Source organism: Gardnerella sp. DNF00753, assembly GCF_049244275.1.
GTDB lineage: Bacteria > Actinomycetota > Actinomycetes > Actinomycetales > Bifidobacteriaceae > Bifidobacterium > Bifidobacterium greenwoodii.
Window position 1 is genome coordinate 749,381 of record NZ_CP058393.1, and the last position, 115,343, is coordinate 864,723.

Annotated in this window: 89 protein-coding genes, 5 tRNA genes and 1 pseudogene (2 of these 95 running past the window's edge); 55 read left to right on the forward strand and 40 right to left on the reverse strand. The window is 40.4% G+C overall.

Annotation, left to right across the window (positions count from 1 at the left end):
* On the forward strand, positions 1-2,129 hold the 3' portion of the coding sequence (secA, locus tag HXT33_RS03205; RefSeq protein ID WP_419388766.1) for a preprotein translocase subunit SecA. Its footprint begins 658 nt before the window's first position; 2,129 of the gene's 2,787 nt are visible here — the last part of the coding sequence; its start codon lies beyond the left edge, outside the window; it ends in the stop codon at positions 2,127-2,129.
* Between the two features lie 182 nt (positions 2,130-2,311).
* Here the strand turns inward: secA and HXT33_RS03210 are convergent, their stop codons facing one another.
* Positions 2,312-2,863 (reverse strand): hypothetical protein, encoded by a 552-nt coding sequence (locus HXT33_RS03210; RefSeq protein WP_004136106.1) that lies wholly within the window; start codon positions 2,861-2,863, stop codon positions 2,312-2,314.
* Positions 2,864-2,942: 79 nt separating this feature from the next.
* Here HXT33_RS03210 and HXT33_RS03215 point away from each other — a divergent pair, with 79 nt between their 5' ends.
* On the forward strand, positions 2,943-3,653 hold the full coding sequence (locus tag HXT33_RS03215; RefSeq protein WP_421787561.1) for a lysophospholipid acyltransferase family protein: 711 nt from the start codon (positions 2,943-2,945) through the stop codon (positions 3,651-3,653).
* 85 nt (positions 3,654-3,738) lie between these two features.
* Here the strand turns inward: HXT33_RS03215 and HXT33_RS03220 are convergent, their stop codons facing one another.
* Both HXT33_RS03220 and HXT33_RS03225 read right to left on the reverse strand, forming a co-directional pair.
* Complete coding sequence (locus HXT33_RS03220) at positions 3,739-5,952, reverse strand: protein kinase domain-containing protein (RefSeq protein ID WP_421787563.1); 2,214 nt, start codon at positions 5,950-5,952, stop codon at positions 3,739-3,741.
* A 107-nt stretch (positions 5,953-6,059) separates the two neighbouring features.
* Positions 6,060-7,166 (reverse strand): polyprenyl synthetase family protein, encoded by a 1,107-nt coding sequence (locus HXT33_RS03225; RefSeq protein WP_410313357.1) that lies wholly within the window; start codon positions 7,164-7,166, stop codon positions 6,060-6,062.
* A gap of 216 nt (positions 7,167-7,382) precedes the next feature.
* Between HXT33_RS03225 and HXT33_RS03230 the strand changes: the two genes are divergently transcribed.
* The 3 genes from HXT33_RS03230 (at position 7,383) to HXT33_RS03240 (ending at position 12,363) form a co-directional block, all read left to right on the forward strand.
* Positions 7,383-8,273, forward strand: a complete 891-nt coding sequence (locus HXT33_RS03230; RefSeq protein ID WP_421787565.1) for a hypothetical protein — start codon at positions 7,383-7,385, stop codon at positions 8,271-8,273.
* A gap of 106 nt (positions 8,274-8,379) precedes the next feature.
* The gene (locus HXT33_RS03235) at positions 8,380-9,885 is read left to right on the forward strand and encodes an RNA polymerase sigma factor (protein WP_421787567.1); all 1,506 of its coding nucleotides are present in this window, start codon (positions 8,380-8,382) and stop codon (positions 9,883-9,885) included.
* Positions 9,886-9,978: 93 nt separating this feature from the next.
* Positions 9,979-12,363, forward strand: a complete 2,385-nt coding sequence (locus HXT33_RS03240; protein WP_421787569.1) for a DNA gyrase subunit B — start codon at positions 9,979-9,981, stop codon at positions 12,361-12,363.
* A gap of 163 nt (positions 12,364-12,526) precedes the next feature.
* On the opposite strand, the gene HXT33_RS03245 is transcribed toward HXT33_RS03240, so the two are convergent.
* Together HXT33_RS03245 and HXT33_RS03250 are read right to left on the reverse strand one after the other, a co-directional pair.
* The gene (locus HXT33_RS03245) at positions 12,527-13,636 is read right to left on the reverse strand and encodes a type II TA system antitoxin MqsA family protein (protein WP_419388772.1); all 1,110 of its coding nucleotides are present in this window, start codon (positions 13,634-13,636) and stop codon (positions 12,527-12,529) included.
* Positions 13,637-13,697: 61 nt separating this feature from the next.
* Positions 13,698-14,105, reverse strand: coding sequence for a hypothetical protein (locus HXT33_RS03250; RefSeq protein WP_308583194.1), 408 nt, complete (start codon positions 14,103-14,105; stop codon positions 13,698-13,700).
* A gap of 149 nt (positions 14,106-14,254) precedes the next feature.
* Here HXT33_RS03250 and HXT33_RS03255 point away from each other — a divergent pair, with 149 nt between their 5' ends.
* The 9 genes from HXT33_RS03255 (at position 14,255) to HXT33_RS03295 (ending at position 24,274) form a co-directional block, all read left to right on the forward strand.
* Entirely contained in the window at positions 14,255-14,488 is a 234-nt protein-coding gene (locus HXT33_RS03255; protein ID WP_116793995.1) for a DUF3791 domain-containing protein, read from the forward strand.
* Between the two features lie 14 nt (positions 14,489-14,502).
* Positions 14,503-14,712, forward strand: a complete 210-nt coding sequence (locus HXT33_RS03260) for a DUF3791 domain-containing protein (protein WP_004136124.1) — start codon at positions 14,503-14,505, stop codon at positions 14,710-14,712.
* Positions 14,713-14,866: 154 nt separating this feature from the next.
* A complete protein-coding gene (locus HXT33_RS03265) occupies positions 14,867-15,037 on the forward strand; it encodes a hypothetical protein (RefSeq protein ID WP_421787571.1) in 171 nt (56 codons plus the stop codon).
* A complete protein-coding gene (locus tag HXT33_RS03270) occupies positions 14,988-17,099 on the forward strand; it encodes an InlB B-repeat-containing protein (protein ID WP_421787573.1) in 2,112 nt (703 codons plus the stop codon). Before HXT33_RS03265 ends, HXT33_RS03270 begins: the two co-directional genes overlap by 50 nt.
* 187 nt (positions 17,100-17,286) lie before the next feature.
* Positions 17,287-18,468 (forward strand): MFS transporter, encoded by a 1,182-nt coding sequence (locus HXT33_RS03275; RefSeq protein ID WP_415682051.1) that lies wholly within the window; start codon positions 17,287-17,289, stop codon positions 18,466-18,468.
* 172 nt (positions 18,469-18,640) lie between these two features.
* Positions 18,641-21,205: an InlB B-repeat-containing protein gene (locus HXT33_RS03280; protein ID WP_421787575.1), complete on the forward strand. Its 2,565-nt coding sequence runs from the start codon at positions 18,641-18,643 to the stop codon at positions 21,203-21,205.
* Positions 21,206-21,350: 145 nt separating this feature from the next.
* Complete coding sequence (locus HXT33_RS03285; protein WP_004136131.1) at positions 21,351-21,608, forward strand: hypothetical protein; 258 nt, start codon at positions 21,351-21,353, stop codon at positions 21,606-21,608.
* A 25-nt stretch (positions 21,609-21,633) separates the two neighbouring features.
* Entirely contained in the window at positions 21,634-21,927 is a 294-nt protein-coding gene (locus HXT33_RS03290; RefSeq protein ID WP_116794594.1) for a type II toxin-antitoxin system YafQ family toxin, read from the forward strand.
* A 166-nt stretch (positions 21,928-22,093) separates the two neighbouring features.
* Positions 22,094-24,274, forward strand: a complete 2,181-nt coding sequence (locus tag HXT33_RS03295; RefSeq protein ID WP_421787577.1) for an InlB B-repeat-containing protein — start codon at positions 22,094-22,096, stop codon at positions 24,272-24,274.
* A gap of 38 nt (positions 24,275-24,312) precedes the next feature.
* Here the strand turns inward: HXT33_RS03295 and HXT33_RS03300 are convergent, their stop codons facing one another.
* Positions 24,313-26,976, reverse strand: coding sequence for a DNA gyrase/topoisomerase IV subunit A (locus HXT33_RS03300; protein ID WP_421787579.1), 2,664 nt, complete (start codon positions 26,974-26,976; stop codon positions 24,313-24,315).
* Positions 26,977-27,205: 229 nt separating this feature from the next.
* On the opposite strand from HXT33_RS03300, the gene HXT33_RS03305 reads away from it, so the two are divergent.
* Positions 27,206-28,462, forward strand: a complete 1,257-nt coding sequence (locus HXT33_RS03305) for an alkaline phosphatase family protein (protein WP_421786487.1) — start codon at positions 27,206-27,208, stop codon at positions 28,460-28,462.
* A gap of 52 nt (positions 28,463-28,514) precedes the next feature.
* On the opposite strand, the gene sepH is transcribed toward HXT33_RS03305, so the two are convergent.
* Complete coding sequence (sepH, locus tag HXT33_RS03310; RefSeq protein WP_421786489.1) at positions 28,515-29,780, reverse strand: septation protein SepH; 1,266 nt, start codon at positions 29,778-29,780, stop codon at positions 28,515-28,517.
* Positions 29,781-29,938: 158 nt separating this feature from the next.
* Here sepH and HXT33_RS03315 point away from each other — a divergent pair, with 158 nt between their 5' ends.
* From HXT33_RS03315 to HXT33_RS03325, 3 genes are all read left to right on the forward strand, one after another.
* Positions 29,939-30,232 carry a DUF4193 domain-containing protein gene (locus tag HXT33_RS03315; RefSeq protein ID WP_004128217.1) on the forward strand — a complete coding sequence of 98 codons (294 nt, stop codon included), beginning with the start codon at positions 29,939-29,941 and terminating at the stop codon, positions 30,230-30,232.
* On the forward strand, positions 30,233-30,712 hold the full coding sequence (gene dut, locus HXT33_RS03320) for a dUTP diphosphatase (protein WP_116794001.1): 480 nt from the start codon (positions 30,233-30,235) through the stop codon (positions 30,710-30,712).
* A gap of 121 nt (positions 30,713-30,833) precedes the next feature.
* Complete coding sequence (locus HXT33_RS03325; RefSeq protein WP_004136141.1) at positions 30,834-33,185, forward strand: RelA/SpoT family protein; 2,352 nt, start codon at positions 30,834-30,836, stop codon at positions 33,183-33,185.
* 95 nt (positions 33,186-33,280) lie between these two features.
* On the opposite strand, the gene HXT33_RS03330 is transcribed toward HXT33_RS03325, so the two are convergent.
* The 11 genes from HXT33_RS03330 to HXT33_RS03380 all read right to left on the reverse strand — a co-directional run bounded on the left by HXT33_RS03330 (position 33,281) and on the right by HXT33_RS03380 (position 45,981).
* Entirely contained in the window at positions 33,281-33,562 is a 282-nt protein-coding gene (locus tag HXT33_RS03330; RefSeq protein ID WP_004119480.1) for an HU family DNA-binding protein, read from the reverse strand.
* Between the two features lie 198 nt (positions 33,563-33,760).
* Positions 33,761-36,196 (reverse strand): lysylphosphatidylglycerol synthase transmembrane domain-containing protein, encoded by a 2,436-nt coding sequence (locus tag HXT33_RS03335; RefSeq protein WP_421786492.1) that lies wholly within the window; start codon positions 36,194-36,196, stop codon positions 33,761-33,763.
* Between the two features lie 16 nt (positions 36,197-36,212).
* Entirely contained in the window at positions 36,213-37,655 is a 1,443-nt protein-coding gene (gene purB / locus HXT33_RS03340) for an adenylosuccinate lyase (protein WP_421786494.1), read from the reverse strand.
* A gap of 52 nt (positions 37,656-37,707) precedes the next feature.
* Positions 37,708-39,360, reverse strand: coding sequence for an alpha/beta hydrolase (locus tag HXT33_RS03345; RefSeq protein ID WP_421786496.1), 1,653 nt, complete (start codon positions 39,358-39,360; stop codon positions 37,708-37,710).
* 350 nt (positions 39,361-39,710) lie between these two features.
* A complete protein-coding gene (locus HXT33_RS03350) occupies positions 39,711-40,301 on the reverse strand; it encodes a DUF6466 family protein (protein ID WP_421786498.1) in 591 nt (196 codons plus the stop codon).
* Positions 40,298-41,452: a vWA domain-containing protein gene (locus HXT33_RS03355; RefSeq protein WP_004136165.1), complete on the reverse strand. Its 1,155-nt coding sequence runs from the start codon at positions 41,450-41,452 to the stop codon at positions 40,298-40,300. Before HXT33_RS03355 ends, HXT33_RS03350 begins: the two co-directional genes overlap by 4 nt.
* On the reverse strand, positions 41,449-42,582 hold the full coding sequence (locus HXT33_RS03360) for a vWA domain-containing protein (RefSeq protein WP_375169514.1): 1,134 nt from the start codon (positions 42,580-42,582) through the stop codon (positions 41,449-41,451). The genes HXT33_RS03355 and HXT33_RS03360 overlap by 4 nt, the downstream gene beginning before the upstream one ends.
* Positions 42,582-43,112, reverse strand: a complete 531-nt coding sequence (locus HXT33_RS03365) for a hypothetical protein (RefSeq protein WP_119521602.1) — start codon at positions 43,110-43,112, stop codon at positions 42,582-42,584. The genes HXT33_RS03360 and HXT33_RS03365 overlap by 1 nt, the downstream gene beginning before the upstream one ends.
* Positions 43,112-44,056: a DUF58 domain-containing protein gene (locus HXT33_RS03370; protein ID WP_421786501.1), complete on the reverse strand. Its 945-nt coding sequence runs from the start codon at positions 44,054-44,056 to the stop codon at positions 43,112-43,114. The genes HXT33_RS03365 and HXT33_RS03370 overlap by 1 nt, the downstream gene beginning before the upstream one ends.
* Positions 44,053-45,174 carry an AAA family ATPase gene (locus tag HXT33_RS03375; protein WP_004136172.1) on the reverse strand — a complete coding sequence of 374 codons (1,122 nt, stop codon included), beginning with the start codon at positions 45,172-45,174 and terminating at the stop codon, positions 44,053-44,055. Before HXT33_RS03375 ends, HXT33_RS03370 begins: the two co-directional genes overlap by 4 nt.
* 90 nt (positions 45,175-45,264) lie before the next feature.
* A complete protein-coding gene (locus HXT33_RS03380) occupies positions 45,265-45,981 on the reverse strand; it encodes a uracil-DNA glycosylase (RefSeq protein ID WP_032841602.1) in 717 nt (238 codons plus the stop codon).
* A gap of 129 nt (positions 45,982-46,110) precedes the next feature.
* Between HXT33_RS03380 and HXT33_RS03385 the strand changes: the two genes are divergently transcribed.
* Positions 46,111-46,782, forward strand: a complete 672-nt coding sequence (locus HXT33_RS03385) for a LytR C-terminal domain-containing protein (RefSeq protein ID WP_004136175.1) — start codon at positions 46,111-46,113, stop codon at positions 46,780-46,782.
* A gap of 247 nt (positions 46,783-47,029) precedes the next feature.
* The gene (gene groL / locus HXT33_RS03390) at positions 47,030-48,655 is read left to right on the forward strand and encodes a chaperonin GroEL (protein ID WP_004127829.1); all 1,626 of its coding nucleotides are present in this window, start codon (positions 47,030-47,032) and stop codon (positions 48,653-48,655) included.
* Positions 48,656-48,779: 124 nt separating this feature from the next.
* On the opposite strand, the gene HXT33_RS03395 is transcribed toward groL, so the two are convergent.
* A complete protein-coding gene (locus HXT33_RS03395) occupies positions 48,780-49,073 on the reverse strand; it encodes a WXG100 family type VII secretion target (RefSeq protein WP_004127832.1) in 294 nt (97 codons plus the stop codon).
* Between the two features lie 127 nt (positions 49,074-49,200).
* Here HXT33_RS03395 and HXT33_RS03400 point away from each other — a divergent pair, with 127 nt between their 5' ends.
* From HXT33_RS03400 to HXT33_RS03445, 10 genes are all read left to right on the forward strand, one after another.
* Complete coding sequence (locus HXT33_RS03400) at positions 49,201-50,025, forward strand: hypothetical protein (protein ID WP_004136176.1); 825 nt, start codon at positions 49,201-49,203, stop codon at positions 50,023-50,025.
* 75 nt (positions 50,026-50,100) lie between these two features.
* The gene (locus tag HXT33_RS03405) at positions 50,101-50,829 is read left to right on the forward strand and encodes a response regulator transcription factor (RefSeq protein WP_004127837.1); all 729 of its coding nucleotides are present in this window, start codon (positions 50,101-50,103) and stop codon (positions 50,827-50,829) included.
* 14 nt (positions 50,830-50,843) lie between these two features.
* Complete coding sequence (locus tag HXT33_RS03410) at positions 50,844-52,790, forward strand: HAMP domain-containing sensor histidine kinase (protein WP_421786504.1); 1,947 nt, start codon at positions 50,844-50,846, stop codon at positions 52,788-52,790.
* 129 nt (positions 52,791-52,919) lie between these two features.
* Positions 52,920-53,309, forward strand: coding sequence for a cold-shock protein (locus tag HXT33_RS03415; protein WP_116794016.1), 390 nt, complete (start codon positions 52,920-52,922; stop codon positions 53,307-53,309).
* A gap of 17 nt (positions 53,310-53,326) precedes the next feature.
* The gene (locus tag HXT33_RS03420; RefSeq protein ID WP_421786506.1) at positions 53,327-54,646 is read left to right on the forward strand and encodes a DUF3027 domain-containing protein; all 1,320 of its coding nucleotides are present in this window, start codon (positions 53,327-53,329) and stop codon (positions 54,644-54,646) included.
* A gap of 137 nt (positions 54,647-54,783) precedes the next feature.
* Positions 54,784-57,432: an ATP-dependent Clp protease ATP-binding subunit gene (locus tag HXT33_RS03425; RefSeq protein ID WP_421786508.1), complete on the forward strand. Its 2,649-nt coding sequence runs from the start codon at positions 54,784-54,786 to the stop codon at positions 57,430-57,432.
* 155 nt (positions 57,433-57,587) lie between these two features.
* A complete protein-coding gene (locus tag HXT33_RS03430; RefSeq protein ID WP_421786510.1) occupies positions 57,588-59,156 on the forward strand; it encodes a type I restriction-modification system subunit M in 1,569 nt (522 codons plus the stop codon).
* Complete coding sequence (locus HXT33_RS03435) at positions 59,156-60,334, forward strand: restriction endonuclease subunit S (protein ID WP_421786512.1); 1,179 nt, start codon at positions 59,156-59,158, stop codon at positions 60,332-60,334. Before HXT33_RS03430 ends, HXT33_RS03435 begins: the two co-directional genes overlap by 1 nt.
* 21 nt (positions 60,335-60,355) lie before the next feature.
* Positions 60,356-63,517: a type I restriction endonuclease subunit R gene (locus HXT33_RS03440; RefSeq protein WP_421786514.1), complete on the forward strand. Its 3,162-nt coding sequence runs from the start codon at positions 60,356-60,358 to the stop codon at positions 63,515-63,517.
* 258 nt (positions 63,518-63,775) lie between these two features.
* A complete protein-coding gene (locus HXT33_RS03445) occupies positions 63,776-63,964 on the forward strand; it encodes a hypothetical protein (protein ID WP_421786516.1) in 189 nt (62 codons plus the stop codon).
* A gap of 675 nt (positions 63,965-64,639) precedes the next feature.
* On the opposite strand, the pseudogene HXT33_RS03450 reads toward HXT33_RS03445, so the two are convergent.
* Positions 64,640-64,753 (reverse strand): annotated as a pseudogene (locus tag HXT33_RS03450) (LysR family transcriptional regulator); the annotation flags it as partial.
* Positions 64,754-64,824: 71 nt separating this feature from the next.
* Between HXT33_RS03450 and HXT33_RS03455 the strand changes: the two are divergent.
* The 4 genes from HXT33_RS03455 (at position 64,825) to HXT33_RS03470 (ending at position 68,641) form a co-directional block, all read left to right on the forward strand.
* Positions 64,825-65,148, forward strand: a complete 324-nt coding sequence (locus HXT33_RS03455; protein ID WP_421786518.1) for a hypothetical protein — start codon at positions 64,825-64,827, stop codon at positions 65,146-65,148.
* Positions 65,149-65,173: 25 nt separating this feature from the next.
* The gene (locus HXT33_RS03460) at positions 65,174-65,527 is read left to right on the forward strand and encodes a hypothetical protein (RefSeq protein ID WP_421786520.1); all 354 of its coding nucleotides are present in this window, start codon (positions 65,174-65,176) and stop codon (positions 65,525-65,527) included.
* Positions 65,528-65,838: 311 nt separating this feature from the next.
* Complete coding sequence (locus HXT33_RS03465) at positions 65,839-67,464, forward strand: ATP-dependent nuclease (protein ID WP_421786522.1); 1,626 nt, start codon at positions 65,839-65,841, stop codon at positions 67,462-67,464.
* Positions 67,454-68,641, forward strand: coding sequence for a UvrD-helicase domain-containing protein (locus tag HXT33_RS03470; RefSeq protein ID WP_421786524.1), 1,188 nt, complete (start codon positions 67,454-67,456; stop codon positions 68,639-68,641). Before HXT33_RS03465 ends, HXT33_RS03470 begins: the two co-directional genes overlap by 11 nt.
* Before the next feature lie 293 nt (positions 68,642-68,934).
* Here HXT33_RS03470 and HXT33_RS03475 read toward each other — a convergent pair whose 3' ends face one another.
* Positions 68,935-70,338, reverse strand: a complete 1,404-nt coding sequence (locus HXT33_RS03475; RefSeq protein ID WP_421786526.1) for a hypothetical protein — start codon at positions 70,336-70,338, stop codon at positions 68,935-68,937.
* A gap of 644 nt (positions 70,339-70,982) precedes the next feature.
* On the opposite strand from HXT33_RS03475, the gene HXT33_RS03480 reads away from it, so the two are divergent.
* From HXT33_RS03480 to HXT33_RS03515, 8 genes are all read left to right on the forward strand, one after another.
* Positions 70,983-71,055 (forward strand) — tRNA-Gly (locus HXT33_RS03480).
* A 28-nt stretch (positions 71,056-71,083) separates the two neighbouring features.
* Positions 71,084-71,154 (forward strand) — tRNA-Cys (locus HXT33_RS03485).
* Between the two features lie 30 nt (positions 71,155-71,184).
* A tRNA-Val gene (locus tag HXT33_RS03490) sits at positions 71,185-71,256 on the forward strand.
* 41 nt (positions 71,257-71,297) lie between these two features.
* Positions 71,298-71,370: transfer RNA gene (locus tag HXT33_RS03495), tRNA-Val, on the forward strand.
* Positions 71,371-71,589: 219 nt separating this feature from the next.
* Positions 71,590-71,665 (forward strand) — tRNA-Gly (locus tag HXT33_RS03500).
* 75 nt (positions 71,666-71,740) lie between these two features.
* Positions 71,741-74,974: a tetratricopeptide repeat protein gene (locus HXT33_RS03505; protein ID WP_421786528.1), complete on the forward strand. Its 3,234-nt coding sequence runs from the start codon at positions 71,741-71,743 to the stop codon at positions 74,972-74,974.
* Positions 74,975-75,027: 53 nt separating this feature from the next.
* The gene (ligA, locus tag HXT33_RS03510) at positions 75,028-77,799 is read left to right on the forward strand and encodes an NAD-dependent DNA ligase LigA (protein ID WP_421786530.1); all 2,772 of its coding nucleotides are present in this window, start codon (positions 75,028-75,030) and stop codon (positions 77,797-77,799) included.
* A 15-nt stretch (positions 77,800-77,814) separates the two neighbouring features.
* The gene (locus HXT33_RS03515; RefSeq protein WP_004137184.1) at positions 77,815-78,948 is read left to right on the forward strand and encodes an Mrp/NBP35 family ATP-binding protein; all 1,134 of its coding nucleotides are present in this window, start codon (positions 77,815-77,817) and stop codon (positions 78,946-78,948) included.
* Positions 78,949-79,007: 59 nt separating this feature from the next.
* Here the strand turns inward: HXT33_RS03515 and HXT33_RS03520 are convergent, their stop codons facing one another.
* Positions 79,008-80,378, reverse strand: coding sequence for a DUF349 domain-containing protein (locus tag HXT33_RS03520; RefSeq protein WP_421786532.1), 1,371 nt, complete (start codon positions 80,376-80,378; stop codon positions 79,008-79,010).
* Positions 80,379-80,473: 95 nt separating this feature from the next.
* Between HXT33_RS03520 and hisS the strand changes: the two genes are divergently transcribed.
* From hisS to HXT33_RS03580, 12 genes are all read left to right on the forward strand, one after another.
* Positions 80,474-81,874, forward strand: coding sequence for a histidine--tRNA ligase (gene hisS / locus HXT33_RS03525; protein WP_032841790.1), 1,401 nt, complete (start codon positions 80,474-80,476; stop codon positions 81,872-81,874).
* Positions 81,875-81,962: 88 nt separating this feature from the next.
* Positions 81,963-83,759, forward strand: a complete 1,797-nt coding sequence (aspS, locus tag HXT33_RS03530) for an aspartate--tRNA ligase (protein ID WP_004137190.1) — start codon at positions 81,963-81,965, stop codon at positions 83,757-83,759.
* Positions 83,760-83,947: 188 nt separating this feature from the next.
* Positions 83,948-84,718, forward strand: coding sequence for an amino acid ABC transporter ATP-binding protein (locus tag HXT33_RS03535; RefSeq protein ID WP_050543666.1), 771 nt, complete (start codon positions 83,948-83,950; stop codon positions 84,716-84,718).
* A 72-nt stretch (positions 84,719-84,790) separates the two neighbouring features.
* The gene (locus tag HXT33_RS03540) at positions 84,791-85,624 is read left to right on the forward strand and encodes a glutamate ABC transporter substrate-binding protein (RefSeq protein WP_421787588.1); all 834 of its coding nucleotides are present in this window, start codon (positions 84,791-84,793) and stop codon (positions 85,622-85,624) included.
* Between the two features lies 1 nt (position 85,625).
* Positions 85,626-86,303 carry an ABC transporter permease subunit gene (locus HXT33_RS03545; RefSeq protein ID WP_004137196.1) on the forward strand — a complete coding sequence of 226 codons (678 nt, stop codon included), beginning with the start codon at positions 85,626-85,628 and terminating at the stop codon, positions 86,301-86,303.
* Between the two features lie 5 nt (positions 86,304-86,308).
* Complete coding sequence (locus HXT33_RS03550; protein WP_004137197.1) at positions 86,309-87,460, forward strand: amino acid ABC transporter permease; 1,152 nt, start codon at positions 86,309-86,311, stop codon at positions 87,458-87,460.
* 131 nt (positions 87,461-87,591) lie between these two features.
* Positions 87,592-89,031, forward strand: coding sequence for a UTP--glucose-1-phosphate uridylyltransferase (locus HXT33_RS03555; protein ID WP_004137199.1), 1,440 nt, complete (start codon positions 87,592-87,594; stop codon positions 89,029-89,031).
* A 229-nt stretch (positions 89,032-89,260) separates the two neighbouring features.
* The gene (locus HXT33_RS03560) at positions 89,261-91,183 is read left to right on the forward strand and encodes a helix-turn-helix transcriptional regulator (protein ID WP_004137202.1); all 1,923 of its coding nucleotides are present in this window, start codon (positions 89,261-89,263) and stop codon (positions 91,181-91,183) included.
* A gap of 1 nt (position 91,184) precedes the next feature.
* Positions 91,185-91,523 (forward strand): hypothetical protein, encoded by a 339-nt coding sequence (locus tag HXT33_RS03565; RefSeq protein ID WP_004137203.1) that lies wholly within the window; start codon positions 91,185-91,187, stop codon positions 91,521-91,523.
* 15 nt (positions 91,524-91,538) lie between these two features.
* Positions 91,539-94,172, forward strand: a complete 2,634-nt coding sequence (locus tag HXT33_RS03570) for a DEAD/DEAH box helicase (RefSeq protein ID WP_421786536.1) — start codon at positions 91,539-91,541, stop codon at positions 94,170-94,172.
* Between the two features lie 64 nt (positions 94,173-94,236).
* Entirely contained in the window at positions 94,237-94,584 is a 348-nt protein-coding gene (locus tag HXT33_RS03575; protein ID WP_004126876.1) for an RNA polymerase-binding protein RbpA, read from the forward strand.
* A gap of 7 nt (positions 94,585-94,591) precedes the next feature.
* On the forward strand, positions 94,592-95,311 hold the full coding sequence (locus HXT33_RS03580; RefSeq protein WP_375169490.1) for an HAD hydrolase-like protein: 720 nt from the start codon (positions 94,592-94,594) through the stop codon (positions 95,309-95,311).
* Positions 95,312-95,831: 520 nt separating this feature from the next.
* Here the strand turns inward: HXT33_RS03580 and HXT33_RS03585 are convergent.
* The 16 genes from HXT33_RS03585 to HXT33_RS03660 form a co-directional block, all read right to left on the reverse strand.
* Positions 95,832-96,455: a MerR family transcriptional regulator gene (locus tag HXT33_RS03585; RefSeq protein ID WP_421786539.1), complete on the reverse strand. Its 624-nt coding sequence runs from the start codon at positions 96,453-96,455 to the stop codon at positions 95,832-95,834.
* Positions 96,433-96,873 (reverse strand): FHA domain-containing protein, encoded by a 441-nt coding sequence (locus HXT33_RS03590; RefSeq protein ID WP_004137215.1) that lies wholly within the window; start codon positions 96,871-96,873, stop codon positions 96,433-96,435. The genes HXT33_RS03585 and HXT33_RS03590 overlap by 23 nt, the downstream gene beginning before the upstream one ends.
* Before the next feature lie 18 nt (positions 96,874-96,891).
* Positions 96,892-97,728, reverse strand: coding sequence for a DUF881 domain-containing protein (locus HXT33_RS03595; RefSeq protein WP_004137217.1), 837 nt, complete (start codon positions 97,726-97,728; stop codon positions 96,892-96,894).
* A gap of 1 nt (position 97,729) precedes the next feature.
* The gene (locus tag HXT33_RS03600) at positions 97,730-98,062 is read right to left on the reverse strand and encodes a small basic family protein (protein ID WP_004135038.1); all 333 of its coding nucleotides are present in this window, start codon (positions 98,060-98,062) and stop codon (positions 97,730-97,732) included.
* A 2-nt stretch (positions 98,063-98,064) separates the two neighbouring features.
* The gene (locus HXT33_RS03605) at positions 98,065-99,147 is read right to left on the reverse strand and encodes a DUF881 domain-containing protein (RefSeq protein ID WP_375169486.1); all 1,083 of its coding nucleotides are present in this window, start codon (positions 99,145-99,147) and stop codon (positions 98,065-98,067) included.
* A 15-nt stretch (positions 99,148-99,162) separates the two neighbouring features.
* On the reverse strand, positions 99,163-99,768 hold the full coding sequence (locus HXT33_RS03610) for a CDP-alcohol phosphatidyltransferase family protein (protein WP_004137237.1): 606 nt from the start codon (positions 99,766-99,768) through the stop codon (positions 99,163-99,165).
* 114 nt (positions 99,769-99,882) lie between these two features.
* Positions 99,883-100,548, reverse strand: a complete 666-nt coding sequence (gene rpe / locus HXT33_RS03615) for a ribulose-phosphate 3-epimerase (protein WP_004137242.1) — start codon at positions 100,546-100,548, stop codon at positions 99,883-99,885.
* A gap of 55 nt (positions 100,549-100,603) precedes the next feature.
* The gene (gene lgt, locus HXT33_RS03620; RefSeq protein WP_421786542.1) at positions 100,604-101,545 is read right to left on the reverse strand and encodes a prolipoprotein diacylglyceryl transferase; all 942 of its coding nucleotides are present in this window, start codon (positions 101,543-101,545) and stop codon (positions 100,604-100,606) included.
* A 66-nt stretch (positions 101,546-101,611) separates the two neighbouring features.
* Positions 101,612-102,637, reverse strand: coding sequence for a phosphatidate cytidylyltransferase (locus tag HXT33_RS03625; protein WP_116794035.1), 1,026 nt, complete (start codon positions 102,635-102,637; stop codon positions 101,612-101,614).
* Between the two features lie 50 nt (positions 102,638-102,687).
* Positions 102,688-103,242 carry a ribosome recycling factor gene (gene frr / locus HXT33_RS03630; protein WP_004126816.1) on the reverse strand — a complete coding sequence of 185 codons (555 nt, stop codon included), beginning with the start codon at positions 103,240-103,242 and terminating at the stop codon, positions 102,688-102,690.
* Positions 103,243-103,261: 19 nt separating this feature from the next.
* Positions 103,262-104,011, reverse strand: coding sequence for a UMP kinase (pyrH, locus tag HXT33_RS03635; RefSeq protein WP_004126813.1), 750 nt, complete (start codon positions 104,009-104,011; stop codon positions 103,262-103,264).
* A 169-nt stretch (positions 104,012-104,180) separates the two neighbouring features.
* Positions 104,181-105,032 (reverse strand): translation elongation factor Ts, encoded by an 852-nt coding sequence (gene tsf, locus HXT33_RS03640; RefSeq protein WP_004135048.1) that lies wholly within the window; start codon positions 105,030-105,032, stop codon positions 104,181-104,183.
* A 102-nt stretch (positions 105,033-105,134) separates the two neighbouring features.
* On the reverse strand, positions 105,135-105,953 hold the full coding sequence (gene rpsB, locus HXT33_RS03645; RefSeq protein ID WP_004126798.1) for a 30S ribosomal protein S2: 819 nt from the start codon (positions 105,951-105,953) through the stop codon (positions 105,135-105,137).
* Positions 105,954-106,193: 240 nt separating this feature from the next.
* Positions 106,194-106,682, reverse strand: coding sequence for a peptide deformylase (locus HXT33_RS03650; protein ID WP_004135050.1), 489 nt, complete (start codon positions 106,680-106,682; stop codon positions 106,194-106,196).
* A 66-nt stretch (positions 106,683-106,748) separates the two neighbouring features.
* Positions 106,749-108,806, reverse strand: a complete 2,058-nt coding sequence (locus tag HXT33_RS03655) for an AMP-dependent synthetase/ligase (protein ID WP_421786544.1) — start codon at positions 108,804-108,806, stop codon at positions 106,749-106,751.
* 216 nt (positions 108,807-109,022) lie between these two features.
* On the reverse strand, positions 109,023-110,153 hold the full coding sequence (locus HXT33_RS03660) for a GuaB3 family IMP dehydrogenase-related protein (RefSeq protein ID WP_004126790.1): 1,131 nt from the start codon (positions 110,151-110,153) through the stop codon (positions 109,023-109,025).
* Between the two features lie 382 nt (positions 110,154-110,535).
* Between HXT33_RS03660 and HXT33_RS03665 the strand changes: the two genes are divergently transcribed.
* A complete protein-coding gene (locus HXT33_RS03665; protein WP_004137250.1) occupies positions 110,536-111,126 on the forward strand; it encodes a hypothetical protein in 591 nt (196 codons plus the stop codon).
* 181 nt (positions 111,127-111,307) lie between these two features.
* Here the strand turns inward: HXT33_RS03665 and uvrC are convergent, their stop codons facing one another.
* Positions 111,308-113,605 carry an excinuclease ABC subunit UvrC gene (gene uvrC / locus HXT33_RS03670; protein ID WP_421786546.1) on the reverse strand — a complete coding sequence of 766 codons (2,298 nt, stop codon included), beginning with the start codon at positions 113,603-113,605 and terminating at the stop codon, positions 111,308-111,310.
* 69 nt (positions 113,606-113,674) lie between these two features.
* A protein-coding gene (gene uvrA / locus HXT33_RS03675; RefSeq protein WP_421776144.1) for an excinuclease ABC subunit UvrA crosses the window boundary here: on the reverse strand, positions 113,675-115,343 show its 3' portion. Its footprint extends 1,292 nt past the window's final position; 1,669 of the gene's 2,961 nt are visible here — the last part of the coding sequence; its start codon lies off the right edge, out of view; its stop codon occupies positions 113,675-113,677.

The window sequence follows — 115,343 nt, forward strand, 5'->3', positions numbered from 1 at the left end:
CACCTTTGATTATTTCTGGTCCTGCTGAAGGTGATGTAACTCATTGGTATCGCGAGTTTGCAAAGCTTGTTTTGAAGCTTAACCGCGATGTTGATTACGAGATTGACGAAAAGAAGAAAACTGCAGGTATTCTCGATTCTGGTATTGCTAAGATTGAGGATTACTTGGGTATTGATAACCTTTACGAGCCAGCTAATACTGCTCTTATTGGTTATTTGAACAATGCTCTTAAGGCTAAGGAACTCTTCCTTCTTGACCGCGATTATGTGGTTACTAATGGTGAGGTTTTGATTGTCGATGAGCATACTGGTCGTGTTCTTCCAGGACGTCGTTACAGTGAAGGCTTGCATCAAGCTATTGAAGCTAAGGAAAACGTGGAAGTTAAGGCAGAAAATCAGACTTTTGCTACTATTACTTTGCAAAATTACTTCCGCATGTATGACAAGCTTGCCGGTATGACTGGTACTGCAGAAACTGAAGCTGCAGAATTTATGGGAACATACAAGCTTGGTGTTCTTCCAATTCCTTCTAATCGTCCAGTTATTCGTATGGATAAGGATGATTTAATCTTCCGCACTAAGAAAGAAAAGCTTACTGCTATTGTGCGCGACGTTGCTGAACGCCATGCAAAGGGTCAGCCAGTATTGCTTGGTACTGCTTCTGTTGAATCTTCAGAAATTCTTTCTTCGCTTCTTGATGTTGCTCGTATTCCTCACCAGGTTTTGAATGCTAAGCAGAATGCTAAGGAAGCTGCTGTTGTTGCTGTTGCAGGCCGTAAGGGTGCTGTAACTGTTGCTACTAACATGGCAGGTCGTGGTACTGATATTATGCTCGGCGGCAATGTTGAGTTCCTTGCAGACGCTAAGTTGAAGTCTGAAGGATATTCTCCAGACGATACTCCTGAAGAGTATGAGAAGCGTTGGCCGGGCGTTTTAGCCGAAGTTAAAGAGCAGGTTAAGGACGAGCACGAAGAAGTTAAGAAGCTTGGTGGCTTGTATGTGCTTGGTACTGAACGTCACGAATCTCGCCGTATTGATAACCAGCTTCGAGGCCGTTCTGGTCGTCAGGGTGATCCTGGCGAATCCCGCTTCTACTTAAGCTTGGAAGATGATTTGATGCGCCTATTCAACACTCAGCTTGTTGCTCGTGTTATGGCTAAGGGCTTGCCAGAGGGCGAACCAATCGAATCTAAGTATGTTTCTAACGGTGTGCGCACGGCGCAGAAGACTGTTGAAGCTCGTAACTTTGAAATGCGTAAGAACGTTTTGAAGTATGACGATGTTATGAATAAGCAGCGTACTGTTATCTATGCAGAACGTCAGATGGTTCTTAAGGGTGAAGATATTCATGAGGACATCTTGAAGTTCATCAGTGACACTGTGGAAAGCTATGTTCGTGGCGCAATGAACGGTTCTGATAAGCCAAAGAACTGGGATTTGGACGGCTTGCAAAACGCTTTGTTAGCAGTTATGCCTGTTATTCTTGATTGGGATCAGGTTCGTGAAACAATTTCTAAGCTTAAAGGTGAGAAAGCTGTTATTGCTTTGCGAGATTTGATTGTTGATAACGTAAACAATTTCTACGATATCTTTGAAAAGCGCATTGGATCTGACGCAATTCGTCAGATTGAGCGCCGTGTTGTGCTGGCTGTGCTTGATCGCAAGTGGCGTGAACATCTTTATGAGATGGACTACTTGAAGGATGGTATTGGTCTTCGTGGCATGGGCCAGCGCGATCCTCTTGTTGAGTATCAGCGTGAAGGCTATCAGATGTACAACTCCATGATTGAAGCAATCAAGGAAGAAAGTGTGCAGCTTTTGTTCCACATTAATCTTGAGCAGGTTGCTTCTACAGAAGATACTTCTTCTGATTCTTCTGTCGATGAGGATGTTGCTCAGGCAGAAGCCGAAGTTGATTCTCAAGATCAGACATCTGGAATTGTTGGACCTGCACCTTTGAGCCATGCTGAAGGTGATGTTCCGTTAAGCATGCGACCAAAGAACGAAGAGTGGAAGACCCCTTGGTCTGATGGTCGTACGTTCCCAGGAACTAACAAGAATGATGAATGCCCATGCGGTTCTGGACGTAAGTACAAGCTTTGCCATGGACAGAATGAAGCTGAAAACTAAGCAAAACTTAAACTAGAACTTAAGTGAAAATTTAAGCTTAGAAAAATAAAATAAAAAATAAATAAGCTAAAAGTAAAGTAGAAGGCCACATACGTTTTGTATTGGCCTTCTACTTTTTTATTCAAAATACTTTTGCAATCTATAAAGCGTTTATTTTGCAGACATGTTTTTTTATGCTTTTGTTAGACTCTAGCTCCATGCCCATAATCTCTATAATCTTCTTTATAAGGATCTGGTTTTTTACGGCTTAAAAAGATCCCTAATCCGCCTAAAAGCATGAATATTGCGCTTATAATTCCAACAATAGTTGCGAGCGATGGAATAAAAGCACTCAAAATAATACCAGCAATACCAACAGCAAAAACAGTCCATAAAACAAATGTAACTGGAGAAATATCTTCCAACTTTGGATTAGGAGGCACAAAATCATCGCCATACTCGTCCATAGTCGTATCTACGTCAAGCCAACTTGAGCGAGTATTGTCGCGTGGGCCGCTACTATTTTTTGCAATCAAATAAAAATTATGTGCATTCTCTTTCTTCTTAGCATGCTTTTCAAAACTTTTTGCGTCGAGAGAATTAGAAATATCTTTTAGATCATCCGAATGATCCGCAATAAAATTCAGCCAATCATCTTCAAAATTTTTACTATTCTTTGCATCGTCATTATTTGATGATTGTGACATTCCTTTTCCGTAACGGTGAGGGTCGTTGGTATCCTTAGAAGAAGTCATGAATTATACTCTAGCAAGTGTGCCTGATTCTTGGTGTGCAAATTAGCGGGTGTCTGCTTGCTTGCAGAAAGGATAAGCTATGTTGTACTGGTTCTTCGTGAAGGGTCTTGGGGGTATTGCCCGCATGAGGATTCATCCATCAGCAAAAGGCGTTCAAAATGTTCCTAAAAAAGGTGGAGCAATTATTGCAGCAAATCATCTTGCTGTTATTGACGATGCTCTACTTCCTTTAACTTGCCCACGTATGATTCACTTTATGGGTAAAGCCGAATATTTTGAAGGAAAAGGATTAAAGGGACGTTTTAAGAAGTGGTGGTTTACTTCCGTCGGTGTGTTCCCAGTTGATCGTTCTGGTGGTTCAAAATCTCTCGGTGCTCTAAATCATGCTCGTGAAATTATAGAAAAAGGTCAGCTTTTCGGCATTCACATTGAGGGCACAAGAAGCCCAGACGGAAAACTGTATCGAGGTCATACTGGTGCTGCTCGTCTTGCTCTTGAAACTGGATGTCCAATCATTCCTGTGGCAATTATTGGCACAAGAGATTTGCAGGTTCAAGGTCAGATAATTCCTGCCAAAGGCAAAACGCAGGCAATCTATGGTGAGCCTATTCAAGTAGAGCGTGTAAAAGACGAAAGTGAGATTACTCACGAGCGTCTTCGTGAAATTACTGATCAAATAACGAAATCAATTCAACAGATGAGCGGTCAAGAGTACGTTGACGAATATGCTCAAACTGTAAAAGAACGAATGCGTCAAGCTGCAAAAGATAATCAAGCTAATAAGCAATAACGTGCACTAATACAAGTTAGTAACAGTTGGAAAGCTGTAAGCAAAGAACCAGTGAAGATGGCAGATACAGTAAGTTAACTGTATCTTAGATTACTGTAAGAGTAATAACAGAAGGATTGCCGTGTGAATCCTTCAAAGGAACTTCGCTACCAGCTCCAGGAGATTGGAACCTAACTACATGCATATAATCTCCAAGAGGAGCCGATATTTTAACCTGTAGACCAAGGCTTTCAATAATCCTACGAGCTTCTGCAGTGTTTTTGCCGCAAACATTTGGTAAGGTAACAGATTTAGGTCCTTTTGAAACAACAACTTTTACGCTGTCTCCCCAGTGCATTTGAGTGCCAGCATCAACCGAAGCGCTAATAATCCTACCTTTTGCAACAGTATCGCTATTTTCCTCTTCGTACTTTACGTCTAATTTAGCGCCGCTAAGAGCAACGTCAGCATCATCCTTAGTGTGATTAACAATATCCGGCATTTGAACAGGCATAGGTCCTTTAGAAAGAAGCAAACTAACTTCCTCATTGTGATTCATGCGCGTGCCCGGTTTAGGAGTAATGTCAACAACGCTTCCTTCTGGGACTTCAAGAGAGTAAACGTCGAGTGAAGTTCGATGAATAATATGAGTAAATCCAGCCTTGCGTAGTGCTTGCAATGGTTTCTTACCATTACGAGTTTTTGGATTAGTAATATCAGACGGAATTGTAGCTTTTTTAATACCGCGCGAAAGTATAATACGAAGCTTACTATTCGAGTGCTTACTAATGTGACTTCCAACAACATCAGGCACAGTGGCAAGAACTTTCCCTGAATCAACATCATCACTGTAGTCTCTGGAAACAGTGTAAGGAATTCCAGCAACCTTCAAAGTATGCTCATATTCTTGCCAACTAATATCTTTAACTTTGCAAGCTGCTTGATTTGCGCATCGAAGATCATCCGGCTTAGGAAGCGTCCAGTAGCTGCCAGGGCCTAGGAAGTACCAGAAGCTTCCAATAGCACCAAGAACTAGCACTGCAATAACACTTCCTCCTGCAATAGCAATTACTCGCTTTTTAGAAGATGAATCTTTTTTAGAGTCTGAATTAAAACTTGCAGGATGCAATGTTGGAATTAGTGGATTTATAGAAGTCTTATTGCGATTAAGCTCGTGTGAATCAATTGCAATAGTTGGCATATTGCTGTCGTCAAATTCTTCAAGCGGATTGCTTTGAGAATCAGAGTTAGTATTTTCTTCAGATTCTACAGCGGCAGTGCTTATTGCTTGAGTAGCATCTAAATCGCTTGTAGAATCATCTGAATCTTGAGAATACTTATAATCTTTAGTTTTATTATCGCTATCAGACTTATCAATATCTGTAAGGCGCAGATTATCTAGAGGAGATAATGAGTCGGAATCTTGCTCTTCCTTAACAGCATCAATTTTATATTGCCAGTCTTCAGCACTTAATTGTTTTGAAAGATTTCGCAATTGCGTTAATGCTTCGATAGCATTATCTGGTCGATCGTTCATATCGCGCGCAGTAAGCTTAGATATAAATTGCGCAACTTTTTCGTTAATATCTGGGCACGCTGTGCTTATTGAAGGAGTGTTTTCGTGAACATGCTTAAACACTAGCGTTACAGGATTGTCTGCAGTAAAAGGAACTCGTCCCGCAAGCATTTCCCATGCCATCATTCCAGCAGAATATAAATCACCTTGAGGTGTTGCAAGATTGTTCTCAATAAGTTCTGGAGCAAGATAAGCCGCAGTTCCAAGCAATAATCCGGTAGAAGAAAGAGTTGCTTGGGATATTGCGCGAGCCAAGCCAAAATCAGTAATCTGCACGTGACCGCGATCATTAATCAAAATATTTTCAGGCTTAATATCTCTATGCACGACTCCAGCTTGGTGAGCGGAAGCAAGACCGTCTAAAGTTTCAGCCAACAAGCGTAAGGTGTCACGAACACTAAAAGTGCCTTGCATGTTCATTTCGTAGCGCAAATTAACGCCGTGCACATACTCCATAACAAGATAATCAAGACCGTCGTATTCGCCAGTGTCATAAACTTGAACAATATGCGGGTTTGCTATAGCTGCTGCAGAAGTTGCTTCTCTGCGGAATCTAGCAATAAACTGCTGACGATGTACTCCTTGAGCAAGCTGAGTGTGCATTATTTTAATTGCGACAGGCCTATCGAGACGCTCATCCTGCGCCTGGTACACCGTAGCCATACCACCTTGAGCAATTTTACGCACAATACGATAGCGATTTTCAATGCACATTCCAGGCTGAACCTGAGTAGCTTCATCCATTGTCACAATCCTTATACGCGTAAACCTTGCTTACTATTTACAAGCCTACGTATGATTTTACAAGTAACGTAGTAAGTATGGTTGCTTTCGATAGTTACACTCAAATACTATTGTACATTACGCCATGCTTCAGGTATAAAGCGTTCGCTTATATTGTGAAGTATTGCTTTACCGCTGCCACTTAGAGGACTTTCATCAATTGAATTATTTGACTTCTGCCAAAGATTCATAATACGCTGTTTTGAACGTTCAATAGCTCCCGAAGTATGGTAGATTTGTATTATTTTTTCAACGTCGCTTTCACTGCGTTCTTCGCTTGTATAAGCTTTCGTTAGTATTTCTTTTTCTTGGTCACTGCCGTATTGCAACGCGTCTGCAAGTAGCACAGCACGTTTTCCTTCGCGAATATCTCCACCAATAGGTTTTCCTGTAAGCTTGCTATCTGAAACAATGTCAAGCAAATCGTCAGCAAGCTGGAAAGCAATCCCAAGAGGATCTCCAATAGAATTAGCAAGATTATAAGCATCGTTTGGATTCATTGATGCAGCAAGAAAACCAAGTGTTAAAGGAGCAATAGTTGTATAACTTGCTGTTTTCCACCTAAACACATTAAGAGAAGACTGTGCAAGCTCAGATGGATTATCAAGTTGCATCATTTCAATAGACAAATCCAAAACTTGACCAATACCTACATTTCGTTGCATTGAAGCAAAAGCTTGAAGTAATTCTTCACTATAAGTAAAATATTTCGCCGAATTTCTAGTAATATCAAAGCTTTCTGTAGCAAGCAAATCACCAAGCATAAGGCCAAGCCCTGAGCCTATGTGCTTGTTGTTGCATACAGAACTTAATGCACAATATGCACTCGGTTTTCCACGTCTTAAAGCTGACTCGTCAATAATGTCGTCATGAATTAATGCTGCGGTTTGAAATACTTCTAAAGCACAAGCAATATCAAATAAAGCTTTATCTTGAATCTTATTCGTAGTTTTTTCGCTAGAAGCAGCATTATAAGCACTTATAGTAAGTAGAGCTCTCAGCCTTTTACCGCCTTCGCTAGAAACGATAGCTTGCTTTATTACCTGCTGTAACGTTGTTTTACAGGTTGAAGAAAGATTATTTTCGGCGCTTGTGCAAAATTGTTGCGAAATTAAATACGCAATTCGAGATTCAATAGCAGCAAGATTGCAAGTATCGTCCGTTAAAGTGCTCATATTATGAAAGTTATCCACAGGGCTGAACAAGTAAAACACAATAGTTTACACGATTTAATGAGCTTATAACCGTTGCAATCGTTTTTTATTGAATACTATTTCGCATATTGAGAAACTTACACATATCAAGAATTACGCTCGTAAAACTTGATTTAATAATAAAAAATTATGAGCAAATATATGTGCAATACGTATTAATGAAGGGGAGTAATTATTATGACAGTAGCAGGTATTGATTTAGAAGAGAAGATTTCGCATAGTTGCATTGATGATTTTGATACTCAAAGCATATTGGAAGTTTATGGTGAAAGCGCTGATCTTTGCGATGATTCAATAGATTTTATTGGATTGGATGATTTTAGTAGTTTTGCTGGGCAAGAGATTTCGGACATTGAAGGAAAAATATACCCTTCGAAAGAATGTAGCTTCTTTATGACATTCCCAAAAGAATATGCGTATTTTAATTGCGATGAAAATTCTCAATGGGTTAAAGGCATACAGCATTGGATTCCAACAGTTTCAAAATCTTTTATTCAAAACGCGAATATAAACGGTAAAGAAAGCGCTGTTAGAAATACTGCATGTGTTGCTTTCGTACGATGGTGCGACATGTTTCTACACGACAAGAAAATGTTCGGATATGATTTAGTAAATCTTGCTATTGGAATGTTCCACAATATTAACGTCCGCGACGCAATGCTTATATCTATTTTAGATGAAAATCAAGAATGGTATGACGACAATGCTCTAGCAGAATTCGCATGGTATCCGCACACGCCTATGGTGTCAGATAGATTGCGTCAATTTTTAGAAGATAAGTTTATTCAAACAAGCAAAAAGCCGAATATAAAAAGAGCAATAACAGCATGCAGAGTGCTACAAGTTATGGCATTTGCTACACAAAGTATACCGGAGCTAACAGTGCAAATTTACGCACTTTTAGCCTATATTAGCTGGTGGTTTAGGCTAGGTAACGTTAAAAAATATACTGAGCGAGCATTGAGTATAGATAGTGATTGTACAATGGCAAAAATTGTTGAAGGAGCTTATGAAAATAAGCTTGAACCAGCCTGGATATCAGAATGCGCCACGCCGCAAGAAAAATAAGGGGGAATAATCGTCGTGCTTAAATGGTTTACTACTTAAGGTAAAACTTGCCCTTGCTTGAACTATGCCTATATGCGCTGCAAGGGGATACTACAGGAGGAACAGTTTGACGAGCGAAGTTGAATCATCAGCTGATCAGAGCGAAGAGCAAGATGGTAATAAGCCTGTAAAAGCACGTAAAACAAGTACTGCACGACAAAGTCACGCTCGCACTTCGTCTGCTGCTAGTAAAACGCGTAGTTCTCGTTCAAAAAAAGTAGTTGAAAATCAAACTGATACTGAGTTAGGTTTGAGCGAAGTCGAATCTGAAGTTGAAGCAGAAGTTCGCAACAATAGTGATAACAGTATCGATAATGCTCAAAATGATGCTATAGAAGATGGTGATCCATTAGCTATTGACGATTCATTAGACGATGCTCATCTTGACGATGAGGATCAAATGAATTTGGAAGATTTGGATGATATTCATCCAGAAGATATAGCTGATGTTGATGATCTTGGAGATGTTGATGTAGATGTTGATAGTGATCTTGAAGATGATGTAGATGATCTTGAAGATGTTGAAGACAATGATCAACATAAGCATGATGTTCCTCAAGTTCCACAGGCTAAGGGCGCATTTATTGTTCGAGATGACGATGATGACGATAATCTAACTCCTTCCGGAAATCCTAAGCGTCGAGTTATTGCTACAGGAGCTACTGCTGACCCTGTTAAGGATTATTTGAAGCAGATTGGCCGCGTGAGCTTGCTGAACGCTGAGCAGGAAGTCGATTTGTCTGAACGTATTGAGGCTGGCTTGTACGCTCAGCATTTACTCGATACCGAGATTGACAATATGGAATTTAAGCGCAAGCGCGAACTTAAGTGGGCTGCGGCAGACGGTAAGAAAGCTAAAGATCATCTTTTGGAAGCAAACTTGCGTCTTGTTGTTTCTCTTGCTAAGCGCTATACCGGTCGTGGAATGCTTTTCCTTGATTTGATTCAGGAAGGTAATCTTGGTTTAATTCGAGCTGTAGAAAAGTTCGATTGGAAGAAGGGCTTTAAGTTCTCCACTTACGCAACATGGTGGATTCGCCAAGCAATCACTCGCGCTATGGCAGATCAGGCTCGTACAATTCGAGTTCCAGTGCACATGGTGGAAGTTATTAATAAGCTTTCTAGAGTTCAGCGTCAAATGCTTCAAGACTTGGGTCGCGAGCCTACGCCAGATGAGCTTGCGCGCGAGCTTGATATGCCAGTTGAAAAGGTGCAGGAAGTACAAAAGTATGGGCGTGAGCCTATTTCTTTGCATACACCTTTGGGTGAAGATGGCGATTCTGAGTTCGGAGATTTGATTGAGGATACCGACGCAATCGCACCATCTGATGCTGTAGCATTCTCTCTTTTGCAAGAGCAGTTCAGGCAGGTTCTTGAAACATTAGCTCCTCGGGAGGCTGGTGTTATTAAAATGCGCTACGGTTTGGAAGATGGTCAGCCTAAGACTTTGGATGATATTGGTCGCGTTTATGGCGTTACTCGTGAGCGTATTCGCCAGATTGAGTCCAAGACAATGTCTAAGTTGCGTCATCCTTCTAGATCGCAAACTTTGCGTGACTTCTTAGATCAGTGATTTTGTAACGTTATATTGCAAAAGTGTCGTGTTTCTACTTTAGTTAAGATGCGACACTTATTGCTTAATAGTTAGCTTATATAAGGGGTAGAAGTGGTCTCTAAAGAGCAAGAGCAATATGATGCCGACAGTTTGACAGTGCTAGAAGGCTTGGATGCTGTAAGAAAGCGTCCAGGAATGTATATTGGCACTACAGACAGCCAAGGATTAATGCATTGCCTCTGGGAGATTATTGACAATGCGGTTGACGAGGCTTTGGCTGGTGCTTGTGACCATATTATTGTTACTCTTCACGACGATGGATCTATTGAAGTTGCAGATAACGGTCGTGGCATTCCAGTAGACGTTGAGCCTAAAACAAAGCTCACTGGTGTTGAAGTTGTTTTAACTAAACTTCACGCTGGAGCAAAGTTTGGTAACGCTTCTTATAATGCTGCAGGCGGTTTGCACGGCGTTGGCTCTTCTGTTGTAAACGCTTTAAGTTTACGTTTGGATGTTGAAGTTGATAGAGACGGTAAAACGCATCATATGGCGTTCCATCAAGGACATCCTGGTGTTTATAGTGATGCGGATCCGGAGCATCCATCTCCAGCATCTCCGTTTAAGCGCACGCGCAAAAATAAGCCTACTGAGCTTGAAATTATTGGCACTGTTTCGCCAAAAACTACCGGAACTCGTGTACGCTACTGGGCGGATCCAGAAATCTTCAATTCTACTGCTCATTTTAGCTATGAGCAGCTTATTGCTCGCGTGCGTCAAACAAGTTTCCTAGTTCCTGGCTTAAAAATTACTGTTATTGACGAGCATGTTCCTGAAGGTGAATCTGCAAATATTGAAGAAATTGATTCTCCTGAAGATAATGTTGCAGAAAATGATGTTGTAGAAAATAATCTTCTTGAAAATCAGTCTGATAATAGTGATGACTCTGTGGCTGAATTTGAAGATTTAGAATCTGAAACAACATTAGAAGATGAAGATAAGTTTGAAGATGAGACTGAAAATATAGCGATTGAAAATTCTGAATCTGAAGAATCAACAGCACAATCTATTGCAAATGCTGAGTCTGCTAGCTCAATGCAAAATAAGCATCACCCTCGCGTGATTGAGTTTTTGCATAATGGTGGCGTTAAAGATTTCGTTGATTTTCTTTCAAAAGGTGAAGCAGTATCCGATATTTGGCGTATTTCTGGCGAAGATACGTATGTAGAAGAAACGCAAGCTGTTGATTCTGCAGGAGATTTACACGCACAGCAAGTAACGCGTAAGTGCGGCGTTGACATTGCAATGCGTTGGGTAAACGGCTACGATTCAACGATTATTAGTTTCGTAAACGTTGTTGAAACTCCTGGCGGAGGTATGCATGTTGACGGCTTTATGCAGGGATTAACTAAGCAGATTCGTAAAGCCGTGGAAGATAATGCTAGAAAGCTTAAAGTAAATCTTAAAGACGCCAACACAAAAATTGAGCGTGACGACATTATGGCAGGCTTGGTAGCAGTCGTAACGGTTCGAATTGCTGAGCCTCAATTCCAAGGTCAAACTAAGGATGTTCTTGGAACCGCACAAGTTAAGCCAATCGTTACTAAAATGACTGATGCTCAATTTGGTGAGATGATTACTGGATCTAAGCGAGGATTCAAAGAGCAGTCTGCTAGAGTTTTGGAAAAAATCGTTTCCGAAATGCATGCGCGTATTCAGGCGCGTAAAACTAAGGAAGTTACTCGCAGAAAGAACGCTCTAGAGTCCGCTTCAATGCCGCCAAAACTTTCCGACTGCCAGCCTGGAAACGACGATGTTGCAGAACTTTTCATCGTCGAGGGCGATTCTGCACTTGGAACTGCAAAAGCTGCTCGAAACTCTGCTTTCCAAGCGCTTCTTCCAATTCGCGGTAAGATTTTGAACGTGCAAAAAGCAAGCCTTGCGCAAATGCTTTCCAATAAAGAGTGCGCTGCAATTATTCAGGTTGTTGGAGCAGGATCTGGCGCAAGTTTTGATATTTCGCAAGCGCGTTATAACAAGATTGTTATGATGACCGATGCAGATGTTGACGGCGCACACATTCGTATTTTGCTGCTAACGCTGTTCTACCGTTATATGCGTCCGCTTATTGAGCACGGTCACGTTTATGCTGCAGTGCCGCCTCTTCACAGAATTGCGCTCGCTGGAAAGCGCAAGGGCGAGTATATTTACACGTATTCCGACGACGAGTTGGCTGGAAAGCTAGATGATTTGCAAGCTAAGGGCATTGATTTTAACAGTGATATTCAGCGCTACAAGGGCTTGGGTGAAATGGATGCGGATCAGCTTGCAGACACAACTATGGATCCTAGAACGCGCATGCTTCGAAGAATTCGCATGGAGGATGCTCAGCAGGCTAGTGAAGTGTTCGATTTGTTGATGGGCGATGACGTTCCTCCGCGCAAACAGTTTATTGTTGATAATGCGGATGACTTTGATCGTTCCAAAATCGATACCTGATTTTGCTATATAAACACTTTTTTGATAAGTGAAACTGAATTATTAATTACACGTGAATTACTTACGAGTATTGATTACGCGTAAATTACTTACACAAAATCCTCCTGTCTAGTGAATTGCTGCAGGAGGATTTTTTATGTGGACTATTTATTTAGTTATTTAGTTATTTACTAGCAAACATATCTTTTGCATACTGGTGAATGTCATCTGGATTTATCATATTGTATTTTTCTTTTATTTTCGTAAAGTATTCGCCAATTATATTTTTGCTGATTATTTTATTTGATGAATCATCAGCTTTTAGATTGCCGCGAGTAAGTATCCAAGGCTCCTCATGATGCGTAAATCGTTCAAGTTCTTTACCGCTGTAGCAGCAAATATTATCAATAACGCTATCGCATATTGCTTTTTCAGTAGCAGATAGTGTAGTTGTTAGTTCTGCTGTAAGTCTTGTGATATCGCTTTTTTGAGCGTATTTGTAATCAGCTAATTTTCCTGATGATTTAATTCCTGATATTTCTGTTGTTGGCGAATCGATTGGTGTAAAAGTGTAGTCTTTATAGCGCAAATAGACGTCTTTATACACAGGTCCATGAACCCATGCTTGACAATCATCGGTAAATAAGAACGATTTATAGAATGCAAAGTAAAAACCTTGTATATAGTACAATGATTTTTGCAAAGCAAGGGGAGTAATGTCCTCACATTTTACGAGCAAGTATTGTATTACATAGTTTATTTTGTTGCTTGAATCTGTGTTAATAGAGCCGTTATTGCTTGAAGAATTGTTGGACTTAAGCAATAGTTTTTGAGTTGCCTTGTAGCTTTTTTCGTAGCTAAGTGCGGATTTCAGATTATTTTTATTACTGATTAATAATTGTAAGTAATATTCCGGGTCATTATAAATGCGTTGCAAAATGTCAGAATATTGTTTTGAGGGGATGTCTCCGTCTGCAAATCTAGAAAATGTCTGTTCTCCCCAGCCAAGTAGCAGCGAAAGTGGTCGTTTACCTATTGAGTATTTAGTAGGTATTTCGTTGATTTTATCAAGTGGAATAATATTGTTTTCTTTACGATACTCGTCATACAATGCTCGAAGATTTGCGTCGATAATTTCTGGTACATATACGGCAGAATCGCATTCTTTGCAGTGTGCCTCTGTGCCGGTGTAGGAATATTGTTTTCCTTTAATAGATGCAGTCATTGGAATGGATTTTGTTGAGTACTCAACTTCATTCCTGCATTCTTCGCAAAATGTTTTATTATCTTTCATTATGAGCCTTTTATTGAGAATTAGCAGATTTATTATTTTTTTTTTTGAGTTGTTTATTAGATTATTTAAATAAATAATCTATCTGTTTATTTGCTTTATGAAATGAAATAACAACTGTTCTATTTTGCTGAGAAATAGTAATGATATTAAACTTCGTGTAAATGTTTACCATCTCACATTTACCTACGTGTGATAGTTTTACGCGTGGTGCGAATACGTAAAGCGTTTCATATTCATAGCCTCTTTTTTTGTTTTTTAACGAATGACAAAAATCTTCCACTTCTATGTTGAGAAGTATATTTTTTTGAATATCTGATCGTATGTTGTATTCTCGAATGAAGTTTATGTTTTCCTGACGATTTTCGTTTAATGAGATGGTAAAGCGGTCATTTTTTATGCAATCTTTTATCTTTGCGAGTATTGCTGAAATTTCTTCTTTTGTGTAATTCTGATTATAGTTCTTGTTCATATACCACCTCCACTCTTATGATACAAAAAATAAGTGCATTCATCAAGAAAAACGCATCTATTGATGCATAAATAATTGCACATGCATTTTAGAATAAAATTTATTAGCCTTATTAATGTTCTTGGCTTGTTTTTATGCTTTAAGATGATATGCAAGAAGTCTTCGATAGAGATAATCTTGATTTTGCAATATTTTGTATTGAAAATGTTGCTAAGAAACTTAATCAAAACCCTCGTGATACGTATGATGCTTTAACTAAGAAAAGTAATATTCTTATGTCTTATATTGTTTCATCTTATGATGCTTTACATACTCAAGGCAAAGAGTATATTACAAACGACATTATTTCCTTCATGCGCGAAAAAGGTGTGGCAAGTTTTTAGGGGAGTGATGGATTTTGAAGGCGAATCCTGTTTTGTTGCAAAAGAAGTATGCGAGGGTTGTAAGTCTTCTGGCTGAGCGTGCTGGGTTGAGCTATGAGCAGGCGCTTGACGTGTTTTACCATTCTGTTACTTACGATTTGATGCGTAATGGCATTTCGGATATGCATTGCATGAGTGATGAATATTTAGTGCAAGATCTGGTAGAAAAAATGCATGAATGTTAATGATTCTGATGCGTTTTTTAATTCATAATTTTGTATATACATTATACAGAATTATGGTATATTGGTTAGTGTGGTTGCATTCTTAGGATGAGATTGCAGCTGTGTGATTTTTATTTTATAAGTTTTTTAAATTTGTTTATTTTGCGAGGAAGAAATGAACAAGAGAACTGTGCTCGTTTTGTCGACGACGATGATGAGTATTGCTACTGCTGCTTGCGCTTTTTGCGTTTCGCAGACTGCGAATGCGGCTGAGAAAAGCGTTACTAACGTTGAAAGTGCTGTTGCAACAACAAAATCTTCAACCCCCCCCCCCAGTTGCAAATAGCACTTTTACAAATACTGGTGCTTCTAACGAAAGTAGCCTAAAAACTGAAGATTACTCAAAGAAGAGTGAAGATTCTGGAATTTCTGAAAATGGTGATGCAAAGGCTGCAGAACCTACGAATAGTAGCGCAAAGACTGAAGTGAGCTCGAAAACAAGTGCCGAGATTAAGAATGAGACTGGGGCTAATGATAAGCCTGAATCCAAGTCTGAGACTATTGAGAAGAATGATGTAAAGTCTGAGTCGAAAGAAGATTCATCTTCTTCAACAATTTATAATCAAATGTTTTTGGCAAGTACTGGTAAGCCAGCTCCTATTCAAAATCCTGCAACACAGACAACTGAGCTTAAGGTTAGTCTTTGTTGGGAAACCATGAACGGTGATAATAACAATGCGCTAGTTAAATCTGATAGCGATTTTGGTCAACTGAATTTTGTGAATTGGGATTTTGGTTCCACGCTGGACGCAAGTAGACAAGACGTGAAAGACGCGTTTTCAAAGATTAAGTTTCAGATAGTAGATACAACAGATAACAACAAGGTAGTAGCAACGACTACTGGCACTTATGATGCTACTACTGCTACTAGTGCAACCAAAAGCTTGGGCAGTTATGATTCAAGCCATACTTACGAAGTGTCAGTAGTAAATAGCACAATTCCAAGCCCGTATTATGTGACCTATAATAACGTTTCTGCAGATGAAGGTGATGAATTTACACCTAGTGTTAGCAACTTTACGTGGACTCCAGCTAACGGGTCTAATAAAACTTATCAAAACAAATATTTTCGACTAAACGCATTGGAAATTGTTTATGCGAAGGATGAGTCTGTGGCGGACAAGTGCTTCTCGTATGAACAGCCTAAAAAGGAAAATGGTGACTATCGATCTGATGGTGATTGGAAGTTTACTTATAACAATGACAATATTTTTAAGCGCCTTCGTGTAGATAATAATGCTATTCAATTCCCTAAGGATAAAGATGGCAATCTTATACATCCTGTTAAAGCAGGTTTTAAGTTTGCTGGCTGGCAGTTCTATGTTGCTAGAAAGACAAACGGCATAGCATACACATCGTATGACCGTATGAGTGATGATGATAAAAAAATCATTAATAGCACAACCGTTGCTTACGTACCGTTTAATGCTCAGACTATTACCTACCCATATCTATTTGCTGTGCTTAGGGATAACAAGGGTGTAAATACGTTTGGCAGTAAACTCGGTACGCAGTATTGCTCTACAAATCACACCTTTGTTGTGTTCCCTAAGTGGGAAGTTGCTGGTTATACAGTTACTTTTATGAATGGGAATACTCAATATAAACAAGTAAAAGTGCAAGAAAACAACTCTATTGATAGTGATGAGTGGACTGACCAGTCTATGCCTCAAGATCCTACGAAAGATGGGTTTACTTTTAAAGGATGGAATACTCAAGCTGATGGATTGGGTTCAAAGTTCCTTGCTAGCACTAAGGTGAGTGGCGATTTAACAGTTTACTCCATTTTTAAGGATTATCCGCCGGTTATTACAGTGCAGAATAAGACGATTACCGAGGGGGATTCGCTTGATTTAAATAGTCTTGTTGTGTCTGCAACCGATCAAGAAGATGGAGACTTAAAAAATAAGGTTCAGATTACCAATAATGGCGGTTTTGATAATAGTAAAGTTGGTTCGTATAAGATTACGTTTAGTGTAACAGATAAAGGTGGTGCTAGTGCAACAGCAGCTGCCACAGTGACCGTTACTAAGAAGCCAACACCTCCAACTCCGCCAGCTCCTACGCCGGAACTTGAACCGGAGCCAACGCCAACTTTGGAGCCGGACATTAATTGGGATGATATTCCGAATATAGATTTGACTCCAGATCAAGAACCTGAGTCAACTCCTGTTCCTGTTGCTCCAGCTCCTTCGCAGCCAGAGCCGGAAGTTAAGCACGTTGTTAAGAATCTTCCTAAAACCGGTTCAACAGCAACCCCGGTTCTCGCTTCCGCAATTGCTTCGCTTTTCGCCGGTTTAGCCGGTTTTGCTGAATCATTTGCTGCAACTCGTAAGCGCAGAAACTAGTTATAAGTTGTAAGTAATACGTAGTTTTAATTGCTTACGTTTTAATAATTAAGGCTTCTGTTTTATGTTTAACGCATAAGCAGAAGCCTTATTTTTCGTCACGCGATATGCTGTTAATGCTTATTGGGCTACACTTGTTTGGTGAGTTGTTTTGTAAATACATATTGACTAAGGTTGGGGAATTTTTATGGTTAACATTCTTCTTGCTGTTATTTATCTTGCTTTTATTAGCTTGGGTTTGCCGGATGCTCTTCTTGGAGCTGCGTGGCCTACGATGAGTCACGATGTTGGCGCGCAAATTTCTTGGGCTGGTGGAATATCAATGGTTATTTCTGCAGGAACAATTGTTTCTGCGCTGCTATCTAATAGGCTTACGCATAAGTTTGGCCCCGGGAAGGTTACGCTTATTTCAGTTGCTTTAACAGCTTTAGCGTTACTAGGTTTTTCTTTTGCGCCTAATTATCTTGTGCTTATTTTTCTAGCTATACCGTACGGTTTGGGTGCAGGAGGAGTGGACGCGGCTCTTAATAATTATGTTGCAGTGCATTATGAAAGCTGGCACATGAGCTGGCTTCACTGCATGTGGGGAATTGGAGCTTCTCTAGGTCCTTACGTTATGGGTTTTGCGCTTTCTCACGGCCGGCGTTGGCCTGCAGGGTATCAGTATATTGCTGTTATACAAATTGTTTTAACTCTTGTGCTGTTTATAAGTTTGCCACTGTGGAAAAATAATAATAAAAAGGCAGAGCCGCATAATCTTACTGAGGTAAAGAAACAATCTTCTGGAATGCTATCTTACAAGGAAGTTTTGCTTATTCCTGGAGCTAAAAATATTCTTATTATGTTCTTTTGCTATTGTGCTTTGGAACAAACTGCAGGATTATGGGCTAGTAGTTACATGGTTTTGCATGGAGGAGTTGGCCGTGTTGTTGCAGCTGGTTGGGCAAGCTTGTTTTATGTTGGTATTACGGTTGGTCGTTTTGTAAGTGGATTTCTTACTATGCGTTTTAACGATGCAACAATGATTCGTATTGGGCAGTGCGTTATGCTTGTTGGCATTCTGGTATTGTTGCTGCCTTTGCCGAATCATATTGAGCTTATTGCAGGATTTGTAATTATTGGGCTTGGTTGTGCTCCGGTGTATCCGTGTATTATTCACTCAACTCCGCAATATTTCGGTGCAGATAAGTCGCAAGCGATTGTTGGCATGCAAATGGCAAGTGCATATATTGGATCTATGGTAATGCCTGCGATTTTTGGAATAATTGCGCAGAATGTTTCTATGGTTCTGCTTCCGGTTTATTTGCTTATTCTTCTTGCTGTAATGACTTTTATGCACGTGCGTCTGCTTCGAACTTGCGAAAGTTGAGCGTGAAAGTATTTGCGTGTGCGTTTAAGTTTAAGCTTTTATAATTTTGTATATAAATTATACCGAATTGTGGTATATTGGTTAGTGTGGTTGCATTCTTAGGATGAGATTGCAGCTGTGTGATTTTTATTTTATAAGTTTTTTAAATTTGTTTATTTTATAAGAGGGAAAAATGAACAAGAGAACTGTGCTTGTTTTATCGACTACGATGATGAGTATTGCTACTGCCGCTTGCGCTTTTTGCATGGCACAGAGCGCGAATGCGGCTGAAAATGTTACAAGTGCGTCTGCTGTTGTGAATGCTAATTCTAATGTTTCGAATCCGGGATTTTCTGACGGGGGGGGGTATCCTTCTGCTAAAAATCCTGATAATGGTAAGGGTGATGCTAGTTCCAATGATGCTGCGCTTTCCAAGGGTTATGACAATTCCAAGAATGTTACGCTTTCGAAGAATGATTCTAATTTCAAGGATGATGCTGGTGCCAAGAATGTTGATTCTTCGAAGAATGATGTAAATTCTAGTAATGCGAACATTCCTAACAATGCTGCTGCAAATAATAATGTAAAAGATGATAGTTCTGCAAACGATTCGTCTGATGTAAAGAAAAGCAAAGTAGCTGTATACAAGTCGGCTCAGTCTGCAAAAGAAGTATCAAAAGAAGATAAAGCGGCAGAAGAGTCCACAAATAGTGGCGAGAAGAAAAACGAAGTTAAGCTTAACGAATATGGCAAATACGATTTTACTACTGATGAGAATGTAACCAATCCGTTCCCGAATGTTATTACGCCTGATGAAGTAAAAGAGTTGCAGGATAAAACAACGTCCGCATATCCTTTCCCGCTTATTGTTAAAAGTTTTTATACTCCTGCTGGTAAAGAGTTTAAAGTTGTGAATGGAAAACCTGTAGGGGACACTCAAGAATTTACGTATACAATCCAGAATAAATATCATGATATGCTTGGTCGCATTGATAATTACATTTTTATCCCTCGTGCCGAAAAAGCGTACGGTGGTGAGGGTGAGATACGTCCATATAAATCTTCTCGTGAGTTTAGGAATAATGATGGATCTCTAAGCTTTGATTATAGTAAAGCTCCTGATACGGTGATACCATACACGCTTGAAATAAATGGGAAATTTATTGGTAAAGACCTTACAACAAAAACGCCTTTTGAATATTACATGCATAGAAATCAAACCTTTGTGCATATGACAATGTACGGTCGCAAAGATGATGAAATTATTTATGGAAATCAATCTCTTAATTATGAGGGTTCAAGTGTTGCCCCGGGATTATTTGTATTTATACCAGAGTGTGGCGCGCAGTTTCATTTTGTAGATGATTTACAATATCGCAATGTTGCACGTATTGAAGTTACTGGTGAACTTTCTCAGCGTAGTGATGGTGAAACTGACAAGTTCTCTACTAAATCGTTTACCAAGCTAAATATAACTGATTTGCAAAATTATAAAAATGTGTATAATGTAAAGTTTTGCAATAACGCTATTGCAAATTATTTTATTCCTCTTCTAAGCTACGAAGGCGACCCAAAGAAAGATATTGTTGAACGCCCAACGATGGAAGAACTTAAAAACACTAACATCCCTGGTTATTTGTATTACAGTAACGACATTGATACTCCTGAAGGTGGCACATTCACCAAGGAAAATACCAAGAAATTTGGCAACTACGACTATGGTATTGTTCGAGATAAGGATGATAATCAAGTAACCACAAAGCACTATTATGTGACTTTTAGGCCGATTCCTACGCAGCTTGTGGTGCAGTACAAAGATTCGCAAAACAAGATTGAGAGTGGTAAGAAGTATGCTATTTATTCTGGAAATACTCTTGTAAGTAATACTCTTACTTCATCTTCTAATACTCCAACAGCTCCTACAAAAGATGCACTTCAAAAGATGATCACAGACAAAAACACGGCTTTGCTTCCTGAGGCGGCTGGCTATATTTCTGGCAACGATGTGTATCTTGCTCCAGGAAACTATACTGTGAATCCAACTGCTGATGCTCCAGAGAACTATGAGTGGGTTGCTGATTCAAAAGATATTGCTAATTCTTCCACTAGTGTGAACTTTAGTATTGGAGTAAATAAAAGCGATACGGATTCTACTCAAAAAGTTGTTACTTTTGTGTTGAGAAGAAAGATTGCTGTAGTCAAATTTATAAATGATGATGAAAATAATCCGTATGCAACTGTGAAAGTTCAGCAAGGTCTTTCTATTAGTGGCGATTCTTTAACTGACCAGTCGATGCCGCCTGATCCTACGAAGCCTGGTTTTACTTTTAACGGTTGGTTTACTGGGAAAGATGGTAAAGGTACTAAGTTCACTGGAAATACTACTGTTAGTAGCAGTATTTCTGTGTATAGTTCATATACGTCTAAACCTCCAACACCTCCAACGCCGGCTGGTGATAAGCCGAATCCAGTCCCGAAACCAAAGCCTATTCCAAAACCTGAGCCAGAAGCAGAGCCAGTTCCTGAATTGCCGGTTCCTGTTGCTCCAGCTCCGATTCTGACGCCTGCTGAGCCTGAGTTCGAACCTGAGTCCGCTCCAGCTCTTTCGCAACCGGAGCAACCGGAAGCTAAGCGCGTTGTTAAAAGTCTTCCACAAACTGGTTCAACCGCAACTTCAGTTCTTGCTTCCGCAATTGCCTCGCTTTTTGCTGGGCTTGTGGCATTGGTAGCAGACTTAAAGCATCTCCGAAAAAATTAAAAATAGTTAATTATTTATGTTGATGCAAGTTAAGTAATTGAGTAGTATTACTAAGTAAAATTACTTAGTAATACTACTTAGTAATTATATAGTTTGTAAATTGATGGCTTTATTGTTTGCGTTATCAATTGGGGAGGAAGATTAAATGCCTAATCAAGATACTGTTACATGCTCGTTTGTTATGGATCGCAATATTTACAACCAGTATAAGCATGTAGTTAAATTACGCGGAGATAATGTAAAAAACAATTTAGTTAAATATATGCAATCGGTTATTAAATATGATATTCCTAATGCGGATACTATTGAAGCTATTGAGGAAGTAAAACAGCTTAAGGCTAATCCTAATAAAAAAACTTACGGTTCATTTGCTGAACTTTTGCAAGATATTGACAATGATTGACCGTAGCGATAATCACGAGATGTCTATGAGCGTTTATAAGAAATATCGTATTGCGCGCTCGCGCGTGTTTAAAAAAGATTTGAAGCTGGCTATTAAACGTGGATATAACATTAGTTTGATTGAAGAAGTTGTTGATATTCTTGCGTCGGGCGTGAGCCTTCCTGAAAAATATAAGGATCATAAACTAACTGGTAATTATGATGGTTGCCGAGAATGTCATATAACTCCTGATTGGTTGCTCGTTTATGAGATTGCAGATGATGAACTTATATTATATTTGACTCGAACCGGCACTCATTCTGATTTGTTTGGCAAATAGTAATTGCTAATTTGTGAGCTTGGCCACATTTTTGTTACGAATTGAGTTGTAAGTTGTAGAATATCTGATGGTTCAATGCTATTAAATACCTGAATTATATTTGTTTTAGTGTTGATTCCGTTATTTTTCTAAAGATTATAGAAGATTTGGTTTTGTAAGAGGAAAAATGAGTAAGAGAACTAACATAATTTTGACTAGCACTATGATGGGTATTGCTACTGCTGCTTGTGCTTTCTGTATGGCGCAAAGTGCGAATGCTGCCGAAACTTCAACTGCTTCTGGTGTTACTACGACTGTAAATTCTTCTAAAGCAGGTTCTAATACAGAAACTTCTAATACAGCAACATCTTCTAACGAAGGTTCTTCTGACGTAACTTCTTCTGAAGTAACTTCTAATACACACAATGGGGGGGGGGCTGCTTTAGATAGCACTTCCGCAAAACCTTCTGTAAATACTGTACCTTCCAAGTCTAGCGAAACTGCAAAAACTGCTGAAACCACAAAATCTACTAAATCTACTAAATCTGCTAAAGCTTCTGAATCTGTAACTGATGCTGAAAATTCTGAAAATGCTAGACTTACACAAACTCTTATAGATGTAAGCAATACTGATCTTCAAACAAATAATCGTGAAGATAGAAGCGTACATGCATCTGCAGAATCTGTATCAGCATCAACTGATTCGGGTACTACAGATGATGCATCTTTAACCTGGACGCGCGAAGACTTTAACATTTCTGCCGATGGTAAAACTATTGGAGGCAGGAAAGATGTTCATTATCCGGATACCGGTCAAACGGTAAATGAATATGTAGATGGACTTAGCGAAAAGGGCAAGGAAAAGCTTAAGAAGAATCATCACATTGTTATTCCTGAAGGCATTGAAGTTATTCATGAGTGTGCTTTTACTGGACACGCAAAACAAGTTGGGAATAAGCAGCATGAACATATTGACGGCGAAACCTATATTGAAGGCGTAACGCTTCCGCAATCTCTTAAAATCATCGAATACGGTGCGTTTGGCTGGAACAAAATTAAGGGTACCGTTATTATTCCAAAAAATGTCATTTCAATACATAGCGCAGCATTTGTTGCTAATGAAATTGAAAAAGTGGTGTTTGAAGGCGTGCTTGATGGCAAGGGCAAAGAGCACGCTACGGATACTGCGCCGTATTATCTTGCTGGAGTTGGCGAAAAGGCATTTCAGGGTAATAAAATTTCTGAGATTGTCGTAAAAGGTAATTTAGGGAATTATCAATTATTCCCATCTAATAATCCACAAAAAAGCGATTCTGTATTTGATAATCAAAATCCTGGACCTTTCATTATTGAAGTAGGAGAGGAATACAAGCGCCCTATTACAATTACGCAAGAAAACTCTAATCATACAATCAGTGTTATGGAGGGTTTTGCCGAGAATGGAACTCCTACACTTATTGATCAATCTTCATACTTTAAGAAAAACGCTGACGGTAAATATATAGCAGTAAAAACTGGAACGCTTGACGGTCAGTGTATGTTTTACGACATGCTTAATAATAATTTTAGAGTACTTGGCATTTCGCACTTTACTTACAACATTATTCCTAAGGCTAAGATTTATACCGTAACATTTGTGAATGGAACCGATCAAAACTATGCAAAAGTGCAGGTAAAAGAGAATAAATCCATAAAGGATAAAAGCGTTGCAGGTCAGGTTATGCCGGCTAATCCTTCTAAGGATGGTTATACATTTAGAGGTTGGAGCACCGACAAAACTGGTAAAGATAAAACCAAGGAATTTAGTGCTGCCACACAAGTAACAGACTATATAACAGTTTATGCTATTTATACTCCTACTCCAGCTGTGCTTAATGCTGTTCCTTCGCTTATCGTGCAGGATAAAACCATTACTGAGGGAGACCCTCTTGATCTAAGGTCACTTATCGTATCTGCAACTGATAAAGAAGATGGAGACTTAAAAAATAAGGTTCAGATTACAAATAATGGCGGTTTTGATAATAGTAAAGTTGGTTCTTATGTTATTACGTTTAGTGTAACGGACAATGGCGGTGCTACTGCAACAGCGTCTGCAACAGTAACTGTTACTAAGAAGCCAACGCCTCCAACTCCACCAGCTCCTGCGCCAGAACCGGAGTCAACTCCAACTCCTGTTCCAGTTCCTGAATCCGCTCCAGTTCTTTCGCAACCGGAAGCTAAGCGCGTTGTTAAGCATCTTCCTAAAACTGGCTCTTCAGTAGCTATGGTAATAAATTATTTGTTTGCATTTGTGACTGCAGGAATTTTTGCACTTGTAGAAGCTAGAAAATCACTTCGCAGATATTCCAAACATGCTCGCAAAAACTAGCTCTAAAAAAGTGTAAAACTAGCGCAGCAAAAACATTACTACCCAATGTGCGCAATTGGGGAAACAAGCTCGGTTCCCGAAGCGTCTCTTCGCATGTCTGGCTTAGGCAGCTCCACGCGACTTCCTCTATCTGTTACTGCATGCAGTGGATAATATCCAACGTATGCATGAATAAGAGTATTCTGCCCCTTAAGGAATCGTTGCGAGCGCACGCCGCCAGTTCCGCGACCCTTTGTTGGGTACATGTCGAAAGGTGTAAGTTTTGCAGCACCGTTTTCTGTTCCAGGAAGAGCATCGCTGTCGCCAGCAACTGTGAATACTACTGTTCCTGTAGCGCAGAATAGTCCATTTTCGCCTTCTTCATAATGCCATTCAATGTCTTGCTCTGGCACTACTGCAAAGCTTGCAACTTTTGCACCTTCAGCTAGGCGAATTCCAGCCATTCCTCCTGCTGTACGTCCTTGTGGACGAACTTGTTTTGCGTCGAAGGTAAGAAGTGACGAATCTGTGCTAATAAACACAAGTCTGTCATTGTCTTTAGCTGGGGCTGCGGCAATAACAGCATCGTCATCTTTCAAATCAATTATGCTCCACGAGTCCATGGTTGTTGGAGCTTCGCAGTTCCAACGTTTTACTACGCCGTTTTTAGTTCCAATCGCAAGCGGGGTAGGAGATTCGGAATTTTCTAATACTATTGCTGTAACTACACGTTCTCCTCTTACTGGATCTGTGCTTTGCGTGGATGTTAACAATTCTTGTGCTTTTACGCCTTTTGTTAATTCAGAAGTTTTTCCTTCTTCGTAGTTTAGCTGCGGCAAATCAGCAACATGCGCTAATACTAGGCGTCCAGCGGAAGTAATAAGAGCGTAGCTTGCTCGAGTTGTTGTTTTAAACATTGTTGAGCAAGGAGTGTTAAAAACGTTTTCGCTATGCGACTTCCAGCGTTCGAATGTTTCTACGTCGGTTCGCGCAATGAAACCGGAAGCACTTAACGCAACTGCACAAGGTTCGTCGCTTAATTGCAAGGCTGCGTAAGCCGCATCATTCTCTCCAGATTTACGTGCAGCACTAGCTGCGGCATCCAAATCTGCTTGAGTTGAAGTAAGTTTATTAGCGGACTGTACTGCTTTAATTGCAACGTCTTCGCTATCTTTGCTAATGCTTGTTTCAACAGGAACAAAACTGCCGTCTTCGTTTTCGTCTAGAAGAATGGTTCTTCGTGGAGTATCCCACTGTTTAACCGCAGAATCCATATCTGCTATTACTACTCGGTCAAGTTTTGCGTCAGAGCTTAAGATTTGATTGAGTTCGTCAATTTTTTTAAGTAAATCGTCGCGTTCTGCTTCAAGCTCAATTCGGCTCATTTTTGTAAGTCTGCGAAGGCGCAAATCAAGAATGTATTGTGCTTGAATTTCGTCAAGATCAAAAACTTTGATTAACTTGGTTTTTGCACTATCTGCATCTTCAGAAGAGCGAATAACCTGAATAACCTCATCAATATCAAGCAGGGCAAGTAGCAAGCCGTCAACTAAGTGTAGACGCTCTTGTGCTTTCGTACGCCTAAACTCACTGCGTCTGCGTACTACAGTTCTGCGGTGTGCAATCCACACGTCCAAAAGCTCACGCAATCCCATTGTGTGTGGTCTGCCGTCTACTAGCGCAACATTGTTAATAGTGAAGCTTTCTTGCAGAGGAGTGTGCTTAAAAAGTTGCGCAAGAACTGCGTTAGGGTCAAAGCCTGTTTTTATTTCAATAACAAGGCGAGTGCCGTTGTGTCGGTCAGTTAAATCAATAGCACCCGAAATTCCGTCGAGTTTACGAGCTTTTACGCCTTGAGAAATACGCTCAAGAACACGCTCAGGGCCAACCATAAACGGAAGCTCGGTAACAATAATAGCTTTTTTGCGAGCGGTAATATTTTCAATATGTGTTGTGGAACGCGTTGTAAACGCTCCGCGACCAGTTTCGTAAGCTTCACGAATACCGCTTCTGCCAATAATAATTCCTCCGCCTGGCCAGTCTGGTCCTGGAACGAGTTTCATAAGATCGTCCAATGTGGCTTCAGGATGTTTCATAACATATTTTGCTGCAGAAACTACTTCGCCTAAATTATGCGTTGCCATGTTTGTTGCCATGCCAACAGCAATGCCGGAAGCTCCGTTTACAAGAAGATTTGGAATAGCAGATGGAAGTACAGTAGGCTCTTTTAGTTTGTTGTCATAGTTTGGAGCAAAATCAACAGTATCTTCGTTAATATCCGCGTTCATTCCAAGAGCTGCTGGAGCTAAACGTGCTTCCGTGTAGCGGGATGCTGCAGGACCGTCGTCAAGAGAACCAAAATTACCGTGTCCGTCAACAAGAGGTAAACGTAGTGAGAACGGCTGAGCAAGACGAACCATTGCCTCATAAATTGCGGAATCGCCGTGAGGATGCAGCTTACCCATTACTTCGCCAACAACGCGAGCAGACTTCATGTAAGCGTGATCAGGGCTTAAATTCATGTTGCCCATTTGGTAAATGATGCGTCGCTGGACAGGCTTCATGCCGTCTCTTGCATCTGGAAGAGCACGCGCGTAAATAACAGAATAAGCGTATTCAAGGAATGATTTGCTCATTTCTTCATTCAATGGTGTTTCAACAATATGCTCTTTGACTTTTCTTGGGTCGAAAGCTTGTTGTGTTGCGTGACGGCGTGAAGGCATATTTAGAACTCCTTGAATGACATTACGGCTCTCAATACTACCAATTTCTATGCACAAACTGTAAGTATTTTCTTAATATTGTTAATAAAAGTAGGTTTATTTTCTGAAGATTTGTTATTAATTTAGTATTTTTTATTTTGCTAGGATGATTTTGCTTTCTCAGTATTAGTGCTTAGTAGCAGTTAGCAGTAGTAGCTTGTGGTTCTATATAAGTGGTTCAATAGTGTGTATGAGTGTTGATGTGCCATCTAAAAAAGAATTGTTGCAGTTTGTAAGCAATATTACTTATGGAGATTTTTCCAGCTCAACTTTGCAAGATTATTCGCATGATTCTTGCTCTGAGCAAAGTGGCGGAGCTTTTCATCTTTCATCCGTTTTACCAGCTTTAAGCGATGCAATTGGCGCTCCTATAAGTACTAAAGTGCATGAAAATCCAGCTTTTTTGCGCGAAAGTCTTGGTTTTCCTAAAGTAAAATCTGCAATTGTTGTTTTAGTTGACGGATTGGGATACTGGAATATTCTAATGCGTCAAGGTCATGCACCATATTTGCGTTCTCTTTTAAATGAGCCTAAAAATCAGCGTCCTATTAAATCTTGTATTCCAAGCACAACTGTTGCTGCAATGGCAACGTTTGGCACAGGCACATGCCCAGGTCTTACTTGCATGACTGGCTATACTCAAAAAAATGCTCAAACTGGAAAGCTTGCTCAACTTATTCAATTTAAGGATGCTCCAAATCCTCTGGAATTGCAGCAGCAGCCAACAGTGTTTGAAAGTCTAGTTTCTAAAGGTTTTCGTGCAGATAGTATTAGTTTGCCTAAGTTTGAAAATTCCCCACTTACTCAAGCTGCTTTTCGTGGAGCTACTTATATTACTGCTGGAACTCCTAGAGCTAGAATCATGAAAGCCGCCAACACTACTAAAACTCCAGGATTAACTTATTTGTATTTAAGAGATACGGATAAGGTTGGGCATAATTATGGATGGGATTCTGAGCATTGGGTTGCCGCTTTTGAGCAGGTTGATTCGCAGTTGCGCTTGTTGCAACGAAATTGCGCTAAAGGTACTTTGATTGTTATTACTGCCGACCACGGTATGATTCAGTCTGACCCTAACTCTCGTATTGATATTGCTAAAAGTGAAGAGTTAATGCGCGGAGTTGAACTGGTTGGTGGAGAACCTCGCTCTGTTATGCTTTATGCAAATAAAAACACTAATCCCGAAGATATTATTGAAAGATGGCGCAAAATTATTGGTGAAAATGCGCTTATTCGCAGCAAAAAGCAAGCTATTTTAGATGGTGTTTTTGGCAAGGTTGACCCGCGCGCAGAATCTGTTCTTGGCGACGTTCTAGTTCAGGCTCGTAACGCTTTTACTATTGTCGATTCTCGAACTCAAACAGAAAAAGCTATGAGCTTACCAAGTGTTCATGGGTCAATGACTCACATGGAAATGGATATTCCATGTCTTATTGATTTAGTGTGAATTTTTTTAGCGTAAATTTCGTAGTGAAAAATTCACACTAAGATCAAAAGAATCAGCCTTCGCCGAATAAAATCTCGTCCCAGCTTGGAACTGCAGCTCTTCCACTTCGTCTCTTATTGTTATTGTGATCTGCATGATCTAAAGAGTTTTTCTTAGCAGAATCAGACTCTTGATTAGTGTCAAACTCAGCTTCATGATTTGTAGAAGTGGTATTCAAAGATTTTGCAGCATCAGAATTTACTTTTTCTGCGTTTTCAGATACTTCAACTATTTTTGCTTTCTCGGCTTTTTCGGTTTGCTTTACTTTGTCTGCCAAAGATTTTTGTGCTTCACTCGAGTCGTAAGAAAGAATACTAGATGATGCATCTTGATTTTCATCATAATCTGACTGTATAAGCGAAGGTTGCTGAGCTCTGCTGCTATTTGATAGCACGTTTTCGGCTAAATCATTTGAAGAATCTGCGATTTTCCTAGTTTTTGCGCGCTTATGCTCTTGCTTAGAATTAGAACTATCAGAAATATCCGAACTATTCGAATCAAGTTCAGAAAGCTTATCACTATTTCTAAGCTCCCATTGTGAAACAGCGCGTTCAATTCTTGCTGAACGAATTGAATTTCCCGGCAACTCTTCTGTTGAAAATGGGAAGTTTATGCTTACAGTGTCACGATACATTCCGCCGTATTGCGCCTGCTTAGCGGCATCATTACCATTTGCGTCTTCGCCAAGAAGTAAACGAGAAGATGGATTAGCGCATGTTACTGAGTTGTCATGCATATTCCATGTCCACTCAGCTTTAATAGTTCGTGTTGCAGTTTTGAAAGTAGCGCTAATAAGCCACGGCTCTAAGCCTCGGCGTGTCGCGCGCCATTGAACTGTTTCCATACCAATATGAGCTTTGGCAAGAGTTCGCTCTATTAAATCTGCAAGTGTGCGCATATTGCTTTGTTTTGGTGCAGGAACAAGCAGGAATTGCTCAATAGCGTACTGTTTTTCTGTTTCTACTCCAGCAGAAAATCGCCTTACTTGGGCCTCGCTTACGTTATAACGCTTAGCAACGTGGCTTGGATCAACTCCAGCGCGAATTAAAGCCTGAATCTGCGAAATAGGCAGGGTAGCGTTCGACGATGCTGCAGATACGTTATTATCTGCCGAATTATTATCGCTATGCTTTTTAGTAATCTTTTGTGATTCAGCGATAGCGTGTTCCAGCGTGTCGTCCACTTTAATGCTTAACGGCGTGTTTTCAAAAATAAAAATCAAATTGCCGTCTGCATCAACATGGTCAAAACTCGCCTCTTTTGGCGGATTTTCAAGCATTGTGCACCACTTTCTTCGCTTTTAACAATACTATGTATATACTTTAGTCCATACACTGCATTCTTTACCATTCTATATAAGATAAAATGTGTGTATTATATGCGGGGTGGCATTAATGTATGCTATGCGCGTAGGTAGCTTAAAACGAAAGGACCATAATGGCACAGGATTATGATTCTCCTCGTAGTAAAGATGAGGACGAAGAGTCGTTGGAAGCTTTGAGCAAAAGCTCTCAAAATTCCAGCAGCGACATTGACGATGACGAGAATGCTATTGCTGAAGACTACGAGTTACCAGGTGCTGATTTAAGCAATGAAGATGCGTCTGTAACTGTTATTCCTATGCAAGGTGATGAATTTATTTGTTCTGAATGTTTCCTTGTAAAGCATCGTAGTCAATTAGCAGAAACCACGGCTGACGGACAGCCTGTTTGCAAGGAGTGCGCAGCTTAAATGGCATACGACGAGACCTACACTGGCCCCGAGCAGGTTGAGGTATTAATTCAGTATCTCGATGGCGAATCCTCCACCATGCAGCCGCTTTGCTATGCGCATGCTGGCGATGCTGGTGCAGACTTGCGTACCACTGAGGATATTACTTTGCGTCCATTTGAACGTGCTTTAGTTCCGACTGGGGTTGCTATTGCTTTGCCAGCAGGATACGTTGCTTTGGTTCATCCTCGTTCTGGTCTTGCCGCAAAACAGGGCGTAACTGTGTTGAATGCTCCTGGAACGGTTGACGCTGGGTATCGTGGCGAAATTAAAGTGCCGCTTATTAATTTAGATCCAGAAAATACCGTGAGGTTTAATCGCGGCGATCGTATTGCTCAATTGGTTATACAGCGTTATGTAGAAGCACAATTTATTCCAGCAACACAATTGCCTGGTTCTGATCGTTCAAATAAAGGCTTTGGATCAACCGGAGTACAATAATTTTTTAGTAAATCCGACCAGTTTTAGCGCTGAGTCGGATTTATTGTATTATTTGACAATTTTGTAGAGCATAACGCATTTTTGCGGGTAGGATAGTAGACAATACAGGAGGTGTGCTGCGATGGGTGAACTTCAAGATGATGTAAAAGGCGCTCATAGGCTTGGATGCGAAATCAGTGAGGATTCTCGTAACCCATTGCTGCCAATATTAAACATGTGCAAGTGGCATCATCCCGATGAAGACATGACTATTCTTCATCGTGCCTACTCCCGTGCGGTAAAACAGCATACAGGTCAGCGTCGTAAATCAGGCGAACCTTATATTATTCATCCTCTTGCAGTCGCGCAGATTCTTGCAGATCTTGGCATGGGTCCGATTGTTGTTGCAGCAGGATTATTGCACGACACTGTTGAAGATACTGATTACACGTTAGAAGAATGTCGTGCAGAATTTGGTGACACTGTAGCCGGATTAGTTGATGGTGTTACAAAAATCTCCAAGATGGAGTATGGCGAAAGCGCACAAGCTGAAACAATTCGAAAAATGGTTGTTGCTATGAGCCGAGATGTACGAGTGCTTGTTGTAAAACTTGCAGATCGTCTTCATAATGCAAGAACCTGGAGATATGTTAAGCCATCAAGTTCTCACAAAAAAGCTCGAGAAACTCTTGACGTATATGCTCCTCTTGCAAACCGTCTTGGTATGAATGCTATTAAAACTGAACTTGAAGAACTTAGCTTCAAAGTACTTTATGCAAAAATTTATAACGAAATTGTTGTACTTGTTGCTCGTAGAGCTGGTCAGCGCGAAGTTTATTTGCGTCAAATTCTTGAAGAAATCAACGAAGATTTAGCAGTTCAACACATAGAAGCATCCGTAAAGGGTCGTCCAAAAGATTATTTCTCGATTTATCAAAAAATGATTGTTCGCGGTCATGATTTTGAGAATATTTACGATCTTGTTGGCGTTAGAATTATTGTTGACTCTATTCGAGACTGCTATGCCGCATTAGGAGCGGTTCATGCGCGTTGGAGCCCTGTTCCAGGACGTTTTAAGGACTATATTGCAACTCCTAAACTAAATATGTATCAGAGCTTACATACTACTGTTGTTGGCCCTGGTGGAAAGCCTGTAGAAATTCAGATTCGTACTTGGGATATGCATAGGCGAGCTGAATTTGGTATTGCTGCACACTGGAAGTACAAGGCAAATGGTCAGGCTGGTAGAGCTTTAAGTAAGCCAGACAGAGATGACCGTAAGCGTGAAGGTGAGCTTGAAGAGCGTAAAGAGCTTAGTGAGGCAGATAATCTTAAGTGGATTCAGCAGCTTGCTGATTGGACTAGTGAAACGCCTGATTCTGATGAGTTCTTAGGTTCATTAAAGCAAGATCTTGGAGCTTCTGAAGTTTACGTGTTTACTCCAAAGGGAAGCATTGTTGCTCTTCCTCAGGATGCAACGCCTGTTGATTTCGCTTATTCGGTTCACACTGAAGTCGGTCACCGAATGATGGGTGCAAGAGTGAACGGAAGATTAGTTCCTTTGGACACTAAGCTTACAAATGGTGACACGGTTGAAGTTCTTACTTCAAAGTCAGATACCGCCGGCCCATCTCGTGATTGGCTGAGTTTTGTTAAAAGTCCACGTGCCAGAAATAAGATTCGTCAGTGGTTTAGCAAAGAACGTCGCTCTGAAGCCATTGAAGAGGGCAAGGACGAGCTAACTCGTGCTATGCGTAAACGTAACTTGCCTTTAACTACTTTGATGACACAGCAGGCTTTAATTGGCGTTGCGGATGAACTTAATTTGCCAGCTAATGTTGAATCATTGTACGCGGCGATTGGCGAAGGACAAGTTTCTACTCAAAATGTTATTTCGCGCTTAGTAAAAGATGCTGGTGCCGATGAGGTTGCAGAAGAAGTAGAGCAGGAAGCGTTACCTCTTAAGAATGTAGAGCGCAATAGAAAATCTAATGGTGCTTTAGGTGTTTCCGTTAAGGGTGTTGGAGACGTTTGGGTAAAGCTTGCAAGATGCTGTATGCCTGTTCCAGGAGATAACATCATTGGTTTTATTACTAGAAATCAAGGCGTGTCTGTGCATAGAACTGACTGCCAGAATATGCTTGATTTACAAAAAACTCAGCCTGAACGAGTTATTCCTGTTCAATGGACTAGCGATAAAGGTTTGTTCTTAGTAAAGGTTCAGGTTGAAGCTTTGGATAGGCAACACTTGCTATCTGATGTTACTCGCGTACTTTCGGATCATGGCGTAAATATTCTTTCCGGAACTATTGCCACTGGAGACGATCGCGTTGCAACAAGCCAGTTTACGTTTGAAATGGCAGACCCTCAGCATCTGAACACACTTTTGGCTGCTATTCGTAAGATTGAAGGCGTTTTTGACGTCTATCGTATTACTGGCGCAAAAGATAGCGCTGAGCCTCGTTTGCGTAAAATGGAGCGCGGAGACTTATAAATAAAAAATAAAATAAGATAAAAATAAGAAGGACGTCCAGCTTTGGAACGTCCTTCTTTATTAATCGCACATTTTGAATGTGCATCCGTCTAATTTCAGGCGGTAACAGCCTTCTTCAACAAGGAACCAGCGGAGATACGTACACCGTAAGAAGCTGGAATCTTGATGGTTTCGCCGGTACGAGGGTTGCGGCCAGTGCGCTCAGCGCGCTTTACGCGCTCTGCGGAGAACAGACCAGTGAGCTTCAAACCTTCACCAGACTGCAAAGCCTCAACGAACACATCCTGGAATGCGTTGACGGCGGCCTCGGCCTGTGCCTTGGTCAGGTTGGACTTCTGTGCGATCTTAGAAACGAGATCAGACTTGTTGTATGCCATGCAGCATCCTTTGGGTCAGGGGCCTTCTTTGCAAAGGCCACGTTCATTCTCGATACTAATACATTTTCCCTACAAATGTGGCCTTTTTTAGCATTTTTTTCAATAATTTTATGTATTTTTTTATAAAAAACTCATTCTGAATAGTCTTATTGCGATTTTTTGATAGAAAAATACACAAAAGTTGAGCAATTAAGCCATTTATACTAGTTCACGACTGCTAAGCCAATTCATAGCAAAAGCGCCAATAGGAATTCTTAGCCAGTAGAACATAAGCCTATAAAGCAAGGTTGCAGATAATGCAATAGTAGGTGGAACTCCAACAGACGTAAACGCAAAAGTAAGAGAAGCTTCAACCGCGCCTAAGCCGCCAGGAGTTGGTATTGCGGATCCTGCAGTGTTTGCAAGAATGAACAAAAGTATTGTTTCCCAAGGGTTCGCATAGTAGCCAAACGCAAGTAAAGCAACCCAATATCCCAGTCCAATGCAAGCAACCAATACAATCGCTCCAAAAGATCCTCCAATAAGCTGAAGAGGGTGCGAAACAAGCTCTTTAACCTGTCTGCCATAATCAGAAAGTATTGGAAGATAATGCTTGCGAATAATTTTACGAGCCTTAGGAATGGCCATTAAAGTGCATATTAACAAGGTTATTACGCCAATAACTGTAATAAGCATGTGCGTTGGAATCATTCCAGAAAGCACATTCTTTCCAGTAAAAATACCAATAACAAGAAGAACAATAGTTGTTATTAAAGCTTGAATAAGCCATACTGCGCTAGTTATAGCAGTAGCTTGAGTTGAATTGTAGCCATTCTTTTTCAATAATTGCATATTGACAAAAGCAGGGCCAACGCCTGCAGGCATAGAAACTGCTGTAAAACCTGATGCTGCTTGAGAAGCAAACAAAACCGTAGAAGACGGTTTTTGATCATCCATAAACGATCCTAAAGTAATTGCAGAGCCAACCCAAGCAAACATACTGAAAATAAAGCAAAGCAAAACCATCAGATTATTAGCATGCTTCAATGCTGCAAATACTTCCTGAGGATGCCATTGTGTTGCAATAACAGCAATAGCAATAATTGCTAGAACAAGGCTCACAAAGAATCGAATATTAAAACGTGCTAATCGCACTGTATCGTAGTCTTCCTCATCAGTATGCAGTGCGACTGTCTGGCTTAGCTTATTGCAAAGATGCTCAAAAACCTTCTTATTCCAAGAAGGAAGAGAACGTGTTGATGCAGGAATAGCAGCTTTTTGCATAAAAGGAAGTATTTCTGCAAGCTTGTCTGCACCCCAAGCGTTAAGAGCGGCTTTGATTGAAGTTTCAATATCTGTGCATGCAGCAATAAGAGTTAATAATTGAACTTTATCTAAAGCAATATTTGTTGAATCGCTGGCAACATCACCGTTTTGCCATCCTGCAACAACAGGAGTACCATCCTCTAAACGTGCAATAGTTTCTGGAGTAATTCTTCTATGCGTAATTCCTCGCATGTTTGCAGCGTCAACGTATCGCATAAGTTTTGCCGCATCTTCAACAGTTAAAGTGTTCAAATTACAAGGAAGTAAAGCGTTTGCTGCGTGAAAAACCATAATTGAAGATTTATCACTGTCACATACTCCGTAAACATTAGCAGTTGGCAAATGAAGATTTCTCAATACAAGAAGCATTGAAAGATGATGGTGAACGGAATGTCTTGCTGAACGGTCGCGTCGAGTTGGAATATCAATTAAACGCACCCACTGCCACAGCTGATTCAAATATCCAGGTAAATGCACTTGATTGTCTAAAACAGAAATAACATAGTGCATTCCGTGAATGTCAGTTGCGTCATAAAGTCTTGAATTTTCGATTAAATCGTCATCTAAACTTGAGCGTAAAACTCCAGTATGGTCGGCCTGCTGAGTTCTGCGAGTAAGCTGAGTGAGATTATCTATACCAATATTTTTAAGCGCAATAACGATGTCATCGCCCCAAGCGCCTTTACTGCTTGTGCCTTTAGCAAATCTTATTAATGTTCCAATAGCTCTTCCTACGCAGCAAGAAATAAGCGCTGCAGGGTAGGAGTCCCATGAAGAAAATAGCAGTATTGCAGAAACAATAAACAGAGCATTCCAGCCCCACATTACATGCTTATATTCTTTACGCGGGCCACTTACTGTAAGAAACGCAACCAGAACAGCGTACATGTCTGGCAATAATTCTGTTACCGAATTTGTGGGTTGAGAATGCAATGCAGAAAGCAGAGGTAAATTGTGTGTAGAAGCAATAGCGTCAGAAAGCAACCATATTGAGCCGTAGCTTATAAACAGCGTAATAACAGAAATCGCAGTATCAATCCAACGCTTTTGTGCAGCCATAAAAGCAATTACTTCTGCAACAACAATAAGCGTTAAACCTTGCTGTATTAAAGCGCATGGAATTCCAGTAACAGTAAGACCAATAATTTTACTAGCGCTACGGGCATCAATTTCCACGCCGACTGTTGTTGCAGAAAGCCACATTGTTGACAAAACTGTAAGTATGGCAACAGCAATAGCTGAAAGTGCGTACAGCAAATCAGCCCAATTTCTCACTAAACTTGGCTGAGTGTCTTCAATAACAAGATTTGGATTTATGCGAGATTGCATTGTTCTTACCGTATACTTATTGAATAAAATCCACCAATCGTGAAGCAAAACCAGTGTAAGAAGCTGGAGTTAAAGACTTTAACCTGCAAGCTGTATCCTCGTCAAACTCGCGAGAAGAAATAAAATCTTCAACATCCTTTTGAGAAATACTATGGCCTCGCATAAGCTCTTTAACCTGTTCATAAGGACGCTCCATTCCAGGAACTCCCGCAATTTCTTCAGCACGCATAGCGGTCTGAATTGGCTCGCCAAGAACTTCCCAATTAGCATCCAATTCTTTAAGCATAAAATCAGAATTAGGGTGAATAGAATTAAGTCCGCCCAAAAGATTGTTAAGAGCCAGAAGAGCGTAGCCAAAAGCAGAACCGATATTTCTCTGAGTTGTAGAATCTGTAAGATCTCTCTGCCAACGGCTTTCTGTAAGAGTTGCGCAAAGAGTATCAAACAGAGAGCAAGAAATCTCAAGATTAGCTTCAGCGTTCTCAAAGCGAATAGGATTCACCTTATGAGGCATAGTAGAAGATCCAGTAGCACCTTTTACAGGAACTTGCACAAAAACGCCTCGAGAAATATACATCCAAACATCAACAGCAAGATTGTGCAAAATATGGTTCGTGTGGCTTACTGTGCTATAAAGTTCAGCCTGCCAGTCGTGACTTTCAATTTGTGTTGTTAATGGATTCCATTGAAGAGACATGCGATTTTCAACAAACTCTTTAGAAACGCCAATCCAATCAACATTAGGGAATGCTGCTAAATGAGCGCCAAAAGTACCAGTAGCACCATTGATTTTGCCCAAATATTCCTGATTGTCAAGATGCTTAATCTGACGCTTCAAACGGTATGCAAAAACAGCCAATTCTTTACCCAAAGTTGTTGGAGTAGCAGGCTGGCCATGCGTCAAAGAAAGCATTGGTAAATCGCGATACTTTTGAGCATTGCTCACTAAATATTCAACAATTGCTTCCAAATTCGGTCGGTAAACATTCAAAACCGCATTTTTTACGCAACGAGCAATAGAAAGATTGTTAATATCTTCACTTGTGCAAGAAAAATGAACCAAAGTTTTAAGATTAGACAGCTGAGTTTCGTGACCTAACTTCTTTTCAGCCTCATCCAAAGCGTCATCAATGTAGTATTCAACAGCTTTAACATCGTGATGCGTAACAGCCTCATGAGCAGCATGACGCGCAATTCCTTCAGCGTCGAAATCTTCAGGAATGCTGCGCAAATACTCACATTCTTCATCCGTTAAAGGATTGACACCATTGACAATAGGCTGCCAATTATTCCCCTCATATCCGTTTGCAAGAAGAATCATCCACTCAACTTCAACACGCATGCGCTCGCGGTTTAACGCAGGTTCACTCAAGTATTCAACAAGTGCTGAAGTTTGATTATGATAACGACCGTCTAAAGGAGTTAGAGCTATTGCAGGAGAAATATCAGTAAGCTTCATACTTGCAAGGTTACATCATGCTGTGAATTAGGCGGTTAGATAAATTATTTAACTAATTCATTACGCCTTGCCATAGGGTAGTGCTTTCTAACTTTCCGTTGATAATACTGTTAAAATGCTGATTATGCAGAATCACATTTTTAGAGCCTAATTGCAGAGCATCATCGTAGGCAGCTTTATGATAATGCGTGTCATGAGTTAAAGTTCCTTCTTCAGGTACATCGTTTACAAATATTCCGTTTTTACTAAATTCTTGATTAGAATATTTCCTTCCAGAAAAACGTGTTACTCCAGGAGGCAAAGGCTTTTGCGTTTCTTTAACATGCGTTGCTTTGCCGTGAATAGTAATCCAATTACTGCGGCGAGGATTTTCCTTACCGTCTAGAGATGGAACAAGCTCATCTTCCATTTCAATACTCGTAACCCAAGTGCGTTTTGCAATAGGATGATTTGCAATAGGAGAGCCTGCGGTTACTACATGCTGTACGTTGTACTCTTTTGAATAATCGCTTGCAATACTTGCAGCCACAATACCGCCTTGCGAATGACCAACCAACACAACAGGGTCTTTAGGCTTAATCCCAGATTTTTTCATTGCTTCAACAACCATTCTTGTGCTATCTGCTTGCTTTCTAGCTAAAGGAGTATGACTCATTACCTCAGCATTCTGCTCCCATCCAAACGGTGAATGAGCCTTACCGTCTGTTCCAGGTATTACAACTAGCCAAGATGTTTTTCCGTCTGCTTTTTTGAAGCGTGAAATAGCAATAGTTGCCGCATCTGGATTAGCAAGTGGCGGTCGAACTCCCAAATTTCCGCTGCCGAGTTCAGCTAAATTATCGAGAGTTTCACTCAAATTTCTTCCAGGTTTAGGAAGAACAAAAGCTGGTTTTCTCCAAGCTTCGCTAATTTTAGTAACAGTTAGATTATTACCTTGCTTTTTGTTATTTAACTGTGCTGTAAAAAGGCTTAGCGCTCCAGAAACAAACGGAACTGAAGAAACTGTTTTGCTTGAATTATCAATATGCTTATTTGCGTACTTTAAGAAATTAAACGACTTATTTCGATACGTTTTTGTCATTCGATTATTTCTTTTACTTTGCGCTGCTCCTAAAATAAACAGTGGTATTCCTGTAATTGGGTTTATTAGTAGATTTTGAGAAAGGCCTCGAATAGTTCCTTGCTGAATTTTGCGAGTTTTGTGAGCCCATTTCCCAACATTTTTAAGACCTGTGTGGTTATTAGCATCGCTAGACGCTGAAGAGAGTGCTGAAATAAAAAATGGTAAGGATGTTATAGGAAAAATTGCTGTAAGAAGCGCAATTCCATTATCAAATTGTTCTTTTGCTTTCTGCTCAGCTTCTTCGTAAATGCCGCTTGCTCTAATAATAAGAGCTGCCAACTGCTCTAAATTTTGAGACATATTTTGACATTTAGACGCATAAGCATTGCACATACTTGGAGTTAGAAAACTTTGAGAAGCGTTTATAGTAAAAGGCGATGAAGGGTTGTAATAAGCGGATAAATTATTAAAAGCTGAAGTTTGATTAGAAATAACCATTGCAGCATGCTGCCAAGAAGCACTTAACATTGACATTTCATGCGCAAGATTGCTTAGTTTTCTAGATACACTGCAGTACGCTTCGCTTTGCGCAACTGTAAGAGGCATTCCGCCCGAAACAGAAGATTGAACTTTCCAAGGCATATTACATTCCTCCTCTAATTTCGTAGAGTGAATATGCTTGGCTAGCAATATTGCTCATGCTATGGCGAAAATACTGGGCAGCAATACCTTGCCATTCGTTTAATTCGCTCGCTGAGGCTGCAGCAAGAATGTTTCTTGCGCACTGTTCAGTGCGCTGAATAAGCCATTTCCATTCGTAATATGTGTGCATAGTTAAGTATTAAACACACTTGCTAAATTAAAGTCACCAAAAAGTAAGCATTGTGGATAAAAGCTATAAACAATTTTTTGCAAACTTTTTCGCGCTTTGCTTAAAAATTTTGCAGTAAATTTACTACTAGCACACCAGCGATTCTGCTAATCGCTAAGAATTACCAAGGCTTATTTGAACCGTCTGAACTCGTTGTGCGCTTAGTTGTTTTTTCTTTTCCGTTTTGATTATCCTGATCTTCTTGATCTTGTTGATCTTTAGGATTTACTTTATTATTCTGCTTAAGCAAGTCTTCCACTTTATTCTTTTGCGTATTATTAAGTTTAGGCTTGCTTGATTCAGTCTTATTCTTATTGTCTTCGCTCTTACTAGAGTTTTTTAGTTGCTTACTCTTAGACGCAGGAGATTTAGTGTTATTTTTACTATTCTTTTGCTTAAGGCTCTCAGTAAATTTTCGTGAAATTTCAGAATTGTGCTCAATGTTTTCGCTAAGTTTTGGTAATAAAAGTATTTGCTGAGATTTAGCGTCGCTAAATTGTGCGTCAGTCTGCTGCTGTTGCGTAACCAATATGTCTTTGTCACTGTAAATATTTTTAGCAGATTTCATATTTGCAATAAGGCTGTTTGTTGCAGCATTATACGCATATTGCGCACGCCAATTAGTAATCACATAGTATGCTGCGAATAACGCAATAATAAGAAATATAATAGAAATAACGCGAATAATATTTCGTTTAGATATGCGCATCATACTAATTTCCTTGATGTAATAAACCAAACAACTAATTCCCATATAAGCAAAACGGCAGCAATTGTGGCAAATGGCCAAATAATTGGTTCTGGACGCAAGCGTGGTTTCGCTGTTTCATTCATACGCCACTGATGAGAAAGTATTGGCTTTGCTTCACTTCCTAAAGCGTGATTTAAAGAAGAATGAATATACTTTCCGCTAAGCTCATCCGCAATATTTCGCAAGTTTTTCTCATCAAGCTTTGAAATGCCAGGTTTTCCAGTAGAAGGATCTTTAACCCATTCTATTGAAGAACTTAAATTGGAATCTCCTTCTGATTTTCCTTGCAAATCTTGATCAGAAGCGTAGTCGTCAATACTTAATTTCGTACTTTTAAGCGGTATTTTTGCACCTTTAGACGAGCCTATACCAATAACAAAAGCGTGAGTAATATAAGCTCGTAAAGATGAGAATGTTCTACGCTTTCGTTGAGTTGTTTCTTCGCCATCACTAAGAACATACAGCACTGTTGTGTCATCTGGATGAGCGTCATGAATAGCTTTTGCGGTGAGCAAAGTCTGATCTATTGGAGCGTCGAGACTTGTTCCCGTAGCAATACTTGTAGGCTCTGTAAGTAAGGTGGTTATCCAATTATCAACCGCTTTTGCATCAGGAGTTAAAGGCACATCAACAGACGTGGATGCTCCAAAAGAAATAGCTGCAAAACTCGCATTTGCATAAGACTTAGTTATTTGCTTAACAATAGCGCGAGCTGCATCAATACGCTCAATATTTGCCTTATTGTCATAATTTGCGTCTTTGGCTCGCATTGATCCTGTAATATCAACTGCAATGATTACGTTAGTTGCGTTTACAGCACGTTGCATAGTTGCGCGCATAATACTAGGGGATAGTATGCAGATTACAAGCATTGCGCAAATAGCTATCCTGCGCAATCTCATTGCTAAAGTTTCATTTGTTAGTGCCAATTTTCTTCTTAAAGGCACGATTTCAAAAAACATTGCAACAAGAACAATAAGTACGGCTATAATTGCAACAATCCAACCATAAGATGGAGCGAGAACCAGTTGACCTGCTTTAGCAGTGTCATCTGCCACGATTTTGCCATATGAGAAATTGAGAGCCGCGGCTGAAAATAGTGTTGATATCATCTCTTAATCCTCTTTGCAATAGCCAACCACACAACAACGCTTACAACGCTAATAAGCACCCATATTCCAGGATCGTCGCTAAACGCTGATTGCGTTGTGCCTTGAGGGATAACTGAGTGGCGTTTTTCAATTTCTCTTACAAGATTAAGAACAGAATCAGTATTTCGTTGAGTTAAGAATATTCCGCCATGAGATTCAATAAGATTCTTCATGTCTACAGTTGTATCTTCATTCTCATTCTGTTTAGCGCCTGAATATAAGCCGTCAACAGTTATATTTGCTTGCTTAGTCAAATCTAAAGCTTGCTTTAAAGAGTAAGTTGGATTTCCGGAAACAACATTATCTGTTGCAAGAACAATTGATGCACTTCTGTTAAAACGACTTTGAGATTTACTAGAATTATGAGCATTGCCATAAATAAAACCAGGAAGCATTGCAGCGCAACTAACTAAGCCATCTCCAATAAGAGAAGTTGCATTTTTTCTATTTTGTGTGCCTTCAAGCCAATCAGAAATTTCCTGATATTGGCGCTGCTGCAAATTGTCAATCTTATTTTGAGACTGAACCCCTCCAAGCAAATTAGCAGCATACTGCAGCTGCTTCTTAGCTAGACGATAATCATCTGTTAAAGGAAAAACTGTTCTAGAAGTGGAATTAAAAATACTTAAACCTATTCGTTCTCCTTGGAAATGCTCAATAAAATTAAGATAAGCAAGAATAACTTCGCGATCGTACGGCAATGCAGAGCCGGAAACATCCAGGCATAAAACAATATCTCTAGAACTTATTTGTTCATCCGCATTAAACACTCGAGAAGGCCTAGAGGCAGTTGCAAGCGATCCTAATAAAGACAAAACCAACATTGCTGTTGCAAATCTTTTAAGTCTTCTCCACATATACCATGAGTGACTTGCTAAAGATCCTTGCAAATCTTCATCAAAAGTAAAAGTGTAGAATTTTTGATTCAGATTGTGGTGATGCTTCTGATACTGCTTTTTAAGAATATGCTGGCGAATAACGTCACCAATAATCAAAACAGCAAAAATAACTAAGCAAACTAGTATTCCTGCAGCAAAAATTAAAGGCCACTTAAAACGCCAAGGCCACAAAGTCTCAAATATCTTACTCATTAGCGTTGCCCCTTCGTTTGCCAGCCTTCGAGCAAAACAAGAACCCACTCTGCTGCTTGATCAACAGTAGTATTTTGTGCCTGTTTATTCTCTTTATAATTAGCAAATTCGGGCGGATACAAAGCTGCGATTGTTTGGCGCAACATATCTGCACCCTTTTTATTGCGCCACTTTAGGCGCAAAGAACTAATTTCACCTAAAGTATGCGTTTTAATATCTTCACCACTCATTCGAGAAACGTAAGTTCTAGCAACTGAAGCTAGCTTTGCACAAGCCTGATCAGAAGTAAGCTCATTGCTGTGATATTGTTTTACAATTTCATCAATTTCATTTCGCCAAGCTTGTTTGTTTTCGCGATGAACGTGTACAGCATTATCTGCAATTTCGTCAGAAGATAACAAAACTTTCGGCTTTTTGAAAGAAAAATACAAAACAATTGCAGCAACAACAATAACAACAAAAGCAACGCCAAGTATGCTTGCAAAAAGAATGTCGTTGTGAATCTGTGGGTGAATATCTTGCATACTCATTACTGCACATCCTCCTTGAGTAATGATTCAGTAAGATAATTCGTACGACTTACAGATTTGGCAGACACTCGGAAAATTTCCTCACTAGATGACCCACATATTAATGACGCTTTAACGCCAACAAGCATGTCACGCAAGGCACTACTTTTGATGCTTCTGCGATTTTCAACCTCTTGCTTAACGTTATCGTTTTGCAAAAATGCTGGAATTCTTCGCAAAGTAATGCCATCGTTTATGTGCATATTAATTGTTTTATCAAAAGAATTAACTGGGCAAATAGTTACAACAACGAGATTATGATTTTGAGTAATTTTTCGTAAACTATCCGCATCGTGAGCTTGCAACGCATACTCGTCTGTAATAAGAACAACAAGACCGTTTGAATCAACAAACTTTTGCATTGATTTAATCAAATACTCAGTATTTCGAATGTGACTTCGAGTATTAAGCAAAGCGCTGTCAAGGTTCCTTTCAAAATCAGAAAGATTACGAGCTTGAGGAACTTTAACTGTGTTGCTACCATCAACGCAAAGTAACGAAACAGAATCGTGACGTCTTAAACTTAAAGCTGCAAAAAAGCATGCAGCGTTTGCAGCAATCTCATACAATGTTTCAAAAGATTTGCAAGCGCCGTTCATATTAATACTTGCGTCACACACAATCCAAGTATGAGATGACGAAGTACGTTCGCGCGAAGAAACCATAGGCTGACCCGTTCTAGCACTAGCCGACCAGTTCATCATTCGAGCTTCGTCACCAGGTTGCCAAGCGTGAACATCAATAACATCACCGGTTCCAAAACGGCGATGTGAAGGATGCTCACCTTCTAGTAATCCCAATGCTTTACGAGCAATAGGCAAATCTATGCGTTGGTCGAGCAGCTCAATTTTTCTGCGAATGACTTTTGCTGGCTCAGACAACGCTAAACGTTTCATAGGTATCATGGCACAGGAACAGTCTTTACCAATGCGTCAATAACTTGATCCGTAGTAATAGAGTCTGCCAAAGCTTCAAAAGTCAACAGAATACGGTGTCTTAATACTTCGTGTGCGAATAATTTAACATCTTCTGGAATTACATAGTCTCTACCAGAAAGCAAAGCATGAGCCTGAGCAATGCGAATAAGCGCAATAGAAGCACGAGGGCTTGCACCCATGCGAACAAGAGTATTAATGGTTGCAAGAGGGTGAGAGCCTTCGCCTCGAGAAGTTGCAACAATGTCAACAGCATACTTCATAACTGCTTCAGAAACATGAATATGTCGTGCTGCAGCACGCATAAACACAACATCTTGCAAGCTAATGCGCTGTGCGCTTAAAGTTGCAGGATCAACAACATCTGATCCTCTTTGTGTAAGCAACTGAAGCATTTTAACTTCTTCGTCAGGATTAGGGTAGGTCATAATTGCCTTAACCATAAAACGATCCATTTGAGCTTCAGGAAGATTAAAAGTGCCTTCTTCTTCAATAGGATTCTGAGTTGCAATAACCATAAAAGGCTGAGGTAGCGCAATACGCTCACCGCCGATTGTTGTTGCGCCTTCTGCCATAGCTTCAAGCATTGCAGATTGAGTTTTTGCATTAGATCGGTTGATTTCGTCTAGCAAAATAATATTTGCGTGAATAGGACCAATCTGAGTAGTAAAACGTTGGGATGCAAAATCAAAAACTTGCGTACCAACTAAATCAGCTGGCATTAAATCAGGAGTGCACTGCACGCGTCGGAAGCTACCAGACATTGCGGTTGCAAGAGTTTGTGCAGCAGTGGTTTTTGCAAGGCCTGGCACAGATTCAATAAGAATATGTCCGCCAGCAATAAGTGTTAAAATAAGAGATTCTCGCAATGCTTCCTGACCGACTAAAGTTTGTGCAAAGCGCGAGCGCAAAATGTTTGCAATCTGCTGGCAGCGACGAATATCGTCTGCTGAAATAGTAGCCGAATCTTGAGCATTTGATAATCCAACTGTAGATTTACCTGCTGCAGAAGCTATATTCGCGTTAGGAATCATATTGGAATTATTATTTAATTGTTGCTTACGTGGTTGCGGTGGAAATAATGCCATAGGCTCTATGTTAGCTGATATACGGTACTGAAATTGGTAAAAACCGGCATATTGCTAGGGATTATTTGATTACTACGCGTATTTTTAAAGCTATATTTCTTGAGAATTTAGCGACCAGTCAATTGGCGAAGCGCCCATTTTGATTAGTGCGTTATTCGCTCTTGAAAACGGTTTTGATCCAAAGAAACCACGCGAGGCAGAAAGAGGGCTTGGGTGAGAAGAAGTAATAAGTGTTGCGTTTGTTAACAATGGAGCTAAGCTTTGAGCGTTTCTTCCCCATAAAATAGCTACAAGAGGCATTAGGTTTCCGTTTTCGTCTTTTCGAGAATTTAACGCATTTATTGCAGCGTCTGTTACAGTTTCCCAGCCTTTTCCTTGATGACTATTTGCTTTACCAGCTTCAACAGTTAAGCAGCGGTTAAGAAGCATTACACCCTGCTTAGTCCACGGCGTTAAATCTCCACTTTGAGGAGTAGAAACACCTAAGTCGTTCACTAATTCCTTGTAAATATTAATAAGGCTTTTAGGTAACGGACGCACTTTTGGTGAAGTGCAAAAACTTAATCCCACAGGATGGCCTGGAGTAGGGTAAGGGTCTTGGCCAACAATTAAAACCTTTATGCTTTTTAGCGGAATGCTAAACGCGCGCAAAATGTTGTGACTTGCGGGAAGAATATGGTGTCCACTTTCGATTTGTTCTCGCAAAAACACTCCCATTGCTCGTATTTGTGGCTCAACTGGAGTAAGAGCTTTAGCCCAATCTGGATCCATTAATTCTTCTAAAGGTTTAATTTTGTAAGGACTCATATGGCTACTGTATGACAAGGCATAGCATAATAGGAAAAATTTCTTGAAAATTCTGATTTGTGCTTTGTGACCAGCATTCGGTACTATGGATGCATATTGTTTTAAGTAAACACTTGGAGGAATGCAATTATGGCGCGAAATAATCACAACGTGTCGTATACGCCCGATGTTTTTGATGAACCACCAGAGGGACCAGTTGGTGTGCATCGCGGCAATCCCGCTTGGTACGCTGTAATTCTTCCTTATTTTGTTGCGATAGTTATTGCATTACTGGCTGGTTTGCTTGTTTGGGCAATCGGCTCTGGAGAGATTTCGCATCTTCCATTACCTTGGAATAATTCGCATCAAAGCTCGAAGTCTACAACAATAATTAAGAAATCGCATACTGATAAGTCAGATGGAAAAGATGAAGATAAGTCTGATGATGCAGATACGGATGAAGATGAAGATGCTTCAGCAAAGCAAAAGTCCAACAAAGATAAATCAGCAGACGATACTAAGGATGCTGATAGTAAATCTGATTCTACGACTTCAGTAGATAAGTCTGCTACCGTAAAAGTTATTAATGCAACCAATATTGCTGGGTATGCTGCTAAGAATGCAGACAAGCTGAAGCAATCTGGTTATGCAAATGTTACTGCTGGTAATCCAAGCGGCAAAGTTCCGTCTGAATCTGTTGTATGGTACAAGGATGATTCTCAGAAGGCTGCGGCGCAAGATATTGCAAAAACTTTGGGCATTACTGCTGTAGAAAACGAAAAAGAGATTGTTTCGCAGATTGTAGTGGTTCTTTGCAAGTAGTTTTCTACGCACAGAAGTAATAAAAGCAAAATATAGAAGCCGGTTGGATTAGATTCTAACCGGCTTTATTTGTAAAATTTTATTGAAAGTACATAATTATAAACGCCAAAGTTGGCACTCGGGCACATAGAGTGCTAATCTGCTAATTAGCACTCGAAGGTTGAGAGTGATAATTAGCAGCTGACGGCTAATCAAATCTTATTCACCTACGAGTGAGTGTTCCATAGTTACGATATGTGGAGGAAACATGGCAAAGATTATTGCCTATGAAGAGGACGCCCGTCAGGGTATGCTCGCAGGTCTTGACAAGCTTGCTAACACTGTAAAGGTTACGCTTGGACCTAAGGGTCGCAACGTAGTGCTTGATAAGACTTATGGAGCTCCAACCATTACTAACGATGGTGTTTCCATCGCTAAGGAAATCGATCTTGAAGATCCATATGAGCGTATTGGCGCCGAGCTTGTTAAAGAAGTTGCTAAGAAGACTGATGACGTTGCAGGCGATGGTACAACAACCGCAACAGTGCTTGCTCAGTCCTTGGTACACGAAGGTTTGAAGAACGTTGTTGCAGGAAGCAACCCAATTGCTCTTCGCCGTGGTATTGAGAAGGCTTCTGAAGCAATTGTTAAAGAACTTCTTGCTTCTGCTAAGGATGTTGAAACTAAGGATCAGATTGCTGCTACTGCTACTATTTCTGCAGCAGATCCTGAAGTTGGCGAAAAGATTGCTGAAGCTTTGGATAAGGTCGGTCAGGATGGCGTTGTTACAGTTGAAGATAACAACAAGTTTGGCCTTGATTTGGACTTCACTGAAGGTATGCGTTTTGATAAGGGCTATATTTCCCCTTACTTCGTCACTAACGCAGAAGACCAGACTGCTGTTCTTGAAGATCCATACATTTTGCTCACTTCTGGCAAGGTTTCCAGCCAGCAAGACATTGTTCACATTGCTGAACTCGTTATGAAGTCCGGCAAGCCATTGCTTATTATTGCTGAAGATGTTGATGGTGAAGCATTGCCAACTCTTGTTTTGAACAAGATTCGTGGCACTTTCAACACTGTTGCTGTAAAGGCTCCAGGCTTTGGCGATCGCCGTAAGGCTATGCTCCAGGATATGGCTATTTTGACTGGTGCACAGGTTGTTTCCGATGACCTCGGCTTGAAGCTTGATTCTATCGACGCTTCTGTGTTTGGTCACGCAGCTAAGGTTATTGTTTCTAAGGATGAAACAACTATCGTTTCTGGTGCTGGATCTAAGGAAGATGTTGATGCTCGCGTGGCTCAGATTCGCGCAGAAATCGAAAACACTGATTCCGATTACGATCGCGAAAAGCTTCAGGAGCGTCTTGCCAAGCTCGCTGGCGGCGTTGCTGTTATTAAGGTTGGCGCTGCTACTGAAGTTGAAGCTAAGGAGCGTAAGCATCGTATTGAAGATGCAGTTCGTAACGCTAAGGCTGCTATTGAGGAAGGTTTGCTTCCAGGCGGTGGCGTAGCTTTGGTTCAGGCTGCTGCAAAGATTGAAAAGTCTCAAGCAATCACCGAGCTTAAGGGTGAAGAAGCAACGGGCGCTGCAATCGTGTTCCGCGCTGTAGAAGCTCCAATCAAGCAGATTGCACAAAACTCCGGTGTTTCTGGAGATGTTGTACTCAACAAGGTGCGCGAACTTCCAGAAGGCCAAGGCTTCAACGCTGCAACCAATGCTTACGAAGATTTAATGGCTGCTGGTGTTACTGACCCAGTTAAGGTAACTCGTTCTGCTCTACAGAACGCTGCTTCTATTGCAGGTTTGTTCTTAACCACTGAAGCTGTGGTTGCTAACAAGCCAGAAAAGCCAGCTGCAGCACCACAAGCTGGCGCTGATATGGGTTACTAAATATAAAAAGTTGAGAAAATTTTTATAGCTTAATAGCTCATAGACTGAATAGCTCATAGTAAATGGCGGTATGCTCAGAAATGAAGTATACCGCCATTTTTCATTAGACTATTCACCAGACTATTCAGCCCATTCCAAATAGGGAAGTAGCTTGAGTTTCCGCATCAAGATACACTCCCGAAGCATGCTGCATAGCTTGCTGAATTGCTTCTAATGATTGTTCCATCTGCTGCTGTGCTGCACGCCACTGACCTGCGGTCGACGCAAACTTTGTAGCAGCTGAACCCGTCCATACGCTTTGCAACTGCTGCAGATTGGCATACATGCCGTTGACTGCTTCTCTAATTGAATTAACCGAGGTTCCAACTGCTGCAGCTGCCTGCTGAATTTGTTCTGAATCAACTCGAAATTGTGCCATATTTCCCCCTATTTGTATCTGCTTAAAAAGCATTTAGTACTAATTAGCGCAACATCACACTCATTGAGTAACCTTCTTACATAAACGTGTCTTACCTACTTGTGTGATGTCACGCTATTATGAATATATGCCATTGAAAAATTATGCAAAAGTTTTAGAAGAGAATGTGGTTAAAAGGTCAGGGGTTATCCACATTTTAAATGACTATAAGCTTACAAACTTAAATTTCGCACGCTTAAAGCAAGTATTACGTGCAGTTGTGGCATGTTTAGTTAGTATTTTTCTTATTTTTCAGATATTTCCAGTATTTCCAACTTTTTCTTTACTTTCGTCTGATTTTATAAAAATTAATAAAGCTTATGCGGAAGAACAAGCTTTAAATTCAGGAATTGTTGCCACTGATTCAATTACGGATACTGAAAATCTTCTTGGTGACTCTGTTAATAAAGTTTCTGACGAAATTGCCGCAACTAAAAAGCGAACTGGAGTAACGGTAAGATTACTTTATTTGTCTACTTTTGGAGATACTAAAGATCCATCAAAATGGGCAAGTGATTTATTAATAAGCACTCTTCCTGCAAAAAATACTGTATTGCTTGCTGTCGCAACTCGCGACGGCCGTCTAGTAGTTGCGGTATCGCCTAATTCCGACGAATGGTTAAAAAGCAGAAATACTGTTGACGCATTATCTGATGCAGCGTATAAACCTTTAGTAACAACAACTGGCACTCATTGGGGTCAGTCTGCAATTATGATGATGAAACAAATTTCTCGCTCTAAACGAACCGCTACAACTTCTTCTGCAAGCCTTATGTCAACACTTATTATGTTGATTATTATTCTTTGCTTAGGGGCAATAGTGACACTTATTTTGCTTCACCGAAGCCGTATTCAAAAGCAGATAAAAGCAGGGGTTAGAAAAGCGCGTAGGCGTCATGCTCGTCGCCGCTAATAAAATCAACTACAACTTGTTGATTTTCAGCATTTATTCAGGAAACATTCAGCTTTATAAGTGATGCTAATCAGTATGAGTAAGAATGTTGAAGCATCTATTGTTGTCGTAGACGACGAACCATCAATTCGTGAGCTTTTAGTAGCGTCTTTGCACTTTGCAGGTTTTGAAGTTGAAACTGCAGCATCAGGTTCTCAAGCTGTTGATGTTATTGAAAGAGTGAAGCCTGATCTTATTGTTATGGACGTTATGCTGCCAGATATTGACGGCTTCACCGTAACAAGACGAATTCGCCAAAATGGTATTAAAGTACCTGTTCTTTTCCTTACAGCAAGAGATGATACGCAAGACAAGATTATGGGCTTAACAGTTGGTGGCGACGACTACGTAACTAAGCCATTTAGTTTGGAAGAAGTTGTTGCAAGAATCCGCGCAATTCTTCGCCGCACTCAAGAGCAAGATGAAATAACTCCTGTTATCCGCGTAGCAGATCTTGAGATTAACGAAGATTCGCACGATGTAACTCGAAGCGGCATACCGATTGAGCTTAGTCCAACCGAATACAAGCTTTTACATTACTTGATGGATAATGAAGGACGAGTGTTATCAAAAAGCCAGATTTTGAATCATGTATGGCAGTACGATTGGGGCGGAGATGCTGCAATCGTTGAATCCTATATTTCGTATCTTCGAAAGAAAATTGACGGAATTGAAATTACGGACGAAAACGGCAAGCTGCAAAAGGTAGTTCCTCTTATTGAAACAAAACGCGGAATTGGATACATGATTCGCGAACCAAAGTAAGGTCAAGCCTGATTATGGAAAACAATAATCGTAGTAGTGACGATAAAAAGCAGCCAAATAATGCTGGAACTGCGCAATCTAACAAAGACTCAGCGCGACAGCCTGTTGGAAAAAGCGTTGCTGTTATACAAAATACTGCGTCAGAAAAAAAGCCAAAACAAAACAGAATTTGCTGGCTTAAAACCAAAGCAAATTCTATTCCTTTAAGTACACGTCTTGTGGCTTGCACTCTTGCGGTACTTACTGTTGCAGCATTTTGTATTTCATTATCAATTCGTCAATTGGTAGGAAATTATCTGCTTGAAAAAACTGACGCACAGTTAACAGATCAGGCAAGACTTATTTACGACAATATAGATTTGCTTCGTTCAAAAGATTCAAGCCAATCTACAACAGGCCCAAACGACTACTTTATGCAGATTCGCGATATTAATAACAAAATCATATCTACTCCTTTAGTTCCAAAACTAAAGGGAGATTTTGTTTCTATTCCAAAGCTTCCTGCAAACGGAAAACCCATTAAGGGAGTTGTTACGAATAGGCCTTACACTGCTCCAGCTAAAGTTAAGGGTAATCCTGGTAGTGTTGACGAGATTACTTTAAAATCCGCAAAAGCTCCTTGGAGAGTTTTGGTGCTTGAATGGGAGCATCGAAGCAGCTACACTTCAAACGTACGTTTACGCGGATACGTGTATATTGCTTTATCTTTAAGCGACCAGCTTGATACTGTAAATACTCTTACTAGATACTGCATTATGGTAAGTATTGCAGTTATTCTTCTTGGAGCGGTATTTGCGGCGCTTATTATTCAGTCCACTTTAAGGCCGTTAAAACGTATAGAAAAAACAGCTTCAAAAATTGCTTCTGGAGATTTAAGTAGACGAGTTCCGAGCGCACCAGAAAACACAGAAGTTGGTTCTTTAGCTGCTTCTTTGAACTCAATGCTTGCGCGTATTGAACGTGGCTTTAATGAGCAAGAAGCAATGACTGAAAAAATGAAGCGATTTGTTTCTGACGCAAGTCACGAATTGCGAACTCCTTTAGCAGCTATTCACGGTTATGCTGAGCTTTACACAATGTGGCGCAATATGCCGGGAGAGCAGGAGCGCGCTGATGATTCTATTGCTCATATTAAGGCTTCTAGCGAGCGCATGACTGAGTTAGTGGAAGATTTGCTTTCTTTGGCTCGATTTGACGAGGGTAGAGGAATTAATATTTCTCAGGAAGTTAGCTTGTCTCCAATTCTTTCGGATGCTGCTAACGATTTGCATGCTTTAGATCCAGCTAGAGCGGTTCAGCAGGGTTCGCTTACGCTTTCCGAAGACTTTTCTTTGGAAGATTGCACTGACTGCAATTTTGAACGCAAGTTTGTGTTCAATAGCGGAAGTCTTCCTAGCGTATCTCTTCTTGGTGATGGAGCGCGCTTACGTCAAGTCATGACGAATATTGTTGGAAATATTCACCGATACACTCCGGCTGATTCTCCAGTAGAAATTGCTATTGGCGTAATGAAGGCTTCAATTGATCCAGACCAGCTTTCCAAGCTTCCTTCAGTTAGTGACTCGTTAAAAGAGTTTTTGATTGCTGCAGAAAAAAGCCAATCTACTGATTCTGGCAATACTTACGCAGTAATTCGTGTTGTTGACCATGGTCCTGGAGTTCCAGAAGAGTCGCTTTCTCGCATTTTTGAACGTTTCTATATTGCAGATCCTTCAAGAGCGCGCGAAAAAGGCGGAACTGGATTAGGAATGGCTATAGCACAGTCTGTTGTAAAAGCTCATCATGGTTTTATTTGCGCAACAATATCTGACCCGTCAACTATTTCGGGAAACTTTGCTGGCTCAGATAATAATGTTGACGACACAATGGACGGTTCGGAGTCTCTGGATATTAATCCTCATGGATTAACGCTTACTGTTGTGCTTCCTGTAAGAGAAATTGAACCTTATGCGCTACAATAGAAAAAGCGAAACAATTAACATTAATATCTGTTAAACTATATACGGATGTTTTCGCATATAAACGATGCACTTGTGTGTTTAATGCATATTGGTATGCGACAATGAGTGATTATTTGAGTGAGGTGTGTTATGCCCAATGGGCGTGTGCGTTGGTACGATGCGCAGAAGGGGTACGGCTTTATTGCCGGCGACGATGGTAAGGATGTTTTCTTACCAGCTGCAGCTTTGCCTGCAACTGTAAAGACTTTGCATAAGGGTACAAAGGTTGAATTTTCTGTAATTGAGGGTCGTAAAGGTCCTCAAGCGATGGGACTTAATCTTATTGCAACAGCTCCATCGCTAGTTAAAGCAACTCGCCCAAAGGCAGAAGATATGGCAGCAATTGTTGAAGATCTTATTAAGCTGCTTGATTCTGCAGGTAACGGTTTGCGTCGTCGTCATTATCCATCTACTGCTGAAAGCAAGAAGCTCGCTACGCTTTTGCGCGCAGTAGCCGACAATTTCGACGTTCAAGAATAGTTTCGGGAATATTATTTATGACTGATGAAGTGATGAATCCACAAGATATTGCTCGTAGCATTGCTGTGGAAACTTCAGAGCGTTCCGATGCCGTGGGAGATTTTGTGTCTTCCACGGATATTGGTGACGGTGTTACCGATTTTCGCTTTGAAAGTAAGCTTGTTGGTTACGAGGGCTGGCAGTGGTCAGTAACGCTGTATCACGATTTGGAAACTGAGCGTTGGACTGTAAACGAATCCACGCTTATTCCTACCGACGATTCACTACTGCCGCCACCTTGGATTCCATGGAAAGATCGATTGAAGCCAAGCGATCTTTCTGTAATGGATTCTATTGGAACAGAAGAAGACGATTCTCGTCTTGAAGATGGATTCCGTCCAGTAAATCATCAGTCTGAAAATGAATTAAGCGAAAAATCTGAGGAAGAATCTAAAGAAGAAAAAGAAAGTTCCGAAGAAAATACACTTAAGCAAGATGGTGAAACTGCTGAAAATGCAGACGCTACAGAAACTGTTGAGAATGAAAATGGCTCGTGCGATTCGCAAAGCAATGAATCATACGAAAACAATGATTCTAACGAAGATCTTGAAGAGGCAGTTTCGACTTTGCGCCTATCTCGCAGACGCGTAATGACTGCAGAAGCTCTTTCGCAAACAGCAAAACGCTGGTATGCAGGGCAGCACGGTCCAAAGTCACTGTCAACAAAAATAGCTGACGGTAATGTTTGCTCTTCATGCGGCTTTATGATTCCACTAGCTGGAAGCTTGGGCTCAATGTTTGGCGTGTGCGCGAACATGTGGAGTCCAGACGATGGACGAGTTGTATCTCTTGATCACGCTTGCGGAGAACATTCCGAAATTGAGCCACCTGAACCATCACAACTGTGGATTCAATCAGCTCCAGCATACGACGATTATCATATTGATATTTTGCAGCAAGCTCCTCGAGAAGAGCGTGCAGATGTTGAACTTATTGAGGAAGCAATTGAAGATAGCAAAACGCATCGCCGCAAGCGTCGCAAATTAAATAAAGATTCTGCTAATGATGCTAATACCGCTGATACAGCTGTTATAGCTGATGCTGATATAACTGATACCCCTAGTACAGATACAGCTGATTCTAAGACAGCAGATTTGACTTCAGAAACTAACGATGTTGAATCTCGCGATGTTGAATCTAATGATGTTGAATCTAACTATGAGGATGAAACAAAAACCGAAGAAATTAAGAAAATAGAAGTTACTGAAGAATCTGCTAAAAGCGAAGAACCTAATAAAAACACAGGTACTACAGCAATGCGATTGTACAAAAGGAAATCACGCAGACAACATAAGTAAAATCTAAAGAAATTTTAAGGAATACAGAAAAATCCTAAAAATCTTAACAGATTCTAATAAATACTAATAAGTTGTGTAATACTTCGCGTCATGGTGACTAGTTACCATGGAATGAACGAAAAGAACGGAAGGCAGTTATGTTTGAACGGTTCACTGATCGCGCACGACGCGTGATTGTGCTAGCTCAAGAGGAAGCTCGCTCACTTCAGCATAATTACATTGGCACTGAGCATATTTTGCTCGGTCTAATTCGCGAAGGTGACGGAATTGCAGCAAAAGCGTTGAGCTCAAAGGGCGTAGACTTGGAAAGCACACGCAAGCAAGTTGAGGAAATGATTGGCAAGGGTGCTGTTGCGCCAAGCGGCCACATTCCTTTTACGCCGCACGCAAAGCAAGTTTTGGAGCTTAGCTTACGAGAAGCTCTGCAGCTTGGCCATAGCTACATTGGTACTGAGCATATTTTGCTAGGACTTATTCGCGAAGGCGAAGGCATTGGTACACAAGTGCTTATTAAAATGGAAGTCGATCTTGGAGACTTAAGAAGCACTACAGTTGACTTAATTCGCGGAGGCAGCTCTACAAGTTCAGAAGATGAAAAGGGCGAACTTGCTAACGCTGGAAGCGTGCAAGATAAAAGCAACAAGTCTGGGTCCGCACTTCTGGATCAGTTTGGCCGAAATCTTACACTTGAAGCGCGCGAAGGAAAACTTGATCCAGTAATTGGCCGTTCTGAGGAAATCGAACGAGTTATGGTTATTCTTAGCCGCCGTACGAAGAATAATCCTGTGCTTATTGGAGATCCTGGCGTTGGTAAAACTGCAGTTGTAGAAGGACTTGCCCAGAAGATTGTTGAAGGCGATGTTCCAGAAACGCTGAAAAACAAGCAGATTTATTCTCTTGACTTAGGATCAATGATTGCAGGATCTCGCTATCGCGGTGATTTTGAAGAGCGCTTGAAGAAAGTTCTTAAAGAAATTAAAACTCGCGGCGATGTTGTGCTTTTTATTGACGAAATTCACACTATTGTTGGCGCAGGCTCGGCCGATGGCGCTCTTGGCGCTTCCGACATGCTTAAGCCAATGCTTGCTCGCGGCGAACTACAGACAATCGGTGCTACTACAACCGATGAGTATCGTAAGTATATTGAGAAAGATGCTGCTTTAGAGCGTCGTTTCCAGCCAATTCAGGTTCCTGAACCTACTATTGCCGAGACGATTGAGATTCTTAAAGGCTTGCGTTCGCGCTACGAAAATCATCATCATGTAACTATTACGGACGGAGCTTTACAGTCTTCTGCAGAGCTTTCCGACCGTTATATTCAAGACCGTCACCTTCCAGATAAGGCTATTGATCTTATTGATGAAGCTGGCGCACGCTTGCGAATTAAGCGCTTAACTCAGCCGCCTGAGCTTAAGGAACTTAACCATAAGATTGCTAAGATTTCTGAAAAGAAAGATGAAGCAATTAAGCAGCAAGATTTCGAAGAGGCTGCTAATCTTCGAGACGATCAAGAAAAACTTGAAAACGAAGCTGCCGAAAAAGAAAAAGCTTGGCGTGAAGGCGAGTCTAACGTCAAAATGGTTGTTGACGAAGACATGATTGCTTCTGTTGTTTCAAGCACTACGGGAATTCCTGTTGTAAAGCTTACGCAGGCGGAATCTCAGAAGCTTCTTCAAATGGAATCTGAGCTTCATAAGCGTATTGTTGGTCAAGATGAAGCAGTATCTGCTTTGGCACGCTCTATTCGACGCGCGCGCGTTGGACTTAAAGATCCTAAACGTCCTTCTGGTTCGTTTATTTTCGCTGGACCTACAGGCGTTGGTAAAACTGAGCTTGCTAAAGCGTTAGCAAACTTCCTGTTTGACGACGATGATGCTTTGATTCGCGTTGATATGTCTGAATTTGCTGAAAAGTATGCTGCGTCTAGGCTTTTCGGTGCTCCTCCTGGATACGTTGGTTACGAAGAGGGCGGCGAGCTTACCGAAAAAGTTCGCAGGAAGCCATTCTCTGTGGTGCTTTTTGACGAGATTGAAAAAGCTCATCCAGATATTTTCAACACGCTTTTGCAAGTGTTGGATGATGGTCATTTAACCGACGGCCAAGGTAGAAAAGTAGACTTTAAGAATACGATTATTATTCTTACTACTAATCTTGGTACGCGCGATATTGCGAAGGCTGCAAACACTGGCTTTACGCTTGGAAATAGTTCTGATTCTACGTATCAGCGCATGAAGGATCAGGTTAATTCTGAGCTTAAGCGTCAGTTCCGTCCAGAATTTTTGAACCGTTTGGACGACACTATTGTGTTCCGTCAGCTTACGGAGCCAGAAGTGCGCCAAATTGTTGATATGGACATAAAGCTGCTTAACAATAGGCTGTTTGACCACCATATGTCTTTGGAGTTGACAGACGCTGCTAAGAATTTGCTCGCTCAAAAAGGATTCGATCCTTTGCTGGGCGCGCGTCCATTGCGTCGCGTAATTCAGCGAGATATTGAGGATATTATTTCCGAGAAGATTTTGCTGAACGAAATTTCTGACGGCGAGCGAATTGAGGTTGACGCTGAAGGCGAAGGATTGCTGGGGGAGTTTACTTTTAAAAGCCAGCAGTTTGATGTCGCTGAGTTAGATGAATCTAGCAAGGATTCTAGTGGTGATGTGGAGTTAGATGAATCTAGTAAGGCTTCTAGCGACTTATCTAGCGATGTATCTGCTGACGATTCTAGCGATAGCAAGACTTCTAGTGACGATTCTGCAGATAAAACTGCAAACAACTCTGATAACTAAGCTGCTGATAAAACTGACAGTGAATCAAAATAAGTATAGATAACTCAAAAAGCCCGACGCGTAAAATCTCGTCGGGCTTTTTGCGAGGTGCAGGGTATTGATTTCAGTGCGTTGGCAGCAGAATGGACTAAATAGCTGAAAGGATGAATAATATAATGGCACTAGATAATAAAAAAGAAAAGGAACGTGACGAACTTCATCGTGCTATATGGTCAATCGCAGATGAACTTCGTGGTGCTGTAGATGGTTGGGACTTTAAGAACTATGTACTTGGCACTATGTTCTACAGATACATTTCTGAAAACATTACTAACTATATTAACGCTGGTGAAATTGAAGCCGGCAATGCTGAATTCGATTACGTGCAGATGTCTGATGAGATGGCTGAAGAGGCAAGAGAAGGCCTTGTACAAGAAAAAGGCTTTTTCATTCTTCCCTCAGAACTTTTCTGCAATGTTAGAGCAAAAGCTAAAGATGATGAAAACCTTAATGAAACGCTTGAAAAGGTATTCCGTCATATTGAAGAGTCAGCAAAAGGCAGCGAATCAGAATCCGACTTTGCAGGTCTTTTTGATGACTTTGATGTAAACAGTAATAAGCTTGGTTCTACTGTTGCAAAGAGAAATGAAAAGCTCTGCAAGCTTCTTGATGGCGTGGCTGATATGAATCTTGGTGATGTTAAGGATCACGATATTGATGCATTCGGTGATGCCTATGAATACCTTATGACAATGTATGCAAGTAATGCAGGTAAATCGGGTGGTGAGTTCTTTACTCCTGCTGATGTATCAGAGCTTCTTACAAGACTTGGTACAGTTGGAAAAACAGAAATCAATAAGGTGTATGATCCAGCCTGTGGAAGTGGTTCGCTGCTTTTAAAGGCAGAAAAAGTACTTGGCAGAGATAAGGTTCGTAATGGTTTCTATGGGCAGGAAATCAATATTACAACCTATAATCTTTGTCGTATCAACATGTTCTTACACGATATCGATTTTGATAAATTTAATATTGCTTGTGAAGATACCCTTATAGCTCCGGCGCATTGGGATGATGAACCTTTTGAACTTATCGTTTCAAATCCTCCATATTCTATTAAATGGGATGGTGATGATAATCTATTACTCATAAACGATCCTCGTTTTGCACCTGCAGGAGTTCTTGCTCCAAAGAGCAAGGCTGACCTTGCATTTATTATGCATTCACTTTCATGGCTTGCATCAAATGGAACAGCTGCGATTGTATGTTTCCCTGGCATTATGTACCGTGGCGGAGCTGAAAAGAAAATACGAAAATATCTGATTGATAACAACTTTGTTGATTGTGTAATTCAGTTGCCTTCTAATCTTTTCTTTGGAACTTCAATTGCCACTTGCATTATGGTAATGAAAAAGAATAAGGCAGATAATAAAACGCTGTTTATTGATGCAACAAACGAGTGTATCAAGGTTACGAACAATAATAAGCTTACTCAAGATAATATGGGTAAGATTGTGAACTGCTTTGCAAATCGCAGTGAAATTGAGCATTTCTCACATCTTGCAACATATGATGAGATTTCTGAAAATGACTACAACCTTTCTGTATCAACCTATGTTGAAGCCGAGGACACAAGAGAAAAAATCGATATCGTTAAGCTGAATGCAGAAATCAAAGAAATCGTTGCTCGTGAAGAGACCTTAAGAAAAGCAATTGATACTATTATCGCAGAGATTGAGATGGACTAATGAGCAGATTAGAAGAATTGATCCAGGAATTATGTCCCGATGGGGTGGAGTACAAACCTTTATGGTTTCTAACAATATGGGATAAAAAATTCAATTCAGTTGATAGACATAAACAAACTAAGGTAATCAAATACAAATATTATCTTGCTTCTGACTTAAAAGGTCTTGAATCACAAACTGGTGATGTAAAAATTTTAACAACAAGCATATCCGATTTGTGGACTACTGAAGAATATGTTAAAGATATGATGTCTGAAGGAGAGGTTGTTTGCATTCCTTGGGGTGGAAATCCTGTTGTACAATACTATTCTGGTAAATTTGTTACTGGAGATAATAGGATAGCGACCTCGGCTAACACGTCTGTTTTAAGTAATAAGTTCCTATACTATTTTATGAAAAATAGAATTAGTGATATTGCATCTTTTTATCGTGGCTCTGGCATTAAGCATCCTGATATGGCAAAGGTTTTGGATTTGATGATTCCCGTACCTCCGTTGGAGGTACAACGTGAAATAGTCCGTATATTGGACTCTTTCACGTTACTTACAGCGGAGCTTACAGCGGAGCTTACAGCGGAGCTTACAGCTCGTAAAAAACAGTACGAATATTATAGAAATGAGCTTTTGAAAGTTGATGATTCTATAAAAACAGTTGCGTTAGAAGAAATTGCAGATATCGGAACTGGTAGCAGTAATACTAACGAAGGATTAGAAGAAGGTTTATATCCGTTTTATGTACGCTCCCAAGAGCCTTTGCGTAAAAATGAATATGAATATGATGAAACAGCAATAATCACTGCTGGAGATGGTGTTGGTGTTGGTAAAGTATATCATTATGTTGAAGGTAAATATGCACTGCATCAGAGAGCATACAGAATTCATATCAACACACCAGAGGTGCTCCCTAAGTACTATTTCCATTATATGAAATCAGCATTTTTGCCTTATATACAAAAAACGATGTTTCAAGGATCTGTTGCATCAATCAGAAGACCTATGCTGAATAAGTTTCCTGTGCCTGTGCCTTCTCTCGAAGTCCAAAAGAAAATCATTGATGTATTGGAAAATTTTGACGCCATCTGCTCTGACCTCAATATCGGTCTTCCTGCTGAGATTGAAGCACGTCAAAAACAATACGAATTTTATAGAGATAAGCTGCTTTCTTTCAAACAGTTATAATCTCAAAAAGGAGGTGCCTGTATGCCATATTTCAATATCGTGGCAGCTACAAGTGAAAATACAGTTGTTACTGAATACGAGCCTGTGAAGGCACGTTCTAACAGCTATCAGTCAGAAGCTGAACTGGAAAAAGAGTTTATTCGTATGCTCACGGAACAGGGATACGAATATCTTCAGATACACGCAGAAAAAGATTTGCTTGCCAACCTTCGTACTCAGCTGGAGAAACTGAATAGTTACCATTTCTCTGAAACGGAATGGGATAGATTTTTCAAAGATTCCATTGCAAATCAGAATGAAGGAATCGTTGAAAAAACTAGAAAAATTCAAGAGGATAATGTTCAAGTATTAAAGAGAGATGATGGCAGTACTAAAAACATCACCCTTATTGATAAGAAAAATATTCACAACAACTTCCTACAGGTTATCAATCAGTACGTTATTGGAGAGTCTGACGGTGCAAAGCAAGACAATCGCTATGATGTTACGATCCTTGTGAATGGTTTGCCACTTGTTCATGTAGAACTTAAACGCCGAGGTGTGGCTATTCGTGAGGCGTTTAATCAGATTAACCGTTATCAGCGTGATTCGTTTTGGGCGGGAAGTGGTCTGTTTGAATATGTGCAGATTTTTGTTATCTCAAATGGAACTAACACAAAGTACTATTCAAATTCCACTCGCTTCAATGCCATTAAGGATGTTAATGCTGCACAGGGTACAAAGAAAGGCAAAACAAGCAATAGCTTTGAATTTACATCCTTCTGGGCGGATGCAAACAATCGTGTTATCTCGGATTTGATTGACTTTACAAGAACATTCTTTGCCAAGCATACGATTCTTAATATAATCACCAAGTATTGCATTTTCACTTCTGAAAATATGCTTATGGTAATGCGTCCATATCAGATTACGGCAACGGAGCGTATTCTGAATCGTATTGAAATAGCTAATAACTATAAAAAATATGGTGATGTTGCAGGTGGTGGTTACATCTGGCATACAACAGGTTCGGGTAAGACCCTTACATCATTCAAAACTGCAAGACAGGCGTCACTTCTTCCTTACATAGATAAGGTTCTCTTTGTAGTTGACCGTAAGGATTTGGACTACCAGACAATGAAGGAATATGATCGTTTTGAAAAAGGTGCAGCTAACAGCAATACTTCTACTGCCATTCTTAAAAAGCAGTTGGAAGACACTAATGCTCACATTATAATCACGACTATTCAGAAACTTGCAACATTTATCAAGAAAAATAAAGAACATGAAGTATACAACAAGCACGTTGTAATCATTTTTGATGAATGTCATAGAAGTCAGTTTGGTGATATGCACGCAGCTATTGTAAAAAGCTTTAAGAAATATCACTTATTCGGTTTCACAGGAACACCAATCTTTCCTGCAAATACAGCAAGCTCCCGTAATACGCAGTTCTTTACTACAGAGCAGACTTTTGGCGACCAGTTGCATACATATACTATTGTTGACGCTATTAACGATAAGAATGTTCTCCCGTTCAGAGTCGACTATGTTAAGACAATGGATATGGATGAAGATATCGATGACGAACAGGTATGGGATATTGCTCGCGAAAAGGCAATGATGGCTCCTGAGCGTATCAAGCTTGTGACGGAATATATTCTTAACAACTTTGATAGAAAAACATATCGTGGTGATAAAACATATATTTACAATACCCTTACCAATATTTCAGAAGTTGCATCCGGCAAGAATAGTGCTGTAGAAGAAATCAAGCAGAAACAACGAGTAAGTGGATTTAACTCAATCTTTGCTGTTGCATCTGTTCCAATGGCAAAATTATATTATCAGGAATTCAAAAAACAGATGGAGGCTGACCCTACAAAGAAACTCCGTATTGCTACAATTTTTAGCTATGGTGCAAATGAAGCTGAATATGACGAAGGCTCAAGCGGTATTCTTGATGAGGAAAATTCAGAAGATACATCAGCGCTTGACCAGTCATCAAGAGATTTTCTTGAAATGGCAATCAAAGATTATAACGAGATGTTCCATACGAACTACTCTACAGACAGTGACAAATTCCAGAACTATTATAAAGACGTTTCTCTTCGCATGAAGAACAAGGAACTTGATTTGCTCATCGTTGTAAATATGTTCTTAACAGGTTTTGATGCAACTACATTAAATACACTGTGGGTAGATAAGAATTTGAAGATGCACGGACTCATTCAGGCATTTTCAAGAACGAACCGAATTCTTAATTCCATTAAGACTTTCGGTAATATTGTATGCTTTAGAAACCTTCAGAAACGAGTAGACGCTGCTATTTCACTTTTTGGTGATAAGAATGCAGGTGGTATTGTTCTGATGAAAGGTTTCAAAGATTACTACTATGGTTATGAAGGAATTGATGGAAAGCAGTATCCAGGATATATGGATATGATGGATGACTTAACATCAAAATTCCCACTTTCAGAGCCACAGATTATAGGCGAGCAGAATCAGAAGGGCTTTATCTCCCTATTTGGTGCGATTCTACGCATGAGAAACCTTTTATCTGCATTTGATGAATTCGCTGGCAAAGAGATAATAACTGAGCGTGATTTACAAGATTACCTTGGTAGATATCAAGACTTGCGTGATGAATGGAATGAAAAGCGCAAGAAAGGTGAAAGCACCGATATTATTGATGATATTGTCTTTGAAGTTGAGCTTATTAAGCAGATTGAAATCAATATCGATTATATCCTTATGCTTGTTAAGAAATATCACGATAGTCACTGTGAAGATAAGGAAGTCCTTGCAACAATCAGGAAAGCTATTGATGCCAGCCCTGAACTTCGTAGCAAGAAGGCTCTTATTGAAACCTTTATTGCAGGAATTAATGATGTTGAAGACGTTATGACAGAATGGCATTATTATGTAGCTGAAAAGCGTGAAGAAGAACTTGTTCAGATTATTAAAGATGAAAAGCTGAAAGAACCTGAAACAAGAAAATTCATCGAGAACGCATTCCGTGATGGTGAGATCAAAACAACAGGTACGGATATAGATAGACTTATGCCTCCTATATCTCGTTTCGGCGGTGGCGACAGAACTACTAAGAAGCAAGGTGTCATTGATAAGCTGAAATCATTCTTTGAGAAGTTCTTTGGTGTTGGTGGCTCATTTACCACTAATGAACCGAATGCTGTGAATTAAGCTGATGTTGTTTAAAATAAGTCATCGCTGATGGTAGCTGAAGATGCAGCAAACTATTATTAGCTCACATACTTTTTGGTATGTGAGCTAATTAGACACAAGAAAACGACCATACAGGAGTATTCCTACTCTTGTATGGTCGTTTCTTCTTTTGTACCGCTTAAAGGTTATCAGTTAAACTCAATTTCCATAAATCCCTAACTGAACGCTTCATTGGCAAAGTACTTACAAACTAAATTTGCTAGATTCCTTCATTCGATGGCTAAAATAAGCCAAGATGCTACAAGAAGAACTTATCGCTTTGTGCCAGTTCCTGATTTAAGTAAAGATTCACCAATTAATTGGAACTTGTCTTTAAATGAAATTGATGAGCAGCTTTTCAACTTTTATGGTTTAAATGAAGAAGAAAAACAGCATATTCGTAACTCTATAAAAGATATGGAATAGCATGAGGCGTGTGATGGAAAATAAAAGCAAACTAATTTTTCTCCATGTTTTAAATACTGTTTTTAGTGTTCGCAGTACAAAAGCGTGTAACGCTAATATGTTAGATATTTTTTTGAAATAGAACTAGCCAGATTAGCTTTTAATAATAACTCATACGCGTGTGCACTATCTCTATAAATTAGATTTAACATACGAACAAGGTTGTGGAATATGCAATATTTGGTAGCATGAATCATAGGAGTCTTCCTGCGTTGAAAGTCGGCTTCACGCCGTCGGTGACTTACTCACCTTAGGTGTTGTGTGGGCTCCTTTATTTTGGCCTATAACCCAAGAGTTCCAAACAATCGAGGTGTCCGGGACTCACTATCCACTATAGTCTTTCCCGAATACGCGGGTGTGATCCCCCTCCATAAAAGAATTATGGGCTTACGAAGCAAATGAATTAAAAAAAAATATACTTAGAATGAAAATTGCGAGGGGATCCCTCGACTAACAATCTGACGTAAACGGCAGCTGCGAGGCCCTCGCGTTACGTTGATTATAGCGTTATTTTTTATAATATACAATGTACCAAAGGGTTCAATAAATACTATTGTTCAAAAACGTTTATCTAGAAAAGATACGAAGCTAAATCGCGTAGTTATCTACTTATTTATTTAGCTACTTCGTGTTTATCTATTTGGCTCTACTTATAATCTGATACCTGTGTTTAATTAGCACAGATTTGAGTTGAGAAAGATATGCGAGCACTGCAGGAGAAAGATTCGTGCGCTCATTCTTAATCCACCCACCAAACCGGGCACTTGTATCACAACCGCATCGGTAAAATTGGTATGGAAATTGGTATGGAATATAATTATATGAATACCATTATTCGCAAGCTGTTCGATAAGAATTTCAAGTATGCGCGTAAAATTCTTACTTTAGAATCAAGAGAGGTTTACATCTTTGTCATTAACAATGCCGACCGTTTGAAGCACATCGTGCGCGAAGCGATGGCTACGGAGTTGGCGCAGTTTCAGTTGGATATAAAGACGGTATCTAAAGTGCAGTTCCGTATTCCACAGAGTTGTCTGTTTGTCTATTACGGAATGGCGAAAACACAGGTGGAAATGAAAAATAACGTGTATAGCGGCTATCTTTCCTCTGCCGAGGTTTGTTCTTCTTCGGAGTGCAAGTTTTGAAAAATACTGCGAACACGATGACAGTGTGGATTGGGTATATAAGAACGGCGACAAGGGCAACGAATACCTTTTCACCGTTTACGCCGATAACTCCGAAAAGCAGAAGAATTTCTATCCCGACTACATTATTTCCGTTCGCGGTAAGATTTGGATTATCGAAACCAAGGGCGGTTTTGACCGTTCTGGCAACAGCCAGGATGTTGATATTTTCACGCCGAAGAAGTTTAAGGTGCTGAAAGATTATCTTGAACGCTATGAGCTGAACGGCGGCATCGTTCACTACGATGAAAAGAGCGAGGAATTGTGTATCTGTATGGATACCTATTCCGAGGATATTAAAAGTGATAGTCGGAAACTGCTCAGTGAGGTTTTAGATTAAAGCAAAAACTCCCTATATTCGTTTTAACAGCGGTTATTGGGAGCATACAGAACTTTTCTGAGTCAAAGACTAACTATGCCGTAATGTGGGTGTATAATATTGATATTACACTTATTATAGAATACATTGGTATAATGAGCAGATAAAGATATAGTGGAGATTGACAGAGAACAAATTCATGCTGTTTCATATTGTTATTTTAGGCACAGGCGCAACAATGGTTGTAATTCAAAATGGAGATAAAAGGAACGATATCGTTCAATAATATCTTTAGCATATTTCTAAAAGTACTATAGCTAAATGGGATTAGTATGAGAATTGAAGAACTCCGAATAGAAAACTATAAAATTTTCAAGACCATAAATATTTTATTTAACGATAATGTCAATATTTTTGTTGGAGAAAACGACTCGGGAAAAACGACAATTCTTGAAGCGTTGTCTATGGTTCTTACAGGAAAGATCAACGGGGGATCTATTCTCTCTCGGTTAACTCCAGATTGGTTTAATAACGAAATTCGAACCCAATATATTAACGATGTTAAAAACTCTGACAAACCTCAACCGCCGCTAATTTCTGTCGAAGCATATTTTAATGGATTAACTGAGCAAGATGAAAAAATCAAAAATTATAGAGGTGCTAACAATTCTCGACGGGAAGACCGCATTGGGGTTAAACTGGAAATCAAGTTCAATGAAGAATATAGCGGAACATATAAACAGTTATTATTTGAAAAGAAAGTTGAAGATATTCCTATTGAACTATATAAAGTAGATTTTAGAACTTTTGCCACTCCAGATTATTATATAAATACCACTGCAAAAAAGGTCGCCTATATTGATGCAACCAAAAAGGATTATGGCGTGGTTTTGAACAAATTTGTAGCATCAAGCATAAATGAATATTTGAGCGAAGAAGAACGTACCAATTTGAGATTGGCATATAGAAGTAATAGACATAATTTTACAGATAGCGACGCTGTAAAAAACCTAAACACGAAATTGCAAGCTAAACATTATTTCCGCGATAAGCGAATCACGTTAAATCTCCGTGAAAATGATATCGACGGTTGGAAAAGTGAAATGTCATTATCATTGAATAGCATACCGCTAGATAATGCTGGATTCGGAACTCAGAATATGATTAAAACTGAGATGTTTATGCAGCAAAATATTGATGTTGACATTTTGATTATTGAAGAACCGGAAAACAACCTGTCTTATACAAATATGTCTATTTTAATATCTCGTTTATCCGAAAATACAAACAAGCAGATATTTATATCAACACATAGCAGTTTCGTGGCTAATAAAATGGGCTTGCAAAATATACATTTGGTGGGTGACGGCAACACAAAGCCGTTTAAAGAATTATCAAAGGATACATATAATTATTTCATAAAGCTCCCTGGCTTTAATACATTGAGAGTTTTATTGGCAAACAAAATAATACTTGTCGAGGGCTCTGCTGACGAACTTATCATACAACGGGCATATATAGATAATTACGGGAAGTTACCTATTGAAGATGGTATTGACGTTATGTCTGTTGGTGGAGTGGCTTTTAAAAGGTATTGCGAGTTAGCAAAGCTAATTAACAAAAATATCGTTATTGTTACCGACAATGATGGTAACCCATCAAGAGTTAGGGAGAATTATAGAGTTTTTGCTGATAACGTTGATTTGTGTATAGAAGATGATAAGAACTTAAATACTCTGGAGCCAACGGTATTAAATGCAAATAAAGATAACTTTGAAGCTTTTCGTGGCATCATATACCGCAAAACCGATATCAAAACTATAGATTACGGAGCTTTGAATAAGTTTATGGAAAAAAACAAGGCTGAATGGAGTATGAGGGTATTTCTCAGTGACAAAAAAATCAACTACCCAAAATATATTCTTAAGGCGATTGGAATTACCGACGATGAACAATGATGTGACTTTTGCAGCAGCAGGAAGTGGAAAAACATATAGTATATGCTCTAAAGCGATTAAACTCGCTAAAGAAACTAAAAAAACAATTCTTCTTGTTACGTATACTAACGAAGGAGTTCATTCGTTAGAAACTGAATATAAAAAACAAAATTTTGGTATTGTTGATTCCAATGTAAAAATTACTACGTGGTATTCCTTAGTTTTGTCCGACTTTATAAAACCATATCAGTGTTTGTTAAGCTTGAAATATAAAAATTTCAAAAAGGAAATTCCTTATGATATTCCAGAGAATTTCATAAAATCAATAGCTTTTTATCAAAACGAGGACACGACAAAATACCTCAATAAAGGTCATATGCAATACTTTATAAACGGTGCGCATGATATTCAAAAAAACAAGGTGAGCGAACTTGCATATAAATGCAATATCGATTCATCAGGAAAAGTGATAAAGCGATTAGAAGAAATATATTTTCACATATTTTTTGATGAATTACAGGATTATGCGGGTTGGGATTTAGAATTGATATCGCTTCTTTTTTCTTCTACAATTTCAACTACATGCGTTGGTGATTATAAGCAGGCAACATTTCGAACAAACAACTCCCTCAAAAACAAACAATTTAGGGACGATAAAATTAAGGATTTCTTCGAGTTACAGCAAAAGAAAGGCCTTTGTTCTATAACATATAGTAAGATTACGCGACGTTTTAATCAAGAAATTTGCAATTATATCAACACAATTCATTGCGACGAAAATAATCAAGTTTGTCAATGTCGTGAGATGGAATTTTCGGATGAGAATGCAGGCGTTTATGTAATGGAACCAAAATATTTGAGTGATTACTGCAATTATTATCACCCTACTATATTGCGGTATAATCGTGATTCCAAAATTCCTTTTCCACATAATTGTCAAGTTCTGAACTATGGAAATTCGAAGGGATTAACTTTGGATAGGGTAGTTATTATACCTGTAGGTACGGTGTTACCATTTATCCAAAAGGGAACAAGAATAACATCACCTCAAACAAAATCGAAATTTTATGTTGCTTGTACAAGGGCTCGGCATAGTGTTGTATTCGCTATAGAAAATTTTACAGAAACGGATTGTTTTAAGTGTAGTGTAATTCGATATGATGGCAAAGAACTCCCTGCGTGGAAATATGTAAAATAATATCAACAACATAACTAAACTGAAAAGAGTGTAACAACAGCGATATAAGGCTGAAATACTTACATCGCTGTTGCTTTTAGCTTTTATGAGGAAATGGAGAGATATGAAATCGGTGCATCATATGCCGAATTTTTGGATAATCCTCCTTCGTGGGTGTTTATTTTTTGTACCGGAAAAAGGGGTACATATTAAGTACATTAGGCTTATCTTAATTATTTTTTACTCTATTCATCATTTTATCTTACATAAATATTAATTTTTATGCAAGATAAAATGATTCAGTATGCGTGTTTTTATATAGATGCTTCATTGTATTTAAATATGTTCGAATTAAGTCTTTTAAGCATTGTCTGTAGATCAGCTCCAAGCTGCTTGCCAATCCACAATCTAATAATATTTATAGAGCAAATATTAATTCTATACATTTTCTCATAATCTTTTGGAGTTTTTTCCATATTTTTGTTAGCATCAGCATGTTTATTTTTCCTATAAATATCATTCATGTCTTTTACCCAATCAAAATCTTTGCTATCTATTGGAAAATATTTGCCTAGTTCTTCTTTTATAGTGTCTAATGCACAAGAAAAATATTTCAATTCCTCAATTGTTTCTCCCTTTCTCTTTTTCATCCTATCTTCACGACCTGTAGTTTTTATTATTTCCCATCCAATATCTTCTAACGCAACGCCTAAGATTATATTCACAGATTCAACTGAAAGATTATTTTGTTCTTTTGCTATGTGCGATATTATTCCCATTGCTCTTCCATATCTTTGCAATAATTCAAACCATTTTTCTATTCCACAAGTATTAATATCGTCAAAATCGAACAAGAATTGTTTATTGTGCTTTTCATAAATGTTTTGTGTGCCAGCATTTAAATGATGAAGAACAGTGAACCATTTTACTGTTGAATCATTGCAAGTATTATTGTTTTCCACACCTACTTTCATTTTTGAGAATTCGCATCGCTCTAATTTAGATATAGAGATAAGATTTAAAATCCAATTATGAATTGAAATATGATTTTCCCAATTCAATTGTGTTTCACTATGAGTCTCAATAAATGCTTCTTCCTCAAAACTAACAATACTGCTATTTTTTGATAATTTTCTTACATGCTGATTAATAGCAAGCGACAGACTGATGGATGATTTATTGCTTTCATTTTGCATTGGATTTATTTTGCATAGCTCTTTGCTGCTAGATTTTTTAATATAAATTTTTATACTTTCTCCATCATCAGAAAGATTACTAACGCTAATTCCTCCCGATGTGAACCATTCATATAGATTTGAACAACTAGTTCGCAAATTAGTTATTTTTTCGAATTGTATTTTACTTGAACCAACGATTATGTAGTCGCATGTAATTGTTCCAATTCCAATTTGACAATTTTTCTTAGTAAGTAATTTTTCATCTCTACACCCGACTAGCGTATATGCATTTCTTGGAGATAAAACTTGCAAAATATGAGGAGGTGCAGACAGTATATTCATTATTTCATTCCCTGCATCAGATTTTATATGTGTAACTCTTCCACCTAAAATTTGACCACTAAGTTCTTTAAATAATACAGACAGTTCAAATTTCAGTCCGTTATCATGTAACATAACTACAGTTTCAGAAGAATCATTATTCTCTGTCTTCAAAAAACCAAGAACTGGTTTAGTTAAATCAAGTCTTTTATCTTCCATATCTCTTAATCTCCAACTAACTTGTTGCTTTTAATAAGAATAATTTAATATACAAATGTAAACAACCGCAATTTATTGTTTGCAATTTTATCACTACAAACCAATACAGCAATCGATAATTTCGCTTGAAAATATCGTGCACTCGCGCGTCTCAAAACTGTTTCTTTAACGCAACAATTTTGATACACTTGCGCACCAACTCTATGAATTAGATTTACTATACAAAGTCAAAGTTGTAAATAAAGCAATATTTGGTAGCATGAGTTATAGGAGTCTTCCTGCGTTGAAAGTCGGCTTCATGCCGTCGGTTGATTTACTCACCTTAGGCGTTGCGTAGGCTCCTTTACTTTTGCAATTTACCCTTTTGGAGTATATACCATATATCTCGATTCCATAGAATGTTTTGACTCAAAATCAATCTAGAAAGATTCTATAAACACTGTTAAAAACTCAGTCAAGTATCTGAGAAAGTAACACTTGCGCTCGCAAATGCTCCAATACCATACGCATAACAAACCTCCAACCAACACGCGCAAACACCACCAAACGACACGCCAAAATAGGCGAGGGCTTGCATTTAAGAATATTTCGGGTATAGTAGTTACTCGTGCTTCGGCGCTGACATTGGTCAGTAAAGTTGCATTGCGGACATAGCTTAGTTGGTAAAGCGCAACCTTGCCAAGGTTGAGACCGCGGGTTCGAGTCCCGTTGTCCGCTCTAGGTCCGATGAGTTATTCGACCTTACGGTGGGTTAGCCAAGCGGTTAGGCAGCGGCCTGCAAAGCCGTATAGATGAGTTCGACTCTCGTACCCACCTCGATTAAGCTTCATGCTTAATAAACAACCTGGGCGGTTGGCGCAGTGGTAGCGCACTTCCCTGACACGGAAGGGGTCACAAGTTCGAACCTTGTATCGCCCACTCGAAAGGATTGCCTTTCACGCATAATTAAAAAAAATTTTGGGTGATTGGCGCAGCGGCTAGCGCACTTCCTTCACACGGAAGGGGTCATAGGTTCGATTCCTATATCACCCACAATAGGTACGCAGTGTAAAAGCACTGCGTTTTTTGTTTTTGTTACTCGATTTTTGGCCAATAACCCTTATAACCCCTATAACCCCTATACCGCTATAACCCAGATTTCGCCGCTTGACCCTACTTTCCTCCAATTACCAACGCTTACCCAACCACAAACCTTGCGACATTCCATATTTGCATTTAATTAAATAATTAACTAAAATATCATTTTGTTTTGCGGACATAGCTTAGTTGGTAAAGCGCAACCTTGCCAAGGTTGAGACCGCGGGTTCGAGTCCCGTTGTCCGCTCCACTTTTTTAGTATTTTGTTTAAGAAATCGTGTTTCCATAATTGCTACTAGCATCGATTTTGAAAGAATGGGAATTTATGGCTGACGACGTACAATCTACCAATCAGACGACTTCTAACGAAGATAGTATGTCTACAATGGTAGATGCCATCAATTCCTTATGGTTAGAAGGCAAAGTTACTTCTATTCCAAACTTTGCAAAGCATAATATTTTCAGCGATTTTCCAAATCTTCCTTCTAATACCCAGGTTGGATGGTTTAGAATTCCTGGAAAATCCTTCTGCATTTCGATTGGATTAGTTAAAAATGATGGAAAGCTTTTTCGTCAACTTGCTATTGCAGATTCAGAAGGTAGAGTTTACACGGGTGACAAAGTAACTCTTGAAGATACGTTTGAACGTCTTCCACAACTTTCTTTTATTGAGCAATCTTCTTTTACTTTACGAAATACAACTCGTTTTTATGGAAGTTTAAAAGTACCTAAATCGAATAATATTTCAAAAAAATTCCGCAATATTTTGCAAAGTTTAAAAAACTTGCCAAGCCTGTGCTTAAAAAATAAAAACGCAGCCAACTTAGCCAACAAAAGCGCAGCAATTGCCAACAACAACAATATTTCTATAGTAAATGGCGATATTGTTATGCAAGTTTCTTTAGAAGACGGTTTACATCAGGTTGCTTCATGGCTTTGCTACACAATTGGAAAGCATAAAAGGTATACGCTTGAAAGCACGCGCGTAAAATTACCTGATTCTTTGCGCTGCAATCTTACTTACGAGAATGCTATTGCAACAACATTTTTCGCAACATTTTTCATACCAGATTTAAATCAAAACTTAATAGGTTTTGGATATTCGCACGTTCTAAGAAGATTGCATACTGAAGCACCTCTTGGAGCAATAAGAAGAAGCTCTGCAGATATTGCGCACGCAAGAAAAGTTGGATTGCAAGTTTCCGGTTTAGAAAGCTACTATGAGCGCGTTATGAAAGAGGTTGGAGCATTAGATCCAACTAGAAGCTTAGAAGCCGTTCATGGCGCAGAAAGACTACATTTTAGACAAGCTCAACAAACTTCTGCACATTACTTAATTTGGGACGATTCCTTAGATCCTTCAGCAGCACTAAAAGTTTTAAGAATTGAAGGAGCGCTAAATCGTTTACAAGCCATATACAAGTTCTTGCAAGCTAATTCTTTGCAGGGCGGAAAGAATTTTGAAGGAAACGTTAGCTTCGAGCGCATTGCTGCTATAGATAACGCTATGATTGAAAACCCTGCTTTTAATGCTTGTGAATCTTTTGATACGCCAAGTTTAGCAAATCCTTTACAAGACGATAGTATTCGTCCTTTGCTTCACTTATGGAATAAGGCTAGAAAATATCAGCAGTCTGCAACATTTTTGAAGCAGAATGATGCGGGAGAGTGGCTTTACCGTCAATCTCTTTCTAAGCTTATTAGAAGCTTATACATGCCGTTTAGATTTGACGCAGATTTTCGCTCTAATCTAAACGATGGCAATGTGGCGATTGCGTTCACTTCTACAGGATCGTCGCTAATGCCTACAAGCAAATACGATACTTTAGAGCATAAGTGGCATAAGCTAAGCAATGTTGAAAAGTCGCGTATGGCAACCTATTACAATCTGCGATTCGGCATTATGCTTGCAACGCTCGCCTTTGGTGCAAGCGAAAAAATACAGCATGTTTCAATTAGGCTTGATTCTATTGGTTTAGAAGAGATGGTTGCAGCACAAGATAATGCAATTAGTACGCTACTAAACCGCACTATTCAAGCATTAGACAATATGAATGTAAATAATGCTCCTTCAAAGGGTGATCCAAAAGACGGTGACGTTCATGGAGACCCTTCACAAATCCAGGATTTGCAACACTTACCACTTGCAGAAGTTGTTGAAGGTGCGCAATCTTTAATTGATTCTAAGCCAGAATCTAAGTCAGATTCCAGCTCAAATCCTTTAGCTGCTTTTAGCGAGCCTCCAGAAATACGTACGCTAATGACAGTAACGTTTGAACGCGAAAAATTTATTAAACATATTCGTGCGCACGGTTTGCAAAATCCAATAGAAATATATAAGCAATCTAATGCAACAATGAGCATGCACGAAGACTACACTTTAGGCTCAGTAGAAGCATCATTCGATATGCACGACACTTGCTTCGCGCCTAGAGGAGCGCAAGAAGAGCCTGAATTTTCCGACACAATATTTAGCGAAGAACAAGAAGAAATACTTGGAACATCACACGCACAAGGCTTATCAATTCAAAGAGAAGACCTTTTGCAGCAAGCTGTTACAGACTTCCACCATATTGCATCTCAGCCAATTCAAACAACAGCAGAAAAAGCTAGAGAAGCAATGAATATTATTGAGCAAATTGCAGATCCTGAGCTTAGTGAAAAAGCAGACAGTGTAACAAGAGCTCTTATTGACGAAACAGACATACCTGAACTTTCATTCAAAGCTTCGCAAAACATACGAAACATGCGTATTCGAGTCCAAGAGCAGCTTATGGAAGGCGATATTAGCACTGCAATAGAAGAATACGAGAAAAATATTGCTAAATTCGACTCAATGTTTTCCGTAGAAAATGTTGTTCCACGCTACTTTAACTCATATGCGGAAAGAGTTGTGTACAATCACATATTTGCAACACAAGAAGAGCATACACTACTTATTCCAGACGGATTGTTCTACGCGCACATGGAGTTAGCAGACTTACTTTCGCAATTAAATAAGCATGAGGCTGCATTAAAGCACTTAAACATGATGGTTGCGTACGCTCCAACATACGCACTATCTCACTTAAAGCTTGCGGCAGAATTATCTCAAAAAGAAGACTGGCCATCTGTTATAGCAGCATGCTTAAACGCTTTGAGAGTATCTTTCGACAAAGATGATGCAGCATTCGCATACTATCGACTAGCGTACGCTGCATGGATGCAAGACAGGTTTGCACTCGCTGCAAGCGCGTATCGCATGTCTGATTATTTAGCCCCAGGAAGAATAGAACCATTGCAAATGGAACTAGAAGAACTGCTATCTAGAATGCGCTCGCAGTGTTATAAAGCTCCGGCTAATATGGACGATGTGAAGCAGAATTTTATGAATGACGATATTCCTGTTTGGCCAAATATTGAAGCCAGCCATATTATTGGTAAAGCTGCAAAACTTACGGTTGATGAAGGAATGTTTGTTATTGCAAGAACTTTGTGCGTTGCTAATATTCGCATGACTTCAAACGAAGATTTGGAAGGTGCTGTGCAATCTCAATTCTTGCGTTCACTAAATGCTTAAAATGCTAAATAGAGTAGTGGGTTACGCTAAATATTTGGTTGAAAGGGGATTTTATGAGTGCTGCTTACGATGATGCAGCGTCACAAAGCTCTCAATGGACGCTTTTTGACGATTTTGATGAGCAAGCTGTAACTGATGAAGCGCACTCTAATGCTCATATTTGGAATCCTAATGTTGACACAGATGAGTGGATTCATAAACTAGAACCTACCGATGCGGACGCTTTAGCTCTTTCAAGTCTACAGCCTACATCTCTTACTACTGAACAGGCTGCACGCTTGTGGGCAAAACTAGCAGCATGGGCGCAATCTGATCAAATTGCCTACTATGTTGAAGATGCTCCAACAAGCTCGGATGCAGCTTATGATGCGCGTATACGAGCATTAAGTGCTCTGGAATCAGCTTTTCCAACACTTGACACTCCGCAATCTCCAACGCACCGCGTAGGTGGAACTTTTTCCAACGATTTTACTTCTGTAAAACATCCTTCGCGCATGATGAGCTTGGACGACGTGTTTTCTATTGACGAATTACACGATTGGTACAACAGTGTTCTTCGAGATTTGCAATGGCCAGAATCCAAGCCGCTTCCTATGACATGCGAAGTAAAAATTGACGGCCTTGCGTTAAATCTTATTTACAGAAACGGCACTCTTGAGCAGGGTCTTACTAGAGGAGATGGAGTCACAGGCGAAGATATTTCTCTTAATGTTAGAACGATTGAAGCAATACCAACTCAGCTTCATGCTGAAAATCCTGACGATATTCCTGAATTTGTTGAAATTCGCGGCGAAGTTTTTATGAAATGGGCTGATTTTCGTAAGCTTAACGAGGAGCAGGAAGACGCTGGAAAAGCAGCTTTTGCAAATCCTAGAAACGCTGCTGCAGGTTCGCTTCGTCAAAAAGATCCGCGCATTACCGCAACTCGTCATTTAAGCTTCTTCGCGCACGGCTTGGGGGAGCTTCGCTGGAAATCAAACTCAAGTCATACTAATAGTGAAACAACTTTTAACCAGTCTGACGCATACAATTTTTACAAACAGTGGGGTGTTCCAGTTTCTCCATACACGCGTAGAGTAACTAATTTTGCCGAAATACAAGACATGATTGATTATTATGGCGAACATAGGGCAAATATTTTGCACGCATTGGATGGAATTGTTGTAAAGGTTGATGACCGCGCATTGCAGCGCAATCTTGGAGCAACTTCAAGAGCCCCAAGATGGGCTATTGCATATAAGTATCCGCCGGAGGAAGTTAACACTTATTTGAAGGATATTGTTGTTCAGGTTGGAAGAACAGGAAGAGTTACGCCTGTGGCAATTCTTGAGCCTGTAACTGTTGCAGGATCTACTATTTCCAGAACAACTCTTCATAACTCTTACGAAGTTGAGCATAAAAACGTGCTTATTGGCGATACTGTTGTAGTGCGCAAAGCTGGAGATGTTATTCCGGAATTAGTTGGGCCTGTTTTGAAGGCAAGAGAAGGCAGGGAAAACCAATTACGAAAATTTGTTATGCCTGAGTATTGCCCTTCTTGCGGAGCAAAATTAGCTCCAGCAAAACAGGGAGATAAAGATATTCGCTGTCCGAATGTAGAAAACTGCCCAGCTCAGCTTACTGAACGTATTATTCACTTGGCTTCTAGGCAGGCTTTTGATATTGAGAATTTGGGAGATAACGCCGCTTTAGCTCTTACAAATCCTGAAGATTCTAGGCCAACTACCGCTGAAGTTTACTGCCCAGATATTGATAAGATTGTGGTTCAAAGAGGCTCCATGCAGCAGCCTTATGTTCCTCCTGCTAATTTAACGTTACCTAAGCCTCAAATTCCTGTACTTAAAAGCGAATCTGGAATTTTTAGCATAACAGCTAACGATTTACAAAATGTTATGGTTTGGAAGGAAATTCCGCTTGTTGAAGAATGGCAAGAAGTAGAAAAAGACGGAAAATTAAAAAAGCATACTCGAAAAATTGGAGGATCCGGGCTTTGGAGACAAGTGCGAGCATTCTGGACTCGCACAATTGAAGCGAAATTTGCTGAATCTTCGAGTCAAAACATTGAAGCTGAAGCTTTGGATCAGAACAGTGAATTTGATTCTAAATATCCAGAATTTCAGGTTCCAAAAGATGCTCAAGTAGTTTTTTGGAAAACTAAACGAGCTTCAAATAACTCAAAAGAAACAATTAACGTTCCGTGGTACACAAGACCATCGGAAACTACTCGCAGCATGCTTGAAGAAATAGCCCAAAAAGGCAAAAATGCTGCCCTGTGGCGCGTTTTAGTTGCACTTTCTATTCGTAGACTAGGTCCACCAACAGCGCGGCTTATAGCGGCAAAATTAGGATCTTTAGAAAATATTGCAAATACTTCAGTTGAAGAACTTACTCAGATTGATGGCGTTGGTCCAGAAATTGCTCAAGCTGTTTACGACTGGTTTAAGCAAGCAAAAGATAGTAGCAACTGGAGATTTGAAGTTTTGCACGCTTGGCAAGAAGCAGGGGTGGTCGGGAAAGTTGAAACATCATCCCTTGCTCAAACTCTAGTTGGTAAAACTGTTGTTGTAACAGGATCTTTGCAAGGCTTTAGTAGGGATGAAGCAAAGGAAGCAATAGTGTCTCGAGGTGGTAAAGCTTCAGGATCAGTTAGTAAAAACACGTACTGCGTAATTTTGGGAGAAAATGCTGGTTCTAAAGCAACCAAAGCTCAGGAACTTTCTATTCCAATGCTTAACGAAAAGCAGTTTAGTGTTCTTTTGGAAACTGGAAGCGTGGAAGAAGCTCTACAAAAAGCTAGCGAAAATTCTCTTGATATTAATGACTAAGGAATCATAACATAAATGAACACGAGCGAACTCGAAACACGCGTTTACGATTTGCTGGGTAGCGTTATTGATCCAGAATTAGGCCGTTCAGTTACAGAACTAAATATGGTAACTGGCGTTAGTGTTAGTGAAGCTGAAAATTTAGATGCTTCTAAACCGGTTTATAACGTAAGAATAAAGCTTGAACTTACTGTACCAAACTGCCCATTGGCTGAAATTATTACAGAACGAGTAAAAGAAGCTGTATCTAAATATCCTCAAGCAACTCTTATAGCACATGTTACTTCTAGCGCAATGAGTAAAGATAAGCTAGAAAAACTAGTAGAAGATTTGAAGGCTGAGCGCAGAGAAAATCCTTTTAACAAAGCTGGTACGCGTACGAAAATTTTTGCTATTGCTTCAGGAAAAGGCGGCGTTGGAAAATCTTCTATAACTGCTAATTTGGCCGCAACTTTTGCAGCTTTAGGATACGATACTGCAGCAATCGACGCGGACGTATACGGTTTTTCTTTGCCGCGCATGTTTGGAGTAAACTCTCAGCCAACTAATCTTAACGGCATGCTTATGCCAGTTGTTTCTTGGGGAGTAAAGCTTATTTCAATCGGCATGTTTGCTGGAACTGATCGTGCTATTTTGTGGAGAGGACCGCGTTTACAGCGTTCGCTAGAACAGTTTCTTTCAGACGTTTGGTGGGGAAGTCCAGATGTTCTTTTGCTTGATTTAGCACCTGGTACAGGAGATATGGCACTTGCTGTGGCTCAAACTTTACCAAACGTTGAGCTTGTTGTTGTTACAACACCTCAACCTAGTGCGTCGGACGTGGCGGTTAGGGCAGGTCTTATGGCTTTGCAAATTCCTGTGAGTGTTCGAGGCGTTGTTGAAAATATGAGCTGGTTTGAAAATAATGGCGAGCGCTTGGAAATATTCGGCTCCGGAGGCGGAAAAAGAGTTAGCGAACAGCTTTGTGAAGCTCTTCATACTAATGTTCCTCTTTTAGCTCAGCTTCCTCTTGACCCAACTCTTAGAGAAATTGGCGAAGCAGGACGTCCTGCGGTTCTAAACGAAGACGGCAAGTTAGATAATTCACAGCTTGCTAATACTTTTGTGCAACTTGCTAAATCTTTAATGGAAGAATCTAATCAAAAATAAATATGGGGCCGCTTGATTTTTCAAGAAACCCCATATTTTTATTTAATTTATAAAACTAATTACTTAACAGCATTAAGCCACTGTTCTTTAGTTGCTTTTTCAGCTTCCAACTTAGCTTTACGCTTCTTGTCGGTTTCTTTAGCAATAGCAGCGTTAAGCTCTTCGAGCTGCGCTTCCAATTGCAAAGCAAAGCTGGACTTACGAGCGTTAGCTTCAGGATCAGCATCTCTCCAAGCAGCCTCTTCAACAGCCTTAATCTTCTTATCAACATCATTCAAACGAGCCTCAATGCGACGCATATCTTCTCGAGGAACAAAGCCAATCGCATCCCACTCTTCTTGAATTTCAGACAAAGCTTTACGAGCCTTCTTAGCAGCTTCCTCATTTTCTACAGGCAGCAACGCTTCTGCTTTTACAAGCAAAGCTTCCTTCTTAGCGAGATTCTCATGCTCTCCAGCATTCAACTTTTCGCGATCAGCCTGTCGAGCATGGTAGAAAGCGTCAGCAGCCTCACGGAACTTAGCCCACAAAGCATCATCATGCTGACGTCCAGCATTACCAGCCTTCTTCCAACGATCCATCAAAGCGTTAAACTTAGTAGAAGTTTCACGCCAATCAGTTGAATCCTTCAAGCTTTCAGCTTCAGCAATAATTGCTTCCTTAAGCTGCTTAGCGTTATTACGCACGTGCTCACGTTCTTTAACCCAAGAATTACGAGCCTGGGAGAATGCGGAACGAGCCTTAGAGAAACGCTGCCACAAAGCGTCTGCATCAGCCTTATTCAAATGAATGGTAGTACGCTGATGCTCCTGCCATTCGTCGAAAAGAGAGCGAAGCTTATCGTTAAGCTCGCGCCAATTTGTTGAATCGCCCATTTTAGCAACCAACGCTTCAGCGCGTTCTACAATATTTGCACGCTCTTTCAAAGCTTTTTCAAGAGCCTCTTTACGAGCTTTTGCAATTTCTTCTTTCTTTTCATCTCCCTTTGCTTTAAGCTCGGCGTGTCGCGCACGCAAAGCAGCAAGGTCACCAACGGCTGCAGGCTCAGCTAATTCTTCTTGCAAAGTGTTAAGCGTTTCATCAATTTCCTTCACTTTTACGTTGGTTGATTCCAACCTTTTAGCGAATAAATCGAGCTTAATCTTCAAATCAAGGTAGCGGTGAATGTAGAAAGTCAATGCTTCTTCAGGAGTTCCAGTGGAGTATTGACCAACCTCACGTTCAGCACCGTTTTCAGTAACATAAACAGTGCCATTTTCATCAACACGTCCAAAGTTTTTTGCGGATTTAATATCCTCTTCGCTATAAGAAATAGTTGGTGCTTGAGCAACAACACGAGTCTTATGCGCGAAGCTCGCTGGCGATGGAGCAAGTGGCTTTGGCGCGGTAGTAGTTTTAGTAGTTTCTTCAGGTTTAGTCTGTTCGGTCACGGTCGACTCCTTACAGCAGATGCACGGTAACAATGTTACGAATAAGTATGACGGTAAGCCATGATTTTTCCGCAACACCACCTATTATAGTGGACATGGTACAAGGCTCATCTATATCAGGTTTCCCTGAATGGCTTCCTAGTGAACGCGCTGTTGAACAGCGAGTAGTAGATACACTTCGAGAAGTCTTTGAACTAAACGGTTTTATTGGCATAGAAACGCGTGCCGTAGAACAGGGTTCAAGTTTGTTGAAAAAAGGCGAAACAAGTAAAGAAATTTATTTATTGTCAAGATTGCAAGAAGTTGGTCACGAATCTGACACTCCTGTGGAAGAACGAATTGGCTTGCATTTTGATTTAACAGTTCCGCTTAGCCGTTACGTTGTTGAACATACTGGAGATTTAACATTCCCGTTTAAACGCTGGCAAATGCAAAAAGTTTGGCGAGGGGAGCGTCCTCAAGAAGGTCGTTTCCGCGAGTTTGTTCAAGCAGATATTGATGTTGTTGGCAACGGGGAACTTCCTTCTCATTACGAAGTTGAATTGCCTTTGGTTATGGTTGAAGCTCTCGAGCGATTGAGAGAATTTGGTTTACCAAAAGCTACAGTTCACGCAAATAATCGTAAGCTTTCCGAAGGTTTTTACCGCGGTATTGGTTTAACAGATATTGAAGGTGTTCTTCGCGAAATCGACAAGCTAGACAAAATTGGTGCAGAAGAAGTATCTAAACTTCTTATAAAAGAGTGCGGAGCTAATGAGTCTCAAGCTGCTGCCTGCTTAGAATTAGCTGAGCTTACTGCAAAAACTGGGGAAGAACTAAAGTCTAGCTTTGAATCTCTCTGCAATAAACACAATATTTCTACTAGCGAAGATAACGAATCGTATGCCTTGGCTACAGAAGGTGTTGAAACGCTCGCAATGATTGTTGACGAAGCTGCACGAATTCGTCCGGGCGCTGTTGTTGCAGATTTGAAGATTGCTAGAGGACTTGACTACTACACTGGTTCCGTTTACGAAACTTTCCTCGATAATGCAGCATCTTTAGGCTCTATTTGCTCTGGCGGCCGCTACGATAATCTTGTTTCTCAAGGCAAAAAGAAGTATCCAGGCGTCGGTCTTTCTATTGGATTGTCTCGCTTGGTTTCTTACATGCTTCACAGCGCTGGCGCTACAGTTTCTAGAATTTCTCCTGCAGCAGTTCTTGTGGCAGTTTGGAATGAGGAAGATCGTCCTGCATGCAATGAGATTGCTAGGAAGCTTCGCGAGCGCGGTATTGCAACAGATGTTGCACCAACTGCAGCAAAGCTCGGTAAGCAAATCAAGTATGCAGATAAGCTGGGTATTCCTTACGTATGGTTCCCAGCAGACAGCACTGAGTCTGAGTCTTCCAAAGACGAGGTAAAAAATATTATTACTGGCGAGCAGACGGTAGCAGACGCCACGTCGTGGCAACCGGATACTGTTTATGCCCGGCAGACAGTTTCTTGCGCTAAATAATATTCGTGCGAAATTGCTTGAATATTAAGCGCAATTTATGTCAACAAAAATGAATACACCATTATTAGAACGTAGAGGAAGTGGACTTATGAGCCAGACGGCGTATCGTACACATCATGCCGTTGAAGTGACTGAAGAATTAGTCGGGCAAAAAGTAACCATTGCTGGTTGGGTTGATCGTCGCCGTGACCACGGTGGCGTTGCCTTTGTTGATGTCCGTGATAACACAGGCTTGGTGCAGGTTGTTATTTATGATGAGGAAACTGCACGCCCGCTTAGAAGCGAGTTTGTTGTGCAGGTAACCGGCGAGGTTCGCTTGCGCCCGGATGGTAATGAGAACGACCACTTAGCAACAGGTAAAATTGAGATTGTTGCTCAAACTGTTACTATTCTCGCTAAATCCGACGCTCTTCCATTCCAGGTTTCTACTGCTTTGGAAAACGAGTCCGAAAACAAGCTTCCTAGCGAAGATGTTCGTTTGAAGTACCGTTATCTTGATTTGCGTCGCCCATCTATGCAGCGCAATCTAAAGCTCCGTTCTAACATGGCTAAGGCTGCTCGTCACGCTTTGGAAGATATGGACTTTACGGAAGTTGAAACTCCAACCTTTATTAAGTCCACTCCAGAAGGCGCTCGAGACTTTGTTGTTCCAGCACGTTTAGTTCCAGGCTCTTGGTATGCGCTTCCACAGTCTCCACAGCTCTTAAAGCAGCTTCTCATGGTTTCTGGCGTTGAACGCTACTATCAGCTTGCTCGCTGCTACCGTGATGAAGACTTCCGTGCTGATCGTCAGCCTGAGTTCACTCAGCTCGATATGGAAATGAGCTTTGCAAGCCAGGAAGACGTTATGGCTATGGCAGAGCGTGTTATTGCTGCTATTTGGAAGGAAGCAGGTCACGAAATCACCCTTCCTTTGCCTCGTATTACTTGGCAGGAAGCTATGGATAAGTATGGTTCCGATAAGCCAGATTTGCGTTTTGGAAACCCACTTATTGAGTTGACTGACTTCTTTAAGAACACTCCATTCCGCGTGTTCCAAGCTTCATATGTTGGCGCTGTGCTCTTTAAGGGCGGTGCTGATACGCCTCGTCGTCAGTTTGACGCATGGCAGGATTGGGCTAAGCAGCGTGGAGCTAAGGGTTTGGCTTACGTAGTCTTCGGCGAAGACGGCGAGCTTAAAGGCCCTGTTGCTAAGAATCTTAGTGAAGAAGAGCGCGCAGGACTCAAAGAAGCTGTTGGAGCGCAAGATGGCGACGCAGTATTCTTTGCAGCAGGCTCTCGCGAGTCTTCCCAGCTTTTGCTTGGTGCAGTGCGAGTTGAACTTGCTAGCCGCGCAGGATTGCTTCACCCAGATGAGTTTGCTTTCACTTGGGTTGTTGACTTCCCACTGTTTAAGCGCACTGACGATCCAGATGACGACGACGTTGCAGTTGGCCATTCTAAGTGGACTTCTATGCACCATCCGTTCACAATGCCATCTGCTGATTGGATTGACAAGTTCGATAAAGATCCAGAGCATGCAATGAGCGATTCTTACGATATTGTGTGCAACGGTAACGAAATGGGCGGCGGCTCTGTTCGTATTCACCGCGACGATATTCAAGACCGCGTTCTTAACGTTCTTGGAATCGACAAGGCTGAAGCTGACGAAAAGTTCGGCTTCTTGCTTGAAGCTTTCAAGTACGGTGCTCCACCTCACGCTGGTATTGCTTTGGGTTGGGATCGTACTGCTGCAATTTTGGCAGGCGCAAGCTCGATTCGCGACGTAATCGCCTTCCCTAAGGCTGGCGGCGGTAGAGACCCTCTAACTGGCGCTCCAGCTCCAATTTCTGACGAGCAGCGTGCAGAAACTGGCGTAGACTACGATCCAGAAGAAGACGAGTAAATAAAATCTACTCGTAACATATTGTTACAAAGCCGTTGATTGTTGATTTAATAATCCTCAATCAGCGGCTTTTTTGTAACCTAAGAGTAACAAAACGTAACGGTGGCGATAAATAACCGTAACACAGCTTAGCTAGACTTCTTTTTATGGATAAGCAAGTATCAAAGTCAGATCCAAACGCCGAGGATATGACTAATAGCACTTCTAAAGTGCTCAAAGCGGCAAATCCCCTTGTAGAATTAAGCCATGTCGAAAAGCATTTCGGAAAATTACATGTGCTTAAAGATATTAATCTCACTGTCAATAAAGGCGAAGTTCTCGTTATTATTGGCCCATCCGGTTCTGGAAAATCAACAATGTGCCGTACAATCAACCGTCTTGAAACAATTGATTCGGGAGATATTCGCATAGACAGCAATCCACTTCCACAGGAAGGCAAAGAGCTTGCATCCTTGCGCGCAGAAGTTGGAATGGTATTCCAGTCATTTAATCTTTTTGCAAACAAAACGATTCTTGAAAACGTTACTCTTGCACCAATGAAAGTTCGTCACATGGATCAGCAAAGCGCTGAAACTCTTGCCATGGAATTACTCACTAGAGTAGGAGTAGACAATCAGGCTAATAAAATGCCTTCGCAACTTTCAGGCGGACAGCAGCAGCGCGTAGCAATCGCTCGAGCGCTCGCAATGCAACCAAAAGTTATGCTTTTTGACGAACCAACTTCCGCACTCGACCCAGAAATGGTTAACGAAGTACTGGATGTTATGGTTGAGCTTGCAAAAGAAGGCATGACAATGATTTGTGTTACGCACGAAATGGGCTTTGCTCGTAAAGCTGCTGACAGAATTGTTTTTATGGCCGATGGTCAAATCCTCGAACAGGGTACTCCAGAAGAATTCTTCGAGCATCCAAAAACTGATCGAGCAAAAGATTTCCTTTCCAAGATTCTTACGCACTAATAGTGCTTTTTCAATTTCGTTTTAGCTTAAACGCCAAAACATGCGAAAACAGTTCTTATGAAGGGAAAAGATATGAAAATATTACATAATCGCATTTTTCGTGCGATACTAGCGATGCTTTGTACCGTATGTTGCGTTATGCCGCTTACAGCTTGCGATCGTAGCGATGGTAAAAAAGTAATACGCATTGGTATTAAATTCGATCAGCCTGGTATGGGTTTCAAAAAATCAGGAACTTACGTTGGATTCGACGTTGACGTTGCTAAGTATGTTGCCAAAAAGCTCGGCTATTCAGAAGATCAAATCGTATGGAAAGAATCACCATCTAAGCAGCGTGAAACAATGCTTCAAAACGGTGATGTCGATATGATTGTTGCAACATATTCCATTACTGACGCTCGCAAGAAAATGGTTTCGTTTGCAGGACCTTACTTTATTGCCGGACAAGATTTACTAGTTCGCAAAGGCGAGCATAAGGTGAATGGCCCGAACGATTTAGACGGTAAGCGTTTATGCTCAGTATCTGGTTCAACATCCGCAATAGCTGTTAAAGAAAAGTTCTCTTCAAAAGTACAGCTTATGCAACAGCCAGGCTATGCTGAATGTGCAACTGCATTATTCTCAGGCATTGTGGATGCTGTAACTACTGACGATATTATTCTTGCTGGCCTAGCTACAGCTTCTAGAGGTCGTTTAAAGCTTATTGGTAAGCCATTTACCGCAGAATATTACGGAATTGGCATCAAAAAAGGAAATACTAGCTTAGCTAAGAAAATTAACGCTGCCTTAAAAGACATGATTCGTAACGGATCTTGGAAGCGAGCTCTAGACGATAATTTGCGCGGAACTGGTTTTAAGCCAAACGCAAAGTATAATCCGCCAATTCCTCAAGAGGGGGAGATGTAATATGCAAGATTTCGTGCAACTTTTTACCTCCTACAATATTCCAGGAGCATTCTTGGTAAATATTGAAATCACCTTATGGAGTGTACTGTTTTCAACAATAATTGGTGTAATACTTGTTACAATGCGCATTTGCCCTGTGGCTTCTTTGCGCATGGTTGCAACCGCCTATGTTGAGCTTTTCAAAAACATGCCTCTTACAATCATCATGGTTTTCATGGTTTTAGGCGTGTACGCTCAGCTTAAGCTTGGTTTCTCACCAATTTTTGAAGTGAATTTCTTCTGGCTTGCAATTGCTGGATTATCACTATATACGGCAGCGTTTGTGTGCGAATCTTTAAGATCCGGACTTAACACTGTTCCGGTTGGTCAAGCTGAAGCCTGCCGCGCTCTTGGATTAAACTTCTTCCAGTCGGCAACGCAAATAATTTTGCCACAAACATTCTGCGGCTCTGTTGCACCTTTGGGTAACACTTTTATTGCATTGCTTAAAAATTCTACAGTTGCTGCAGCAGCATCTGTTGCAACAGAAACTTCAACAATGATGAGCGAAATGATTGAGAAGCACGCGGATTTAATCGTACCAATCTTCTTAATATTCGCCTTAGGATACATCATCCTCATTATTCCTATTGGAATTTTGACAACGTATCTGTCTAACAAGCTTGCTGTAAGAAGGTGATAGTGATGGCTAAACAACGTGAACAATCATTATTATTTGACGCTCCAGGTCCTAAAGCTCTTAGGAAGATTCGAGTAGCAAATATTATTGCAGCCTGCGTGTTTGCTGTATTCGTTATTGCTGTACTAATGCGACTTAGCAATCCACCAGAAGGAGAAAACCAGCTTTCTTGGGTATTGTGGAATCCAGCTATTGAATCTGAAGCATGGGTTGATTTCTATCTTCCAGGATTATGGATGACTTTGAAAGCTTCTATGCTTGCTGTAGTAGGTTCCATAATATTTGGCTTATTCTTTGGATTGTGCCGTCTTTTACCTAATTTCATTATTCGTAGTATTTCTGCAGTAATAGTTGAGTTCTGCCGAGCCGTACCAGTATTAATGCTTATGATTTTCTTGTGGAGAGCATTTGCACTTTCTGGCATGAAAGAGGCATCATACTGGGCTGTAGTTCTAGCTTTGATTATGTACAACGGCTCCGTTGTTGCCGAGCTTGTTAGAGCAGGCGTTGGTAATCTGCCAAACGGACAACGCGAAGCTTCGTTAGCATTAGGCTTAAGCGAATACCAATCTCTTACACAAATCGAAATGCCACAGGCTATTATTGCTATGATGCCTGCTGCAGTAACTCAGCTTGTTGTTGTTTTGAAGGATACTGCTCTTGGTTCGATTATTATGTACACTGATTTACTCCAGGAATCTCGTCGACTTGGATCAATGTACTTTAATATTTTGCAAACTTTAAGCGTGGCAGCAGTTATATACTTCCTGATTTGCCTTGCGCTATCTTGGTTTGCAGAATGGCTCCCAGCTCACTTGAAGAATCGCACTGCGGCTCCAACAGAGGCAGACCCTGTTGCACCAATTGCTATTATGGATCCTTCTAACGTGAACCAGATGGCTGTGGCTAACGAGGTTAAGGAATTGCCTTATGGCGGTACTCCTCGTAAGTATCACGTCCATCACCGTGGAACTAACGCTTCTATCCATCATTGGCGTAGAACTCGCTACATACAAGGCTATGATGAGCATCACTTAAAAACTGGCGACGAGACAGAAGGAAATCTTAAGAATGCTCAAAACAATTTTGGCAACAAATCAAAAAACAAGCCAAAGGATAATCATAAAGATATTAAAAAAGATAATCCAAAAGCTTAGCTTGTAGCTAAAATTTGTAGCAAAATTTAGGAAGCGTAGTTAGTGACTTTAGTTGCTGACTACGCTTTTTGTAGCTAAACTATTAAGGTCATAAACTATTTATGGCCACATGCATACAAGGAGGCTAATACATGGATGGCGCGTTTGAATTGTCCGCTGCAAAGATGCGCGAACAAGGAATGAGCGAAATTGCTATTGAACAATTTGAGCACTTGTATAACGTTTGGAGCGTAAATAAATCTGGGGATAATTCAGGGGAGTTTATTCGCGAAAGCACAATTGAGCCTATTAAAAGCGTTCCAACTTTTCACGAAATTTACGAAACTATTGATCACGATAAAGCAGTGAACGCATTCGCAAAAACAGCGTTTATTAAACTGAACGGCGGTTTGGGAACTTCTATGGGATTGTCTTGCGCAAAATCTTTACTACCAGTTCGCAGACATAAAGCTCGTCAAATGCGCTTTATTGATATTATTATCGGTCAGGTTCTTACAGCACGTCAGCGTTTAGGAGTTAAACTCCCACTGATTTTTATGAACTCTTTCCGCACTTCTCACGATACTTTGCAAGTTCTAAAACGCAATCGTAAGTTTATTCAGGAAGATATTCCAGTTGAAATTATTCAGCATCAAGAGCCTAAACTTGTTGAAGAAACAGGAGAGCCGGTTTCTTACGAAAAAGATCATTGCCTTGAATGGTGTCCTCCTGGACATGGTGATATTTTTTCAACTCTGTGGGAATCTAAATTATTACAAACTTTAAAAGAGCACGGTATTGAGTATTTGTTTATCTCAAATTCCGACAACTTAGGCGCAAGACCTTCAAGAACACTTGCACAGCATTTTGAAAATACTGGCGCTCCAATCATGGTTGAAGTTGCAAAACGAACCCAAGCTGATCGAAAAGGTGGGCATATTGTTCGAGATGCTCAAACTGGAAGATTAATGCTTCGCGAAATGACACAGGTTCATCCGGAAGATCGCAGAAGTGCGCAAAGTATTAAAAAGCATCCATATTTTAATACGAATAATATTTGGGTTCGTGTTGACGCGTTGCAAAAAAAGCTGGAAGAACATGATGGAGTTTTGCCACTTCCTGTTATTTGTAACAGAAAAACAGTTGACCCAACTGACGAAACAAGCACTCCAGTAGTCCAATTAGAAACAGCAATGGGCGCTGTTGCATCGCTTTTTGACGAAGCGCTTTGCGTGGAAGTAGACCGTATGCGTTTCTTGCCTGTTAAAACCACAAATGACTTGTTTATTATGCGATCCGACAGATTCCATCTTACTGATTCTTACGAGATGGAAGATGGAAATTACATATTCCCAGATATTGATTTGGATCCACGCTATTACAAGAACATAAACGATTTTGACGAGAGATTCCCATACTCCGTACCAGCTTTAGCTGCTGCAAAATCGGTTACTATTAGGGGAGATTGGACTTTTGGCAACCAGGTATCAATGTTTGCTGACGCAGTATTAGAAGACACTGGTGAGCCAAGTTATGTTCCAAATGGAGAATTTGTTGGACCGCAAGGAATTGAACCAGATTCATGGGTTTAGTATGGCGTGTCGCGAAAAAATGGCGTATTTTCAACGTTGTTTGTGTTTGTGTGAACAAAAAATATAGAATTATTGTAACTTTTTTCAAAAAATGTCCACACGTACCGCAAAACACCATTAAAATAGAAAAGGTTGTGTAATAGTGCAACGCAAATAAAACTGCATTTTGCAAGTTTTGCATGCACTTACACATAAGTAAACAGATTTCAAACATGATACGTGAGGACCAATGGTAGAAGGAAGCAACGGAAGGCGACGTTTTTCCGACAAATGGGGCAAACACGAGCTCGATGTGCTCGCTGTATTGTCTTCCGCATTCCCGCAATGGCTGACTTCGCGGCAAATTGCACAGCGCGTTAAAGCATACGCAGATTCTTATGGTGAGCTTGCTGACCAAGCAGCCAAAGCAGCATTCGCAAAACAATTCCAGCGAGATCGCGCAAAACTAGCTGCTATGGGAATTGCAATCGAGTCTAGGCAGCCTGAATACTCATCGAAGTCCGAAGGTCAAGACTTTGCTTCATATCGTTTGCAATTAGGCGATGAGCCTCGCGTGCGTTTACGTTTTGACCAATCTGAATTGCCAGTGTTAGCAGCAGCAAATTATCTTGCTCGCTCAATGTCTATTTCTTCTATTGAATCGGATCAGCATGAGCAACAGCGTACTTCTCGCACAGCTCCACGAGTTCCTCAAACTCCTATTCCTGGATTAGGTTTGGATTCTATTGCGCCTGGTTTAGGCACTCAAATGCTTCCTGATTCGTTGGTGAAAGTTATTGATTCTCGTCGTTTTGCGGCAACAGTTGACGTTGACGGAGAACACTTAAATGTTGCTTATACAGATGCAGACGATTTAGCGATGTTTGTGCTAGAGCATCCAGGCTCAAGCGTTGTAAGCCCACAAGAGGCAGTTGACGCTTTCCACCGTCGCTTGCACGCAGCTGTAGATTTTGCAGCATGCAACGAAAATAACAAACTTAATAGCGAAGAAAATAACGAAGCACCTTTGCAAAATACTGAAGCGCAAGATGCTGAAGCAGATAAATCTCACGCAAAGAAAGGCTCATCCTTCCAAACGGGCAGCGAAGTTGACCGTCGTTTGCGTTTGATGCTTTTCTTATCTGCCCATCTTGGAGAAGAATTCCCATTAAACGAACTAGCTGAGCGTTTTATTGGAAAGCCAAAGAATGAGGATGAGCTTCGTCGTTTCGTTACGATTCTTCACAAAGATATTAATACGCTTACTACTGTTTCCGACGATGGCGAAATGGCAGGCAGCCAATTCTTTGACATTGATTGGACTCTTCTTGAAAACGAGGGCATTGTTTCTGCAACAAACTCTTTGGGTTTGGAGCGTCTTGCCGGTATTTCTCAACAGTATTTGAGTATGCTAACTGCATCTGCTAACTATTTGGCGCACTCTCTACTGTTGCCAGTTGAGCAGCGAGCGCAAGCTGAATCGTTGTATAAGCGTCTTCGCCGCCACGTGCTTCCAGGCCAAACTCCTTGGCTAAGCTTAACAGGCTACGAAATCGAGCCTCGCAATTGCTCGATTGTGCGTAGTGCTATTAACGCCTCCGCCTTGTTGGATATGGAGTATACCGATGGAGCTGGCCGTATTCGACGCAAAGTTGTGGCTCCTTCGAAAATTTATGTTGATGAAGGCGTTTACTACGTTGCCGTTTGGACTGACGTTGAGAATCAAACACCTGAAGATAAGCGCGAGTTTGTTTCTAAAGATACGACTATTAACAAGGCAAATGGCTTACCTCGAATTTGGCAGGTGCTTCGCGTAGCTAGAATCGAGCGTGCGGAAGTTGTGGAGCCTGTGTCTAAATTAGAAATTCCAGACGTTCCAGTTAGCGAGCTTCGTAAGTGGAGTTTTGACAATGGTACTGAAACCTGCTTCACTACTGACGAAACAGAGCTTAATTTCTTAAAGAATTTATCTGGAGCTACTATTAAACCTTGCGGAAACGGAGTTGAGGTTCATCTTACGGTTTCTTCAGATTCTTGGTTCGTTGCATTCTGTATTGCTCATGCTCGCCACATTACTGCTGTTGCTCCAGAAACATTGCGCAGTATGATTATTGCCCGCGCACAGCGTGAATTAAGCGTTAATCACGCTGATAGCACGAACTCGGAGGAGTAATATGCCATGGTGGATTTGGCTAGTCATTACAGTGTTTATGCTGTGCATGATTGCCGCCGGAGTAGTGGTAGTTGTTTTAAGCGCAATAAAACTAGCTAGGACTTGCGTTAACTTTACAGATAGTGCAGCCTCTAAGTTTGAAGCTTTGAACGAGTCTAATGAAAACGACGACGAGCCTAAAGATCCTCTTTTTACTCTGCCTATTCAAAAAGCTGCAGAACGTTATGAAAAAACCAGAGAAAGAGTGCTTGAACGCCATCAAAAAATTCGCGAAAATCATCGTAAAATATGGCAGCACTGGGATAAAAAATCTCTTCGAGAAGAAGATATTAAACTATAAAGCTCATAAAACAATTTGAACAATAAAGATAGCGCGGGGCATATTTTGCATAATTCACAAACAGATAACTGCAAAAATGGTGACGTTTTATTGTCTCCTGCTCAACGTTTTGCTGCTTTTCGTGAAGTTATTAAGCATGAGCGTTCAATGGCCGCAGATTTTGAGCGTTCTTTGCCTTTTGATTTAGACGATTTTCAGCGTGAAGCAATTGATGCGCTGGAAGCTGAAAATAATGTTTTAGTTGCTGCTCCTACAGGTGCAGGAAAAACCGTTGTTGCAGATTTTGCAGTATTTTTAGCTCAACAGCGTAACGTAAAAGCCTTTTACACTACGCCAATAAAAGCTTTAAGTAATCAAAAATATCATGATTTTTGCGAACAATACGGTTCTAAAAATGTTGGTTTACTAACAGGAGACACATCTGTAAATCCTGAAGCAGATATTGTTGTTATGACAACTGAAGTTTTGCGCAATATGCTGTATGAAAACTCTATTACGCTTAATTCTCTTGGCTTTGTAATTCTTGACGAAATTCATTATCTTGCAGACAAATTCCGTGGCGCAGTTTGGGAAGAAGTTATTATTCACCTTCCTAAAACAGTGAAAATCATTGGTTTATCTGCAACAGTTTCTAATGTGGAAGATTTTTCCTCCTGGCTTGAATCTGTGCGCGGAACAACACATTTGGTTGTAGATGAGCACAGGCCTGTACCTCTTGAAAGACATGTTGTTATTCAGGAAGATGGCAGAACTGAGCCTGAATTATTGGATTTATATGATCGCGACAATAAAGGAAACGAAACTAAACGCGTAAATCCTGCATTAACTAGGAAACTTAACGAATGGGAGCATCGCGCTCGTAGACGCCAGGATTCATACAGTGACAGCAAATACCGTTATAGAAAAGGCAAAAAGCGTGTTGTTAGAAGGGGAGTGGCCGAGTCAGATAAATCTACTCGCCGACATACTCCTAAACGTTGGGCTGTTATTGACGAATTAGATTACTTAGGGATGCTTCCTGGAATTTACTTTATTTTTTCTCGTTCAGGCTGCGATCAGGCTGTTCAGCAATGCTTGAATGCTGGATTAATTCTTACTTCCGATGATGAAATGTATGAAATTCGCAAAATCGTTGACAGCATGGTTGCAAATCAGCTTTCAAAAGAAGACTTGCATGCACTTTCTTTTGAAAGATTCAGGTTTTCACTTGAACAAGGTTTTGCAGCTCATCATGCTGGAATGATTGCATTATTTAGACATATTGTTGAAACACTATTTGAACGCGGACTTATTAAAGTTGTTTTCGCAACAGAAACACTAGCTTTGGGCTTAAATATGCCTGCAAGAAGCGTTGTAGTAGAAAAGCTAGTAAAGTTTGATGGCACAGGTCATGTTCCTCTTACTCCAGGCGAATTTACGCAGCTTACAGGCCGTGCTGGAAGACGCGGAATTGACGATATTGGTCATGCTGTATTAGTCGATCATGCTGATTTTGTGCCAGCTCAAGCTGCAGCACTTTCTAGTAAGCGCGTGTATCCTTTACATTCAAGCTTCGTGCCAACGTTTAATATGGCTGTTAATTTGCTGCATTCAAGCGATGCGGATACTGCTCGCACAACTTTAGATTGCTCATTTGCACAGTGGGAAGCTAATGCTTCAGCCCAACGCTTACATAGTCGCATGAACGAGCTTGAAACAGCTCTTAGAGGATATGAGGAAGCTTTTCACTGTGAACAGGGAGATTTTGCTGATTTTCTTCAGCTGCGCATGAAACTTAAAGAAGCTCAGCATGATCAGCGTCGTAAGCTTAAACACACTTTATTTAAGACGGATGCTGAAAGAAGTGCAGCTTTTAAGAAGCTAGATGACACTATTTCTTTGCTTCGCGAAGAAGAGAGAAAGCATCCTTGTGCTGCATGCCCAGATATTCAACAACATTTACGTTGGGGATACCATTGGATGCGCGAACATAAGGAGCTTGAGCATGTGCGTGAACGTTATGAATCTCGTACTGGTTCTGTTGCGCGAACTTTTGACCATATTTGTGACGTATTGTACAGTTTGAATTATTTGCAATCTTCCAAAGATAATAACAAGCAAAATATTTTATGCCTTACTGATCGCGGACAATTGTTGCGAAGACTATATAATGAACTAGATATTGTTTTTGCTGAGGCGATTTGTGAAGGAATTTTTAATAATCTTACGCCTATTGAATTATTATCATGCTTATCTGCTTTAGTATACGAATCTAGGGGAGCTTCAGGCGGAGAGCCTAAAAGATACCCGGGTGGTCAAAATGGAGCGGTATTTACAACTGTTTCGCGCATGAAGGATCTATTTATTAGAACAAGCGCATTGTGCGCAAACGCCCATCTTCCAGCTTTAAGACCGCTTGAATTTGGTGCTGTTGATATTATGTACGATTGGGCTCAGGGAGCAGATTTAGCCGACATTTTGCAAAATACAGACAATACTGGAGGCGATTTTGTTCGTCAAGCAAAACGTCTTATTGATTTACTCACCCAGCTTTACGCAGCGGGAGAGTATTTACAAGCTATAAGCGGTGTAGATAAAAATCTTGCATCTAACGCTCACGAAGCTGCATTACTTATGAACCGTGGCGTCGTGGCATATTCGGATGTGTAACATGTGCGACAGCTAGTCCGTGCAATTAGGTAGTTTTTTATAAAGTACTAAATAAGGAGATACTATGGCAGAACGCAGTTTACGCGGTATGAGCATTGGTGCAAAATCTTTGGAATCTGACGATAATGTAGATTTTGCTGCACGCGAGGATGTTGCATATGTGTGCCCAAAAGGTCACCGCACAATACTTCCTTTTGCTCAAGGTGCTGATGTTCCTGAAGAATGGGAGTGCCGCTGCGGTTCAATTGCTCATCGCGAAGGCGAAGACGACCGTCCTGACGACGATTTTAACAAGCCGTCTCGCACACACTGGGACATGTTGCTTGAACGCCGTAGTGAAGACGAATTGAAGACTTTACTAGATAAGCGTTTGAAAATGCATCACGAAGGCTGGATTCCTGACTATGAGTGATTGCTCGATGGACTCGAGAAAAATCTCACGAAATGTTGTGCTATTAGATCTTGATGGCACTTTAACAAAGTCTGACGTAGGCATTATTACCTGCGCTAAGCTTGCTTTGAAAGAATTAGGTCAGCCTATTCCTGACGATGCTGAAATGCAACGTTTTATAGGACCGTCTATTTTAGAATCCTTCCAGAGAATTAAAGTTCCTGAAAATCTGCAGATGCAGGGTCTTGCTATTTATCGCAAATATTATTCTGAGATTGCTACATTTGACGATCCGAACGTTCCTGGAAGCAAAATCCCAGGTTGTTTGCTCAATAAAGTATACGATGGCATTCCTGAGCAGCTTATTAAATTGCGCAAAGCAGGTTTTTATTTGGCAACCGCATCATGCAAGCCTGAATATCAAATGAAACCTATTTGCGATTATTTCGGATTTAATAATCTTATTGACGGAATTTATGGCGCGAGTAGAGATATGTCTCGTATTACTAAAGCGCAAGTTATTCGCTACGTATTCGATCAAATAGGCTATGATGCGTCTCAAGGAGACAGAGCACTTATGGTTGGCGACCGTTGGACTGATGCTGACGGCGCAAAAGAATGCGGATTAGATTGCTTGGGATGCGCTTGGGGTTACGCTGAACCTGGTGAGCTTAAAGCACACGGATCTTACAGGATTATTGACAACGTAAGCGAATTAAGCACAGCAGTTTTAGAATATTTCGCTTAACTTATTATTTAATAATACTTTTTAGTATATTATTACCTGATATTTATCCGATAATGTACGTTATGTCAAATTAGATTAGAATACGCAAACTGAAGCAGTAAAATCTCACCTAATTTATAGCCCTAGTACTATTGCAAAATAATCTATTCTTTTAAGTTTCTGTACGAACAAAATATCATAGTAGAAATGTTTGCAACAATAAGCACGATAATAATTACATATGAAGGAATCAAAATTGAGTCCATTAATAAGAAATAATTATTGTAAACAAATCCAAAATCGCGAACAAAATGTAAAAGCATGTATGCAATCATCGCACACGGCAATCCACAACAATGCGTAATAACAATGTTCCAAGGTATTAAGCGAACCGAATTTTGCTTATTTACATTTGGTTTAGAATAAGCATTTTTTTGAGATCTTACTAAAAAACGTAAGCAAGCAAATAGACTATATGAGAACAACGCTACTGATGCAAACCAGAACATAATAATAGCGATACTAACAGCTACAAGCATGCCTATCCCCACGTTTCTTGAACGAGATTCCAAGAACTATGCTTATTCAACGAAGTTTTTGTAATAGATGATTTTAAATTAGATTTAGATGAAGATTTACCAGAAATTTTCTTGTTGCCTTCTGTTTTAGTATTTTCAGAAGATGCTTCTAAAGCTAAATCATCTTCTACACGCGCCACAATACGCCCAACAGCAATAGCAAATACAGCGAAACCAGAAGCAAGCATACGACGCATATTTTCTTGATTATCATCACATTCTTGAACAGACTGTCCGTCGCAAATAATCGTCATGTTGCGCAAACGATCCTCAGAATAACGATTGAGAAAAATAATAGCAGTCGTAACATTTACTAAATTCACGCCAGCATCAAGCAGCCTTTTAGCAACTGCCATAATCGCAACATCCTTAAAAGAATATAAACGACGAGAACCAGATCCATTAGATGCATGAATCGAAGGTTCTATAATGCTTTTACGCGCCCAATAATCTAACTGCCGGTAAGTAATACCAGCAACCTTCATAGCAACGCTACCACGATATCCTAGCTGATCAGATGATAGCGAAAAACCAAAAAGCTCCCCCTGAACAGCATAAGAAGAATTATCGGACTGTAACTGCGTCATGAGCGAAAAATACCAGTCGGAATTTACCAATCATGATTTCATCACCATTATGAAGCACAGCTTCATCCACTCTTTCACGATTTACGTAAGTTCCGTTCAAGCTTCCAGCATCAATAATGCTAAAAACGCCGTTAACACGCTTAAACACTGCATGAGAGCGAGAAACAGTTGAATCATCGAGCAAAATATCAGCATGCGAATCGCGACCAACTGACACCAAATCCTCGTCAAGAAGATAACGAGAACCGGAAACCGCTCCCCTGGTTGAAATCAACAATGCGGTTCCAGGCAGCAATTTTGATATTGTGTCAAAATCATCCTGCTGCAAAGGACGATCCGAAGTAGTATTCATTGGAATATGAATAGCTGGCATACCAATAATAGTTGTTTCGCCAGCGGTAGGAATTGGTTCAGTCATACTTGCTATTCTACCTTGTTACTCGACGGGTTTTGCATATTCGTACTGTTTTGGCGCGCGTGTCGCAGTAATTTCTACCTCATCTGGCACAGAAACCAAAACAGAAGAGCCAAATTTAATCTTCAAACGCGACCCAACACCGCCAGCAATATTAACAGCATTTTGAAGATTCTGCGGATCTCCGATTGCCTTAACAATATATGGCGGATCAATCATAATGCCGTCGCATAAAAGCCCATGCTTTGTTTGCGAAATATAGCTTGAAGTCACAATGCGAACATCATTAATAGACATAACTTCTACACCAGAATTTCGCAATTCCTCCACAAGCTGAAACATGGTTGCGGCGTCAATATTTTCCTTCTCTCCTGCTGTAATGTGTATAATAATACCCCTTCCAACAGCTGGAAGACGACCAGAAATAAGACCATTGGCTTGTGCGTTTTGTTGCGCAATTCTTCGCGCCTCATCCTGCTTATTAACTGCCTGCTTTAAAGAATCAAGCTGACCGGTCAACTCACTTTTTCTCATTTCAAGACTCTGAATTTGAGAATGCGTTTCGGTTATAAGTCGAGTTAATTCTTCCTCGCTCATTGTTTCATACAGTAAAGAGTTGCTTCTATTAACTTGAATCATATAAGCAAATCCTAAAAGAGCACAAAGAAGCATCATTAAAAGTCCGGTAAATATTCGCGTGTAAGTAATATGACCGCTTAAAGACGGCTTTACTCTACGGCGAACAGCAGGAAACGAACCCGTTTGAATTGCATCGCTTTCAGAATCGTGAGCATTCTGTCTGCGCATTTTATGAATAATGTCATCCCCTCGAGAAGCATTAGAAAACAGTGGTCGCATATTAACTCCTGAAAATAAAGCGACGAATTGCAGAAACGTTCGAGAATATTCGAATACCAAGCACAACAATAACTGCAGTCTGCAATTGAGCGCCTACACCAAGCTGGTTCCCAAGCAAAACAAGTAAAGTCGCTGCAATAACGTTTGAGAAGAATGAAATAACGAAAACTTTATCCGAAAAGTTTCGCTCAAAATACGCACGAGCCGCACCAAGCAATGCATCCAATGCTGCAACCACCATAATTGGCAAATATGGTTGAATGACAATAGGAATATCTGGATGCACCACAATGCCAATTAGCACGCCTAAAATCAAGCCTAGAATTGCTGCCATGCTTATCTCCTATTTCTTTCGCTAGCAAAATTAATATCACCTGTACTAGCTGCGTTTAGTTTTATAACCCTGGAAGGTGAAATTTGTGGATTAATACCTGCGTTAAGTAAAGAAGTATACCAACGTACACGTTTTGCTGCATTAAATGCTCGCATTAATTCATTCGTGTCACCAATTGCTTCAATAACGTAAGGGCTTTGTGTTTGATTAACACCAACAAGAATTGTTTGACCAGCAATACGAATAGACGTTTGAGCGCCAATTCTATGCCCATTAACAGATATAGCCTCAGCTCCAGCTTCCCATAATGTTGAAACTAGTCTTTGAATATCTCTATCGGTAACAAGACGCATACGAGCACCGTTATTTTCCCTAGGCAATGAACCACTATTCGTGTCAGACCTAGCAGAAAGAGGATTTGCAATAGTTAAAGTAACTCCGCTTCCTTCAACAGCATGCGTACCGTTAACCATATCGTCGGATTTACTAACTTCGTCTTCCTCAGCAGTTGTAATACGCTGCGATTCATGATCAACACTATTTCTAAGCTGAGTTACTTCTTTAACAAGCTTGTCAAAACGATTCGTATAACCAACTAACTCGTTCGCTAAAGAAGAGCGTATTGCTTTTCTTGGATCCGTGTGCAATCTGCGAACAAACTGGCTGCCAACAGTACCAATAGCAATACAAATAAGAAAAACAATGATACGCGTAAACCACTTGTGCCATGGTTTAACAGGCTGTTTGCCTAAACGAGCATCCATAAATAGCGGGTCAACAGGCCTATTGGTTAAGTCGTCAATTAGACGAAGAGCATAATCATCGATATACCTACGCCGATCGTGACTATGCGCAAAACGATCTGCAGTTAGAACAACATGGTGAGATTCAAGATCTGTAAAAGATTTGGAGAATAGTGCGCGACGACGAGATAACGCAATACCTTCCAACGCTGCAAAAGACTCAGGCATATCTACACTAGAAACGCGAGAAATGCTAGAAACACTAGAAGAGCTAGAAATCTTAGCAGACTTCTCTTCTTCAAAATCTTTCTGAGCGTTATCTAATGCACTATTTTGAGCCATATTAACCTACATAGTTTACTTAGATTTTGCACCAGAAAGTAGCACATAGGCTTGTCTGTAATAAAGCAAACCGGCATACCAGTAAAGTACAATACCCCATATTCCGCAAGCTATAGCGGCAGCATACAGCACAAACATGGCCTCAGTGCTAACAGCATATACAATCATAAGAGACACAATAGCTAACATAATAAGAGCAGTCCCAGCTTTACCAACAAAATTGACCGGTAACGGTCCGTAATCATGTTGAGCCAAAAGAACCACCAAAGCTGCCATAATCACATCTCTTAGAACCACTAATACAAGCGCCCACCACGGTATTATTGATGCAATTGCCAACGCTACAGTACTGAAAATAATCAGAAGGCGATCAGCTATAGGGTCGAGAATTTGACCTAATTTACTAACTTGATTCCAGCGCCTAGCAATATAACCATCAATGCAATCGGAAAAAGCAGAAATAGCTAAAACAACCAACGCAAGAATCATATGATTCTTAGTAATAAGCCAAGCTATGTATGGGATTGAGCATATGCGAAGAAAACTAATAAGATTAGGAACAGTTAGAACGCGATTCATCGCCTTAGGACTGTATTCCTGATTCATCACGAACTTAACCATAGATCTTCCTTAATCACATATTTTGCGTGTACTAAAACAAATATTTATATGCTCAAAAAGTTGTTACAAAAGATTTAAAATATTGGGGCACTTTTGATGCCCCAATACAAACAACTATGCACGCCAAGCGGCTTGAGCAGTATTTCTAATAGCTTCAATAGCTTCTGCAGGACTTTCAGCTCCATAAACTGCAGATCCAGCCACAAGCACATCAGCTCCAGCTTCAGCAACTGTAGCAGCCGTAGAAGGGCTAACTCCGCCATCTACCTGAATATGAGTTTGAAGTCCTCGGCGAGTAATTTCATCACGCAAACGACGAACTTTATTCATCTGATTGCTCAAGAACTTCTGGCCTCCAAAACCTGGTTCGACTGTCATAATAAGAACCATATCAAATTCGTCAAGAATATCGAAAATAGGTTCAACCGGTTCAGCAGGGCGAACAGCAAAGCATGCTTTGCAACCCATATCCCTAAGCTGGCGAGCTAAACGCACAGGAGCATGAGTAGCACCCATGTGGAAGCTTACAGAAGCAGCCCCGAGCTTAGCATATTCTGGAGCCCAACGATCAGGATCTTCAATCATAAGATGAACATCAACTGGAAGCTTGGTTACTTCGCAAATGCGCTTAACAATTGGCTCTCCCAAAGTTAAGTTCGGTACAAAGTGATGATCCATCACATCTACGTGAACAAGATCCGCATTCGATATTGCGTCAAGATCTCGCTCAAGATTGCAAAAATCTGCGGAAAGAATGCTAGGTGCTATTTGTATATTCATGTGTTCTATTCTAGGAAATGCAAGAGACTAGAATGCTAAAAAACGGTACCTAATACTACTTTTTTGAAGTAGATTTTATTTTCTTTGACGAAACATTTTGCTCTTCGCGCTCACGATCATCCGAAGTAATGTCAATAAGACGTTCAATTAACATTTCGCGTGTAGTATTACTTTTTTGAAGTAAAGCGAATCCTACTGCAGCAAAAATAAAAACAATAATAGAAACCCATACGTTAATTCTCACACCTAAGAAAACATGCGAAAAATCAATGCGCAAAGCCTCAATCCAAACACGGCCCAACGTGTACCACATAACATACAACATAAATAATGAGCCTGCTTTTAATTTAGCCATAAGCATTTTACCAAAGCAAATAAGCAGTGCTGCACCAATGAAATTCCAAATCATTTCATACAAAAATGTTGGATGGAATAATGTTCCAGCCGGGCAAGTTAAACCATCGTAACAGCGCTCAGCATGCCCAATAGCTTGAGTTGCATTATAGTTTAATTTCAAACCCCAAGGCAATGTTGTTGGAGCACCATAAAGTTCCTGATTAAACCAATTACCAAGCCTACCTACGCCTTGTGCAATAAGTATTGCAGGAGCAGCAGCATCCGCAAGCAACCCGGCAGGATATTTGCGATGCTTGCAAAAAACGCATGCAGCAATCGCGCCTAAAAATATTCCTCCCCAAATACCAAGTCCACCGTTCCAAATTCTAAAAATTTCTAAGAAATCACCATGAGATCCAAAGAATCTTTCTGGAGTTGTAATTACGTGGTACAAGCGCGCACCAACGATGCCTACAGGAAGACTTAGAAGAATAATATCGAGAATCTGATTAAAATCACCACCTACGCGCTTCCAACGACGATTGGTAATAAACATTGCAATCAATATGCCTGAAAGAATAGAAAGCGCATAAAACTTTATATTGATAGGCCCAAGTGAAAATTGCGAAATACTTGGCGATGGAATAAAACAGACTGTCATGGCGTCGATATTAGTCTAAACCCAAGATTGAGATTCTAAAGATTGACAATATTCAAGATTCTATGCTTAAAAATGAGCAAGATGAACAAGAACAAGCAGAACAGGACCACAAAGCAAAATAGAATCTACACGATCTAGCACTCCACCGTGTCCTTTAAGCAAATGACCCATGTCTTTAATGCCAATATCGCGCTTAAGCATAGATGCGCATAAATCACCAAAAGTACCAACGATACCTGAAGAAATGCCCATAACTAACGGCATCCACCAGAAATTAAACCAAGAAGAACCGTAAAAACCTGCAATAATTGCATACGCTCCAACAACAGCAAAAAGCATAGAGCCAATCAAGCCTTCAACAGACTTCTTTGGGGAAATACGCGGAGAAAGCTTATGTTTACCAAGCCAAGCACCAGCAAACAGTCCACCAGTATCGCTTAATGCTGGCAAAAATACTAAAAGCATGGCATGAGCAATAGCATAACGAGTATTAGTTAAAGCTAGAACAATGCAGGAAGCTAAAAGCGGAATATACAAAACTACAAATAGAGAAACAGACATATTTGTAAATAGCGTATGCTCATAGGATGAGCAATTAGAGCCGTTAAGCTTTTTTTCTACAGCATGCATTGTTCGAGTAGAAATAGTGTTACTAAGAGTTGCGCAAACTACAGTAAGAAGTAATGATGCTGTAATTCCGCTAGCCATCGCAACAGCGTGCCATTTTGCGTAATAGGTTGAAAAAATAGTAACAAGAGAGCAAAGCGACAAAGTTACAAACGGTATACGCAACCCAAGAGTTGCAAAATCGACGTGCAACTCCCACAACGCAAGAACCATAAAAACAGCCATTAATACAACGAAAACATCAATGCTAATAAGTAAGCATGCAACAATAGCCACAACCAAAACTGCTGCTGTTGCAATTGCTTGAGGCATATTGCGGCCAGTTCGACGATTTATGTCTGTTAAAGTTTCATGGGTGCCGCGTTCTTCCTGATTAGTAGAAGTAGCATCTGCTTTTTTTGCAGCGCAGTCAGCTCGCTTTTGATTTAATTCGCTTACAAAATCATGCTGCTTTTGTTGACTCATACGACACCCATTCAGATTGATTACAAAAATCTAAGAAAAACTGTTGAAACTCAGACTTCCATAATTTCTTTTTGCTTACCATCAAGCAAAACATCCAAAGAATCAGTAATCTGCTTAGTTACTTTATCAAGTTCCTTAAGTAAACGATCGCCTTCATCTTCACCAAGATCACCATCTTTAACAGACTTATCAATAGATTCCTTGGCTTTACGACGAATATTGCGTACAGCTACTTTGCCTTCTTCTGCCTTGTTCTTAGCAAGTTTAACGTATTCCTTGCGACGTTCCTCAGTAAGTTCTGGCATTGTTACGCGAATAACATTGCCGTCGCGGTTAGGGCTAACTCCCAAATCGGAATCACGAATAGCTTTTTCAACAGCATTAGCTTGAGAAGCATCAAAAGGAGTAACAGAAAGAGTTCGTGGCTCTGGAACACCAATAGAAGCTACAGCCTTAATCGGAGTTGGAGCACCATAATAGTCAACCATAATTCCATTTAATAAAGCAGGATTAGCACGACCAGTACGAATACCCATGAAATTTTCTTTAGTAGCTTCCACGGACTTATTCATCTGCTCTTTTGCTTGATCAATAATTGCTGACATGTGTTCTCCTTTGTAATATTTAAGCAAATGTTGGTTCTGCGTCAGACACTAATGTACCAATAGGTTCGCCAACAAGAGCACGAGTTACGTTACCTTCACCCTCTAAGCCGAACACTCGAATTTTTTGATTGTTATCTCTAGCCATAGAAAGTGCGGACGCATCCATGACAGCTAAACCATCAACAAGAGCACGCTGATAGTTCAATGTTACAAATTTTCGAGCAGAAGGATCTTTACGAGGATCCGCACTGTAAACTCCATCAACGCCATTTTTACCCATTAAAACTTCATCGCAATGGATTTCCAAAGAACGCTGAATAGAAACAGTATCTGTTGAGAAGTATGGCATACCGGCACCAGCACCAAAAATAACTACGCGACCCTTCTCAAGATGACGTATTGCTTTCAATGGAATATAAGGCTCTGCAACCTGTCCCATTGTAATAGCAGTTTGTACACGAGTTGCCTGCCCTGCCTGCTCAAGAAAATCTTGAAGAGCAAGACAATTCATAACTGTACCCAACATACCCATGTAATCACCACGGCTACGATCGATACCAGCCTGCTGCAACTCTGCTCCCCTAAAGAAATTACCTCCACCAACAACGATAGCCACTTGAACACCTTCAAGCACTGCAGTCATGATTTCCCCAGCAATTCTTCGAATAACATGAGTATCAATGCCAACAGCGCCGCCGCCAAATGCTTCGCCTGAAAGTTTCAATAAAACCCTACGGGACTTGCTTTCCTCCGCTTGTGCAATTGCCATACAGATTCCTCCAGTCATCACGGCGAATGCAAGTATATCTTTGCTATTTTATCTATAAAACGCGACACTTAACACACATTAAACTGTCAAATAAATAAAAAGGCTGCGTACAAAATGCACACAGCCCAATAGTTTAAGAATCAGAATAGATTCTTAGCATAAGCAATGCTTATTCAGCAGCGCCCTTGCCAACCTCAAGACGAGCGAATGCCAAAGCGGTACCGCCGACTTCCTTGAACAAGTCACCAACGCTCTTGGATGGATCCTTAACGTATGTCTGCTCAAGAAGAACAGTTTCCTTGAAGAAGGCGTTCATACGACCTTCAACAATCTTTGGAACAATCTTCTCTGGCTTGCCTTCAGCCAAGGACTTCTCGGTTGCAACGCGACGCTCAGATTCCAAAACTTCTTCTGGAACATCTTCGCGGCGAAGCCACTGAGCACCCATAGCAGAAATCTGCAAAGCTGCTTCGTGAGCAACCTTTGCACCAGCTTCGTCAGTAGCAATCATGGAAACGATGCTTGGAGGCAATTCCACGGACTTCTTGTGAGCATAAATCTCAACGTGTGGACCGCTTACCTTAGCAACCTGACCAACCTTGACGTGCTCGCCAAACAAAGCTGCTGCTTCTTCAACAGATTCCTTAACAGTTGCGCCATCAGCTGGTGCTGCAAGTACTTCTTCAGTAGTAGAAGCATTAGCTTCAACAGCATGGTCAAGAACAGTGTTAGAGAATTCCACAAACTTAGGGGTCTTTGCCACGAAGTCAGTTTCGGAATTCAACTCAACTGCATAACCAGTTTCGCCTTCAGCAGACTTAACAACCTTAGAAGCGATGGTGCCTTCCTGAGCCTTACGGCCCTCACGCTTACCAGCGGCCTGAATACCCTTTGCACGGATGATTTCCTTAGCGCGGGCAACGTCTCCTTCAGCTTCAGTAAGAGCTTTTTTAACGTCCATCATGCCGGCGCCGGTTTCTTCACGCACCTGCTTAATCAACGCTGCAGTAATTGCTGCCATTTTGTTCTCCTCGTATCAATATGATTCTTAAAAGCTGCAAAAAGCAAAGAATTAATTGGATTTTGCAGCTTTAATTTAAGAATCTGGTTGCAAATTAGCTTACTAGGCTTTTGCCTCAGTATTTTCTTCCTTAGCAGGCTTAGCTTCAGCTTCGCCTTCCTTGGTGAGCAATTCCTTTTCCCAAGCTGCCATTGGCTGAGCATCATTACCTTCGGACTTAGCGCCCTTACCAGCATGCTCAAGCAAACCTTCAGCTACAGCGTCAGCCATTAAGCTAGTCAACAACTCAACGCCACGAATAGCATCATCGTTAGCTGGAATTGGGTACTCAACAGCTTCAGGATCAGTGTTGGTATCAACTATTGCCACGACTGGAATACCAAGCTTATGAGCTTCTTCAACAGCCAAAGCTTCCTTGTTAATGTCAACAACGAACATGGCAGATGGAGTACGGTTCATGTTGCGAATACCACCGAGCTGCTTGGAAAGCTTGTCCTTCTCACGCTCGAGAAGCAAAAGTTCCTTCTTAGTCAAGCCGGATCCACGAACATCGCTGAAGTCCATTTCCTCAAGTTCCTTCAAGCGCTTTACGCGAGTAGAAACGGTCTGGAAATTGGTCAACATACCGCCAAGCCAACGCTCGCAAACATAAGGCATGTTTACGCGAGTTGCCTGATTCTGTACAGCTTCCTGAGCCTGCTTCTTAGTGCCCACGAAGAGAACAGTGCCATTGTGGGCAACAGTCTGCTTGATGAAGTCATAAGCCTTGTCGATCATGTCGAGAGACTTGAACAAATTGATGATATGAATACCATTGCGCTGGGTAAGAATGAACTGCTTCATCTTTGGGTTCCAGCGACGAGTCTGATGACCGAAGTGCAAACCAGCCTTCAGCATTTCGCTCATGGTAATCTGTGCCATATCTATATACCTTTCTTGTCGGTTCTTGCCTGGCCATGTCTGTTCGCATGCAACTTGGCTTAAACATACGTCTAAGCGCAAGCCGACCGACACGAACGGACGCGTACATGGCGCGTATTTGCGAGTCCTTGTAGACAATAAAAAGCGAGCATTCATATAACGCGACAATACTCATGCTCAAAATGGACACGCAAAGCGAAATTATATCAGATACTAGATACGATATTTAATCAGCCAAAGTTAGGAACGCATATTGTTACGAAGCTCACGCATAGCTTGCTTGCGAACGTCCTTTTCTAGCCTATCTAAATAAATATGACCGTCCAAATGATCGCATTCATGCTGCAACATTCTGGCCATAAGACCATCGCCTTCAAGAACAACAGTTTTACCGTCTAAATCAATACCGCGAGCGCGAGCATGATTATATCGGCGAGTTTTATACCACAATCCTGGCACAGATAAGCAGCCTTCATCGTCGTATTGTTCTCCGCTTAAATCTTCAAGAACAGGATTTAGAATATAGCCAATACGTCCATCAATGTTGTAAGAGAACGCTCGTAAACTTACGCCAATTTGATTAGCTGACAATCCTGCACGACCTGGATCGTTCACAGTTTCCAACAAATCTTCAACCAAATGCTTAACAGCTGGCGTAATCTCACGAATCTCGTCACAAGGTGTTCTAAGAACAGGATCTGGAACAACACGAATTTTTCTAATTGCCACGCAAAAACTCCTTAATCAAGTGTAACTAATTACACATTATCTTCTATTGCAGATTAGTAATTAATTTCACTCGTTGTTGCGTACGTTATTATCGAGATTGTCTTGATTATCGCGAGGCGAAACAGAAGAATCCGAGGAAGCTTCTTCACCAAAATGCTTAAGATGAGTTGCAGCCTGATCAATTGCTTGACGGACTCGAGGAGTTACAACCTCTTGCGCTTGCTTAACTGTTTCTTGAGCCTGCTTAACAGTTTCGGTAGTTTTATCGAGAATCTTAACAGTTGCAGGCAAAGGACGCGTGTTTGGCTTTGGAGCATACAATTGAGTTTCAATAATATCTGCGTAACGTGCAAGTATTTTTGGACGAACAATCTTCATACTTGGAGTCAAAGTTCCAGCATCCTGAGTGAACTCATCTTGCAAAATAACAAATTTACGAACAGATTCAGCCCTAGAAACAGTGCTATTTGCTTGATCAATAAACTGCTGAACAACAGAGCGAACAGCGTCATTGTTAGCAATTTCTTTCATAGATAAGTCAACATCCATGCTCTTATTCTTAAGCCATGAACGAACCATGTCTGGGTCAAGCTCAATTAATGCAGAAACGAATGGCTTTCCATCTCCAACCACTACTGCGTGAGAAACCAGTGGGCATTGCGCAATAATGCTTTCCATAGGAGCAGGACTTATATTCTTGCCTCCGGCAGTAATAATAATATCTTTCTTGCGACCAGTAATCGATAGGAAGCCTTCGTCATCAATTTCACCAAGATCGCCAGAATGAAGCCAGCCATCTTCGTCAATAACTTCTGCAGTAAGCTCAGGCTTATTGTAGTAACCCATGAAAACGTTAGGTCCTTTAATAAGCACTTCATCATCGTCAGCAAGTCGAATTGTAATTCCAGGACCTGGGCGACCAACTGAACCAACCTGATTTGCGTGCTCAAAATTAACTACGCAAGGAGCTGCAGTTTCAGTCATACCGTAACCTTGAATGAAGGTAATGCCGTCAAGACCGTTGAAGAAATGCGCTAAATCAGCATTAATTGGAGCACCACCGCAAGCAAGCCATGAAAGGTTAGGGCCTAAAGCAGAGCGTATGGAAGAACCAACTGTGCGCATGTACATAGCGTGATTCATGCGCGAAGCCAAAGAGTGAGCTTTGCCATCAACGTTGTCACGAGACCACTGAATAAAATGCTTAACAGCTTTAGCAAAAATGCGGCCACGAATACCTGCGCCAGCTTTTTGAGAAGCAGCATTGTAAACTTTCTCAAAGACTCGAGGAACACCTAATAAGTAGGTTGGTTTAAAACTACGCAAGTCTGCGAGCAAATGCTTTGCGTTAGGAACATAACCTATTACACCATGCCCGCCAATAGCAACATATTGAATGTATCTAGCAAAGCAGTGCGCAAGAGGAAGGAACAGAAGTAAACGATTTGGTTTGCAAAGCATGTCGCTAAGAACATCGTATCCTGCAAAAACAATATGCGTAAAGTTACGGTGAGAAAGCATAGCTCCCTTTGGCTTTCCAGTAGAGCCAGAAGTGTAAACAATAGTAGACAAATCGTCTGCTTTAACAGCGATAAGACGCTGATTTAGCTCATCTTCACTAATTGATTTACCAAAGTCAATAACTGCTTCCAAACCGCCTGCTTTGAAATTGAATACGGTTTTGAGAGTAATGCGCTTATAATCTTGGCGAACTCGCTCTAAGCATTGGGCATGAGAATCGTCACCAGCAAAAGCAATAACCGGCTTAACTTCGTTGATAATGTCTGCAGCTTGTAAAGCAGAATCCGTTTCGTAAATAGGAATGCTAACTGCACCAATGCAAGCGCATGCAAAGTCAACAACACCCCACTCGTAGCATGTAGCAGAATAAATAACAACTTTTGATCCATGCTGCACGCCAAGAGCAATTAAACCTTTAGCTACAGCCCTTACCTTGGAGAGCATTTCAGCAGCAGTAACATCATGCCACTGGCGAGTGTCGTCATCTTGCCACTGCGCAACAATACCTTGCGGATCGCGCATAGCACGGTTAGAAAGAAGCGAGTAAATGGTGTCACCGTCTTGAGTTGGGTGAATTACTTCTACAGAAAATTCTCGGAGCATATTATTAATTGTACTTGATTCCTATGCCGACACTACTGTAAGCCATACAAAAAATAGAGATTAATATTGTTATTAGCTGACAAAATATTTAAATAAACGAATTTTTACAAGCGCTTATACTAAAAAGTTACGCAATATGCTAAAAATATAGCGGTTTAGCACACAATTCATGCACTAAACCGCATATTCTATATACAAAGTTATGCTGAAATAAACTTAACGAACATCCTGATGGAATGGGTTAAACGCAACATTGCAACGCTGGAAGCTCTTTACATCCACGTATCCGGTAGAAGACATTGTGCGACGCAAAGCACCAACAAAATTCGTTGTACCGTCAGCCTCGTGACTTGGACCAAATAGAATGTTTTCCAATGGAGCAACCGTTCCAACATTAGTGCGCATACCGCGTGGAAGTGTTAAATGACGAGCTTCAGCACCCCAATGAGTGCCGCGGCCTGGAGCTTCCGTTGCGCGAGCTAATGGAGTTCCAAGCATAACGGCATCCGCGCCCATTGCAAGAGCTTTAATAAAGTTGCCAGAATTACCCATTCCGCCATCTGCAATAATTTGCACGTATCGACCACCGGACTCATCCATATAATCTCTACGAGCTTCAGCAACATCAGCAATAGCAGTAGCCATAGGTGCTTGTACTCCCAAAGTGTTCATAGTTGCAGACACAGCACCACCGCCGAATCCAACTAAAATACCTGCAGCTCCAGTGCGCATCAAATGCAAAGCAGAAGTGTAATCAGCGCAGCCTCCAACAATAACAGGCACATCAAGATCGTAAATAAACTTCTTTAAATCAAGAGGCTCGTGATCTGTGGAAACATGCTCAGCAGACACAGCAGTTCCGCGAATAACAAACAAGTCAACACCAGCTTCAAGAACAGTATTGTAAAGTTCCTGAGTTCGCTGAGGAGAAAGAGCGCCAGCAACAGTAACACCAGCGTCACGAATAGTATGCAAACGCTTAGCAATTAATTCAGGCTTGATTGGTTCAGTGTAAATTTCCTGAATTCGACGCGTTGCAACCTCGCAAGGCAACTCGGATATTTCTTTTAATAAAGGCTCTGGATTCTCATAACGAGTCCATAATCCTTCCAAATCAAGAACTCCAAGACCGCCCATTTGACCAATAGCAATTGCAGTATCTGGGCTTGTAACTGAATCCATTGGAGCGGCAATAATTGGAATATCAAAGGTATAAGCATCTACCTGCCATGAAGTAGATACAGCCTTTGGGTCGCGCGAACGGCGCGAAGGAACAATAGCAATATCGTCAAGCGAATATGCAACTCGGGCTTTTTTGCCCAAACCAATTTCAATTTCCTGAGACATACTTATTAGGCTAGTGCCTTATGCTGACGAAGTTTTATCCGCAATGTTTTACAACTATTATCAGTAGCTTTTTGATGTTGAAAAATCTAATTTTTAATGGTTTTTATAAGCAAATTTGCATAACAATGCATACAAAATATTCATCCAAATCATACGACACACCGATAAAACCGTAATGTGTATAACTCAACACGCTTAAAATCGTTTATTTTCAAGGTAAATGACGAATATTTTGTAATTTATCCACATTTTTGCATTTTACACAGATAGACGAAAACTCGCGTTGTAAGCTTTTATCTAACTTGCTGATTTTGTAGGGATATGAGCTTAGCAAGTACTGAAATTTAAGGGCTCATAGAGCAGATGAGATACAGGAGAGAAAATGAAAATTAATATAGTTGATACATATGAAATGGATAACGATGACGAAAATGATGACGTGCTTAATAACAAGTCATCAAATAATAGCAACGATAACAATGAGCATCCGCCACATGTTGTTTTTAACGCTCGCACATCGTTACCAGTGTACGAAGGCGAACTGTCTATTGCTTTATCACGTAAAAAACTGGAGTACCATATTGGCACATGCTATTTTGACGATCAAGATGAAAAAGATCTTGTTAAGATTGCATTAAGAACTTGCCAAATAGCTTGCATTGCTTCTGATATTTCCAGAGGAAGACCTACTTCTACAGCTATGAAACAATTGCTAACACCAAAGTGTGTTACAAAATTAAATAACATGTGGAAGCTAATGGATGATTACTTCCAATATAAGAATGATATGAAAACACGTTCAGCATTGTGTGCGATGCCGGCAGTGCCGAGTTTTGTTAATGGAATGCTAACGAATCCTCATCATTTTGAAGGCGTTGTTCATATTTCTGCAGGACCTGTAGAATACTGGGCTTCAATCGTTTTGGAGCACAAATACAATAAATGGATTTGTACATATGCAGATTTGGGCTAGCAAACGGTAATAAAGTTCACAAATGTTTCATAAGTATTTAATAAAAATTACAGAAAACTCCCCCTTGTAGATTAATATTTTGCGAATCAAGCGAGAATCTTCTACAAGGTGGAGTTTTTTGTTGATACAACTTATACACTATTTTCAACTATCACTATTGAAACCGCAATTTTTACGACAACTAGCTGCCAGCTGTTTCAGAATGTAAAGCGTCAAATATGGTTTTTGCTTTACTTTCACCAATGCCATTAACCTTTTGTAAATCTTCTAACGAAGCTTTCTTTAACTCTTTTAAAGATCCAAATGAAGAAAGCAAACGTTTACGATACACTTCACCAATTCCAGGAATAGTGTCAAAAGCTGAATGCAAAGCACCTTTTCTTCTACGCTTACGATGGTAAGTAATAGCAAAACGATGAGATTCATCCCTTGCACGCTGCAACAAATACAATCCTTCTGAACTACGCTTCAAAATAATCGGATAATCTTCATCAGGAAGCCATACTTCTTCAAGTTTTTTAGCTAAACCACAAACAGTAATACCGCTAATACCCGCGTCCAGCATTGCGCGCTTAGCAGATTTAGCTTGCTCTTTTGCACCATCAATAATAATAAGTTGCGGCTTGTAGGCAAAACGACGATTCTGATTGGAATCTGCAACAATAGCAGAATTATTCAAATTTTCAGATTCCACATTCGAATCAGAATGCTTAAATCTTCTAAAAATTGTTTCATAAACTGCGCTTAAATCATCAAGTTTTCCAACACCATTTTCTCCGCGAATAACAAAATGACGATACTCGCTAGGACGCGCAATTCCATCTTCAAACACAACCATAGAAGCAACCTGATAACTACCGTCTACAGTATTTGAAATATCGTAGCATTCAATGCGCAAAGGAGATTCCTTCATGCCAAGAGCCTTAGAAATTTCGTTCATGGCTTCAGTTCTAATATCTATGCTGTTAATACGACTTGATTTTATGCGAGTTAACGCTTGAGAAGCGTTTTCGTTAGCACGCTCCATAAGAGCTCGCTTTTCTCCACGCTCCGCAACTCTAATACTTACTTTAGAGCCGCGCATATTACTAAGCCATGATTCAAGCTCTTCTTGACGATCTTCAGGAATTGAAATTGGAACTATTATTTCGCGCGGAACTGGAGATATAGGAGCTAGTAAATCTTCGCGCCCCGTAGTTTCTTGGCGCTCCCTACGCTCTCTAGTTGCTTGAGCTCGCAATATTACATCAGTTGCAGTAGCTTTTTGTGTATCGCTAACAGCATCTCGAATCTTCCTAATACTAATAGAAGTATTCTGACCTTTAAAAACATTATGTTCATATTCTGCATAAACATGCGTAATTAAATCCGCTAAAAGTTCACCATCAGCTATTTGCTCATTGCGCTCAACAGACCAATTGCGCTCGCCGCGAATCATTCCAGAACGAACAAAGAATGCGTGAATTGAAGCTTCAAGCTCATCGGTACAAAAACCGAATACGTCAGCTTCCACATCGTCGTCAAAAACAGCTGAATTTTGTTGTAAAACAGTGCTTAATACTGAAATTTCGTCACGCAATTTAGCAGCACGCTCAAATTCTAAATCTTCGCTAGCTTGCTTCATTTCACGAGTTATTTGAGAAATATAAGATGAGCCTACGCTTCCAGTAAGAACCCCAACTAGGCGCTCAACTAAATAACGATGCTCATCCGGTTTAATATTTCCAACGCATGGAGCCGAACATTTACCAATCGAGGCGAGCAAACATGGTCTCCCTGTTCTATGAGCCTTATTAAAAACCGCAGGCGAGCATGTTCTAACAGGAAAAGTTTTAATAAGCAAATCTAAGCTGTGACGCAATGGCCAAACTTTTGCATATGGTCCAAAATATCTAGCGTTTCTTGCGAAACGATTTCGAGTAATCCACACTCTAGGAAATGTTTCTCCTACAGATACAGCAACATAAGGGTAAGTTTTATCATCTCGAAAAACAACATTAAAACGCGGGTCGAAAGCTTTAATCCAAGTGTATTCAAGAGTAAGCGCCTCAAATTCTGTAGCAACAACAGTCCACTCCAAGCTTCTAGCAGAAAGTACCATTGATTGCGTGCGAGGATGCAATTGGTAAAGTGGCTGAAAATAATTTGCTAAACGATTGCGCAAATTTTTTGCTTTTCCAACATAAATTACTCGACCATCTGCATCACGCCACTTGTATACTCCAGGTTGCGCTGGAATATCTTTAGCCGCTGGACGGAACAAGTCTCGACTATCCCCCAATAATGGAGCTCCAAAAGCATTTACCTTTTCGCTAACATTTTCTGAATCTTCTGAATCTTCTGAATCTTCTGAATCTTCGAGATAATGTTCATCTTCAAATGATTGCGTTTTTCGCCATTTTTCGTTCGCTTTCATTTGATCTAATTCTTGCAAGTTATCTGGTTTATGCAAATTCTTATTAAGATTATTATTCTGCATTTTCACCTCCTTTCAAGCACAAAATGTAAACAATCGTTTAAGATTTACGCACAATATGCGAATTTAATTTTACGAATTTAACATTGATTTAAGGAATTTACCAGTCCAACTTGCATCACATAGTGAAACAGTTTCAGGACTTCCTTCCGAAACAACTGTTCCGCCAGAATCTCCACCTTCAGGACCTAAATCAATAATCCAATCAGCAGACTTTACAACATCGAGATTATGCTCAATAACAATAACACTATTGCCTTTATCTACCAACGATTGCAAAACATTCAACAACTTTCTAACATCCTCAAAATGTAATCCAGTAGTCGGTTCGTCGAGAATATACACTGTTTTGCCGGTTGACCTTCGTTGCAATTCTGTAGCAAGTTTTACGCGCTGAGATTCTCCACCAGAAAGAGTTGGCGCGCTTTGGCCTAAACGAATATAACCTAATCCAACTTGAACCAAAGTATCCAAGTAGCGAGCAATAGACGGGTATGCTTTGAAAAATACTGCAGCTTCTGAAATTGGCATGTCAAGAACGTCAGAAACTGACTTTCCGTTATAAGTAACTTCCAAAGTTTCACGATTGTAGCGTTTTCCGTGACAAACTTCGCATTCTACATACACATCCGGCAGGAAGTTCATCTCAATTTTTAAGGTACCATCACCATGGCAGGCTTCACAACGGCCACCTTTAACATTGAATGAGAATCTTCCAGGACCGTAGCCTCTAACTTTTGCTTCAGGAGTTTGAGCAAAAAGTGTGCGAATTTTATCCCACACGCCAGTGTACGTTGCAGGATTAGAACGTGGGGTTCGACCAATAGGATTTTGATCAACATGAACTACTTTATCGCAATATTCCAATCCTTCCACACGCTTGTGTTTTCCAGGAACTATGCGAGCGCCGTTTAGTTTGTTTGCAAGAACAGGGTACAAAATTGAGTTAATTAGTGTTGATTTTCCAGATCCAGATACTCCTGTGATGCAAGTAAATACTCCCAAAGGTATGTTAACGTCTATATTTTTAAGATTATGCTCCTGAGCTCCAATAACATGTAGCATTCGATCTGGGTTAATTAAGCGACGATTTTTTGGCACTTCAATTATTCGCCTTCTTGAAATATAGTCGCCTGTAATCGAACGTTTTGCTTTCACAATATTTGCTGCAGGACCGGAGTACACTACTTCTCCACCGTGTTCTCCTGCTTCTGGACCAATGTCAACTAGCCAATCTGCTTCGCGAATTGTTTCTTCATCATGTTCTACAACAATAAGAGTGTTTCCTAGGTTTCTTAAATGATGCAATGTTGCAATCAGTCGTTCGTTATCCCTCTGATGAAGTCCAATAGATGGTTCGTCAAGCACGTACATAACTCCAACTAATCCTGAGCCTATTTGTGTAGCTAGGCGAATTCGTTGTGCTTCGCCACCAGATAATGTTTTTGCAGCTCTTGAAAGAGTTAAGTAGTTTAATCCTACGTCGTTTAAGAAGCCAAGTCGTGCGCGGATTTCTTTTAATACTTCTCCTGCAATAAGTGCTTTAGATCCTTCTAAATGCAGCTCATTAACCCACTCTAGACTGCGTTCAACTGGCATATCGCATACTTCAGATATTGAAGTATTTGCAACTGTAACTGCAAGAACCTCTGGACGTAAGCGTTTTCCATGGCATTTTTGGCATGGAACTTCGCGCATGTACGACTCGTAGTATTGGCGCATTTGATCCGAATCAGTTTCG

What these genes read in the sequence shown, in the direction of transcription:
- HXT33_RS03215 (WP_421787561.1), top strand. Translation starts at nt 2,943, where the DNA reads ATGTTGTACTGGTTCTTCGTGAAGGGTCTTGGGGGTATTGCCCGCATG.
- rpsB (WP_004126798.1), bottom strand. Translation starts at nt 105,953, where the DNA reads ATGGCACAGATTACCATGAGCGAAATGCTGAAGGCTGGTTTGCACTTC.
- HXT33_RS03225 (WP_410313357.1), bottom strand. Translation starts at nt 7,166, where the DNA reads ATGAGCACTTTAACGGACGATACTTGCAATCTTGCTGCTATTGAATCT.
- pyrH (WP_004126813.1), bottom strand. Translation starts at nt 104,011, where the DNA reads ATGGCAATTGCACAAGCGGAGGAAAGCAAGTCCCGTAGGGTTTTATTG.
- HXT33_RS03665 (WP_004137250.1), top strand. Translation starts at nt 110,536, where the DNA reads ATGAAAATTAATATAGTTGATACATATGAAATGGATAACGATGACGAA.
- HXT33_RS03285 (WP_004136131.1), top strand. Translation starts at nt 21,351, where the DNA reads ATGCCTAATCAAGATACTGTTACATGCTCGTTTGTTATGGATCGCAAT.
- HXT33_RS03360 (WP_375169514.1), bottom strand. Translation starts at nt 42,582, where the DNA reads ATGAGTAAGATATTTGAGACTTTGTGGCCTTGGCGTTTTAAGTGGCCT.
- HXT33_RS03280 (WP_421787575.1), top strand. Translation starts at nt 18,641, where the DNA reads ATGAACAAGAGAACTGTGCTTGTTTTATCGACTACGATGATGAGTATT.
- lgt (WP_421786542.1), bottom strand. Translation starts at nt 101,545, where the DNA reads ATGACAGTCTGTTTTATTCCATCGCCAAGTATTTCGCAATTTTCACTT.
- HXT33_RS03600 (WP_004135038.1), bottom strand. Translation starts at nt 98,062, where the DNA reads ATGGCAGCAATTCTAGGCTTGATTTTAGGCGTGCTAATTGGCATTGTG.
- dut (WP_116794001.1), top strand. Translation starts at nt 30,233, where the DNA reads ATGGCATACGACGAGACCTACACTGGCCCCGAGCAGGTTGAGGTATTA.
- HXT33_RS03590 (WP_004137215.1), bottom strand. Translation starts at nt 96,873, where the DNA reads ATGACTGAACCAATTCCTACCGCTGGCGAAACAACTATTATTGGTATG.
- HXT33_RS03370 (WP_421786501.1), bottom strand. Translation starts at nt 44,056, where the DNA reads ATGATACCTATGAAACGTTTAGCGTTGTCTGAGCCAGCAAAAGTCATT.
- HXT33_RS03540 (WP_421787588.1), top strand. Translation starts at nt 84,791, where the DNA reads ATGAAAATATTACATAATCGCATTTTTCGTGCGATACTAGCGATGCTT.
- HXT33_RS03295 (WP_421787577.1), top strand. Translation starts at nt 22,094, where the DNA reads ATGAGTAAGAGAACTAACATAATTTTGACTAGCACTATGATGGGTATT.
- HXT33_RS03410 (WP_421786504.1), top strand. Translation starts at nt 50,844, where the DNA reads ATGGAAAACAATAATCGTAGTAGTGACGATAAAAAGCAGCCAAATAAT.
- HXT33_RS03505 (WP_421786528.1), top strand. Translation starts at nt 71,741, where the DNA reads ATGGCTGACGACGTACAATCTACCAATCAGACGACTTCTAACGAAGAT.
- HXT33_RS03565 (WP_004137203.1), top strand. Translation starts at nt 91,185, where the DNA reads ATGCCATGGTGGATTTGGCTAGTCATTACAGTGTTTATGCTGTGCATG.
- HXT33_RS03535 (WP_050543666.1), top strand. Translation starts at nt 83,948, where the DNA reads ATGACTAATAGCACTTCTAAAGTGCTCAAAGCGGCAAATCCCCTTGTA.
- uvrC (WP_421786546.1), bottom strand. Translation starts at nt 113,605, where the DNA reads ATGCAGAATAATAATCTTAATAAGAATTTGCATAAACCAGATAACTTG.
- HXT33_RS03610 (WP_004137237.1), bottom strand. Translation starts at nt 99,768, where the DNA reads ATGGTTAAGTTCGTGATGAATCAGGAATACAGTCCTAAGGCGATGAAT.
- HXT33_RS03250 (WP_308583194.1), bottom strand. Translation starts at nt 14,105, where the DNA reads ATGAACAAGAACTATAATCAGAATTACACAAAAGAAGAAATTTCAGCA.
- purB (WP_421786494.1), bottom strand. Translation starts at nt 37,655, where the DNA reads ATGAAGCTTACTGATATTTCTCCTGCAATAGCTCTAACTCCTTTAGAC.
- HXT33_RS03465 (WP_421786522.1), top strand. Translation starts at nt 65,839, where the DNA reads ATGAGAATTGAAGAACTCCGAATAGAAAACTATAAAATTTTCAAGACC.
- sepH (WP_421786489.1), bottom strand. Translation starts at nt 29,780, where the DNA reads ATGCTTGAAAATCCGCCAAAAGAGGCGAGTTTTGACCATGTTGATGCA.
- HXT33_RS03220 (WP_421787563.1), bottom strand. Translation starts at nt 5,952, where the DNA reads ATGGATGAAGCTACTCAGGTTCAGCCTGGAATGTGCATTGAAAATCGC.
- ligA (WP_421786530.1), top strand. Translation starts at nt 75,028, where the DNA reads ATGAGTGCTGCTTACGATGATGCAGCGTCACAAAGCTCTCAATGGACG.
- HXT33_RS03345 (WP_421786496.1), bottom strand. Translation starts at nt 39,360, where the DNA reads ATGCCTTGGAAAGTTCAATCTTCTGTTTCGGGCGGAATGCCTCTTACA.
- HXT33_RS03440 (WP_421786514.1), top strand. Translation starts at nt 60,356, where the DNA reads ATGCCATATTTCAATATCGTGGCAGCTACAAGTGAAAATACAGTTGTT.
- HXT33_RS03210 (WP_004136106.1), bottom strand. Translation starts at nt 2,863, where the DNA reads ATGACTTCTTCTAAGGATACCAACGACCCTCACCGTTACGGAAAAGGA.
- HXT33_RS03265 (WP_421787571.1), top strand. Translation starts at nt 14,867, where the DNA reads ATGAACAAGAGAACTGTGCTCGTTTTGTCGACGACGATGATGAGTATT.
- HXT33_RS03605 (WP_375169486.1), bottom strand. Translation starts at nt 99,147, where the DNA reads ATGGCTCAAAATAGTGCATTAGATAACGCTCAGAAAGATTTTGAAGAA.
- HXT33_RS03445 (WP_421786516.1), top strand. Translation starts at nt 63,776, where the DNA reads ATGGCTAAAATAAGCCAAGATGCTACAAGAAGAACTTATCGCTTTGTG.
- HXT33_RS03660 (WP_004126790.1), bottom strand. Translation starts at nt 110,153, where the DNA reads ATGTCTCAGGAAATTGAAATTGGTTTGGGCAAAAAAGCCCGAGTTGCA.
- HXT33_RS03400 (WP_004136176.1), top strand. Translation starts at nt 49,201, where the DNA reads ATGCCATTGAAAAATTATGCAAAAGTTTTAGAAGAGAATGTGGTTAAA.
- HXT33_RS03625 (WP_116794035.1), bottom strand. Translation starts at nt 102,637, where the DNA reads ATGAGTCAACAAAAGCAGCATGATTTTGTAAGCGAATTAAATCAAAAG.
- HXT33_RS03230 (WP_421787565.1), top strand. Translation starts at nt 7,383, where the DNA reads ATGACAGTAGCAGGTATTGATTTAGAAGAGAAGATTTCGCATAGTTGC.
- HXT33_RS03415 (WP_116794016.1), top strand. Translation starts at nt 52,920, where the DNA reads ATGCCCAATGGGCGTGTGCGTTGGTACGATGCGCAGAAGGGGTACGGC.
- HXT33_RS03655 (WP_421786544.1), bottom strand. Translation starts at nt 108,806, where the DNA reads ATGCTCCGAGAATTTTCTGTAGAAGTAATTCACCCAACTCAAGACGGT.
- HXT33_RS03575 (WP_004126876.1), top strand. Translation starts at nt 94,237, where the DNA reads ATGGCAGAACGCAGTTTACGCGGTATGAGCATTGGTGCAAAATCTTTG.
- hisS (WP_032841790.1), top strand. Translation starts at nt 80,474, where the DNA reads ATGGTACAAGGCTCATCTATATCAGGTTTCCCTGAATGGCTTCCTAGT.
- frr (WP_004126816.1), bottom strand. Translation starts at nt 103,242, where the DNA reads ATGTCAGCAATTATTGATCAAGCAAAAGAGCAGATGAATAAGTCCGTG.
- HXT33_RS03305 (WP_421786487.1), top strand. Translation starts at nt 27,206, where the DNA reads ATGAGTGTTGATGTGCCATCTAAAAAAGAATTGTTGCAGTTTGTAAGC.
- HXT33_RS03420 (WP_421786506.1), top strand. Translation starts at nt 53,327, where the DNA reads ATGACTGATGAAGTGATGAATCCACAAGATATTGCTCGTAGCATTGCT.
- HXT33_RS03350 (WP_421786498.1), bottom strand. Translation starts at nt 40,301, where the DNA reads ATGATGCGCATATCTAAACGAAATATTATTCGCGTTATTTCTATTATA.
- HXT33_RS03555 (WP_004137199.1), top strand. Translation starts at nt 87,592, where the DNA reads ATGGATGGCGCGTTTGAATTGTCCGCTGCAAAGATGCGCGAACAAGGA.
- HXT33_RS03365 (WP_119521602.1), bottom strand. Translation starts at nt 43,112, where the DNA reads ATGAGTATGCAAGATATTCACCCACAGATTCACAACGACATTCTTTTT.
- HXT33_RS03335 (WP_421786492.1), bottom strand. Translation starts at nt 36,196, where the DNA reads ATGCAATCTCGCATAAATCCAAATCTTGTTATTGAAGACACTCAGCCA.
- HXT33_RS03325 (WP_004136141.1), top strand. Translation starts at nt 30,834, where the DNA reads ATGGGTGAACTTCAAGATGATGTAAAAGGCGCTCATAGGCTTGGATGC.
- HXT33_RS03455 (WP_421786518.1), top strand. Translation starts at nt 64,825, where the DNA reads ATGAATACCATTATTCGCAAGCTGTTCGATAAGAATTTCAAGTATGCG.
- HXT33_RS03425 (WP_421786508.1), top strand. Translation starts at nt 54,784, where the DNA reads ATGTTTGAACGGTTCACTGATCGCGCACGACGCGTGATTGTGCTAGCT.
- HXT33_RS03375 (WP_004136172.1), bottom strand. Translation starts at nt 45,174, where the DNA reads ATGGCATTATTTCCACCGCAACCACGTAAGCAACAATTAAATAATAAT.
- HXT33_RS03245 (WP_419388772.1), bottom strand. Translation starts at nt 13,636, where the DNA reads ATGAAAGATAATAAAACATTTTGCGAAGAATGCAGGAATGAAGTTGAG.
- HXT33_RS03560 (WP_004137202.1), top strand. Translation starts at nt 89,261, where the DNA reads ATGGTAGAAGGAAGCAACGGAAGGCGACGTTTTTCCGACAAATGGGGC.
- HXT33_RS03475 (WP_421786526.1), bottom strand. Translation starts at nt 70,338, where the DNA reads ATGGAAGATAAAAGACTTGATTTAACTAAACCAGTTCTTGGTTTTTTG.
- HXT33_RS03545 (WP_004137196.1), top strand. Translation starts at nt 85,626, where the DNA reads ATGCAAGATTTCGTGCAACTTTTTACCTCCTACAATATTCCAGGAGCA.
- HXT33_RS03275 (WP_415682051.1), top strand. Translation starts at nt 17,287, where the DNA reads ATGGTTAACATTCTTCTTGCTGTTATTTATCTTGCTTTTATTAGCTTG.
- HXT33_RS03395 (WP_004127832.1), bottom strand. Translation starts at nt 49,073, where the DNA reads ATGGCACAATTTCGAGTTGATTCAGAACAAATTCAGCAGGCAGCTGCA.
- HXT33_RS03470 (WP_421786524.1), top strand. Translation starts at nt 67,454, where the DNA reads ATGAACAATGATGTGACTTTTGCAGCAGCAGGAAGTGGAAAAACATAT.
- HXT33_RS03585 (WP_421786539.1), bottom strand. Translation starts at nt 96,455, where the DNA reads ATGACGCAGTTACAGTCCGATAATTCTTCTTATGCTGTTCAGGGGGAG.
- rpe (WP_004137242.1), bottom strand. Translation starts at nt 100,548, where the DNA reads ATGAATATACAAATAGCACCTAGCATTCTTTCCGCAGATTTTTGCAAT.
- groL (WP_004127829.1), top strand. Translation starts at nt 47,030, where the DNA reads ATGGCAAAGATTATTGCCTATGAAGAGGACGCCCGTCAGGGTATGCTC.
- HXT33_RS03315 (WP_004128217.1), top strand. Translation starts at nt 29,939, where the DNA reads ATGGCACAGGATTATGATTCTCCTCGTAGTAAAGATGAGGACGAAGAG.
- HXT33_RS03290 (WP_116794594.1), top strand. Translation starts at nt 21,634, where the DNA reads ATGAGCGTTTATAAGAAATATCGTATTGCGCGCTCGCGCGTGTTTAAA.
- HXT33_RS03580 (WP_375169490.1), top strand. Translation starts at nt 94,592, where the DNA reads ATGGACTCGAGAAAAATCTCACGAAATGTTGTGCTATTAGATCTTGAT.
- HXT33_RS03430 (WP_421786510.1), top strand. Translation starts at nt 57,588, where the DNA reads ATGGCACTAGATAATAAAAAAGAAAAGGAACGTGACGAACTTCATCGT.
- HXT33_RS03255 (WP_116793995.1), top strand. Translation starts at nt 14,255, where the DNA reads ATGCAAGAAGTCTTCGATAGAGATAATCTTGATTTTGCAATATTTTGT.
- HXT33_RS03355 (WP_004136165.1), bottom strand. Translation starts at nt 41,452, where the DNA reads ATGATATCAACACTATTTTCAGCCGCGGCTCTCAATTTCTCATATGGC.
- HXT33_RS03385 (WP_004136175.1), top strand. Translation starts at nt 46,111, where the DNA reads ATGGCGCGAAATAATCACAACGTGTCGTATACGCCCGATGTTTTTGAT.
- HXT33_RS03435 (WP_421786512.1), top strand. Translation starts at nt 59,156, where the DNA reads ATGAGCAGATTAGAAGAATTGATCCAGGAATTATGTCCCGATGGGGTG.
- aspS (WP_004137190.1), top strand. Translation starts at nt 81,963, where the DNA reads ATGAGCCAGACGGCGTATCGTACACATCATGCCGTTGAAGTGACTGAA.
- HXT33_RS03330 (WP_004119480.1), bottom strand. Translation starts at nt 33,562, where the DNA reads ATGGCATACAACAAGTCTGATCTCGTTTCTAAGATCGCACAGAAGTCC.
- HXT33_RS03300 (WP_421787579.1), bottom strand. Translation starts at nt 26,976, where the DNA reads ATGCCTTCACGCCGTCACGCAACACAACAAGCTTTCGACCCAAGAAAA.
- HXT33_RS03515 (WP_004137184.1), top strand. Translation starts at nt 77,815, where the DNA reads ATGAACACGAGCGAACTCGAAACACGCGTTTACGATTTGCTGGGTAGC.
- HXT33_RS03550 (WP_004137197.1), top strand. Translation starts at nt 86,309, where the DNA reads ATGGCTAAACAACGTGAACAATCATTATTATTTGACGCTCCAGGTCCT.
- HXT33_RS03380 (WP_032841602.1), bottom strand. Translation starts at nt 45,981, where the DNA reads ATGAGTCCTTACAAAATTAAACCTTTAGAAGAATTAATGGATCCAGAT.
- tsf (WP_004135048.1), bottom strand. Translation starts at nt 105,032, where the DNA reads ATGGCAGCAATTACTGCAGCGTTGATTAAGCAGGTGCGTGAAGAAACC.
- HXT33_RS03595 (WP_004137217.1), bottom strand. Translation starts at nt 97,728, where the DNA reads ATGCGACCACTGTTTTCTAATGCTTCTCGAGGGGATGACATTATTCAT.
- HXT33_RS03405 (WP_004127837.1), top strand. Translation starts at nt 50,101, where the DNA reads ATGAGTAAGAATGTTGAAGCATCTATTGTTGTCGTAGACGACGAACCA.